We start from the raw sequence: 115,075 nt of genomic DNA on the forward strand, positions 1-115,075 counted from the left end.
CGACCCACCGGCTTGGTGTCGGGCAAGGCGAGGCCGGTCTTGGGATCCGCCAGTGCCTGCACGTGACCCGCAATGCGCGGATCGATCCACGGAGCCCCGGCCAGGACATATGCCGGCTGAGCCGCGGTGCGTTCGGTCAGCGTGAAGCCGCCTTCGGCGCTGATCTCGGCCAAGGTCTCGAGATTCGGCCATGGGCGCTCCGGGTTGACGTGATCGGGGGTCAACGGCGATACCCCGCCCCAGTCGTCCACACCGGCGCCGAGCAGCGCGAGGCACTCGCTGTTGGAGACGAGATTCGGCGGACTCTGAATCCGCATCGTCGGCCCGAGCAACAGGCGTGCGACGGCGATGGCCGCGAGAAACTCGTCGAGTCCTGCATCAGGGGTGTTGCGCATCGCGGTATCAGGCTTGGCCAGGAAGTTCTGAATGATCACTTCCTGGATGTGGCCGAACGCCTTCTGCGACTTGCGTATCGCCATGATCGATTCGGCACGCTCGAGGAAGTTCTCCCCGATGCCCACAAGAATTCCCGTGGTGAACGGTATGTTCAGGCGGCCTGCGTCGGTCAGAGTGCGCAGCCGAACCGCCGGGTCCTTGTCCGGGCTGCCGTAGTGGCATTCGCCTTTGTCGGTGAACAGCCGAGTAGCGGTCGTCTCGAGCATCATGCCCATCGACGGCGCAACAGGCTTGAGTCGCGAGAGCTCTTGCCAGCTCATCACACCGGGATTCAAGTGCGGGAGCAGTCCGGTCTCCTCGAGCACCCGAATCGACATCGCCCGCACGTAGTCGAGGGTGGAGTCGTAGCCGCGTTCGTCCAGCCATTGCTTGGCTTCCGGCCAGCGAGCCTCGGGGCGATCCCCCAGCGTGAACAACGCTTCCTTGCAGCCCAATTCGGCACCTGCCCGGGCAATGTCCAAAACCTCGTCAGGCTCAAGGAACATGCCGTGCCCGCCGGCACGCAGCTTCCCGGGCACCGTGACGAAGGTGCAGTAGTGGCACTTGTCCTGGCACAGACGGGTCAGCGGAATGAACACTTTCCGCGAATACGTCACGGTGTTCGGCCGACCCGCTGCCAGCAGACCGGCATCGCGAACCTTGGCCGCCGAGGAACACAGATCGGTCAGATCGGTTCCCCGTGCCTGCAGCAGCGTTGCCGCCTCGTCGACGTTCAGGGTCGCTCCGTCGCGTGCACGACGGAGAACGCGCCGCATCGCCGACGCTGACGGGCCGGGCGACGGACTGGACGAGGCGGACGCGGAAATACCTGGCATCGGAAGCATGGTGGGTTTGCCGGAGTCATCACCAGTTCGGTTCACCTAGCGATCATGCGCCATGTGAGACGACTAGTGCCACCCGGTGCCAGAAGTAGGAGGCCTCACGGGCTCGATACCCCCTCGATCACGAGGGCGGATAGTCGTCGTCGACCACTACCTCGACTCGTTGATCCACCACGTCTGCCAGTGGTGCGTCGAGTGGGATGTCGGTCAGATCGGGTTCTTCGGGGGCGTTCGGATCTACGGGTGTCGATTGTTCGAGCGCATCTGATTCCGGAGCCTCCGGGTCGAATGTCGCATCTTGTTCGGTCATCACGTGCTCCCTTCTCGGTCGCCACACTCCACGATAGGGCCGATGTCGACAGATCGCCCCTCACTCGACCAAAGTAGTGCCCATGACTGCGCCGCAACCGCTGACCATGGCCGACCCATTATGGCGACCCAGCACCAAAGCCCCGAGGCTGTGGGCAATCACTGCCGCACTGTTCTGGGTACCCGTCATCATCGCCGAAATCGTCTGTGCCGTCTTGATACCCGGAATCCCGTCCTGGGTGGTCGGCACCGTATTCGCAGTCACCGTCCTCTTCGCTGCCACCTACATTCTGATGGTTCCGGCGTGGCGGTATCGCGTCCACCGATGGGAGATCAGTGACACCGCGGTGTACACACGCACCGGCTGGTTCACCCAGGAACGACGCATCGCACCGATCTCGCGCGTGCAGACAGTGGACACCGAGCGCGGACCGATCGACCGGATGTTGGGTCTGGCAACCGTGACGGTCACGACGGCGTCGTCGGCCGGGGCCGTGAAGATCTCCGCGCTCGACCAGGAAATCGCCGATCGCACGGTCGCTCAACTGACGGAGATCGCGGGCACCAACGTGGGAGACGCGACGTGAACGAGAAACAGTTGGGCGACCCGACCGCGATCGACATTCCCGCCGAGGCGGAAACGGCAGCTGCCGAGGCAGCCGAAGAGGAGCAGCCCTGGCTCCGCCTCGACCGACGCATGCTTCTGGTCCACCCCGTCAACGAAGTGGTCAAGCTGCTCCCGGTCCTGCTCGTCTCCGTTGTTCTCGGCAGCCAATCCGGGAATCACTGGTGGGGACTCGGCGTCGTCACTCTGCTCGTCGTCTTCGGTCTGTTGCGGTACTTCACCACCACGTACCGAATCGGGCCCGTTCACGTACAGCTGCGCACCGGGGTCTTCCAGAAGAAGCTGCTCTCCGTCCCGCGCAGCCGCATCCGATCCGTCGACGTCGAAGCCGGGGTCATGCACCGACTGCTCGGACTGTCGATCGTGCGCATCGGGACCGGCCAACGCGCTGGGAGCGGCCACGATTCGAACAAGTTCGAGCTCAACGCCCTGTCGACTGCCCTGGTTCCGGACCTGCGCGCCGCACTGTTGGCCGGCGCGCAACAGGCACGAGGGCTGCAAACCCCGGGCGCTCCGGCCTCGAACGTCACCGAACCGGTCGACACCGAGATCGGACACTGGCAGCCCAGTTGGGTTCGCTACGCACCCTTTTCGTTCACCGGGATCGCAATCATCGCAGCGATCATCGGCATCTCGTTTCAATACGGCATCGGCACTGCCGTCGCGAAATCGTCGGCGGTAAGCGACAGCTTCGACTCCCTCGAGAGCCTCGGCATCGCGCTGATGGTCGTCATCGCGCTCGTCGTGCTGCTCGTGCTGTCGAGTGCACTCGCCTGCGTCCAATACCTGATCGCGTTCGGCAACATGAAACTCACCGACAACGGACGCATCCTGCATGTCAGTCACGGCCTGTTGAAGACTCGGCAGACCACACTCGACCGCGCCCGCCTGCGTGGCACGACGCTCAAGGAACCGCTCCTGCTGCGGCTGGCCCGCGGCGCGCGGCTCGACGCCATCATGACCGGGGTGAGCGCCGAGAAGAAGGAATCTTCACTGCTGCTGCCGCAGGGACCACGCCGGGAGGCCGAGCGAGTGATGGCCACCGTGATCGGTGATTCACGCCAGGCTTCCACCCCGCTGATCCCGCACGGCCCGGCCGCGCGCCGTCGCCGCTACACCCGGGCACTGTTTCTCGCGACAGTGGCGTTCCTGGTCTGCGTGGCGTGCGCGGCATCCGGCGTGCACGTGCCGATCTACGCGTGGTTCGGGGTCGCTGTGCTCGCGATCGGCGGCGCTGCGCTCGCCTACGACCGATACAACGGCCTCGGCCACGCAGTTCTGCCGGGGTGGTTGATCACCCGAAGCGGCTCGCTCGACCGACAGCGTCACAGTCTCGAATCCGAAGGTGTCATCGGATGGACAGTGCGCGAGACGTTCTTCCAGCGGCGCGCAGGTGTGGCAACCGTGGTCGCTGCGACGCCGGCCGGCACGGGAAGCTACGAGGTGATCGATCTCCCCGCCGAGAACGCGTGGGCCATGATCGAAGCCGTCACTCCGGGCGGTGGCGACGTCTGGGCAGGTCGTCGATGATGAGCCTCGCCAGCGAACCGAGACGCGATCGCTCCGGCTGGATGGTCGGAACACCGAGGAGTTCGAGCGGAGCGGCGGTCACCGGTCCGACGCAGTAGGTCGGTACCGGTCCGCGCATCGCTGCGACGAACCGCTCCAGCTCGCCCATTTCTTTTGCCGTGCTGAGCATCGAGGAGACCGCGGGGGCACTGGTGAAGGTCAGCGCGTCGATTGCACCGGAACGAACTGCAGCAACCAACGCGCGGACCGGCGACTGATCCGGCGGCCGGATCCACCGATAGACCGACACCGGAGTGACAACCGCGCCGATGTCGGCGAGGGAGGCGCTCAGGTCCGTCAGCGGCTCCCATTCGGTGATGGTGCCGTGCAACTGAACCGCGACGCGTAAACCGGCCACTCCCTCGCTTCCGAGGTGTGCCAGAACTTCCTCGGACGACTCGCCCGAAGGCGACCATTCCTCACGCAGTCCGGCGCCCCGGATGGCGCCCGTCGCCTTCGGGCCGCGGGCGATGATGCGCGTGCGGGCGAGAGCTCCGAGGAACTCGTCGGTCAAACCCCACGACGCGACGGCGTCGAGCCAACCTCGAAAGCCGATTCCGGTGCTGATCACGACCAATTCCGGTGGCTCGGCAATCAAAGCGGACGTCTGAGTGCGCAGGTCTCGATCGTCCACCAACGGCAGCACATGGATCACCGGTGTTCGAACGATCTCCGCGCCTCGACGTTCGAGGAGCGTCGCAAATTCTTCGACACGCCGTTCTGCGGTCAAGGCGATAGTCGCGCCCGCCAAATCATGTTCAGCCACAGGCTGAGTGTCCCTTATGCACGGGTCAGTTTCCTACGCGCGCGCCGAGAACTAGTGCGAACTGAGGGTGGCAAGCCTGTTGATCGCTACTTTGAAGAGGAAAACCGCGGCCGGAGCGATTGCGCCGACCAGCAGCAGGAAGGTCAGCGGGGACGAGAGCACCAGCACGTCGCCGCCTGGACCACCGACCATGCACACCAAGAACCCGACGATCCAACCGGCGAGGGGCAAGGCGGCCCTACCCGGCGTCGTAACCGTGCGGGCGGCGATCACCAAGGCGAGGTTCGCCACCGCTGCCACGAGAATGCTGATCGGAAATGCCGTAGTACCGAGATGAGTCGGCAAGAACAGGACGGACAACACCGCGCACAGGAACCCGTCGAAAATCAGGACGCCGAGGATGACAGGGTCGAGCCACGACAGTGACGTTCCTGTCGAAGCGCCTGTGTTGGTCTCGGCCGTGATCATGGTTTCGATAGTGGTCTATCGACGGCTGACGCGCGAGCGCGGGGTCCCTCCCGACAAGCACCCCGGCTCGCACCCGACAAGTACGTAGTCGATCAGGGAACCGGTGGGAACCCGAGCAGCGTCAGCAGATGACTTTGCTGATCTGCGAACGCGTAGAGCGATCCGTAATACATGTCGTGGTAGTAACCGGCCATCGGACGCAACGAATCGACGAAGGCAACGATCTGGTTCTGCAGGTCCCAGTTGTACATTTCTTCAGCCCCCAGGCTTTGCTGTCACCGAAAGGACCACCCATCCGGTGACACGCATCACACACCACTACGGCGTCGATCGCAATGCCTGCCAGCCGACGCCCAGGTCAGCTGTGCAGCCCGCCGAACAGATCGCTCTCACGACCGTCCTCACCCACCGGACCGAGCGTGCCGGCGGCCAATACGAAATGCTCGACCGTCAGGATCGGTTGAACCACGTTGTTCGACAGTGCGAACTCGGCTCCGCTCGGGGCTACCGTCACCTGAGTGGCGTGGGCGCTCAATGCCCTCGCCTTCGCGTCCATGACGCCTCGAACGTCGATCGCCGTCGTCACGTCTCCGTCGTCGACGCTCGGCAATTCCCCGGGCTCGGGCAGACGCCACTTTTCCGGGAACTCGGAAATTGCCGCGATGCCGCGTTCGAGTCCGCTGCGCTCGGTCACGGTCCAATAGAACTTCGGAGTCGACCACGGCTCGCCCGTCTCGGGATACGCGGTCGTTGCGGCAGCTTCCACGGCCGCGGTCGTGATCGCGTGCGCCTGGATGTGATCCGGGTGCCCGTAGCCTCCGTTGGGGTCGTACGTGATCACGACGTGCGGCCGAATCTCACGAATGACGGCGACCACCGCGCCGACTGCCTCGTCGAGTCGAGCATTGACAAAAGCACGGGGATTGGCGGCCGAAGGTGTGCCGATCATTCCGGAATCGCGATACCGCCCGGCACCGGCGAGGAAGCGGGGAGCGGCACTGCCCAAAGCCGACAAAGCAGCACTCAGTTCCGCGATCCGGTAGCCACCGAGTTGATCGGCCTCGGAAGCCACGAGCCCGGCCCACGCGTCACCGATCACTTCGCCTTCCTCCCCCAACGTGCAGGTGAGGACCGTGACCTCGGCGCTTTCGGACGCGTATCGCGCGATGGTGCCGCCGGTGGTGATCGTTTCGTCGTCCGGATGTGCGTGCACCAACAGAAGTCGCTTCGCCGACGCGGTCACTTTGCCACCCTCACCCAGTCCGTAGCGTTTCCGAATATCCCTACCTGCACCGGGCCGTCGAGTACGACGCCCTCGACGCCGGTACCGACTGCGACCAGCGCCCGTGACTGCACGATCGGCAATACCGCCGCAAGATCCCACAGCTTGGGCTCCGCATCGTTGATCAACGATCCGAGATCCCCGACTCCACTGAGCGCTTCGTCGATCCGACCTTGTAGCGCAGGATCACACAGCCCGGACAGATTGCTCGGGGCCTCGACGCTTGTCGTTCGGACCGGCTCCGGCGTCTGCGACGGCGTCGGTGCGGGCACCACCGAAGCCGGCGCAGGAACGGAAGGTGCTGTCGGGCAACTGAACCGGGAGGCCAGTGACGTCGCCGTGTCGGCGCCCGCTCGGCTCCACCCGACGATCATGTCGACGCGTCCTGTAGTCAGATCCTCGCCGTAGAGCTCCTCCGGCGGCACCGATTCGACGGTCGCCAGGATTCCCACGTCACGCAATTCGTCGGCAGCGGTGTTTGCCACGGCGATCGCGATGTCGTCGTTTTCGGGAGCGCCGATCAGCAGTGTCAGCTGAGCGCCGTCCCGAACGATCGATCCGACCGTTCCAGTGCCCGTGACGATTCCGGTGGGCGGTGCCGTCAGGTAGCCGGCTGCGGTCAGCTCGCCCAGCGCCTGCTCTCTGGTCGGTTTCGGCGGCGCGGTGGGCGCATATCCCGGATCCGACGGAGCGAGGATCTGAGCTTTCACCGGGGCGGACGCCGATTCACTCCCGGCCGCCACTACGGCGAGCAGGTCCGGATCGAGCAGTCCCAGAACACCTTTACGCACCCGAACGTCGGCGAAGTTCTTGCTGCGCCCGTTGACGTTGATGTCGAGAGTGCGCGGAACGTAGGAGAAAGCCGTACTGACACCCGGGATGGCAGACAGCTGGATATCCGTGGCGCTACCCGAATGAACTTGCGCCACTTGAGCATCGTCGGTACGCAGTGCGTCCGCCAACTGCGAAGCCGTTCCTCCGCGTCGCAGAACTATCTGATCCGGATCCGAAGGCTTGCCCCAGAATCGGTCGTTACGTTCGAGCACGATTTCGTCCCGGCCACGATCGACCGAGCGCACGTGAAAGTGGGCTCCCGACACCGGAATCCCCTCACTCAAACCGGTGCTGAAACCGCCGGGAGTGTCCTTGATCAGGTGCGAGGGAAGAATATCGGTGAACAACTCTCGCCACGCCGGATACGGCGCACGCATCACGACGTTGACCGTCTTGCCACCGCCGGAGGAGTTCACGTCGTCGATCATCTGATAGCCCGCGGGATTGACCACGCCGGGAACCGAGATCATCTGCTGCCACAGGTAGCGAAAGTCTTCTGCCGCAATGGGAGCACCGTCCGACCATTGGGCTTCGTTGCGCAGTTGGTAGCGAACCGTGAACGGGGCCTGCGACGTCACTTCAGCCGAAACGAGGAAAGAGTCGTCGATCGCCCACTCCGTCGCACCAGGCTGCGTCGGCGAATTGATCGGACGAAATGCACTGGGCAATACGAGGTTGCCGACTGCGGAGTTGACCGGCGATTGATCCGCGAGCAGGTGCGGGTTGAATCCGCCTCCTACCTCGTCGATTGCCACAGTGACTTGCTTCATCGCCGGAACGACCGGAGTCGGTGTGGGCTTGACGGTTTCGGTGCTCTCGACCGGAGGCGGCGGATCGGCTGTACATGCAGTCAGCGACAACGCCGTCACTGCCACTGCCAACGCCAGGTAGCGACGTCCTGAGGCCACAGACAATTCCTTCCGTACGGGGCCGCGTCGCCCCTTCGCGCTCGATTTCCCGGCAGAACTTTGCCCGGAAACCATGAAGGCGAATGTACCTTTCCGCCGAAAACTCGGCTGAAAGGCACATCCGCCTGTCAGGTTGTAACCGACGAAAGACTACAGAGCAGCCTTGTCGCGTGCCTTGCTACGTGAACGCTCACGAGCGCGCTCGGTTGCGTTGAGGTGCACCTTGCGGACGCGGACGTCCTCCGGGGTGACCTCGACACACTCGTCGCCGGAGCAGAACTCCATTGCCGCTTCGAGTTCGAGCTTGATCGGCTTTGCGAGGGTCTCCATCACGTCTGCGGACGACTGACGCATGTTGGTCAGCTTCTTCTCGCGGGTGACGTTGATGTCGAGGTCTTCCTGACGCGGGTTGATGCCCACGACCATGCCCTCGTATGTATCGGCGCCGGGCTCGACGAAGAAGGTTCCGCGGTCGGCCAACTGGATCATGGCGAACGGCGTCACGGTGCCCGAGCGGTCCGAGACGAGCGAGCCGGTGTGACGCGCACGGATCTCGCCGGCCCACGGGCCGTATCCGTCGAACACGGCGTTGGCGATACCGGTTCCGCGGGTTTCCGTGAGGAAGTCCGTGCGGAAGCCGATGAGGCCACGCGAAGGAACGATGAACTCCATGCGAACCCAGCCTGCGCCGTGGTTCGACATCTGGACCATCTTGCCCTTGCGGTTGGCCAGAAGCTGGGTGATGGCGCCGAGGTACTCCTCGGGGCTGTCGATGGTCAGCTCTTCGAAAGGCTCGTGAACCTTGCCGTCGACGAGCTGCGTGACAACCTGCGGCTTACCGACGGTGAGCTCGAAGCCCTCACGACGCATCTGCTCGACGAGGATGGCGAGTGCGAGCTCTCCACGACCCTGGACCTCCCACGCATCGGGACGACCGATGTCGAGGACCTTGAGCGAGACGTTGCCGACGAGCTCCTGGTCCAGACGGGACTTGACCATGCGTGCGGTCAGCTTGTGGCCCTTGACGCGACCGACGAGCGGGGACGTGTTGGTGCCGATCGTGACCGAGATTGCCGGCTGGTCGACGGTGATGCGGGGCAGTGCGACCGGGTTCTCGAGATCGGCGAGGGTGTCGCCGATCATGATGTCGGGGAATCCTGCGACGGCGCAGATGTCGCCGGCAACGGCGACCTCACCGGGAACGCGCTCGACACCGATGGTGGTGAGCAGTTCGGTGATCTTGGTCTTCGTGACGACGGGCTCGCCGTCGACCTCGCGGCACCAGGACACGGTCTGTCCCTTGCGCAGCTCGCCGTTGTGGATGCGAACGAGTGCGAGGCGGCCGAGGAATGCCGATGCGTCGAGGTTGGTGACGTGAGCCTGCAGCGGTGCGTCGACCGAGCCCTTCGGCGCGGGGACGTACTCCATCAGAACCTGGAAGAGGGCGGTGAGGTCCTCGGCGTCGGGAGCCTTGCCGTTCTCGGGCTGCACGGTCGATGCCTTGCCTTCGCGACCGGACGCGTAGAGGACGGGCAGTTCGAGTGCGAGCTCGGCGGCTTCGGCGGCCTCGTCGGACAGGTCCGATGCGAGGTCGAGGAGCAGGTCCTGAGCCTCGGTGACAACCTCTTCGATGCGGGCGTCGGGGCGGTCCGTCTTGTTGACGACCAGGATGACGGGCAGCGAAGCAGCGAGTGCCTTGCGCAGCACGAAACGCGTCTGCGGCAGCGGGCCCTCGGAAGCATCGACGAGCAGGACGACGCCGTCGACCATGGACAGGCCGCGCTCGACCTCGCCGCCGAAGTCGGCGTGGCCGGGGGTGTCGATGACGTTGATGACGGTGATGGAACCGTCCTCGTTGACCTTATGTACTGCGGTGTTCTTCGCGAGAATGGTGATGCCCTTCTCGCGTTCGAGGTCGCCGGAGTCCATAACGCGATCGACCAGCTCGGCGCGCTCCTCGAACGCGCCGGACTGACGAAGCATGGCGTCGACGAGGGTGGTCTTGCCGTGGTCGACGTGTGCGACGATGGCAACGTTACGGAAGCTGGTGATGGTCACGCGATGGCTCTCCTGGCTGAGTTGATTCGGCCACGCGAAAGTCAAGTCGCACGGCTCTTCTGGTGGCCGCTGCACGAGTGTGTGATCCGAATCAGGGCACGAATCGCCTGAGAAGGCACCGCGGCCTAGTAAATACTACTCGCTCCGGGCGGATACTCCTGCATTGTGCGGCCTCTATCACCGCTCCCACCAGCCAATAGTGATCTGCACCACGCCGAAGCGCGTAGGATTACGACCTGGAGAAACAGGGTGTTTAAGGGTACGCTAACCTCGTTCCAAGAGCGGGCTCTCCGCCGTAGTGAAACAGGAAAGCCGCAGCGTCACATGGGAAAAGTCAAGGCAAGCAAGGTCTCGCAGCTCAAGCCGAAGAAGAAGTGCTGCCGCAAGAAGACCCGGTGCATCAAGTGCCCCGTCGTCATCATGCGGATGAAGAAGCTCGAGAACGAGGGCGCATCCAAGAAGGAACTGAAAGCGGGTCTCAAGAAGGCTCGTGCGGCGTAAGCGCGCTCAATTCCTCGAGTAGCTCAGGGATCCAGGCTCGATCGTTGTCGACCAGATCCATCGACAACAGTTCTTCGGCGTCGACCCACCTCAACTGAGAGTGCTCGAGCGCGACCGGTTCGCCGGACACCAACTCCGCCCGGTACGCCCGCAACACCATCCCCCGCGACAGCGGCACATCGACGCCGATTCTGGCTCCGCATCGAACCTCTACTGCGAGTTCCTCACGCAATTCGCGAACCAAAGCACTCTGCGGCGATTCGAACTCCTCGACCTTCCCGCCCGGCAGTTCCCAGCGCCCGGCCAACGCCGGCGGTCGCGTCCGCTGCGCGAGTAGCAGCCTTCCCCCGTGGAAGATTGCACCGGCGACAACTTCCCGATCCCTTGCAGGTGCATCACTCATCGCACCATGATGGGGTATGGCCACTTTGTTGCCCGACTCCGCAATCCAAAGCGCTCTCGACGAACTGCCGACCTGGCAACTGTCGCCGGGGACGATCACTCGCACGGTCGAGTCTGCGACGTTCCCGGACGCCATCGCGCTTCTCCAACGCATCGCAGCAGTCGCCGAGGCCGCGGATCACCATCCCGACATCGACGTTCGCTGGCGAAAGGTCACGTACACGCTTTCGACGCACTCGGCGGGCGGTCTCACAGAACTGGACTTCGACCTTGCCCGTCGAATTGACGTACTTGTCGACGATTCGGTCCGATTTGACTGATCTTCCGATGAACAAACCTCGCAATCTGACGTAACAGTTGCATCAACTTTCACATAGATCACTTCAGTCACAGGTATGGTCGCCGTAAATCACGATCGAGGCCGGTCATGCCATAGACTCCCCCGGTGCGTAGCTGCTCAGCAACTGAACAGCTGTACAACCCGGGGGCTCTGTACCTAGAGTGACCCCTCGAGCCGTCAAACGCGGAGCTCGCCTAGGCGCCCGCGCGGTATGACTAAGGATGGGGAAACAGTGCTTCGAACCCGAGGTATGCGAAAGGCGTTCACCGCCGTCGCTATTGCCGCAGTAGCAGGACTGGCATTGCCGGCACAGGCAATGGCCGATCCGGCAGCACCGCCCGCACCCGAAAGTGTGCCGATCGAGTTCCTCGCATCGTTTGCGCCCGCCATCATCGGCGCCGCTGCCGGTCCGGCTGACGTCGCCGGCGGCCCGCAGCAAGCCTTGCTCGACCAGGCTCGCGCGATCCTGAACTCCCCCGGCATTCCGCCCGAGATCAAGGCCACCCTCGAGAAGGTCATCACCTTCCTCGACGGCAGTGGTGGCGGCGGACCGGAAATCCCGAACGAGAACGCTCCCGTCATCGCGCAGTTCCTGTACCCGACGCTCGGCAAGGGTTGCATCTCGGCCACCGCCGATTCGGTCGGAACCGCGCTTGCTGTTCCGGGCCCGGCTCACCTGCCTCCTCCCGGCCTCGCTGCCGGTCAGGCCGGCTTCGTCTTCACCGCTCTCGGAACTGCTCCCGCGGTCGACGACCAGCCGGTGCCGATGACCGTCACCTGGGTCAACATCGACAACCAGCGCAGCGCCACCCAGAACCTGACCAACGCCGCGCGCATCAACCCGGACGGCCCCGCCACTCTGTCGGCTATCGCCGACACCGGTCCCGGACGCGTCCTCTCGGTGATCAGCGGCTCGCTGACCACCCAGCCGGAAGGCGCAGATCGCATCACCTGCAGCTTCCTTCCGACCGTGGGCATGTTCGCGGTAGCTTGATCGAAGTCTTGTGACAGGGACCCGCCGAAATTTCGGCGGGTCCCTTTTGCATCTCCGATCACCGTGATAGACCCGATAGATGGGACATCTACGAGTGGACATCACGCATGGCCGTCGAGAGCGGAAATCACGCCCAGACGACCAGTCGATACGGTCGCACAAGTCGACGCGATCGATACTGTCCATCCGATCCGAAGGGTCCATTCTCTCGATCGGATCGGCGTACTCGATTCTCTCGATCGGTAGCGTCGGCTCTTTTCTTTCCATCGGAAGCATCGGATCTACGGCATCGGTGCTGAGTTCGGGGTCTTTCGCCAGTCTCGGGTCGGCGCTGTCCGGTCTCTCACGCTGGTCGTTGCTGTCCTGGCGTGGAAATCATGCAGCCCCCGAAGAACACCCGAAACTTGTTGTCATTGCGCCGGAATCGGATTCGAGCGACCCGAACCCCTCACTGCGGTCGGTTTCGCACTCTCAGACCTGATCCGGCCGCGGCCAGTCGCGACCCTCCAAGTTCTCCACCGAGCGATTGAATTGTCGCAACAGATCACCGAGGGCCTGGCGCTGCTCCGGCCTCCACTCGCGCAGGACCTTCTCGACGCCTGCCGTCGAGTGTTCGCGATCGGCATGAAGTTTCGACAGCCCCTGTGCTGTCGGCCGAACCTTTCGCGCCAGCCCACCGTCCGGATCCTCCACTCGCTCCACCAGACCCTGACGCCTCAGCGCGCCGATCTGCCGGTTGATGGTCGAGATGTCGAGCGAGAAAGCACAGGAGAGCTCTTTGAGGCTCATGGGATGTTGCAACTCCAGTCGACCGAGCAGTAGATAGGCAGACCGGTCCAGATGAAGTTCGGCCCGTTGAGCGAGCGCGTGATAGCGCGAGAGCAGGGTCAACTCGTACTCGATATCCACCAGTTCGGCTTCCCGATCCACACTCATATTGTGCATAATACACACGATGTGTAGCGTGCACATTGGGGCGAACGCACCGAAGTAGAACCTCCATGGCGGGAGCCAAATGTCCGTTCACGCAGATTCGTCGAGCGTCGACGAGAAACCCCCGGTCACGAAGTACGCACCCTCGGGTCCCGTGCTCACCGTCCTCGGACTGTGCGGCATCGTCGTCGCCTTGATGCAGACGCTGGTCGTCCCGATCATTCCGCAGTTGCCGCACCTCCTGAACTCCACTCCCGCCGACACCTCGTGGGCGGTCACCGCAACACTCCTCGCCGCCGCGGTGATCACACCTATCAGCGGACGCCTCGGTGACATGTTCGGCAAGAAACGAATGCTGCTCGTCAGTCTCGGGATGGTCGTCCTGGGCTCGGCAATCTGCGCGATCGCACCTTCTCTGATCGTGCTCGTCATCGGTCGCGCACTTCAAGGTGCATCTGTCGGGGCAATTCCGTTGGGAATCGCAATTATTCGCGACGTGCTTCCACCGAAGAAGGTGGCCGGCGCCATGGCCGTCATGAGTGCCACCCTCGGCGTCGGCGGCGCGATCGGACTGCCGATCGCCGCAGTGATCGCTCAGAATGCCAACTGGCACTTCCTGTTCGTCACTTCGGCGGCATTCGGCTTGATCTGCATCGCTCTGGTTGCGTTCGTCATCCCCGAATCAACGGTACGACGTCCGGGCCGTTTCGACTTCGTCGGTGCGCTCGGTCTCACCGTCGGCCTGATCACCCTGCTGCTCCCCATCACCAAAGGCGGGACTTGGGGATGGGGCGACACGAAAACCCTGGGCCTCCTGGCAGTTTCCGCTCTCAGTTTCCTCGTCTGGGGATGGTGGGAACTTCGACGCAACGCACCACTAGTGGACCTCCGCGTATCGGCCCGGCCTCAGGTTCTCTTCACCAACTTCGCGTCCATCGCCGTCGGTTTTGCCATGTACGGCAATTCCTTGACACTCCCCCAACTTCTGATGGCACCGACGTCCACCGGCTACGGACTCGGATTGTCCATGGTTGCAGCGGGACTCGCATTGGCCCCCGGCGGACTCGTCATGATGGCGCTCTCGCCCGTCTCCGCCCGAATTTCGGCGTGGCGTGGCCCACGAATCACGTTGATGCTCGGCGCCCTCGTCATCGGATTGGGTTATGCCTTCGCATATTTCACGGTGTCGAGCGTCTGGCAGGTCGCCGTGGCCGGAATGTTCATCGGCGCGGGCGTCGGGCTCTCGTACTCGGCCATGCCCGCCCTGATCATGGGCGCGGTACCCATCACGGAATCTGCAGCCGCGAACGGCCTGAACTCACTGATGAGATCAATCGGCACGTCGACGTCTGCCGCGATCGTGAGCGTCGTTCTGGCCGGTATGACCATCACCGTCGGCACCGCAGTGATCCCCTCGTTCGAGGCGTTTCGTGCGACGTTCCTGATTTCCATCGCCGCCGCCGGTGTGACGATGGTGTTCGCCGGGTTGATTCCCAAACAGAAAGCCACGTAAGGGAACCAACCCGGCAGAGGACTCACTTCTCCGAAGAGCCTTCGATGCTGCCCGTCTGCAACTTCGACAGAAGTGTGTAGATGAAGTCGATGATGAATTCCACGTGTTGCCCTCTCACATAATGGGTCCCGACCCGTCAACGACGGTACCGCAGAACTCTTCTGCGTCGAATCGCCGACAATCAATTCTGCAACGTGTTCTAATCTGAGGCGACGACGCCTACCCGAGGAGCTTTCATGAGCTGGACACGCACCGAACTCGAAGACGCCTTCGCGGGGTATCAGAACACCGTTGTCGAGTGCACACGCTCCGGCGACTGGAACGCCTTCGCGGACATGTTCACCGAGGACGTCGTCTACGTGGAACACGCTTTCGGCGCCCTCAACGGCCGAGAGGCGGTACGCAAGTGGGTCACTCGCACGATGACGGAGTTCCCGGGACGCCGGATGACCGAGTTTCCGGCCAACTGGTTCGTCGTCGACGAGGAGCGCGGATGGATCGTGTGCGAGATCGACAACCCGATGGAGGATCCGGGTGACGGATCCAAGCACGGAGCCGCCAACATCACGATCCTGCACTACGCCGGCAACGGACTGTGGTCTCGCGAAGAAGACGCCTACAACCCGATGAACTTCCTGTCGATGGCAAAAGCATGGTGCCTCGCCGCCGAAGCGGCGGGCACCCTCCCCGAGGACGCCAAGTCCTGGCTCGCCAAATTCGGCGCTATGGTGCGATAGAACCCGTCGGCAACGATGATCCGACGGGCTGGGCCGGACCGACCGATCCGGCCAACGACCACTGGCCGTAGTCGCGAGTGAGGATCGAATTCAGGTCGACGCCAACGCCGTCGACCTTGCGCTTGTCGATTTCGAACTGGTGCAGGTTTGCCCTCGGATGCACATACCCGGCGGGCGAACCCCAGTTGTGCTGCCAGAACCAGGTTCCGACGCCGGCACTGATCATCGCGTCGATCACGCGAGTATTTCCGTAGACACCGAGCGCTCCGTTGCCGACAACCGACGCCCATCCCTCGAGGTACGGCCTGATCAGTGTCGTGATCTCGGTGCTGGTGGGATTGTCGTCGATCGACGCGTAGATCGGTCGACCAGAGGGCCCACCGGCAGCAGCGTGGAGTTCGAGGCCCCGGGAAGCGTGACGCTTGCCGGCCTCTCGAGCCCCGCGCCAGTCCGCCGTTCCGCCCTTGCCGAATTGATAGCAGGACACGACTTGGAGTCCGGCCGCCGTCAACGCGTCGGTTTCCCGCGCCAGTACGGGCTTGCCGACCATCCAATCGGCGCCCGGGCGCCTGTCCGAAACGTATCGAATGGCGCCTGCATATCCGGCGGCTTTGATCGCCTGAGCGGACGGCACACCGGCGGCGTAATCGAGCAGGGTCCCGAGCGAACCGGCATTGGCCACCGACGTCGTACCGCTCAATGCAGCGAGTCCGGCAGCGGCCGATCCAGCCGCTGCGTACTTGAAGAGGTTTCTTCGCGAGACGTGCACAAAGCTCCGATCATCGGCGTGTCCCGCTGGAAGTGGCGGGCAGGCAAGCTATCTTCTTTCGCTCGCATTCCACCACAGTCACATCAACCCCGCCATGCACTTGGCCAACAATGCTCACATTGTCACCAAATTGGACGCTAGACAGATAGTCAGACAGACAGCAGTGGCCCCCGAAGACATCGTCTTCGGGGGCCACTGAGTCGGCCTAGCGGCCGGAAGCTATCAGCTGAGCGAGGTGAAGAAGCTCAGAGCGCTGAAGAGATCAGACGCGTTGCTGAAGAAGTCGTTGAGGAAGGTGAAGGCATCCGAGAATTCTGCGCTGCTCATGCGATGTGCTCCTGTCGAAGATACGGTCCAGAGGATTGCCGCCACGTGAGTGGCTGCTGGCGATAAGAGTAGAGGTCTTCCGTTACTTCCGCGACACCAAATGTGTCCGGGACGTTACATTTCGACCCCTTCAGGACACGTACATACACACAGGTGACACCCACCAGCAGTGATCAAACTGTCACCTACGGACGATTTATTGACGCATTCCGAACATCGTTTCCGATAGCAGCTACCCCACAGCATCAAACCTGTAGGCCGACCACAAGATTGGCAAGCCTTACTTAACAGGGTATGTGTTGCTCCCGCTAGAGCGCGTACCAGCAGCTTGGCCAAATCCCTCGCGCCAATGTGGCCACGCGAGCTTAGTGCGGGCGCAAACATTCAGCCACAGTTCGAGTTAGCGAGATCTTTACGCCGAAAACGACCGCCCCGACGGCCCGCGGGACCGTACCTATCGGTCATCATGGTGACGCTATTCACACCGATTCGAGGAACTTCGGGCACCGATAACAACCCGATCTCGACACCGATCGGACGTTCGAGGGCAAGGTGGACACCATGAACCTCACAAAGAAGAAATCCTGGAGTGAGCTGTCACCCGCGCAGCGCCGCGTCGTCGCCCTGCTCGCCACGATTCAGTCCCTGCTGGCGATCGCCGCGTGGACAGACTTGGCGCGACGCCCTGCCGATACGGTCAACGGCAGCAAGAAAAAGTGGGCGGCGATCATCTTCGTCAACTTCGTCGGGCCGCTCGCTTACTTCCGCCGAGGCCGGACTCAGTCGAAATAGTCCCAGAACTGCAGCCACTTCACGGACGCGAAGAGCGTCAGAGTCACTGCGTACACCGCTATTACCGCCGCAACGCCGCGAAAATTGGTGCGGGGAACGGCACCGTCGACCGGGTCCAGCCAATGGCGGAACCACCGCGTGACCGTGGGCATCAGGAACCACGTCATGGCGCCGACGCTGACTATCTGGCTCAGCCACATCGACAGCCAGGGAGGTGCTCCGATTCCGTCGAGCAGCGGACCGAGAAATCGTGACAGGGTCATCACTGTCGGATAGAGAACGAGCAGGATGATCATCGCCGTCTTCCAATTCGGCGTCGCGCGAGTCTGCCCGTTCTCCGTGCGCAGGATGGTGCCGAACGGTGTCGACCGCGTGGTCTCGGTGAAGTCCTCGGCCAACTCGGCCCGCAGTTTCGGTAGTGCTGCGGCCCTCTCGGGTGACGCCATCCACACCGCCAACTGCTGTTCAGTCCGAAACCGAAGAACGGACTTCCACTGGGTGGAGTCGGTGACCGACCGCAACAACATCACCGATTCGTAGCCGGAAAATCGCGAACTGAGATCGATGAGGTGTCGTTGCGTTCGCAGAAACTCGTTCTCCTTGCCCACGACGACGGCGTGGTCGTACACACCGATACCGGGCGGCGGCAGCACGCCGTCGACCAGGACGAGATCACTCGTCTGCGCCAGAATTCCCGTTGCAGCAGCGGATCTTTCGAGATCGCGGCGATCAGTCGACTCGAGCCAACGGTGTAGATCGTCGGCACTGTCGAAAGTGACAGACACGCCGTGCGACACCGGTTCCGGTTGATCACTGATGCCACAGCTCAGGTAGCCGTCGAATCGACCGGCGGTCTCGGCCGCGCGCTCGACCCACGCCCGGAATCCCGAACTCGTTCGGTGGTACCCGGTGATGGCGGTTGCGGACACGTCAGCCCGACACCCGGCGCCCTTGCACGTATACGTGCGCAATCGCGGGCTCGCGCATCGCCATCAGGAGCCCGAAGAGCGTCTGGTCGCGGGCGAGAATCGGATCGTCCGAACGCGTTCCGTGGTTGACGAGCCCGGCGAGCGGCGGCCATCCGGCCGGGTCGATCACCAGAAAGTCTGCTTCTTTGCCCTCGTCGAAGTTGCCGATCCGGTTCTCCATGTCCAGCGCGCGAGCACCGGCGAGTGTTCCGGTGAACAGCAGTTCGGCGGGGTGCATCGACACTCCGTCGTCGCCGGCTTCGGAGATGTGAACTTTGAACGCGTCGCCGAGGACTCGGGTGAGCAGGCACTCGTCGCCGCCGCCGAAATCCGATCCGATCGCGATGTTGACCCCTGACGCCACGGTGCGTTTCCACGGCATGGTGCCTGAGCCGAGAAACTGCTGGGACGTCGGGCAATGCGCGATCGAGGTTCCGGTCTCGGCCATTCGTGCGAGTTCGGAGTCCTGGCAGTGCACCGAGTGCGCGAGTATCGCGCGTGGGCCTAGGAAGCTCTTTCCGCCGACCTGCGAGCCGGGGAGGAACTTGCCGTCGTACGTGTCGAGATAGGTCTCGACCTCGTACTCGGCGAGCGTGGTTGCCACCTCGCCCGTTCCGGGCCGATTGTTCTCGTTGAGATGGCTGTGAAAGTAGACGCCCCGGTCACGGACCGAGTCGTACAACTCCCCCAGATCCTTCAACGTCCGTGTTGTCACCGCGAGGGAGAAGCGGGGAACCACTGCAACGTGAATGAGTGCGGTGTTCACGTCGCCGGTGTCGGATGCGTGCCACTTGTCGATCTCCTCGCTGGTGAGTCTGATCGCATCCTCTTCCGAGGTGATCAGCGCGGCAGCGGAGGCCGGGCCGGTGGTCTGAATCCCGCGGCCGCTGACCACTCGAAGGCCGCGTTTCAGAGTTTCCGAGAACAACGCGTCCTGCGCGTGCGGGAAGGCCGATCCGAACACCATCGCGGCCGTGGTTCCCGTGGCGATTCGGCGAGAACAGAAGGCCTCGGCAGCGTGCTGGGCGAACTCGGGATCGGCAAACCTCGATTCGGAGGGAAAGACACAGAGATCGAGCCACTCGAGGAGTTGACCGCCGCCGTACGCATCGCCGGCGTAAGTCTGCGGGAAATGAATGTGAGCGTCGACGAAGCCGGGCAACAGGAATCCCGGTCGGTGGTCGTGGGTTTCAGCACCTTCGAGATCGCTCGGGAGTGATTCGAATTCTCCGCAGTAGACGATCGTTCCGGCATCGTCGATCGCCAACACGCCGTCCGGGATCGAGACGAGCGACTGCGCCGCATCCTCAACCGTCGGACGACCGGAAATGTGGAAGACATGGCCTCGATGAAGGTGCGTCACCCACTGAGCAAAGCACAGAACTACCCGGCGCCGCGCGGCGAATGCTGTCCTTTTTGTCAGATATTGGGATCAAGCAAGAGTTGCGTGCCAAACAAGAGCCGCAGCCAATGCGCCTGCCCCGTTCAACGACCAATGCAGAGCAATCGGCGCAATGAGGCTGCCGCTGCGATGACGAAGCCAGGTGAACACGAGGCCGGCTGCAGCGGTGGCGAGAACAGCTCCGAGGATCCCGGCGACCTGACCGACGACTCCGGTACCGAGAAACCCGGAAAGCCCTTCGTTACCACTGGTCAAACCCATCGACGACGCGATGTGCCACAGCCCGAACATCAGCGAACCGGCAGCGGCGACGCCCCGGAATCCACTGACCCGGTTCAACGTGCCGTGCAGGACGCCGCGGAAGGCCAACTCTTCGGGAATGACGGTCTGCAGCGGGATCACGATCATCGACGCGATGATCGCGCCGGAAATAGTGGCGTAGCGATCCGCCATGAAGAAAGGACGTGTGAGCGGGAGCAACGCGCCAACGGCGACTACGGTCAGGACCAGGCCGACGGCGGCAAGAGCGTACTTCGAACCCCGCCGCAGATCACGAGGTGAGAGCCCTAATTCCGCCCACCCCATCCCCCGGCGCTTGGTAAGCGCCAACAGGACGAGAGCAGAAATGGGGACCGTGGCGATGCTTGCCCATGCGGTGGTGAAATGCGCGATCAGATTGGTTCCCACCAAGACCACGACGACGACAGCGATATCCACATATGCGTGCATCCGCGGAAAACGAGGAGCGGTCGCTGCGATCTCCACTGGAGCGATCTCCACTGGGCCGCCGCTCGTTAGCTGAAAGTTCACTTTTTCCAGTGTACCGACGCACGAGAACTGCCCGCCACTGTTTGCGAACACGCTCACAGTGACGGACAGATCCCGAAACAGCTCTGATCAGGCGCCGAGTGTGCTCGCAAACTTCGGAACGGCGTTGTCGATTGCGTAGGTCAACCCCGGTACCGAGCCACTCGAGAACGCGTTGACGAGCGCGGGATCGTCGAGGATCAACAAATGCCCCTGCTGAGCCGAAGGAATTGCGCGCAGTAGCGGATCGTTCGCAAACGCACTGCTGTCGAGGAAGATCGGGAACAGCACGGTCAGGTCGGCGTCGAACAGATTCAGGTTCTCGTTGGCGACCGGGATGTAGAAGTTGCCGGTGGCTTTTTCGGTGATCGCCGTCGGGATCGTGAAGCCGAGTCGGGTCATGAAGTCGGCGCGTGCGTCGCCGGGTACATATGCGCCGTAACCATCGGAACTGTAGGCGCCGACCGCCGCGGTCTTGCCCGCGAAGGCCGGATTGGCGGCAATCGCGGCGTCGAACTTGGCGTCGAGGCCGTCCAGTAACGCCTTTCCTTCTGCTTCCTTACCGAGAGCTTCCGCGACGAGTTCGGTCTGCTGCTCGACCGTCGTCCCGTACGCAGTGGCCAGACCCGGCGGCGGCCCGACCGTCGGCGCGATAGCGCTCAGCTTGTCGTAGGTTGCCTGCGTGTTGTCGCTTCTCGTCCACAAGATCAGGTCCGGCTCTAGAGCAATAACGTCCTCGACGCTCAGGTCCATCGTTCCGAGGATCTTCGGGTCTGTGGTGAACTCGTCCGCAATCCAGGGTCCGACGCCTTTGCCACCGAACGCCATCCAGTCCGCGACACCGACCGGCTGCGTTCCGAGGGCAAGTGCTGTTTCGGCGTCCGACCAACCGAGCGCCACGACGCGCTGAGGGTTGGCCGGAACTTCGACGTCGCCGAACATGGTCGAGACGGTTGCTCCCGCCTCCGCGGGTGCGTCAGCGCTGTCGCTGCTGCAGCCGGCAAGCCCGGCGACGGCGAGCGAGGCCGCCAAGGCCGTGACTGCGATCTTCATTCGAGAGACTTTGATTCGCATGGTTACCAGCACTCCTCCAACGCTCCAGCGAGAATTAGGGAAGGCTAGCATCAGCTAACGAAGACTGTCGCCCATCGGCCAGATCGTGTTCAGGATGCGTCCGCGGCCCGTTCGAGCTCTGCGATGTCGATCTTCTTCATCTTCATCATCGCGTCCGTGGCGCGTTGCGCCTTGGCCCGATCCGGATCCTTCATCAGTTCGAGAAGGCGATTCGGGACTACCTGCCAGGACAATCCGAACTTGTCCTTGGCCCATCCGCACGGGCCCTCTTCTCCGCCTTCGGTCAGCCTGGACCAGTAGTGATCGACCTCAGCCTGATCGACGCACGGAATCTCGAAAGACACTGCTTCCGAGAACGTGAACATCGGTCCGCCGTTCAATCCGGTGAATCGCTGACCGTCGAGCTCGAAGCTGACGGTCATCACCGATCCCGCCGGCATTCCAGAAGGCGATCCCTCGACGTACCTTTCGATTCCCAGGATCTGCCCGGAACCGAACACCGAGATGTAGAAGTTCGCTGCTTCTTCTGCTTGGTTGTCGAACCACAAACAGGGAGTAATGGAAGGCATGTTATGTCCTTGTCGATGAGGTGACGAATCAGGTGTACTCGGTTATAGACCCGACCCGAAGCGGAAACTCATCGCAAGGAATTACTCAAGCCGACAACGCAGAGTCGAGCATCGGCCAGGAGCGAACGAGTTCGTCGCGCCAGTACGGCCAACCGTGCGTCCCCACCGGTTGAGTGCTGCGGGTGACATCGACTCCGCGATCGCGCAACACCTGCGTGATCTGGTCGGTGCACAGGTTCGATCCCAGTTCCATGACCCCGCCGACGACCAGTACACGCCCCAGGGCAGGAGTGTCGAGAGTTTCGTGCGGGCCTGGCAGTCCAGATCCCGAGGCGAGATACACCTTGGTGCCGCGTAGCTTGTCGGCATTGGCGAAGATGTCGTGCTCTTGCCAAGCCTCGCTGCCTGCCGGACCCCACATCTGCTCCGAACGGGCATTTCCGTTGACGACCACAAGATCGGTCAACGCCTTGCCGAATCCTCCGACGGTTGTGTAGCAGCCGCTGTAGCCCGCGACTGCGTCGTACAACCCGGCCGAGCGTTGGGCCAGGATCAGCGCGGCCTCTGCGCCCATCGAGATCCCACCGATTGCGTTGTGTCCGTTCGTTGCGAACCTCGTGTCGATCAGTGGGGGAAGCTCTTTCGTCAGGAACGTCTCCCATTTCAGACGACCGAATTTCGGGTGATCTTCCTGCCAATCGGTGTACATGGTGCCTGTTCCACCGATGGGGAGTACGACGTTCACGTTCTTGTCGGCAAAGAACGGGACGATATCGCCGTTAGCCGGGGCCAACCAGTTGTTCTCTTCGATCTGCCCGGAATTGCCGTCCAGGAGATACAGCGTCCCGCGCGGTTCCGAGCGGTCGGCAGGAAGCAGTACTTTCACCTGCATGGTGCGCCCCATAGCGGGACTCGCGACGTCGAGAAGAACCAAGCGCGAAGACAGTTCGGTGACGCCCGTTATCTTCGGGGTCTCGTCGGCGAGCGCGGTCGAGGGCAGCGCAAGTAGTGAAATCAAGGCGAGCGCGCCGACGAGCCCTACGCTTCGAAGGCTGGCTCGATGGGACCTCACACGCCGAGCGACGCGGCGATCATCGGCCACGAGTCGTGTAAGTCGTCTTCCCAGTATCCCCATGAATGCGTTCCTGCCGGCTTGAAGTTGTAGCGAATGTTGTTCATACCCAATGCGTTCGTCCTGTCCGCAAGCTGGGTGGTGCAGTAGTGCGTTGCCGCCTCGATTCCGCCACCGAGAACGAGCTGCAACGCCAAATCTGTGACGTCGTTGCCGATCCGTGGATCTGCAAGTGTGTCGTACGGACCCGGAATCCCGGTTGCAGTGGTGATGTACATCGGGATGCGAGGTAACTTGTCCGCGTTGACAACCGGATCGTGAGGCGGCCAGCCGGGACCATCGTACGGACCCCACATGTTCTCCGCGTTACCGCCACCCACTGCAACCACGAGTTTCACGAAGTCCTGACCGATGCCGGGACTCGTCATCGCACACCCACTGAAGGACCCGACACTGTTGTACAGCGCGGGCGCCGCCATAGCCAAATCCAGTACCGACGTGCCTGCCATCGACAAGCCTGCCAGAGCGTTCTCGCCGGTCGTCGCGAACATCGAATCGATTACCGGCGGTAGTTCTTCCGTCAGGAACGTGGTCCACATGTTGACCCCGTTGTTGTTGCCGGATTTCGCGAGGCCGGGGTCCGGCCGCTCCCAATCGGTGTAGTAGCTGAATGCTCCGCCCAGAGGGGTGACCACGTTGACGTGCTTGTCCGCGAAGAACTTCGGCGCATCGGTCCGCACCGACCACGTCGCATCGTCTTTGCCTCCGTCCACTCCGTTGAGTAGGTAGAGCGTCGGAGCGGGCCTCGAGGTATCAGCGGGCCGCAAGACCTGCAACGGAATGTCGCGCCCCATCGACGGTGAGTACACCGAGATGTCGACCAGCCTGCTGTCCACCGACTGAGCGTGACCCGGTGCCATGAGGAGCTGGAGCCCACATACTGCCGTGGCCAACGCCAAGAAGACGCGGAAAACCGTTCGCAAAGCACGAGTCTCGATCATCCGGGTCACTCTCTTCGGCAGCGGAACCTTTCGAACGGTACCGGCTGAAAGAGGCAAACCCGACGTGATCGGAAAAACTCGATCCGGTCGACGACGAAAGGCTCACGCACCGAGTGCGTGAGCCTTTCTCGTCAGACGACGCTTACTTGGGCGTAACCGTGCCGCCGCTGAGCGTGGTCAGTGCGTCAACGAGACGCTGACCGAGGTTGTTGACGCTTCCGATGGCTTCACCGAGAGATCCCATGAGTTTCCTCCTGCAGTTTGTCGAAATTGAAGTAACTACACCCGGAGCGGGCGTGGCAATGTCGCGCTGAATTAGGGGGTGGGGTCTTTGGAGATGGTCTCTACCGATCCCATGAAGGTCTTGAGCAGACCGTCAGCGCTGAACAGTGATCCCAGGCCCTGAACAACAGCGCCGAGAATTCCTTCCATTGAACCCATGTGAATCTCCTTGAGAGGTCAGAGGTCAGCTGCCAAAAAGCACCCGACAGTGCTGTGACAGCTGCGTCACATCTGTAATGTATCCGTGACGTGGGTAACAGTAATCATACGAACGACCAGTTGGCAAAGGATTTCGACAATGGGGTCATTATTTCGACTAATAAGGTCTGCTACTGAAAAAATTCCGGCCAATCGGTCGAATCTGACCAATTCTGTCGCCACATTGATCAACCGCCCCAAATCCTGCGGTTACCCACCAGTAAACTGAAATCATGTCTAGCGCAACCTCACTCACGCAGGTAGCTAATTTCCGGTGGCACCGCCACCAACTCGACAGGCCCCATTCCGGTGACGCCGATCACAACGACTGCGCAATACTCGACCTCGGGATTCAGAACACCGGACCGGACGGCGCCGCGTGGGCACTGCGGATCCGCGGCGTCCGCGGCGACGCCACTGACCTCGCTCTTGCCTGGACGTTGCGCGGCGCTCCCCACTACTACCGTCGTCGCGACCTGCCTGCTGTCGCCGTCGCCACGTCCCCGTTCAGCGAAGCTGATGCAGCCAAACGCATTTACGACGCGAACCGGCCACTGAAGGCCGCCGGCATTCCGACCCTGACCGCTCTGCAAACAGTTGCTACCGCGATGCGGGACATCGTCTCCAAACCAACCGTCAAGGGCGAGATGTCCGCGAAGTTGACCACCCGGGTCACCGAGCCGTATCTGAGATTCTGCCGCCCGTGCAACGCCACCCATCTGTACGAGATGCCGTTCCGGCTCGCGGCACTTCAGGCAGGCCTCGAGCTGCAGCCGGGCACATCTCCCCCAGTGCTCGAACGCATTCCGGGTTGGCGTCGACGCCCGTACACATCCTCAGGTTCGGACGCCGATCCTCGCTTCGACGTGATCCGCGGATATTTGCGCTTCTACGGCCCCGCCACTCCTGCTCTCGTTGCGTCGTTTCTCGATGCCCCGGTCAAGGACGTCAGGGCCCACTGGCCCGCCGATACCGAGGAGATCGAGGTGAACGGCGAGAAGCGGTGGATTCTCGAACAGGACCGCGAAGACTTGCTCGGCTCCCCCACCGATTCGAGCACTCGCCTACTCGGGCCTTTCGATCCGTATGTACAGCTCAAGGATCGGGAGACCCTGGTTCCCGATCCGGACGCACAGAAGACGGTGTGGCCAACCCTCGGGCGACCGGGCACGGTGGTGGTCGGCGGCACGATCACCGGACTGTGGCGACCGCGGGCGTCCGGAAAGAAGCTGAAGGTCGCGGTCACCCCGTGGGGAACGTGGTCACGATCGGCCCGCGCAGCGGTGGCCGAGCAGGCCGAAATCCTTGCCGAATTTCGCGGCGTCGAGCTCTCCGAACTGGTCGAAGTATCTTGATCGAGCCAGTGGTATCCGGATAATTCCAGCTCACACCCGCCCCGATTCAGAGAAGGAAACCCCCAACGATAACCTGAATGCGACCTTCGCACGCACCCTTGTTCAGGAGAGATGATGGCCGACTTCCTCTATGAGGACCTGTTGCCGATCGGTGATGACACCACCGAGTACCGATTGCTCACCACCGAAGGGGTGTCGACAGTCGAGGGACCGGACGGCCGCACCTTCCTGCAGGTCGAGCCCGAAGCAATGCGCTTGCTGACCGAAACGGCGCTGCACGACATCTCTCATTACCTGCGGACGGATCACCTGACGCAGCTCGCGAGCATCCTCGACGATCCCGAAGCGTCGAACAACGACAAGTTCGTCGCGCTCGATCTGCTCAAGAACGCCAATATCGCCGCTGCCGGCGTTCTGCCGATGTGCCAGGACACCGGAACCGCCATCGTCATGGGCAAGCGTGGACAGCACGTACTCACCCCCGGCGACGACGAGAAGTCCATTGCCCGCGGTGTCTACGACGCCTACACGCGTCTGAACCTGCGTTACTCGCAGAACGCCCCCATCACGATGTGGGACGAGAAGAACACTGGCAACAACTTGCCCGCACAGATCGAGCTGTACGCCGATACTGCTGCCGGACACGAGAACTCGTACAAGTTCCTCTTCATGGCCAAGGGCGGCGGCAGCGCCAACAAGTCCTACCTGTACCAGGAAACCAAAGCGATCCTGAACCCTGACTCGATGATGCAGTTCCTCGAGGCAAAGATCCGCTCGCTCGGTACTGCTGCCTGCCCGCCGTACCACCTTGCAATCGTCGTCGGCGGTACTTCGGCCGAGTTCGCGATGAAGACGGCGAAGTACGCGTCGGCACACTATCTCGACGAACTGCCTACCGAAGGCGCCATCACGGGTCGCGGCTTCCGAGATCACGAACTCGAGAAGAAGGTCTTCGAGCTCACGCAAAAGATCGGTATCGGCGCCCAGTTCGGCGGCAAGTACTTCTGCCACGACGTCCGCGTCGTCCGACTCCCCCGTCACGGTGCTTCCTTGCCCGTCGCCATTGCGGTGTCGTGCTCGGCCGATCGACAGGCGAAGGCCAAGATCACCCCGGAGGGCGTGTTCCTGGAACAGCTCGAATTCAACCCTGGCCGTTTCTTGCCCGAGGTCACGGACGCTCAGCTCGACGAAGAGACGGATGGCATTTCGGGTACCGGCAAGGGTGCTGCGGTCAAGATCGATCTGACCAAGCCGATGTCGGAGATCCTCGCCGAGCTTTCCAAGCACCCGGTGAAGACTCGTCTCTCCTTGACCGGTCCGCTCGTCGTGGCACGCGACATCGCGCACGCCAAGATCAAAGAGCGTCTCGACGCAGGTGAAGAGATGCCGCAGTACCTCAAGGATCACCCGGTGTACTACGCCGGCCCCGCCAAGACACCCGACGGTATGGCATCCGGTTCGTTCGGCCCGACCACGGCCGGCCGTATGGACTCGTACGTCGAGCAGTTCCAGGCCGCCGGTGGCTCGATGATCATGCTCGCCAAGGGAAACCGCTCCAAGCAGGTGACCGACGCCTGCAACACCCACGGCGGTTTCTACCTCGGATCCATCGGTGGACCGGCAGCTCGCCTGGCACTCGACTGCATCAAGAAGGTCGACATCCTCGAGTACGCCGAGCTGGGGATGGAGGCCGTCTGGAAGATCGACGTCGAGGACTTCCCCGCGTTCATCGTCGTCGACGACAAGGGCAACGACTTCTTCGCCCATACCGGTGAAGTGACCCTGACGATCGGTAAGCGTCCAGGCCTGTAGACACGTCAACAGCAAAGAGCCCCGGCGAGTTTCGATCGCCGGGGCTCTTTTGTGTCTTTGTCAGGTCCAGAGCGCGGCCACGAATACGGTCACGATCGACAAACCGCCGACGACGTGTACCAGATTCGGATTGGGCTGGCCCTTCTTCTGCTTCGCACGGGTGATCTCGGCAAGCGCCACGATGACCAACGAAAGCACCAGCTTCACAGCGATCTTCGCGTGAATGTAGTTCCTGTCCAGGGCGCCTTCGCCCAACCCGACGATGATCAGGCCGGACACGAACTGCATCCTGGCACCCCACACCATGACCTCGGTGATCGAAGGAGCCTTGAGGACGGTGAAGTAGCTACCGACCAGGGCAGCCATACCGAGTAGATGAATCACTACAAAGACGTTGTATAGAACAGACATACAAGCACTTTAACTTGTACCTTGTTCTGGCCGAACGGAACTGCGACTTCTCTCAGAGAATTCCGGCTTCGGATGCGGCGGAACGATATTTCGCTGCCAAGGTGTCCACCGTCTCGTGTGCGTTGAGGCCACTGGGATTGGGCACGATCCACAGTTTTGCCCCCTCGAAATCGCGGTCTTGGCGCCCGGCCTTCGCCTTCTTGTCACCGAAAGCTGTTCGATAGGCGGTGATCCCGGCGAAGGCAACGACTACTGGTTTGGTTGCGCGCACGATCTTTCGGACCCGGACTCCGCCAGTTGCGAGCTCCTCCGACGTCAATTCATCTGCGCGCGCAGTTGCCCGCACCGCCAAGTTGGTGATCCCCACTCCCCGATCGATCAGATGTTGTGTGTCAGCGTCCGACATACCCGCGGAGGGGTCGATCGCACGCTCGATGATGCCTGCCCGCAGCAGTGCCGGATAGAACCGATTACCCGGCCTCGCGAAATGCGCGCCCGTCGCGGCAGTCCACAGTCCCGGATTGATACCGACGAACAACAGCCGACAATTCGGCCCGATCAGATCCTCGATCTCGGTGTCTCGGAAAGACTCCAGCTCGGCGCGCGTGAATCCCATGCTCCCAGTACATCAGGCCGTCACGACAGCGCCTCGCGCACCTCGTCGATCGCGTCGTGCATCATCTGCTCGTACACGTCGATGTCCGGAATCGAGGCCGGACTGCTGGTGATGCTGATCGTCACCGTGTCCCCGATACCGTGGACGCCGTGGGTCAACGACATGACCGGTGACAAACTCGGGAAGCCGGCGGTGAACCTAACGACGCCGCCTCCGAGCATCAGATCCGCCTCACCGCGCGCGACACTCGACACCACGGTGTTGCCGGTGACCTCGTCGGGCACCGCCGTGAAATCGTATTGCTGCACGCCCCAACGGACCAGCGGGCCGGGAACCGCGTTCAGCGCGAGATCCGACGCTGCACTGGACGGATGGGACGCTCGTGCGCGACGCTCGTCCATCGACTCCTTGATCCGTTGGGCTCGCTCACGAAGGTCTTCGACGTCCGGGAACAGTCCGACACCTGCATTGCGGAAGTGGTTGCGCGCCGTGGGTGTACCCGCCTTGGCGATGGTCACCTCAGCTCCCAGTTCCGGCGGTACCGAGCCGTCTCGCTCGGTGAGGTAGTTCGCCATCGCCAGCGAGATAGCTGTCATCGCTCCGACCGTGACGGATACGCCGTCGCCACGGAAATCTGCGCTGTCCCGCACGACCATGCGCACCAATCGGTGAGGTCCGGGAGGGATGTTGGAGCGCACTTTGGGACGGCTCGCCGCCTGCGGCGCAACAACTCCCGATTCGGTGTCGGCCTGCAGTTGCACCTGCGCTCGGTGCCCCGCCCGGCCGTCGCGGAACAGTGAAACGAGTTGACCCGGCAGGCGCAAGGCGGCGCGGCCCAGAATCTCGGCTGATCCGCTACGCCGCACGTCCGTCTTCTGCTGCGCGGGCGGTTGCGGCGAGAACAGCTGGCGAGCAATCGCCGACGCCCGTTTGCCGTCTGCCAGAGAATGCGCGACCTGCAGAACTGCGATCAGCGCCGGGCCACTGCAGCGCGGCACGCCGGTGACGCCGTGAAACAGGTGCAGCGCCCACGGCGACTCGCGCGGATCGACGTGGTTCTCGAGGAGTTTCTCGATTCCCTGAATGCACGAGATCCACGAGTCATCGGTCAGCTCATGCACTCTCACCAACGAGGCATCGACCGGCATGGGTTCCCAGACCGGATAGTCGAGGTGCCACGGTGATTCACGAATCCGAACATTGAGATCCGGAATGAGCGACGCTCGTTCCACCGCTGAGCGGCGTAGCTCGTCGATCGACTGGCTCTGACCGTCGAAACAGTAGAGCAATAGCTGATCGTTCGGGATCTTCTCCGAAATCCAGAAAGTTTGGGCGTCGGTGGGCGTCATCCGTAACACCGGGAGACGGTACCACCGGCTTGTCAGCTCTTTTCTGCAGCAGCTTTCAGCTGAGACAGGCCCTTCTCGAAATCCTTACCGACGAGCTTGTCCATGCTGAAGATGAAACCGAAGATCTTGAAGAACAGATTCTTCTTCCCGGTCATCTTCCACGTCACCTGAACATCACCGGCATTCGGCGAGATGAGAAAGGTGGTGACGTTCTGCGCCTTGAACGGCTTGAGGAAGGCCAGGTCCAGAACTACGCGTTCATTCGGGACGGATTCGGTGATCACCATCGAGCCGGAGCCCGCCTTCTTGTTTCCCGCCCAGGCGTACGAAGCCCCGACGCCCGCGTCCGGACCCGCGTACGTACGCTGCATTGCCGGGTCGAGACCTTCCCAGGGCGACCACTGCGTCCACTGGTGGAAATCGTTGATCAACGCGAAGACGACCGATGCTTCTGCCTTGACGATCGTCGTACGTTCTACCAGGAATTCGTCGGAATTCTGCGAAGCCATCGTCGATCTCCAATTCTCGGGCGTGACAAGTGTTCGGAATTATCCACGGTCGACGAGATCGGGGCGAGTCGGCACTCAGCCCCGCAGGCACAGGCAGAAGTGGTGACCGACCGGGTCGCGGTAGACGCGGAAAGTCTGATGCTCCGGGATGCCGGTCACCCGCTGCGCACCCAGGCTGATCACCCAAGCCTCCGCGGGGTCGAGAGAATCGACGAGCAGATCCAGATGGATCCCGACGCCGGAGGTCGGCCAGTCCACCGGAACGAAATCCGGAGCGAGCTGAAACGCGAGCCGCTCCCCGCCGGGTCCTTCGATCACGTGCCAATCGTCCTCGTCGCGAACACTTTTCCAGTCGAGGACCTGGACGTAGAAGCTGGCCAATGCAGCCGGATCCGGGCAGTCCAGGACTGTGTAGTCCATACCGATGTTCGGGCGCGTCACTGTGCCTTCTTCTCCTGAACTTTCTTACGCACGAACAACAACGGAAGAACCAGCGTCGCAACTGCGGTTACCAGCCACACGACGACGGTTCCCAGAATCCACGTCGAGACACCGGAAATCGACAGATTGGAGAAGAGCGACGCCACCAACAGAGCGACAAACGTCGATACCAATCCGATTCCGCCGAGAAATGCCGGTGCGTGCCGCTTCGCCACTGTGGCGATGAACGGCGCCAGGACCGACTGCGCAATCGCAAAGATCACGACCGCAACGATGAATCCGGATGTGGGCGCCGAGAAACCCGAAAGAATCAACGACGCAACAAGAAGCCCGACAGCGGCAGAACCCAGGAAGATCGCGGCGCGAATCAGGAAGCTGATCATTTGTTGATCCTATATGTCGGATATCGAGGAGAACAGATATTCACAATCCCAGAGATTCCTGCACCTCTCGCAATGTACGGGCAGAAGATCGGAGGCCCGAAGCCTCTTTTTCCGATAGCGGTATTTCGAGGACTCGACCGGCACCCGCACGACCAACCATCGTGGGAAGGGACAGACAAACGCGCTCGAGTCCGTGGACGCCGGTCTGCAAAGTCGATACCGGCAGAACCCGTTGTTCGTCCCGCAACACGACTTCCGCGATGAATGCGCTCGACAATCCGATGGCGAGGTTGGTCGCACCCTTTCCTTCGATGATCTCGTAAGCACTGCGGACCACAGACTTCGCGACGTTCGCGCGTAGGTCGGGGCCGAGGACGCCGCCCGACGGTCCCACGAACGAGGTTGCCGGCACTCCGCCGATGGTTGCGCTCGACCAGAGCGGAATCTCGGAGTCCCCGTGCTCGCCGACGATGAAGGCATGGACGTTCTCGACTGCGACTCCGAGTTCGGTGGCCAGCAGGAATCGCAATCGGGCCGTGTCGAGCACCGTCCCCGATCCGAAAATTCGGCCGCTGTACGACGGTCCAGCGGCCTGGATCGCGGCGTAGGTCGCCACGTCGACCGGGTTGGTGACGAAGAGAAGAACCGCGTCCGGCGACACCGACAACAGTTGTTCGGTCAAAGTCTGTGCAATCGTGACGTTCACCGCGGCAAGTTCGAGCCGCGACTGGCCGGGATGCTGCTTGGCGCCCGCGGTGACAATGACCAAGTCCGATCCCGCGGTGACCGAGATGTTATCACCTCCCTCGACGGTGCACGGCGGTGTGAACTGGGTTCCGTGGTTGAGATCGAGAACTTCGGCGCGGACCTTTGCCCTGTTGGTGTCGTAGAGGGCGAGCGCGTCGGCTGATCCGCGTATCAAGCACGCGTACGCAATCGCAGTGCCGACGCTTCCCGCCCCGACCACGGACACTTTTCGCCTGGATGAACGATTCGGCGTCGTCATGGATAAATGGTGCTCGCTCGATAACGATTTCGCAGCACAACGGATTGCCAGTCTCTTCTCAGGGTTTGGAAGCCGACCTCTCAGAATCGACGTGGATCATCGCTGGCATGGCTGAGGTAACCGTTCTTGCAGTTGGCGGCACCGGCGAATCCCACGTCGGCGACGACGGCGCCCGTGTGCGCGGACTCCTCAGTGCCGTCACCGACGAACTCGACAGTCGATTCGATTCTCGCTGGGTCGCCTATCCCGCGTCGTACGGCCCGGTCGCCGACGGCGGCCTGAGCTTTCGGCAAAGCACCGCGATGGGTGTGAAGGCCCTCACTGCCGAAATCGCACAGACAGACGGCCCAGTCATGCTGATCGGATACTCCCAGGGATGCAGTGTGATCCGCACAGCACTTCCGACATTGACTTCTCCGACGCTGAACGGCGCCAACATCATCGGAGTCGGATTGATCTCGGATCCTCAACAACCGGCCGGTGTCATCGAAGGTTGTGAGGGACACGGCGTTGCCGGCGACGGACCCGAAGTCCACCCGTGGATTCCGGTCAAGTGGATCGGGCACCCACAGGACATGATCTGTAATGCCAGCGACGACAGCTACATTCGCGACATCGCCGACTTGACGCGCTGGATGTCCTTCTCCCAGGCACGCGTGTGGGCACGTAAGGTGTGGGAACTACTTCGCAGCAATGCTTTCCAGAACGCGCAGAAGACTCGGTTCAGCCCCAAGCAGTGGCGTACCGATCTACGACGCATTCGCACCGCGTTCCTCGAAGTACTCGGCTACCTGCCGACGCGGTTGAACCTGAACCGCTTTCAGCTGGAGAACCCTCGCGGCGGTAGACACGTCAGCTACGCGATCGAACCTCTCGACGAGAGCGGACTGACCGGGTGCGAGCTTCTGGCGTCGTGGATGAAGGTCCAAGCGAACGGCATCGAGCAGCGTATTCACGCGGCCTGACCTTTACCGTTAGTTTACCTAACGAACCCCAGTGGGCCATTCGGCGCCTCTACGTTTCCTTTCATGCAACTGAGCAGAATATTGTCGTGCGCCGCCGTGACCGTCGCACTCCCCCTCACCGCCTTGGCGACCCCGGCCGCCGCATCGCCCACCGGAAGTCTCGACTGGTCCGGTTCGTTCGGTAGTTCAGCGCCCCAGCCGGTTTCGACGTTCGACGTCCAAGCCCACCGCGGCGGGCTCGGCCTGTACACGGAGAGCAGCCTGGCCGCGTTCTCGAATGCTCTCGAAATGGGCGTCAGCACATTGGAACTCGATACCCAGGTCACCGAAGACGGGATCGCTGTCGTCACGCACGATCGTAAGATCTCGAACAAGAAATGCCTCGACACCGAGCCCGCAACTGCCGGCGACCCGGAGTTCCCCTACGTCGGGAAATTCGTCAACACGCTGAACCTGCAGCAGATCGAGACCATGGACTGCGGCACCCTCCCCCTTGCCGGATACCCTGAGCAGCAGAGTGTTCCGGGAGCGAAAATGCAGACGCTCGAAGCAGTCCTCGCTCTGGTGAAGTCGTACAACGCACCCGGAATCAAGCTCAACATCGAGACCAAGGTGGAAGCGGGAGCGCCTCACGAGACCGCCCCGCGTGAGCAGTTCGTCTCCGTAGTTCTCGACACGATCCGGACAGCCGGATTGTTGGACAGCGTCACCATTCAGAGCTTCGACTGGGGCTCGCTCATGCTCACCCGTCAACTCGCGCCGAGTGTGCCCGTTGTCGCGCTCACCAACGGCGACTTTCTCCAGGTAGGCAAGGACGGAGCGTCACCGTGGCTCGGTGGTCTGGACATCGATGATTTCGGTGGCGACGGCATCGCGGCGGTGGCAACCTTCGGCGCCTCCGCCTACTCCCCTGTCCAAGGAACTCCGCAGGGCGGAAAGGTCGGGGATCCCGGTTTCACCCTCTATCCGACAGCCGACATGATCGCGAGCGCACATGCGCGTGGCATGAAGGTCATCCCGTGGACCGTCGATGATCCCGCCACCATGCACGCCCTGATCGACCTCGGTGTCGACGGAATCATCACCGACTACCCCGATCGCCTCCGCGCCGTCCTGGCCGAGCGCGGTATGCCGCTACCTGCGTCTGCGGTCAAGAAGTAGCCCGCCCCCACTCCGAAGCAGGTACCTGATCAGGTAGTACGGCCGATGCCCGCGAGGTCCCGTCGGACGCATCCTGGACAGGTACTTGCTCGGGTGATCGGAGGTGAATTCTGATGATGTCTTTGAAGGATCAGTTGGACAACTGCGAATACCTACTTGCCGACGCGGAAATGGCCGGCGACTGGAATGCTGTTCGGCGATTCAGGGAATACCGACTGAGGCTGGTTCGGCAACTGTGCAGGCAAAGGGCTGCCGGTCTCTGCGCCTAGAGGCCCGACCTGAGCCGTATCTGAGCTGAGTCCCTCTGGGCGGTTACGATCCGCCGTCGCCCGAGTCACAGTCGGGTGCTCTCACCAATTGAGCTACAGAAGGTATGGACCGCAGCGCTTTTCGACTGCGGTCTTTGTCTCCCGAACCATACGGACCCGACTGTCGTCCGCGCTACTGATTTTCCACTCGACGATCTCTGGGCGGCCGCCGCTCCGAGTTCGGTTTCCGCGTCCCCGCGGGGACGTCCCCGGTAGAGGCCACACCGAATCACCGCTGACCAGCTGTCGATGGGATGATGACCTGCGTGTCCATGTCTCCACCGCTGCCCGTCAAGAACGGGGTTGGCCCGACGCGCCTACGCATCCCGCTCTCTGGTCCGTGGGCGACGATCGCCGAGTACGTCGTAGCCAAGTTCGGCCATCTGGACGCCGAAAACTTGTATCGGCGGTTCGACGACGGTGAGTTCGTGGGTATCGACGGCCAGTCGATCTGCCGGAGCACAGAACTCAGCGCGCACCGGTTCATCTGGTACTACCGTGAGTTGTCGGCGGAGGACCCCGTGCCGTTCCACGAAGAGATCCTGCACATCGACGACGATCTCGTCGTCATCGACAAGCCACATTTTCTCCCGACCACCCCCAGCGGGCGCTACCTGCGTGAGTCGGCGCTCGTCCGACTGCGGGTCCGCCTCGACAACCCAGATCTGACCCCGATCCATCGACTCGACCGCGGCACCGCAGGCGTGGTGATGTTCTCGGCCCGCTCCGCGACGCGCGGCGCCTACCAGTCACTGTTCGAGAAGCGTCAGGTCACGAAGGTCTACGAGGCAGTGTCAGCGCGACCGTCCCGGTGGGGCCAGGACGCACAGGGGTTCGCCGAATCCGATGGTCCCCTCGTTTACCGCAACCACATCGAAGCACGGCGTGGCGAGTTGCGGGTCCTCGTCGACGACAGCCGTGAACCCAACTCCGAGACCATGATCGAGGCGCGAGGGACGGGCGTGAGTGCCTCCGGACGTGCTGTGCTGCACACGGTTCTACGTCCGCAGTCCGGACGGATGCACCAGTTGCGGGTGCACCTGGCAGCTCTCGGCGCCGGGATTCTGGGCGACCGGCGATACCCCGACCTGCTCCCCGACGCGCCGGACGATCATTCCCTCCCACTCCAATTGCTCGCGAGGGAACTCGAATTCACCGATCCGTTGTCGGGGAGACCACGGCGGTTTGTCACACGTCGGGCGCTCAGTGAGACGCCCGTGCGGTGAGGACCCGAAGCCAGATCTAGACGTTGAAGCGGAACTCCACCACATCGCCGTCGGCCATGACGTATTCCTTGCCCTCCATGCGGACCTTGCCGGCAGCCTTGGCCGCGGCCATGGAACCCGCCTCGACGAGATCGTCGAAGGACACGATTTCAGCCTTGATGAAGCCACGCTCGAAGTCGGTGTGAATGACGCCGGCAGCCTGGGGCGCGGTGTCACCCTTGTGGATCGTCCAGGCGCGAGCTTCCTTCGGACCAGCCGTCAGGTAGGTCTGCAACCCGAGAGTGTGGAAGCCGGTGCGAGCGAGAGCGTGCAGGCCCGGCTCGGTCTGACCGATCGAGTCGAGCATTTCCTGGCGATCTTCCTCGTCCAGCTCGAGCAGTTCCTGCTCGACCTTCGCGTCGAGGAACACAGCGTCGGCCGGTGCGACGGATGCGCGCAATTCCGCAATCTTCGCTGCGTCGGTGAGCACAGACTCGTCGGCGTTGAAGACGTACAGGAAGGGCTTGGTGGTGAGCAGGCTCAGCTCACGAAGCAACGAGAAGTCGAGCTTGTCCTTGACGCTGAAGAGCGTCGTGCCCTCGTTGAGGAAGGCCTGGGCCTTGAGTGCCTCGTCGTGCGCCGGCTTGAGCTCCTTGTTCTTGCGAGCTTCCTTGTCCAGACGCGGGAGAGCCTTCTCGAGGGTCTGCATGTCGGCGATCACGAGCTCGGTCTCGATGACCTCGATGTCGGAGGCCGGGTCGACCTTGCCGTCGACGTGGATGACGTCGTCGTCGGCGAAGACGCGCACTACCTGGCAGATGGCGTCCGCTTCACGGATGTTGGCCAGGAACTTGTTGCCAAGGCCTGCGCCCTCGGACGCGCCCTTCACGATTCCCGCGATGTCGACGAACGACACGGTCGCGGGGAGGATGCGCTCGGAGCCGAAGATCTCGGCGAGCTTCTGCAGCCGCGGATCGGGCAGCTCGACCAGGCCGACGTTGGGTTCGATGGTCGCGAACGGGTAGTTCGCTGCCAACACGTCGTTGTTGGTCAGTGCATTGAAAAGGGTGGACTTGCCGACGTTGGGCAGTCCGACGATTCCGAGGGTAAGGCTCACGGTCTGTGGATTCTACGGCCTCGCGGCGACGTGACGGGTACTCGCCCCACCGTCACGTCGCGGCAGGTGATCAGTTGTAGGTATACGAATCGACGGACGACACGATCGCAACCAGGAAGATGACGTAGAACGCGATGAACAGCACCCAGCAGATGACGGCTATGAGGAGCGAGATCTGCCCGAGCTTCTTCACGCGCTCGGACGCGTACTGTGCGCCCTGGTGATCGCCCATCGCCCACTTCGGGTAGATGTCGTGGAGATGGTTGAACGCGGCGAACGCGATAGGCCAGAAGAACAGGATCGACGCGACGGCCCATCCCGCGTTGGACTTCGGCGGACCGTACTGGGGCGCCGCGTACGTGGGAGCGGCGCTGTACTGCTGGGGCGCGCTGTACTGCTGACCGGTCGGATACTGCTGCCCGGCGGAATACTGCGGGTCAGTCGGGTACTGCGGGTCGGTCGGGTACTGCTGGCCCGTCGGATACTCCTGGCCTGCTGAATATTGCTGACCGGCTGAATACTGCTGGCCCGCCGGATACTGCTGCTCCTTCGGATCCTGCGGGTCGGTCGGATATTGCGGTTCGGTCATCATTCCCCCAAAGAGTCGGATTCGGTTCTCTATCGCAGAACCTAGTGGAGACTTACCGCTGCCGTGTCACAGTGGGCGCCTACGCTCTCGAGGTGACTCGGATGCTGATCGTGCTCTTGATATGGATAGTGGGTCTCGGCACCGCCGCGCTCGCAATTGTCGCCTCGCCCGGATGGTGGGTGATCGCTGTCGTCACTCTCGCGCTGGCGGCGATGGGCACCTACGACCTCACTCAGAAGTCCCACAGCATCCTCCGTAACTATCCGGTCCTGGGGCACGCGCGATTCCTCCTCGAGAAGATTCGACCGGAGATCCAGCAGTACTTCGTCGAATCATCCACCGATGGAATGCCATTCGATCGCGAAACGCGAGATCTGGTTTACGAGCGGGCAAAGGGAACACTGGCGGAAGAGCCCTTCGGGACCGAGCGCGACGTCAATGCGATCGGCTACGAGTTCATGACGCATTCGATTCGCGCACGGACCGCCCCCGACACCGTTCCGCGAGTTCGCCTCGGCGGACGCGATTGCACGAAGCCGTACGACATCGCTCTCTTGAACGTCTCCGCGATGAGCTTTGGGTCGTTGTCCGCCAACGCAATCGAGGCCCTCAACGCCGGCGCCGCCAAAGGCGGCTTCGCCCACGACACCGGCGAAGGCGCGATCAGTCCGTATCACCGCAAACACGGCGGCGATCTGATCTGGGAAATCGCCTCGGGATATTTCGGATGCCGAACCGAGGACGGCCGATTCGATCCTGACCGTTTTGCCGAGCGTGCCGGCCTCGAACAGGTGAAGGCCATCTCGATCAAGCTCTCGCAAGGTGCGAAACCCGGGTTGGGTGGCGTGCTTCCCGGAGTCAAGGTCTCCCCCGAGATCGCCGAAACCCGCGGGGTACCCGTCGGCCAGACCGTGATTTCGCCACCCGCGCATACCGCGTTCAGCACCCCGGTCGAACTGGTCGATTTCATCGCGACCCTGCGAAAACTGTCGGGCGGCAAGCCAGTCGGTATGAAACTGTGCGTCGGCTCGCGTCGTGAATTCCTCGGAATCTGCAAAGCGATGATCGAGCGAGGCATCACGCCCGACTTCGTCATCGTCGACGGTTCCGAAGGCGGCACCGGCGCAGGTCCGGTGGAGTTCGAGGACCACATGGGCATGCCGTTGACCGAAGGCCTGATGCTCGTGCACAACGCCTTGGTGGGAACTGGCCTGCGCCCTCTCGTGAAAGTCGGCGCTTCCGGAAAGGTGGCGAGCGGTTCCGACATCGTCAAACGCATCATCCAGGGCGCAGACTTCACGATGGCGGCCCGCGCAATGATGTTCGCAGTGGGCTGCATTCAGGCCCAGATGTGCCACACCAACCGCTGCCCGGTCGGCGTTGCCACTCAGGATCCGGCACGCACCCGCGCACTCGACATCCCCGACAAGAGCGAGCGCGTCTACCGATTCCAGAAGGCAACCGTCGCCAGCGCGCAACAGATGATCGCGTCGATGGGCATCGATTCGTTCGACCAATTACAACCGGGAATGCTCAACCGCCGCGTCGACGGTCTCACCACCCGCACCTATGCCGACCTGTTCGACTGGCTGATGCCGGGTGAACTGCTCGACTCCCCGCCGCAGAGCTGGCTCACCGATTGGATCGACGCCGACGCTCACCGATTCTGACGTCGGTCGACTCCCGCGTTTCAGATCGCGCGGATTCACCCTTCTGGTCCTACAGTGACAGATGGCCCGCTGTGACGGCGGCCACACTGCACTAGTGGACGGAGTTCGACGATGAGCTTGACGACTGCGCCGGAACCAAATGTCGAGTACCTGAAAACCGATCCTGACCTGCCACCTGTCGGCGTCATCGACAAGACGCCCATTTCCACGACTGCGCGCGTCGTCTTCCTTGTTCTCGGACTGGTCGGCGCGGGCGCCTGGTACATGATTGCGATCGTCCGCGGTGAACACATCAGCGCCGTGTGGTTCGTGTTGGCCGCAATCTGTACCTACCTGATCGCCTACCGCTTCTATGCGCGGTTGATCGAACGCAAGATCGTCAAGCCCCGCGACGACGTCGCAACTCCCGCCGAGATCATGGAGAACGGCGCCGACTACATGCCGACCGACCGTCGGGTGCTGTTCGGTCACCACTTCGCGGCAATCGCCGGTGCCGGTCCCCTTGTCGGACCCGTCCTGGCCGCTCAGATGGGATATCTTCCGGGAACGATCTGGATCATCGTCGGCGTGGTGTTCGCCGGGGCGGTGCAGGACTTCATGGTCCTGTGGATCTCGTCGAAGCGCCGCGGGCGCAGCCTCGGTCAGATGGCCCGCGAAGAACTCGGCCTCGTCGGCGGCGTCGCCGCATTGATCGGCGTGTTCGTCATCATGATCATCCTCATCGCGGTGCTCGGACTTGTTGTCGTCAATGCGCTCGCCGAGTCCCCGTGGGGTGTGTTCTCGATCGCGATGACCATCCCCATCGCACTGTTCATGGGCGTGTACCTGCGGTATCTGCGGCCGGGCAAGGTTTCCGAGGTTTCCTTGATCGGCGTCGTCCTGCTTCTCCTTGCCATCGTCTCCGGCGGCTGGGTTGCCGATACCGGTTGGGGCGCAGACTGGTTCACCCTCTCGAAGGTGACCATCGCGTGGCTGATGATCGCGTACGGATTCGCCGCATCGGTGCTGCCGGTCTGGCTGCTCCTGGCGCCGCGTGACTACCTGTCGACGTTCATGAAGGTCGGCACCATCGCACTGCTGGCCATCGGAATTCTGGTTGCACGGCCCGCCCTGAACATGCCGGCAGTGACGCCGTTCGCCTCCAACGGCGAAGGCCCGGCCTTTGCCGGTTCACTGTTCCCGTTCCTGTTCATCACCATTGCCTGTGGCGCACTCTCGGGATTCCACGCGCTGATCGCGTCCGGTACGACGCCGAAGCTGCTCGAGAAGGAAAGCCAGACCAAGATGATCGGGTACGGCGGCATGCTGACCGAATCGTTTGTCGCGATCATGGCTCTGGTCACCGCCTGCATCCTCGATCAGCACCTGTACTTCGCACTCAACGCTCCCGCGGCGCTCACCGGTGGAACACCGGAAACCGCAGCCGAATACGTCAACAATCTGCCCCTCGGCACTGCCCCCATCACACCGGACGTGCTGACTCAGGCAGCCGAGGCCGTCGGCGAAGAATCGATCATCTCGAGAACCGGCGGCGCCCCGACTCTCGCGTTCGGCATGTCCGAAGTGCTCAGCGACGTCTTCGGCGGTGACTCGCTGAAGTCGTTCTGGTACCACTTCGCGATCATGTTCGAGGCTCTGTTCATCCTCACCACGATCGATGCCGGCACTCGCGTCGCTCGATTCATGCTCTCGGACTCGCTCGGCAACTTCGGCGGTCCGGCAAAGAAGTTCAAGGACCCGTCGTGGCGCATCGGTGCGTGGCTGTGCTCGCTGATCGTGGTCGCTGCGTGGGGCGCGATCCTGCTCATGGGTGTCACCGATCCCCTCGGCGGAATCAACACACTCTTCCCGCTCTTCGGCATCGCCAACCAGCTACTGGCCGCGATCGCCCTGACGGTAGTCATGACGATCGTCATGAAGAAGGGCCTGTTCAAATGGGCCTGGATCCCCGGCGTGCCGTTGGTGTGGGACCTGGTCGTGACCATGACCGCGTCGTACCAGAAGATCTTCTCCGACAACCCCGCGATCGGTTACTGGGCTCAGCACAACGTGTTCAAGGATGCGAAGGCTGCAGGCGAGACGGCGCACGGTTCTGCGAAGACTCCGGAGGCCATCGATGCCGTCATTCGCAACACCTTCATCCAGGGCACGCTGTCGATCATCTTCGCGTCACTGGTGATCGTCGTGGTCATCGCCGGGATCATCGTATGTACCAAGGCAATCCGAGCCGGCGGGCTGCCGACCACCGAGTCCCCGGAAGAACCGTCGAAGATCTTCGGACCCGCCAGCTTCATTCCGACGCCCGCGGAGAAGGAAATCCAGAAGGAATGGGACGAGCTCATCAAAGCCGGGAAGGTCCGTGCGCCCGGCGCCGCGCACGGAGGTGGGCACTGACCATGACCATGACGGCAAAACTCACCACAGCGTTCCGCGGAACGCTGTGGTGGGTTCGCTCGGTGATGGGTGATCTCGACTATCAGCGTTACGTCGAGCACACCCGACGCCACCACGCCGACTCACCGGTGATCAGCGAACGAGAGTTCTGGCGCCGCCGGCACGCAGCAGCAGACGCCAACCCAGGCGCCCGCTGCTGCTGAATCCCGCGCTTGGTGAATCTCCGTCAGGGGCAGGTGGCCTTCGCGAGTTCGTAAATGTGGCCCGCCTGCTCGTCGGTGGGCTTGTTGCCGTTGTTCTCGGCCAGGTCGGTGATCTTGGTCTTGACCTCCGCCTCGTCCGTGCCGTTGGCGACCTCGGTACACGTGGTCGTCAAGATCTCCTCGATGTCTGCGTCGTCGCGATTCTCCGCCAACGGCGCGTAAGCCCCACGGAACGTGGCGACGAACAGCGCCGTCTTGCCCTGATCGATGGCGTTGCCCGCGGACTGTTTGGCTGTCTCGAGCGCCTGTTGCCCGCTCGTGACTGCTTCGCTGATCTTGTTCTGCGCGTTGTCCTGATCCTCGGTGCTACACGCGGTGAGCCCGAGAACGACGATTGCTGCTGCCCCGACTGCTGCTGCGATTCTCATGACGGAAATGTTAGTCCGATCGGCATGCTTCAAAACACAGTATTGCAGCGCAACACACGAGTTATCGCACGCAGTCGTTACGATCAGCTCAGCTAGATCACCGGAATCGCACATCGGCGAGGAGATCCCTGCGCCGACGGAAAGGACGATCAGTGAGCGAGCAAGACAAGGGGACGTCCGCAGGGGTGCGCAAGCGCGACCGCGGCGAGATCATCGGGCAAGGGGGTATGTGGCTCGCAAAGTGGTCGTTGGTGTTGGCGTCGATTTCGCTGGGCGCCTGGATTTTCGGCTGGCTGATCGAAAAGCTCTGGGTCATCATCCTGCCGGTGGCTCTGGCTATCGTTGTCGCGACAGTCATGTGGCCGCCGACCCGCGGAATGATCAAGCGCGGTATGCCACCGGCCGCGGCAGCCGGCATCACCTTGGTGCTCTCGATCGGAATCTTGGCCGGCGTGATCGCAGGCATCGTTCCGTCAGTGGTCAGCCAGGCCCCCGAGCTCGCGAACAAGACCACCGAGGGCATCAACCAGGTTCAGGACTGGCTCCAGGGTCCGCCGCTGAACCTGAAGGACGACCAGATCGACAACGCCGTCCACGCCGTCATCACCAAGGTGCAGGAAAGTGGAACCGCCATCGCTTCAGGCGTTTTCAGCGGCGTGAGTACCGCGAGCTCCTTGTTGGTCACGCTCGGTTTGGTTCTGATTCTCGCCTTCTTCTTCATCAAGGACGGACCGAGGTTCATCCCCTGGCTGCACGCCGTCGGCGGCGGTCGCGCCGGTCGGCATCTCGAAGAGGTCCTCACCCGCATGTGGGACACGCTCGGTGGATTCATCAGGACGCAAGCGCTGGTGAGCCTCATCGACGCGGTCTTCATCGGCGCCGGATTGCTGATCCTCGGCGTCCCACTGGCACCGGTGCTGGCAATTCTGACGTTCATCGGTGGCTTCATCCCGATCGTCGGCGCGTTTGTCGCCGGCGCCCTGGCCGTGTTGGTTGCACTGGTGGCCAACGGTCTCACCACCGCCATCATCGTGCTGATCATCATCCTGGCGGTACAGCAGATCGAAGGAAACGTCCTTCAGCCAGTGCTGCAGAGCAAGTCGATGAAACTCCATGCCGTCATCGTGCTGCTTGCCGTGGCCGCCGGTAGCTCGCTGTACGGCATCGTCGGCGCCTTCCTCGCAGTGCCCGTCGCCGCGGTGGCAGCAGTTGTCATCCGGTACATCGGAGAGCAGATCGACGAGCGCGCAAGCGACAACGAGCCGATGCCCGCCGGCGACGCGTCGGACATCCTCGAAGATCAAGACGACGACGCCGACGCCGAATCAGAGGTAGAGAACAAAAAGGCCTGATCAGCCTGCAATCACGTTCACCGAGGAGCCTGCACGTCCGCGAATGACGTGCAGGCGACTCGGGATTCGCTGCCTCATCTCGTCCACGTGACTGACGATGCCCACCACTCGTCCTCCGTCGCGAAGCTCGTCCAACACAGCCATCACCGAGTCGAGGGTATCGGCGTCGAGAGTGCCGAATCCTTCGTCGATGAACATCGTGTCGAGAACGATTCCGCCGGACTCCGCCGCAACCACATCGGCGAGTCCGAGCGCCAAAGACAATGACGCCAGGAACGATTCACCACCGGAGAGCGTCTTCGCCGAGCGAACGACTCCCGTGAAGTCGTCGCGGATGTCGAGTCCCAGACCGCCGCGGCGCCCCCGAGAACCTGCCTCGTCACTGTGCACGAACTCGTACCGACCCCCGGACATCCGCTGCAGCCGAACCGACGCCGATACGGCGATCTCTTCCAACCGCGAAGCGAGCACATACGCTCGCAGCGACATCTTGCGACTGTTCTGACCTTTGCCTGCGATCACGTCGGCGAGGGCCGCGAGTTCGTCGTGCAGTTCCCGCTCGGGCGCAACCGCCTCGTATGCCTTCTCGAGTTGTCCGCTGAACCGTTCGAGATCCGACACACGGTTCTCGGCCAGGGATGCGGCTGCAACAGCCGAGTTCACCACCTCGGCGCACTGAACGGCGAGGCTGCGAGGACCCTCGACGTCGACTGTCTCGATTTCGCCCACCGCAACGACCTCGGGGTCGTCGAGGATGGTGCGAGCGGCCACCTCGAGGTCACGCGCTTTGGCGAGTTCGGTTTCGATCGCCGCGATTCGGGCAGGCGATCTCACCCCTTCGATCGCAGCCTCGACCGAATCGAATCCGGCAGCGGCCGCCGCAGCGGCCAGTTTGGTCGACAGTCCCGCCGATCGCGCCTGCGCACGAACGGCCTCGTCACGCATCTCAGATGCCGCCGTGGCCGCGGAGGCAAGCCTGTCGAACCGCGAGCGCCGAGCAGCGATGGTCGAATCTTCTCCCACCGCAGCGACGATCGCCGCTCGAATCTGCTCGACCGTGGCCGACAGTGTCGTCATTCGCTCGGTCAGTGCTGCCAATTCGGCAGTCAGAGAAGCCGATTCCTGTTGCAGCTCGCCGTCACCCTCGTTGAGTTGCGCGAGCTTGTCGGCCAACACTCCAACCTGACCGGCAGAGTGTGTCGCCTCGTCGACGGCGCTCTGAGCCGCGGCGCGGAGCCTGTCGAGTTCTTCGACGTCTCCATCCCCGCCGCGGGCGATCACGCGGTCGATGTCACGGTCGACGACTACCTGGCGGTCGACTACCTTGCTCAGGGCTTTCTCCGCTGCACGCTCGGCTGCGGACGCGGCTTCCAGATCGGGCTCGGTGACCGTGACGACGTCCGACTGCGCCAGGGCAGGGTGTTCACGCGAACCACACACCTGGCAAGGGTCACCGGGCGCGAGTGAACTCGCCAACTCCGCCGCCATGCCTTCGATACGCTTCTGCACGAGATCGAGCCAGCGCCCGCGAGCACTCTGATGGACGTCGCGCGCATCCAACACCTGCACACGAATCTTCTCGGCTTGCGCACGCAGAGAGACGATTTCATGGGCCGCCGTCGCAGCATCCGACGCTCTGACGAGTGCCGCCTCGAGGCCGGGCAGAGTGGCATGCGCGCGTTGCGCGTCGTCCAATCTTCGGCCGGCCGCGCGTACCAGTTCTGGCAGTTCGGTGCGTTCAACCGCGATGGCATCAATGCGCTCGGACAGGGCGTCTCGCCGAACTCCGAGTTTTTCGACCTCGGCTTCCGCCGCATCGGCTCTGCGAGCGTCCTCCGCCATCGCGTCGAGACGAACGATCTCGTCACGCCAGGTCCGGATCCGAGTTACGACGCGTTGACGCTCATCGTCGGTGGGTGGCCACACTCCCGGCTCGAAAATCTCCGGCCCGCCCGTTGCCGAGTAGGTCGACATCGCGGTGTTCATCGATTCGAGCGATGCGACAAGACCCACGCGGGCAGTCTCTACATCGTCGGCGACAACAGCTACCTGCACAGCCCGCCTGGCGGTCTCGAGTTCGGCGCCGATCGCAAATCGGTGCGCGGTGCCCGTGTTGAATGCTGCGAGTTCAGCAGTCGCACGATTACGGCGAACGAGCAGCTCTGCGGTTCGCTGCGCCGTTGCGAGCACCCGATTAGCCTCGGCTGCTGCATCTTTGGCGGTCACCATCTCGGCGAGACTTGCATCGCGGGTGTCCTGAGCCTCGGCGAGGAGTTTGCGCGACCATTCCAGTGGGTGCGCCTCGGCGCCCACCTCGAGCCCAGCGGCAGTCTCGACCTTCGCGAGCAGCAGACGCACGGATTGCTCCCTGGCGGCGAGCGCGGTAGCACTTGCCTTTCGTTTGGCGTCGAACCATGCCTCGACGGAGACAAAACGCTTGGTGTCGAACAGACGCTCGAGCAGTTTGCCTCGCTCATCGCTTTCGGCGCGCAGAAATTTGGCGAACTCACCCTGCGGCAAGAGCACCACCTGGAAGAACTGATCAGCGCTCATGCCCATGAGACGGTTGATCTCGTCACCGATGTCAGGGATGCGCGAAAGGTTCTCGCCGCGGCCGTCCAACCACGTCAGCGTGGCTTTGGCATTCTCGGTAATCGAACCGGTCCCGCGCTTCTTCGGGCGCGAATACTCCGGACTGCGAACGAGTTTGATTCGGCGACCACTGATCGTCGCCTCCAGTTCCACGCGCGGCACCGAACCGGCCGGCGCGTGATCCGACAGCAATCGCTTGCCCTCGTTGCGCGCGCCCGGCACCCGCCCGTACAGGGCGAACGCAACCGCGTCGAGAATCGTGGTCTTTCCTGCCCCGGTGTCGCCGTGAAGAAGGAACAACCCGTCTGCACCCAAACGGTCGAAGTCGACTTCGACCGTGTCGGCAAAGGGCCCGAAACAGCTGACTTCGAGTTTGTGCAGTCTCACGCGGTTTCACCCAGTTCTACCGTGGACTCCTCGGCGCGCGCGGCAGCGCTGAGCGCTTCGGTCATCAACGAGACCTCACGCTCGTACGGGTCACTACGCACTGCCGAGACAAAGCCGCGGGCGATCTCCAGGTCGGTTCGACCACGAACCGCGTCGCGGTACTTGAGATCCGATTGTCCTTCCGGCCTTTGCCATTCGAGATGAACGGCAAACGGGAAACGGGCTTGAAGTTGCCTCATGGCATCGACCGGACGGACCGGGTCGGTGAGCAATGCGGAGACATAGCACTGCTCGGAATCGGCATATTTCGACTCGGTGAGTAGTTCGTCGAGTGTCCCCACTACCTGGCTCAGCCCCCGAATGACCGGGAGATCCAGGCGCTGCACCGACGACAGGCCAGCGGCGTCGAGTTCGATCAGCAGCGCCGCCTTACGGTGGCTGCGCTCACCGAACGAATACGGCAACGGTGAGCCTGAGTATCGAACACTCTCCGAGAGCATCTGCGGAGAATGCAGGTGCCCGAGGGCGACATAATCGACGCCGTCGAACTCGCCCACCGCGACGGTCTCCACTCCGCCGACCGAGATGGAGCGTTCCGATTCAGAGGCCTCACCGCCCACCACGAAGGCATGGGCGAGCAATACCGATCGAGTCGACGGGTCGGCAGCCGTTCGCTCGGCGAGATCTCGCCGAACACGCGACATGGCCGCTCCGAGGATGTCGGAATGAGTACGAGCCCGGGGCACGTCCAACTCGACGCGCGTGATCTCCGGCTCGAGATACGGAATCCCGTAAAACGCGACCGGCCCGAACTGATCGCTCAGCATCACCGGAGTACCGATCTGGCCGACGCGGGTGATCAGGTGCAATCCGCCGGCAGCGGCGAAGGATGCCCCGGCCCCGAGCCGCACCGCTGAATCGTGGTTGCCGGACGTGGCGACGATGACCGCTCCGGCAGCCCGGATCGCCTCGAAGCCTCGATTACACACCGTGACCGCGTCGGAACTGGGAATGGAGCGGTCGTAGATGTCGCCGGGCACGACCACGACGTCGACACCGTGTTCGCGGACGGAATCCGCGATGGACCCGAGCACACTCGCCTGATCGGCCAACAGATCGACGCCGTGAAAGGTGCGACCTATGTGCCAATCGGAGGTGTGCAGAATCTTCATGAATCCGACGGTAGAGCAGCCCACCGACACCACCGATCTCCCACGCTGACGGCTCCGGCGGTGTGCCCCAACCCACGAGCGTCCGGTGACCCTGCACACAATCCGTCCGGTTCGTTTGGCGAAGAACCCGAAACCATCGCGCCATCGCGTCGATAAATGCGCCAGCCACGACCCGCACAAACACGGCCGACAACGCAAGAACCGCTAATGTCGTTATGTGTCTGCAACCCAACGTGCTCGCTCCGGGGTACCGCTGGACAAGCGATCGCTCATCGTGACCGTCCCCGGCCTGCCCTGGTGGGGAGTGATCCTGCTTGCTGCCGGTGTCACCGCCGTCGGCGTACTGATCGATGCCACCGGAGGCGGCGGAGAGCTCACCGCGGTGTTCTCGACGTTCTACTTCCTTGGCTGTCTCTTCGCTGTGGTTGCCGCTTCGAACAAGGCTCTCTTCACCGCGATGGCCCAACCGCCGTTGCTGCTCTTCGCTGCGGTGCCGATCGGGCACACGCTCATCGGCAAGGACAACAGCACCGCACTGCGCGACATCGCGATCAACATCGCGTACCCGTTGGTCAACCGCTTTCCGATCATGCTGGCAGCAACCGTCGTCGTGCTGATCATCGGCGGTTTCCGGTACTTCCTGCTCAATCAGCGTCCCACCGGGCCTGCGCGCTCGACCCGCTCCCGCCGCTCGGCGGCCGCCACTCGTGACTCCTCTGCGGCTGCAACGCGAGAACAATCCGCACCCGAGACCGGGCGTCGCCGCAGAGTCTCGGACGCACCCGTCCCCGGGCCCCCGCGCCGCCGCGCCCCCGAAGTGGACGAACAGCCTGCCTACCGAAGCGCTCCCCGGCGCGAACCGATCGAAGACGAGCGCCCTCTGCCGCCCCGGAGAAGCCCAGTGCCACCCAGGGTCGATCGCACACACCAACCGCCAACGCGTCGCCCTCAGCCGGACAGTCGGCCGGTGGCAGACGACGACTACCCGTCGTACGGTCGCCGCCGGGCGCCCGAGCCCACTCCGTCGCCCAGGCGTGAGGAGCGGATGGAGCCCTTCTTCGCTTCGGGTGACGACGTATCGCCGCCGCTGCCCCCGCGCCGCCGCCCACCCGGAGTCGATCTTCCGGCGTATCCGCCGCCGCGAGTTCGGTATCGCGATCGCGAAGAGCCCTGACAGACGAGCCCGGTACCAAAAAAATGCGGGGCACCTTCCAGATGGAAGGTGCCCCGCATTTTTTGTGCTGTTCTAGGACGTGCGCGCTGCCCGCAATTCGCGGGGAAGAGCGAACACCAGAGTCTCGTTGGCTGTGGTGACGGGCTGAACGTCGTTGTATCCGTGCTCGGCCAGAAGCTCGATCACGCCACGCACGAGCACCTCGGGTACTGATGCACCTGACGTGATGCCCACTGTCTGGACACCCTCGAGCCACGCGAGATCGACCTCACGGGCGTAGTCGACCAGGTACGACGCGGCAGCGCCCGCTCCGAGCGCGACCTCGACCAGGCGAACCGAGTTGGACGAGTTCCGTGAACCCACCACGATCACGAGGTCGCACTCGGGGGCCATCGCCTTGACCGCGACCTGACGGTTCTGCGTGGCATAGCAGATGTCGTCGGACGGCGGGTCCTGAAGATTGGGGAAGCGCTCGCGCAGGCGCGCGACGGTCTGCATCGTCTCGTCGACGCTCAGTGTGGTCTGGGAAAGCCAGATGACCTTCGACTCGTCGCGCACCGTGACCGCGTCGACCGAATCCGGGCCGTCGACGATGGTGACGTGATCGGGAGCCTCACCTGCGGTGCCCTCGACCTCCTCGTGGCCTTCGTGGCCGATGAGCAGAATGTCGTAATCGTCGCGAGCGAATCGCTTTGCTTCCTGGTGCACCTTCGTGACCAGGGGGCACGTCGCGTCGATCGTGCGCAGGTTCCGCTCGGCAGCCGAATCGTGGACGGCCGGAGACACACCGTGCGCCGAGAACACGAGGAGTGATCCTTCGGGAACCTCGTCGGTTTCGTCGACGAAGATCACGCCTTGATCTTCGAGCGTCTCGACGACGTGGCGATTGTGGACGATCTCCTTACGCACGTAGATGGGTGCGCCGTGCTTCTCGAGCGCCTTCTCGACGGTCTCGACCGCACGGTCGACGCCGGCGCAGTAGCCGCGAGGCTCGGCGAGGAGCACACGCTTGGCGCTGCCCTTGCGGGTGGACGGCGAATCAGCCGAGTGCGCGATACCGAGATTGAGAGGAACAGCCGAAGACATGTGACCAGCCTACTGGCACGTCGAACGTGAGACACTCCGGCAAACGTGAACACCTCGGTTCAGTGCCTTGATCGACGTTTCTCAGCACCCCGATCGACGGTTGCGAAGTGAACGAGTCCGGCCGTCACAGGCAAGTCGGCTACCGATTGTCGGTGCTTTGCGGCAAGCTGTGGGAATGATCCGACCACCGTTCGTGGCGCGCGTTGCCGCGGGACTCGCCGTCACCGCGATGGAAGAGGCAAGGAAGTTGCCCACCACCGCTGTCGCCCTGCCGATGACCGCCGTGAGCCAGATGCTGCAGACAAGCATGCGCGTGCAGCAGTCGATCACCTCGCTGGCGATCAAGGGCGATCAGGCATTTGCACTGATCAACTGGTCTTCCGAGGACGAACAGCCCGAGTGGGCGGTCTTCGACGACGACGTCGACGCTCCCGCGGACTCGGCACCTTCCACCGGATCGACCACCGCTGACACCCCGACCAACGCCGGACGCTTCGCGCTCTACTCACTCGAGCCGACTGCCCCCATCGAGGAGCCCGCACCCGTCGCCGAGTCCGAATCCGCGGCAGCTACGACGGACAAGCCTGCCGAAGAGCCCGAGATCGTCACGGAACTCGACTACCCCAACCTCACACTCGCACAGCTCCGTGCGCGCATCCGGACGCTCAGCATCGACGAGCTGACCGCCGTCCTGGACTACGAGAATGCGACGCTCGCCCGCGCTCCGTTCCAGACCATGCTCACCAACCGCATCACCACAGCCAAGGCAAAGTGACTTCCGCAACGCCCCCCGCTTCATCGCAGCGATCGTCCGGCGCCAGCAGCGCTGAACAGCCGTGGCCGGTCCGCACGGTTTCAGCCAAGGTCGCCGGCTGGATCGATCGACTCGGCAGCATCTGGGTCGAAGGTCAGATCACCCAGATCAATGCACGCCCCGGCACCCGAACGGCCTTTCTCGTTCTGCGTGATCCGTCGGCAGACATGTCGCTGTCGATCACATGCTCACCGCAGTTGTTGCACAACTCTCCGGTGCCGTTGACCGAGGGCTCCCGTGTCGTGATGTTCGGCAAGCTCTCGTTCTACACCGGACGAGGAACGGTGTCGTTGCGTGTCACCGAGATTCGCGCCGTGGGTATCGGTGAACTCCTGGCCCGCATCGAGAGACTGCGCGCCTTGCTCGCCGCCGAGGGCTTGTTCGATCCGAGACTCAAACGGCCGCTTCCGTTTCTGCCCGGCACGATCGGCCTGATCACCGGCCGAGCGAGTGCGGCCGAGAAGGATGTCGTCTCCGTCGCCCATCGTCGTTGGCCTGCCGTGGCGATCGCGGTGCGTAACACCGCGGTTCAGGGCCCGACTGCTGTTCCCCAGATCATCGAAGCGCTGAAGGAACTCGACGCCAACCCGGTGGTCGACGTCATCATCCTCGCTCGCGGCGGCGGTAGCGTCGAGGATCTTCTGCCGTTCTCCGACGAAGCACTGTGCCGCGCCATCGTGGCCTGCACGACGCCGATCGTCAGTGCCATCGGCCACGAGCCGGACAGCCCGCTCAGTGACCACGTCGCCGACCTGCGCGCAGCCACACCCACCGACGCGGCCAAGCGCGTCGTACCCGACGCGGTTGCGGAAGCTGCTCTGGTTGCGGATCTTCGTGACCGCAGCGCTGCGGCACTGCGCAGCTGGGTCAAGCGTGAGTCTCATCTGATCGAACAGTTGCGCACTCGACCGGTCATGGCATCACCGCTGCTCGCGGTGGATCGCCGCGCCGAAGAGGTCGAACGGCTCCAAGCCGCCGGACGACGCGATGTGGCTCGGTTGATCGACTCCGAGTCCCGAACGATCGAGCATCTGCGCGCCCGGCTCACCACGCTGGGCCCCGCCGCGACGCTGGCCCGCGGATACGCAGTCGTGCAACGTGTTGTCGCCGACGGCGATCCGGAGGTTCTGCGCTCGGTCGAGGACGCGCCACCCGGTACCCAGATTCGAGTTCGACTTGCAGACGGCGCCGTTCGCGCCGCAGTGATGGGAAGAGAAAAATGAGCAACGCCACCGATACCGACATCAACGAGCTCGGCTACGAAGCCGCCCGCGACGAACTGGTGAGCGTCGTGAAGATTCTCGAACAGGGCGGTCTGGACCTCGACGCGTCACTCTCATTGTGGGAGCGAGGCGAAGCGTTGGCCAAGCGCTGTGAAGAGCATTTGGCGGGCGCCAGGGCTCGCGTCGAAAAGGCTCTGGCCGAAGCGGACGAATAACGTCCGCTCCGACCGCAGAACCTATGGCGTGATCGGCTGCGCTGCGCCGACCTTCTCGGCAAGAACCCGGAACTCTTCCGGCGTAGCCGCGCCCGTGAGCAACAGGCGAACGTCCCCGACGTCGGTGACCCAGATCGACTCGACGCCTTCGCCGCCGAAGACGTTCCACGTATCGGCACCGACGGTCTCGACTCCGGTCGCGAATCGCTGTCCACCGGCAACGTGTGACACCAACGGGAATTCCTCGGCGTTGCTCTGTGTCAGCTGGATGTAGCGACCACTGGTCGTGATGAATCCCACAGTGCTCGAATCTCCGCCGCCGTCGCCGGAGATGATTTTGCGACTGCCGGAGTTCGGCGTCCACCCGTCCGGAACACCGGGATTACGGATGGGAAATCCGAGTTCCTTCGCGTCGTAGTTCAGAGCTGCGTCCACGTCGACGCTCGGGATAGGCCCCTGCGTCGGGCCGCCAGGACTGAACGTGCACTGGCTGGCGATGCCCGCAATGATGATGCAGAACAGCACCAACGGTACGAGAGACCAGACCATGTCTTTGTTGTCTTCGAGAATGCGGGGTTTCTTCGATGCCACACCCCCAGTATCCAGGAACTCCGCAGTAGATACGATTCCCGGTCCCCCTCGAGCGAGACAAAACGTCTCTGCGGCGACCCGACAGCGCACGTAGCCGCTCCCATCTGGGACAATGACGCCTGAAGAAACCACTGCGTCGACACACCCCGTCGACCGCGACCGCGCCAGGAGGCACCGCACATGACGGCCAGCAGCACTCATCGTGAGACCCCGGACCGTAACCTCGCACTCGAATTGGTCCGAGTCACCGAAGCCGGTGCTATGGCTGCCGGTCGCTGGGTAGGCCGCGGCGACAAGGAAGGCGGCGACGGAGCAGCCGTCGACGCAATGCGTCAGCTCGTCTCCTCGGTCTCGATGCGCGGCATCGTCGTCATCGGTGAAGGCGAGAAGGACGAAGCGCCGATGCTGTTCAACGGCGAAGAGGTCGGAAACGGCGACGGCCCCGACTGTGACTTCGCCGTCGACCCGGTCGACGGCACCACCTTGATGTCCAAGGGCATGCCCAACGCCATCTCTGTTCTGGCTGTTGCCGAGCGCGGCGCGATGTTCGATCCGTCGGCCGTGTTCTACATGGAGAAGATCGCCGTCGGGCCGGATGCCGCAGACGTCATCGACATCAGCGCGCCGATCGCCGAGAACATCAAGCGCGTGGCCAAGGTCAAGAAGGCGTCGGTCTCCGACATCACGATCTGCATCCTGGACCGCCCGCGTCACAACCAGCTGATCCAGGACGTGCGCGACACCGGCGCTCGTATCCGTCTGATCTCCGACGGTGACGTTGCCGGCGCGATCGCCGCAGCGCGTCCGGAGTCTGGCACCGACATGCTCGTGGGCATCGGCGGAACGCCCGAGGGCATCATCGCCGCAGCGGCCATGCGCTGCATGGGTGGATCGCTGCAGGGCAAGCTCGCTCCCACCGACGACGAAGAGCGTCAGAAGGCCATCGACGCCGGTCACGATCTCGATCGGATCCTGACCACCGAAGATCTCGTCTCGGGCGAGAACGTCTTCTTCTGCGCCACCGGCGTCACCGACGGCGACCTCCTGCGCGGCGTCCGCTACTACGGCGGCGGCGCCAGCACGCAGTCCATCGTGATGCGTAGCAAGTCCGGCACCGTTCGCATGATCGACGCGTACCACCGTCTCGAGAAGCTGCGCGAGTACAGCTCCGTCGACTTCGACGGCGAAGAGGGCGCGGTTCCCCCGACGTTCTGATGGGCTCCGCCCCGTGAGCGGTTAGGGAGTCCCTGCACTCCTTAACCGCTCACGGGGGACGTAGTCCCCTACCCGCTCTCCAAAAGTGGCAATGTGGAGCCATGACGGAGAGCAACGATCAACAGTTCCGAATCGAACACGACACCATGGGCGAAGTTCGGGTGCCCATCGACGCACTGTGGCGAGCACAGACCCAGCGTGCAGTCGAGAACTTCCCGATCAGCGGGCGCCCGCTCGAGCGCACCCAGATCCGCGCAATGGGCTTGCTGAAAGCAGCGTGCGCGCAGGTCAACAAGGACCTCGGACTGCTCGACGCGGACAAGGCCGACGCAATCATCGCCGCCGCGAACGAGATCGCCGAAGGCAAGCACGACGATCAGTTCCCGATCGACGTCTTCCAGACCGGCTCGGGAACCAGCTCGAACATGAACGCCAACGAGGTCATCGCGTCCATCGCGAAGGCCGCCGGCGTGGACGTACATCCCAATGACCATGTCAACATGTCGCAGTCCTCCAACGACACCTTCCCCACCGCCACGCACGTCGCAGCTACCGAGGCAGCAGTCACCGATCTTGTTCCGGCACTGGAACATCTGCATGCTGCACTCGCCACGAAGGCGTCCGAGTGGAAGACCGTCGTCAAATCCGGACGCACGCACCTGATGGACGCTGTGCCGGTCACGCTCGGTCAGGAGTTCGGCGGTTACGCACGTCAGATCGAGGCCGGCATCGAGCGCGTCAACGCAACACTCCCCCGCCTGGGCGAGCTTCCCATCGGCGGAACCGCAGTCGGCACCGGCCTCAATGCTCCGGATGGATTCGGCCCCAAAGTTGTTGCCGAGCTGGTCAAGTCGACAGGCGTCGACGCTCTGACTCCGGCGAAGAACAGCTTCGAAGCGCAGGCCGCGCGTGACGGACTGGTCGAGGCATCGGGCGCGCTGCGCACCATCGCCGTCTCACTGACGAAGATTGCCAACGACATTCGGTGGATGGGATCGGGTCCGCTGACCGGGCTCGGCGAGATCGCACTCCCCGATCTGCAGCCGGGTAGCTCGATCATGCCGGGCAAGGTCAACCCCGTCCTGCCGGAGGCAACCACTCAGGTTGCGGCGCAGGTGATCGGTAACGACGCCGCGATCGCGTGGGGCGGCGCTGCCGGAGCATTCGAACTCAACGTCTACATCCCGGTCATGGCGCGCAACCTGCTGGAGTCGTTCACCTTGCTGGCCAACGTCTCTCGACTGTTCGCGGACAAGTGCGTCAGCGGCCTGGTCGCGCACGAGGAGCACCTCAAGACGCTCGCCGAATCGTCGCCGTCGATCGTGACGCCCCTCAACTCGGCGATCGGTTACGAGGAAGCCGCAGCTGTGGCGAAGCAGGCACTGAAGGAGAAGAAGACGATCCGCCAGGTCGTCATCGAGCGCGGACTCGTGCCCGACAAGCTGAGCGAGGAAGAACTCGACAAGCGTCTCGACGTTCTGGCAATGGCGAAGGTCAAGGACTGAACAAATAAAAGGGGTGGCGGTTTCCACGTCGGAAACCGCCACCCTTTTCGCTAGGCCGTGGTGGTTGCCCGCCACTCGTCGGTGCGGTCGGGGCTCGCCTCGGCCAATGCCTTCAGTGTCGCTTCGCGATCGAAGTCCTTGCCGTACACGGGAGTTCCGGGCTGCTGACGCCAGGAATCGTCGATCGTTCCCGCATCGACGGGATCGAAGCCCAACTGGTTGATCAGATCGAAGACGACCTGCTTGTTCGCGTCGTCGTCGCCGGCGATGGGTAGCGCAATGCGCCCCTCTGCACCTTCGGGAAGTCCCTTCTCGAGGAGATGCTTCCACCAGATTCCGTTGAACGCCTTGAATACCGGCACACCCAGGTGCTCCTGCACCCATCCGCTTTCGGTCTGTCCATCCTCGATGGCGGAGATCAGACCGTCACGCTGTTGCGGGTAGTAATTGTTGGTCTCGATGACCGGGGCACCGGCGACCGCACCGCTGAGGATCCCCGCCGGCAGATCAACCACGTTCTTCTGCGGAATGCTCACGATGACCAACTCGGCACCCTCGGCGGCCTCGGTGCTGCGGACTGCCTTCGCGCCCGTCTCCGCTTCCAGTTCTGCAAGCGTGTCCGGTGTCCGCGAGTTCGAGACGCGCACGTCGTGACCGAGCGCAGCGAGCCTACGTGTGAGCGTGCCACCGATCTGACCGGCTCCGATGATTCCGATGCGCATGACCCTGCTCCTTCGTCGTGTGCAGTGGCGATCGCGCCACCGCTGCATTCGTCAACGACGAGGACGCACCGGGTCATTCCGTACCGACCATTTCAACTCCCGTTGATTCAATCGGTTGACGTATCGAGTGCGAGTCTGATGCGAACGCTGACTGGATCGGTTTGCAATCCGCGAAAGGCAGAGGCCGTCAGTGCCGATCTGATCTTCCCCGACGCAAATGTCTTCACCCTCGCCGGGACGTCGTCGTCAGGCATGATCTCGGCCTGCCCGTCGATCCACTCGCCGCGGCGACGGATCCGAACCTTCGGCGTCGCAGAGATATTGGCGCCCCAACCTGTGTCGATGCCATGCTGCGCAATGACCCACGCCTCGTCGCCGTCGTAGGTGATCGCGACGGGCACTCGGCGGGTCAGACCGGTTCTGCGTCCGACCGTCTCGATCTCGGTCATCAACGACGGCATCATGCCGATCCGATTCAATCCGGTGACCAGCGGATTGGCGAAATACTTCCCGACTGCAACTTCGATTCTTCTTTTTCGTGCAACTGACGTCGGTACCGGCATGCCGTTTCCTCTCCTCCGGAGCTGACACTCTCAGCACAGCTCTATACCGCACGATATAACCACTGATCGCGGAGTTCTGCCACCAAGAATCTCCATCGATACCCACTACCTGCATACAACACTTGACTGTGTCTGCCGGTTACATCTAGTCTCAGATTCGTTCCTATACCGATCGACATACTAGGAGGCAGAGATGAACACACCTCGAGACGCCTCGTCGCCATGACCGGCCCGCAGACGCGTTGTCCGATCGCCGCAGCGCGCCGCAAATGGGGAGCACCAAAAGAATCAGCAGCACCAGATGAATCGAACCGCACCGTGATTGCATACGATGACGGGATGGCCGACTCCGATTCCCGCACTCTGATGCTGGTCGGCGCCATCAACGCCTTCCGCGAACACGGGATCGCCACGACCTCGCTCACAGAGATCGTCGAACGGTCGGGGGCGCCCCGCGGGTCGGTCTACCACTACTTCCCCGAAGGCAAAGGACAGTTGGCCGGTGAGGCCGTCGCGTACTTCGGCCGGGGCATCAGCGCAGCCATCAGTTCGATGATCGCTCAGTCTTCCCCACCGGAGATCATCGACGCAGTTGTCACGATTTTCCGAAACAGCTTGGTGGAGAGCAATTTCACGTCTTCCTGTCCGGTCGCGGCCGCGGCCGTCGAGGGCTCGTCGACACCGGCCGCGCTGACTGCAGCCGGCGAATCCTTCACTTCGTGGGAATCGCTCCTAACATCGTTCTTCTGGCAGCAGGGACAGCCGTCCGAGACTGCAGCACAGTGGGCAACCGTCGTGATCGCGTCGATCGAAGGCGCAACCCTGATGGCAAAAGCCCAGCACACCACCGCGCCTCTCGATCGCATCGGCGCTCACCTCAAGGCACTGGTCTCAGCCCCGAGCTGACTGACCACCTACTTCCAACCGCTGCTGCCGTTCGCGCAGGAGCAGAGATGGCGTACAAACATGTCTCACACACTTGCACCGGCGCCCTCGGCGCCCATGATGACCAAGTCCCGTCGATTCGCTGCGCTGATCTTCATCTGCCTCGCCGAACTCCTTGTCGTGCTGGACAACACAGTGGTCAACGTCGCGCTGCCGACGATGAGCGTCGACCTGTTCGCCAGCGTCAGCGACCTGCAATGGATCGTCGACGCGTACACGTTGACCTTCGCCGGGTTCCTGCTCACTTTCGGCCACCTGGGCGACCGCTTCGGACGCCGCCGAGTGATGATCATCGGCCTGATCGGCGTCGGCGCGATGTCTCTCGTCGGCGCACTGGCTTCAAACCTCGAACAGGTGATCATGGCGCGCGCCGCCATGGGTGTCTTTGCCGCGGCTGTCTTTCCGGCTACCTTGGCCATGATCACCAACATCTTCACCGACGCCAGAGAACGGGCCATCGCCATCGCGGCCTGGACCGCAATGGCCGGCTTCGCGATTGCCATCGGCCCGACGGCTGGCGGCTGGCTTCTCGAGCACTTCTCCTGGCACTCGGTGTTCTGGATGAACGTTCCGGCAGCGTTGTTGGTCATCGTCGGTGTGCTGCTGGTTGTTCCGGAATCGAAGGCGCTCCACGTCGGCCGATTCGATTTCGTCGGAACAATCTTGTCGCTCCTCGGCATCGTCATTCTGGTGTGGACCATCATCGACGCACCACATCGTGGATGGGTGTCGACGTTCAGCATCACGGGATACCTCTCCGCGACAGTGTTGTTGGGCGCATTCGTCTTCTGGGAACTGCGCACCGATGCACCGATCCTGAACATGAACCTCTTTCGGATCCGACGTTTTTCGTTCCCCGCCTTGGCAATTGCGGTGAGTTACTTCAGCATGTTCGGATTCTTGTTCCTGATCACGCAGTACTTCCAAGGAGTCCGGGAGTACTCGCCGCTCGAATTCGGCATCCACTCTTTGCCTTTCGCTGCAGCTGTTGCCGTGGGCGCCCCAGTCGCCACCTTGGCGGCACAGAAACTCGGCACGACCGCAGTGATGGTGTTCGGCCTCCTCGTCCTCAGCGGCGGGATGTTCCTGGCGGGTCGGACGACCGTCGAGACGCCCTACCTCGGCCCCGTCGTGATCTCGATGGTGCTCATGGGTCTTGGCCTCGCAATTGTCCAGGGACCGGCTACCGACTCCATCATGTCCTCGGTGCCCCTCGACGAAGCCGGCGCAGGCTCGGCAGTCAACGACACGACGCGTGAACTCGGTGGGACCCTGGGCGTCGCCGTCATCGGCTCGATCGTCGCCTCGTATTACACGTCCAAGGTGGCTCCGATCGTCGACGCTATTCCCGACGCCGTGATGTCGGCACAGGAGAAGGGCTTCGCTCGGGAGTCCGTGCTCAGCGTCATCGAGATCCGCTCCCGCGACATCAGTCCGCTCTTCGAGCAGCAGAAGGACAGTCTGATCTACACGATGAAGACTGCATGCCTGGAAGGCTTCGCCATCGCGTCGTACTTCACGGTCGGCGCGGCACTGATCACCGCTCTGCTGGTCGCGTTGTTGCTTCCCTGGAAGCCGGTCACGGAAGGCTCCATTCTCGGCAGTCTGACAACCAAGACCCCGAAGTAGTTACAAGGTTTCCCGATTTGTCCCACTATCAGCCCACGATTCCCGATACTGGATTGACCGAGTGGTACCGACGACAGCCCTGCTAGGGAGAATCTCGTGTCCATCACCAGTAGAAACAGCTCGCTTCTGTCGGCAGCGGCGGTTCCGGTAGTACTGACGGTCGCCCTGCTCGCCGGATGCTCGTCCGATTCAGACACCACCTCAGCGCCCGGGCCGGTCGTCAGCGACGCCAGCCCGGGTCTCGACGCCGGGGTGCCGATCCCGGACGGGCAAATCGACGACGCGGTCGGGAAGCTCGACGGCCTCGCGAACGATCTCATGGCACGTTCCGGTGTTCCCGGCATGGCTGTGGCCGTGGTGCACGGAGGTAACACTGTGTATGCAAAGGGATTCGGGGTTCGCGAGTTGGGTAAGAGCGCCACCGTCGATGCCGACACCGTGTTCCAACTTGCGTCGGTGTCGAAATCGGTAGGGGCCACGGTGGTCGCCCACGAAGTCGGAATCGGGACCGTCGACTGGGACACTCCGGTGATCTCGAAACTTCCGGGGTTTACGCTTGCCGATCCGTGGGTGACCGACCACCTCACGATCTCCGATCTCTACACGCATCGGTCGGGACTACCGGACCACGCCGGCGACGGACTGGAGGACCTGGGCTACAACCGGGCCCAGGTGCTCGAGAAACTTCGCCAGCTACCGCTCAATCCGTTCCGAATCACATACGAGTACACGAACTTCGGCGTCACAGCCGGCGCGGAGGCCGTTGCCGCTGCGGCGGGCACCGATTGGGAAACGCTGTCGCAGAACACGATCTACGGTCCGCTCGGTATGACGTCGACGTCTTCGCGGTTCGCCGATTACCAAGCCCGAGAAAATCGAACGGTGGGCCACATTCTCGAAGACGGAAAGTACGAGGTAGGGCCGGTTCGGGACGCCGACGCCCAATCCCCCGCCGGTGGAGTCAGCTCCTCGGCGAACGACATGGCCAAGTGGTTGGACATGGTGCTGTCGGGTGGTCAATATCAGGGGCAGCAGATCGTTCAGACAGATGCGCTCGTGCCCGCGGTCAACCCGGAGATCGTCTCGCGCCCCGCGCAGGAAATCGGGGAACGCTCCGGCTTCTACGGCTACGGGTTCAACGTTTCCGACAGCGCCGCAGGCCGTGTCACCGCCAGCCACTCCGGCGCCTTCCTGGTCGGAGCCGGAACGAATTTCGTGACGATTCCCTCCGCTGACGTCGGCATCGTCGTTCTGACCAACGGCACGCCCACCGGCGTCGCGGAGACCTTGACCGCCGAGTTCGCCGACCTGGTGCAGTTCGGGAAGATCACCCGCGAGTGGCGCCCGCTCTACGAAGCGTCGTTTGCCTCACAAACCGATCCCGAGGGCGAACTTGCCGGGAAGACGCCGCCGGCCTCCCCCGCTCCTGCACCACCGACAAACCAATTGACCGGCGACTACGGCAACCCGTACTGGGGTCCCGCACTCGTGACGCAGCAGAACGGTGCGCTGACCTTGACCATGGGTCCCGCGGCCGTGACGTACCCGCTGACCCACTGGGACGGAAACACCTTCACGTTCCCGCTCAGCGGCGAGAACGCACCGGCCGGGACGGTCTCGAAGGCCACCTTCGACGGAAACTCGCTAACCTTGGAGTACTTCGATCACGATCATCTCGGTACCTTCATCCGGGCAACACCCGCCGAATAATCAGCCAAGGACACCCCATGAGTAGTTCGACAGCCACGGTGAACGCAATGTTCGCGGCCCTCACCGATTTCGACGTGGACGCCGCAGCCGAATTGATGACAGACGACATCGTCTGGCAGAACGTCTCGCTCCCCACGCTGCGAGGCAAGAAGACCGTCGTGCGAGCGCTACGGCTGGTCACCAAGCCTTCACTGAAATTCGAGGCGGAGATGCACCACATCGTCGGCGACGAGACCACGGTGCTCACCGAACGCACCGACATCCTCACCGTCGGACCGCTGCGCATCGAATTCTGGGTGTGCGGAACCTTCGAACTGCGTGACGGCAAGGTCTCCGTCTGGCGGGACTACTTCAGTCTGAGAGACGTCGCGTGGGGCGTGGTGACCGCGGTCGGCCGTGCAGTCGTCGGGAACGGGACACGAAGTAGGCTTGCTCCGGCCTGAAAACACCTGCCGAAAGCGAGCGAACCTCCCATGTCCGAGAACACCACGCCTGACTCCTTCGACGCCGGCTTGGCTGTGCGAACCGAAGTCATGGGCGCCGATTTCGTCGACGCAGCTTTCGAGCGCACCCGCGGCACCGACAGCGAAGAACTGCAGAACTTCGTGACGGCCAACGTCTGGGGATCGGTGTGGACGCGCCCGGGACTCGATCGGCGCAGTCGCAGTCTGATCAACCTGGGGATGCTGATCGCGCTGCGCGCCGAGAACGAACTGAAGGGCCACGTACGCGGGGCACTGCGAAACGGCTTGACGCGCACCGAGATCGTCGAAACCGTGATCCATGCGAGCGCGTACTGCGGCGCGCCGGCGGGGCTGGCGGCGATGCGTGTAGTGCAGGAAGTTCTCGACATCGAACTGGGACCGCTGCAAAACTGAAACAACTTCGAACCCATACATCTCCCCGTGCAGACCGAAGTCCGCACGGGGAGATCGCTTCTCAGGAAGTGGGGCCGAACTCCTCGAGCATGTCGGTCACCAACTCGGCGATCGGTGAACGCTCACTGCGCGTAAGCGTGATGTGCGCGAAAAGCGGGTGCCCCTTCAGCTTTTCGATGACGGCCGCAACTCCGTCGTGCCTGCCCACTCGCAGGTTGTCACGCTGCGCGACGTCGTGAGTGAGCACCACCCGCGAGCCGGTTCCCAGACGAGAAAGCACTGTCAGCAGAACATTTCGCTCGAGTGACTGCGCTTCGTCGACGATCACGAACGAATCGTGCAGCGACCGACCGCGAATATGCGTCAGCGGCAACACTTCCAGCATTCCGCGGGCGAGAACCTCTTCCAGAACCTCGGGTGAGGCCAACCCGTCCAGAGTGTCGAAGACGGCCTGAGCCCACGGGCCCATCTTCTCGCTCTCACTACCGGGAAGGTAGCCGAGTTCTTGTCCGCCAACGGCATACAGCGGACGAAAGACTACAACCTTGCGCTGAGTACGGCGCTCGAGAACGGCTTCCAAACCTGCCGTCAGAGCCAAGGCCGATTTACCGGTGCCCGCCTTACCGCCGAGCGAGATGATGCCGATACTCTCGTCCATCAGGAGGTCGAGCGCAATGCGCTGCTCGGCGGAGCGCCCGTGCAGCCCGAACGCCTCGCGCTCGCCGCGCACCAACTGGATGCGCTTGTCGGGAGTCACCCGACCGAGAGCGCTCGACGAACCACCCAACAGGCGAAGACCCGTGTGACACGGCAGATCTCGCGCTTCGTCGAGGTCCAGGAATCCCTCGTTGAACAGCTCGTCGATGTCCGTCGACGCGACGTCCAGTTCGGTCATGCCCGTCCATCCGGAGGGCACGACGTCGTGAGCGTGGTACTCGTCGGCAGGCAGTCCCACCGCGCCTGCCTTCACGCGAAGCGGAATGTCCTTGCTGACGAGGACTACGTCCTTGCCCTCCGCCGCAAGATTCAACGCGCACGCCAGAATCCTCGAATCGTTACTGTCCGTGCGGAATCCGACGGGCAGGACTGCAGGGTCGGTGTGATTGAGTTCTACCTGCAGTGTCCCGTTCTCGGTGCCGATCGGCACCGGACGGTCGAGTCGGCTGTATTCGATCCGGAGATCGTCGAGCATGCGGAGCGATTCTCGGGCGAACCATCCCAGTTCGTGGTGGTGTCGCTTGCCTTCGAGTTCGCTGATCACGACCAGTGGGAGAACCACGTGGTGTTCGGCGAATCGTGTGACAGCCCATGGATCGGACAGTAGTACCGAGGTATCCAAGACGTACGTGCGAAGTGCATCTCCCGAATGATTCCCGGCTGATTGATCAGCCCGGGCCGAGTGGGCAGAGACGGAGCGTGATGCAGTCACGTTGGGCTCCTAGGTCTGCGCGGCACCCGCGCAAACTCAGCTCGCTGGGCCGGACGGCTCTGGTGTCAGGTGACGCTGTGTCAGCTGATACAAGGGCCGGGCGCCGGCCCTCTCGTACTGAGTGTTTCAGTCACGATCAGAACCTCCCGCACAAGTAACTTCTGGTTACTCGTTACTGCCGACGGTACTGCGGATCGGACACTCGCGCCACGGAACGAGCCGCACATCTGGTGAACGCCAGGTAACAAAATGCCACTCGTGTGATTCAGCGTCACTCAGGACTCGATCAGACCCCACTTGGCAGCGCGCACCGCTGCCTGAACCCGCGAATTGGTTCCGGTCTTGCCGAAGATGTTCTCGAGGTGGGTGGCGACGGTGCGACGGCTGACGAACAACTTCTCGGCGATCTCGACATTGCCCGCGCCCCTGGCCACCAATTGCAGTACTTGGATCTCCCGCGGGCTGAGATGGACGCGATCGAGCGCCACCTGGTCCCCCACGACGCGCGAGCAGGCCGCGCTGGACGCCGCCACCACCTCGCGCACACGATCGACGACGCCGGAATCCGCGAAGCTCATGTGCAGCAATCCGGTCACCTCACGGCCCGAGAACCCCAAAGCGACCGAAGCCCCCTCGGCATACCCGGACGGCCGGAGAACATCGGTGACCATCTCGACCTGCTCGAATCGTGGCACGTCCTGCCAGAACACGGGCACGCCCGAAGCCTCGCGAATGATGCCGAAGAGATTGCGATCGGCCACGAAGTCGTCGAGCAGGAACTCGAGCACCTTGGCGTCGTATCCGGAACTCGCCAGAGCACGATGCCGTCCGCTCGACGGGTCCCGGTACGTGACCGCCGCAGCCGAGTACGCCAGTCCCCGTGCGCGGAGTTCTTCGGCACACAGGCCGAGAATGCCGTAGGCCCCGGCCGCCGGCGATCGCGGCGCGAACATGTCAGGTCCGGCGCCGCGATCAGGCAGTACAGACGTCATCACACCAATCTAGCCAATCGTGTGAGCTAGACCACCACCAGTGAATCGGCCGGCTTCTTGTCCGCCCACGGACGCACCGCTTCGAAGTTCGCGGCAGTCCGTAGAACCAGTGCGTCCTGGCGGTGACGTGCGGCGATCTGCAGCCCCACCGGTCGACCGTCGGCGGTAAATCCGGCGGGCACGGTGATCGCCGGATTGTTGAGCATGTTGTACGGGTAGGTGAAGAGCCAATCGAGCAACTGCTCACGCAGCGACGCGCCTTCGAGCCACGACGGCGCGAACTGACTGAGCGGGAACGTGGCCGAAGCCAAGGTCGGCGAGACCAACACGTCGTAGTCGTTCATGAACGTGGTCCACGTGTCCCACATGACGCCGCGGAATGCGTCGGCCCGCCCGACGTCGACACCGGTGAGCCGCTCGGCCTCGTGCATGATCTCGATCAGGTTGTCGTCGACCTCGCCGCGTTGGTCCTCCCAGTCGAGCAAGTCGTATTCGGAAGCGAAACCGGGAACCCAGATGCCGTTCCACATCGACTCCGACGGATTTCCCCACTGCGGGGTCGCCTCGGTGATCTGGGCACCCAATTCCTCGAAGGCCGACAACGCGTCGAGGCACACTGCCAGTACCTCCGGATCCACGTGGCCGAGACCGAGATTCGTCGACCACGCGACGCGAAGCCCCTTCACGTCGCCCTTCGATGCTTCGACGTACGAGGTCTCGGCACGCTCGATCGAGAGCGGATCCGCATTGTCCGGCCCGGCCATGATGTCGAGCATGAGCGCGTTGTCAGCGACAGTCCTGGTGATCGGACCGTGGTACGCCCAGTTGTAGAAGCGCCCGGCCAGGATGGTCTGCGGGATGACGCCAGTGGTCGGCTTCAACCCGACGACCCCGCAGAGCGCCGACGGGATACGCACCGATCCGGCGCCGTCACTGCCCTCGGCAAGTGGCCCGAGGCCTGCAGCCACAGCAGCCGACGCACCGCCACTGGACCCACCCGCGCTGTTGCCGAGCTTCCACGGGTTGTGCGTCGGCCCGTACAGGTGGTTGTCGGTGCCACCGTAGTAACCGCTTTCGGGAGTGTTCGTCTTTCCCAGGAACAGTCCGCCGGCGCCCCGCAGCCTGTCCACGACGACTGCATTTACCGTGGCGATGTTGTCGGCCATCGGCTTCATCCCGAACGTGGTCGGCAACCCGTTCACTGCCGTCAGATCTTTGATCGTGAACGGAACGCCGTGCAGCGGGCCGAGTTTCTCGCCCGATTCCTGCTGTCGTGAGAGTTCGGCCGCGTCGCGGGTGACCTGCTCACGATCGAACTGCACTATCGCGTTGATCGACGGATTGACGGCGTCGACCCGCTGGATCATCGCTTCGGCAATCTCGTTGGGCGAGAGACTGTTCGACGCAACCGACGCCGCCATCTCGGTAGCGGAGAGCCAATGCAGATTCTGTTCGGTCATGGGGTTTCCTTCGCCGGAGGGGTGATGCTCTCAGGCTAGGAAGCGCCGAACTCGGCCACCATCGGTCATGTGACCGATGCCACAACTCCGTGAACCGCCCATCCATGAACACCGACGGCCCGGCCCCTCGAAAGGGACCGGGCCGTCGGTGAAGAAATTCCTAGACGTTCTTGCTGAGCAGGCCCCAGTTCTCGAGACCGTCGTAGAGCGGAAGGTCGAGAGCGAGCTTGGCCACACGCGCACGCAGCGCCGGCAGATCCGCGTTGCCGGCCAGAGCAGTACCGATGATGTCGGCGACCTCGGTGAACTCGGCATCGCCGAATCCGCGGGTGGCCAACGCAGCGGTACCGATGCGCAGACCGGAGGTGGTCATCGGCGGGCGGGGATCGAACGGAACAGCGTTGCGGTTGACCGTGATGCCGATTTCGTGCAGAAGGTCCTCACCCTGCTGGCCGTCGAGCTGCGAGTTACGCAGGTCCACGAGAACGAGGTGAACGTCGGTGCCGCCGGTCAGAACGCTGATGCCCTGATCTGCGACGTCCTTGTTGCCCAGACGCTCGGCCAGGATGCGCGCACCGGAAAGGGTGCGTGCCTGACGATCCTTGAACTCTTCACCGGCAGCGATCTTGAAGGTGACTGCCTTGGCCGCGATGGCATGCATGAGCGGACCGCCCTGCTGACCGGGGAAGACAGCGGAGTTGAGCTTCTTGGCCCACTCCTTCTTCGCCAGGATCAGACCGGAACGCGGTCCACCGAGGGTCTTGTGGACGGTCGAGGAGACGACGTCCGCGTACGGGACGGGCGACGGGTGCAGGCCGGCTGCCACCAGTCCGGCGAAGTGAGCCATGTCGACCCACAGGTACGCCCCGACTTCGTCGGCGATCGCACGGAAGGCCGCGAAGTCCTGCTGACGCGGGTACGCGGACCAGCCGGCGACGATGACCTTCGGCTTCTCGGCGAGGGCGATCGAGCGCACCTCGTCCATGTCGATGCGGTGATCTTCCTTGCTGACGCCGTAGGACGCGACGTCGTACAACTTGCCGGAGAAGTTGAGCTTCATGCCGTGCGTGAGGTGACCGCCATGTGCGAGGTCGAGGCCGAGCAGCTTTTCACCCGGGTTCATCAGAGCCATCAGGACAGCAGCATTGGCCTGTGCGCCCGAGTGCGGCTGAACGTTGGCGAACTCCGCACCGAAGAGTTCCTTCGCACGGTTGCGCGCAAGATCCTCGATGACGTCGACGTGCTCGCAACCGCCGTAGTAACGACGTCCCGGGTAGCCCTCGGCGTACTTGTTGGTCAGGACGCTGCCCTGAGCCTGCAGAACCGAGCGGGGAACGAAGTTTTCCGACGCGATCATCTCGAGCGTGTCGCGCTGACGAGCCAATTCACCAGCCATCGCCTCGGCGACTTCGGGATCGAGTTCGGCGAGTGATGCAGAGTTGACGTCGGAGCCGGGCACAGCGGTCATCGAGGAATCTCCAAGCTGGATGCGGAAACGAATGCGTCCAGTCTACGAAGTTCGCTCCCGCCGTCTCCACCCGGCACTAGGCAGCACGCAGAGAGCTGGGGACCAGCGGCTCGTCGAGCAGCCTGCGGAACCGTTCGGTGCGCTCTGCGCCCACCGGCACCTCGTCCAGCCAGCCCCCGAGCAGCCGGTATCCCTCGACATATGTGCTGGTGTAAGCGCGCCACAGCGGTGACGAGAGGAACTTGAGCGATTGGCGAGCGCGTTCCGGCGTCGACAGCGACCATCGTTCCAGGAAGAGGGCAACGTCGTCGAGGCTGCGACCCTCGTCGTGCAACATCAGAGCGGCGTCCTGACGAACGCTCAGCAGCTGCCCCGACGCGGTGGAGAGCCGTTGCGCCTTTTCCCCGTCGAAAGACAATCCGAGGTCGGCGTAGATTTCCTGCGCCCACAAACCCCAGTCCGGGCCGACTATCGCTTCGAGCGCCAGATCGGCGAGGCCTTCGGCCATGATGCACTGCGGCGTGTTGACCAGAAACAGCGTCTGCTCGAGTTGGCCGGTTCCGACGAGGCCGGCTTCCTTGCGGCAATGCTCGGTGTGATGGCCGGGGTAGGACTCGTGCGCGATCAGCCGCGGCAGGTTGGCCATGAACTGCGGCAGATCCGAATTGATCGCGACCTTGGAGCGGTAGTCACCGAGGTAGTAGTTGAAGCCGGACCACGGCTTGTCCCCCACCACTTCGTATTCGACGGTTTCCGACGCGGGGAGCCCGAAGGTGCCGCGAACCAGATCACGCAGCGCGCTCGACATCGCCTCGACGCACTCGTTCAGTCTCGCCGCGGGGATCTCGTCGGCCTTGCGATGCGCCTGCACCCGTTGCGCCAACGGTCCCGGACCGGGCAGAACTTCACCCATCAACCGGTGAGCGTCGCTGTAGGCATCCTCGTTTCCCTTGTCGATTCGTACGTCGAAATACGCCTCCACCTCGTCCACGAAGCCGATGTCCTCACCCGCGAACTTGCGCCCGGAGCATTCCAGGGCACGCAGATGAACGTCGATGAAATGGGCGCGTTCGGCATTCAGACCACTTCCGGCCAGTTCGCCGCGCAATTCACGTGCCGTGCGGGCAAGTTCACGCGGATCGGGCTTCGGGGCACTCTCGACCTGCTTACGCAGCGCCGGGTCACCGGTGAACGCGTCGACGAACCCGTCCTCGAGACGGTCGAAACCCAGTCCGAGCAGCAGGTATTGGCGAACAAGTGTGTCTGGATCCATAACGACCGAGCCTAGTCGCTCGCTCCGGAATGCCACCCGGCGAAAGTCCCGGACGTGGCACCGAGCACAATCCGACTATGCACTCGGATCGTGCGCACACGCGCCTGGCTTGCTCGCATAGCTGTTTCGTCCGCCGGGCCCCGGGTTCACTACGCGCCGGTGAGCTGGGCTGATGGCGCGCACCAACGAATCGAGTCCCTACGTCGAGTTCGACCGCAAGCAGTGGCGGACACTGCGTAAGTCGACGCCACTGGTGTTGACCGAGGACGAGTTGTACGGCCTGCGTGGTCTCGGTGAGCAGATCGATCTCGAAGAAGTTGCCGAGGTGTATCTCCCCCTCGCGCGTCTGATCCACCTGCAGGTGGCGGCACGCCAACGACTGTTCGCGGCCACCGCGACGTTCCTCGGCGAGAAGCATCCCGATCGTCAGGTGCCCTTCGTCATCGGTGTGGCCGGTTCGGTTGCCGTCGGTAAATCCACGACTGCTCGTGTGCTGCAAGCTCTCCTGGCTCGCTGGGATCACCATCCGCGCGTCGATCTCGTCACCACGGACGGATTCCTCTATCCGACCAAGGAACTCCAGCGGCGAGGCATCATGCACCGCAAGGGTTTTCCCGAGAGCTACGATCGCCGCAAGTTGTTGCGCTTCGTCACCGAGGTGAAGTCCGGCGCCGAAGAAGTAGCAGCGCCGGTGTATTCGCACACCTCGTACGACATCATCCCGGGCCAGTACCACCTCATCCGCCAGCCGGACATCCTCATCATCGAAGGCCTCAACGTCCTGCAGACGGGTCCGCGTCTGATGGTCTCCGACCTCTTCGACTTCTCGATCTACGTCGACGCCCGGATCGAAGACATCGAAGCCTGGTACATCCAGCGATTCCTCGCGCTCCGCAATACGTCGTTCGCCGACCCTAGCGCTCACTTCCACCACTACTCGGGGCTCTCCGACCGTGACGCGACCATCGCGGCGAAGGAGATCTGGAACTCGATCAACCACCCGAACCTGGTGGAGAACATTCTTCCTACCCGCCCTCGCGCCACCCTGGTGCTGCGCAAGGACGCCGATCACACGATCAACCGGCTCCGACTGCGCAAGCTCTGAGCCCGCTCAGGCGCCGAACCGTCGGTGGCGCGCCGCGTAGTCACGCAAGGCCCGAAGGAAATCGACTCGGCGGAACTCGGGCCAGTACGCCTCGGTGAACCAGATTTCCGAATAAGCGCTCTGCCACAACAGGAATCCGGAGAGCCGCTGCTCGCCGGACGTGCGAATCACGAGGTCCGGATCGGGCTGGCCCGACGTGTAGAGGTGACCGTCGATGCCGTCGACCGTGACCGCCTGGATCAGTTCGTCTCCACCCAGCCCCTCACCGATCTTGTCGCGCAGGAGCGATTGGACAGCGTCGGCGATCTCCTGTCGTCCGCCGTATCCGATCGCGACGTTGACATGCGTGCCGGTTCGACCGCTGGTTCCGGCGGCAGCTTCGCGCAACCGCCTGGACTGCTCGGGCGGCAGAAGATCGAGGGCACCGACGATCTGCACACTCCAGTTCTTCCCGGGACCCGAGATCTCCTCGACGACGTCGGTGATGATCTCGAGAAGGGTGTCGAGCTCTTCCGGCTCGCGGCGCAGGTTCTCGGTCGAGAGCAGGTAGATGGTTGCCATCTCGATCCCGGCGGCATCACACCACTCGAGCAATTCGGCGATCTTGAGTGCGCCCATGCGGTGCCCGTGACTGACATCCGTGAAGCCGTTCTCGCGAGCCCATCGCCGATTTCCGTCACACATCACGGCGACGTGCCGTGGGTGCGCGAGACCGTCGAGATGACTGAGGAGCCGTCGCTCGTAGATGCTGTACAGCAGTCCGCGCAGATTCACCGTGACATCACCATGGTGTCAAAGAGTACGCCCGCCGGTCACCGCCACATGCGAGCGCCGTCACGCTTTTTGTGCGCGTCGAAAACCCGCAGGTAGGTTATGCTACTGGTGCGTAACCTACGGTACCGTAGGTTACGCGGTTCGCAACAACACGGAACGAGAGGGGTTGCACATGACGGCATTCGGGCTCGACGAGCTTCCGGTCAAACCACGCATGCGCGGTTGGATCCACCTGTGGGCGCTCGGTGTCTCCGTCGTCGCAGGCATCGTTCTCGTCTCCGTAGCCGGCGCTCAAGTAGGCGCCAAGGCGGCTTGGGCAACCGCAATCTACAGCATCACGATCTGCGGCCTCTTCGGCATCAGCGCGACCTATCATCGTATCCAGTGGCAGACCGTCAAGGGCCGTACGTGGATGAAGCGCGCGGACCATTCGATGATCTTTCTCTTCATCGCCGGCAGCTACACACCGTTCGCCATGCTCGGTCTCCCTACCCACACCGGCAAGATCATTCTTGCGATCGTGTGGGCAGGCGCGCTGGCCGGCGTGGCCCTCAAGATGCTCCGGCCCACCGCGCCGAAATGGGTGGGGGTACCGCTCTACCTTCTCCTCGGCTGGGCGATCGTTCCGGTGGTCGGTGAACTGACACACCAGGTCGGTGTGGCGCCGATGGTGCTGCTGCTCGTCGGCGGGATCTTCTACAGCGTCGGCGCAATTCTGTACGCGACGAAATGGCCCAACCCGTGGCCCACGACGTTCGGGCATCACGAGTTCTTCCACGCTGCCACCGTCATCGCAGCGATCTGCCACTACATCGCGGTATGGCTCGTGGTGTTCAACTGACTCGCCAGTTCCACCACCGTCGTCACCGGCCGATCACACACGAATCCCCGACAGATGTACGCGGCTTCACCACCGTCGACTAGGGGTCGATCCGCAAGCAGCGGTGAAGAATCCGGGGCACCCCCGACAACCACTGCACCGCCCGGGGCAAGCCGGCGGGCATCGGCCAACAGCGAACCTTCCCCGACGACGGCCACCTGTATCGGACCGCGCAACGACGCTTCCGCCACCGCGAGCCAGTGCCCCGCCGACCGAGGCGCACGCTCGAGCGGCAGCGTGGCCCTCGCCAGCGCGTCCGCCGCGGCCTGGGCGTAACGAGAAGAGCGCTCGGCATCGGTCAACGCCGCTGCGGTCAACAGAGCCTCCGCGACGCTCGACGCACCGGACGGCGTCGCGCCGTCCAACGGGTCTCGGGGCCGAGTCACGAGCGACTCCGCGAAATCGGCCGTGTCGAACCAGCTTCCCGGCTCGGCCGGATCAGCGAAGTGGTCGACAGTGACGTCGAGCAACTGCTGCGCCGCATCGAGCCACCGCGCCAATCCCGTTGCCTGGTAGAGAGCCAGGAGGCCGGTGGCCAACATTGCGTAATCCTCGAGCACGCCTGTCGGGGCACCGACAGCCCCGCCGAGGGATGCGCGACGTAGATGACCGTCCACCAGGTGAAGGTCGAGAAGAGCGCCTGCGCACTCGGCTGCCGCAGCGATCCAATCGGGTCGATCCAGGGCCAACCCCGATTCCGTCAACGCCGTGACGGTCAGCCCGTTCCAGGCCGTCACCACTTTGTCGTCGCGACCAGGCTGTGGACGCCCGGCCCGGACAGCGCGTAGGGCGTCGGAGACCCGCTGCCAGCGTGACCAGTCGTCGGGGTCTCGGAGCAACTGCAATACCGAAGCACCCTCTTCGAACGTGCCGGTATCGGTGACCCGGAACAACTCCGACGCCCACTGTCCGTCCTCCGCACCGAGTACCTCGACCAACTGCGCCGGCGTCCATACGTACGTGAGGCCTTCGACGCCGTCGGTGTCGGCGTCGAGAGCCGAAGCGAAGCAACCGTTCTCGGTCAGCAGATCGGAAAGCAGGAACCTTGCGGTCTCCTCGGTGACGCGAGTGGCCAGGTCCGAACCGGTTCGCCGCGCCCAGTGCGCGTAGAAACGCAGGAGCAACGCGTTGTCGTAGAGCATCTTCTCGAAGTGCGGAACCACCCACTCGGCATCGACCGAGTAGCGCGAGAAACCGCCACCCAACTGGTCGTAGATCCCGCCACGAGCCATTGCTTCGGCGGTGCGCTCGACGCCGCCGAGGATCTCGCCCGAACCCGTTCGCTCGAACTGTCGGAGAAGTCCCTCCAGCAGTGCCGACGGCGGAAACTTCGGTGCCCCACCGAATCCCCCGCGCGGGATGTCTTCGTCACCGAGGATCGATCGACCCGCCGCATCGAGCAACTCCGCGTCGACTGGCGCTCCGCCGTACGGAATTCCGCCCGACGCGCGCTGAAGTTCCGTCACGATCGACTGCGCCGCGTTGTCGACCTCGTCGCGCCGATTGGTGAAGGTGTCCGCGATCGCTTCGAGAAGCTGTGTGAACGAGGGCATTCCGCCGCGAGGCGCCGGCGGGTAGTACGTACCGCAGTAGAAGGGGGAACCGTCGGGAGTCAGGAAACACGTCATCGGCCAGCCGCCCTGGCCGGTCATCGCGACTGTCGCATTCATGTAAACGGCGTCGATGTCGGGACGCTCTTCGCGGTCCACCTTCACACAGACGAAGTTCTCGTTCATGATGGCCGCGATCTCGTCGTTCTCGAACGACTCGTGCGCCATGACGTGGCACCAGTGGCACGCCGAGTACCCGATCGAGAGAAGGATCGGCACGTCGCGCTCGCGCGCCCACTCCATCGCTTCTTCACCCCACTGTTGCCAGTGGACCGGATTGTCGGCGTGCTGACGCAGGTAGGGGCTCGAGGACCCACCCAGGTTGTTCCGCATCCGTGGGTCCATCATCCCTACCCCGTTCGTCTCAGGATTCTTGCTTCGGCTTCTTCTCGGTAGAGACGTTCGGTTCCGCCGGGCTCGGAGCTGTGATGGCTCCCCGGTCGGTGCCTTCGTCTGCCTGCTGATCGAGTTCGGGATGATCCGGTTCGAAGGTTTCCGGCAGCTTCTTGAGCTGACGATTCATCGACCGGACCAGAAGGATCACACCGATGAGTAGCGCAAGAATGACCACCAGGCCGACCGGAGACGACTTTCCGAACTCCGGGCCGGATGGATTACTCGGGGTCTGAGCAAGAAATTGTGTGGTGCCGAGGATTACCTCGGCGGACAGAGCATTCACTTCTGAGCGTCCTCTTCGAGACCTGCGAACAGGTCGGTTTCCGGAATGGACGTGGTGACCCGCGTCTTGGCGAGCTCGAATTCCTCGGTGGGCCAGATCTTCTGCTGAATGTCGAGCGGCACAGCGAAGAACGAACCGTTGGGATCGATCTGCGTCGCGTGCGCACGCAGGGCGTCGTCTCGCTGGGGAAAGTAATCGCCGCACGTGACCTGAGTGGTCACCCGGACCATCATGTCGCCACGCTCGGTCTTCCACTTCTTGAGCCAGTCCGCCATCGGGAACGGCTCACCGCGACGCTCGTACTCCTCCTGGAAGAGTTCGAGGCGCTTACGGATGAACCCGTGCGAGTAGTAGACCTTCTTGATCTCCCACGGCTCCCCGTCCTCGGGGAAGTACTCGGGATCGGCAGCGGCCTCGTACGCAGCCATCGTCACCTCGTGGCACCGGATGTGATCCGGGTGCGGGTATCCACCGTTCTCGTCGTACGTCGTGACGACGTGGGGACGGAACTCGCGAATCACCTTGACCAGCGCGCGCGTCGACTCGTCGAGCGGAACGAGGGCGAAGCACCCTTCGGGCAGCGGCGGAAGCGGGTCGCCCTCGGGAAGCCCGGAATCGACGAAACCGAGCCAGCGCTGCTTCACGCCCAGAATGCGAGCGGCCTCGGCCATCTCCTCCTGGCGGACTTCGCTGATTCGATCGCGGACGCCGGGAACGTCCATGGCCGGGTTGAGAATGTCGCCACGCTCGCCCCCGGTGAGCGTCAGGACCATCACTTCGTGGCCTTCGGCTGCATAACGGGCGGTGGTGGCCGCACCCTTGCTCGACTCGTCGTCGGGATGGGCATGGACGGCCATGAGCCGGAATCCGCTCACGTGTTCGTTCACCTCAACTTCACCTCTAGCCGTTACCGGCAGTCTTCGATTCACACGCTGTGCAGTGCTCGGATTACTCCGGGCCTTCGCCGTCAAACGTACCGACTGCCGACAAACCTACCGACGGCGCGACGGGACACGTCCTCTATAGTTCCACCCGAGAGTTCCTGGCGCAGCCGTGACCCCTTCGGTAGTTCGGTGGGGCGCAGTCAGTTGCTGCACGACACGTGAACTCGAGTCTTCGAGAGCAGAGTGATGAGCAAACCGCTTCCCCAAGATCGGTACCCGAGCACTACTCGCACGGGCAGTCCCCGCAAGTGGATGGTGTGGGCTCTGACCGCTCTCGTCATCGTCGTAGGCGGCGGAATCGCGTACTACGCATACGGAAAATTTGCGGTCAAGGAAATCGAGACCGAGACCATCTCGTTCGACATCGCCAACGACTCCACGGTGAAGATCCGTTTCACCGTCACGCGCGACGACTCGTCACGTGACGCGATGTGCATCGTGCGCGCTCGCTCGAAGGACGGTTCCGAAACCGGACGACGTGAGGTCTACGTCCCGTCGTCTGAGCATCAAACCCTCGAGTTCAACACCGAGGTCAAGACGTCCCAGCCGCCAGGCATGGCCGACGTCTACGGCTGCAGCTTCGACGTTCCGGAGTACCTGACAAAGAGCTGACCTCGGAACGCACCCACCCTGCCGGACGTTTGGCGACGGACAGGGCGGGTAGTCATGCGTGATAGAATTGCCCGATACACGGTTCCGGGTGGAACCGTGTATTGCTGCATTGACGGCAAGGTTGCATCTTCGGTGATGCGTCCGAGTCGTTGTTCGCTGCTGTTGCAGTGATCGTCGAGGGAGCCCCCGGCTCCGACTACTAGGGAGTGATCGAGATGACCGAGACCCAGGTGACCTGGCTTACCCAGGAATCACATGACAGGCTCAAGAACGAACTCGACCAGCTCATCGCCAATCGCCCGGTCATCGCCGCCGAGATCAACGAGCGTCGCGAAGAGGGTGACCTGAAAGAGAACGGTGGCTACCACGCTGCCCGCGAAGAGCAGGGTCAGCAGGAAGCCCGCATTCGCCAGCTCCAGGAGCTGCTGAACAGCGCAAAGGTCGGCGAGGCCCCCACTCAGTCCGGTGTTGCACTGCCCGGATCCGTAGTCAAGGTCTACTACGACGGCGACGAGAGTGACACCGAGACGTTCCTGATCGCTACCCGCGAAGAAGGCGCACGTGACGCCAAGCTCGAGGTCTACTCCCCGAACTCACCGCTGGGCGGCGCGCTGCTCGAAGCCAAGGTCGGCGACACTCGTGAGTACAACCTGCCCAACGGCAGCACCATGAAGGTCACGCTGCTGAGCGCGGAGCCTTACCACAGCTGATCGGCCGTACGAACGCCGAAGAAGCACCAGCTCTGAAAAGAAGCGCCACCCGACTTGGTCGGGTGGCGCTTCTTGCTCTGTCGGCGCTTGCTGTTCCGGCTCACTCACACCACGCGGCGGGCCTTCATGCCGGCGAAGATCGGGCCGACCTTCACCACGTCACCGAATGTGGGTGCGTGAAGCATCTGACCGTTGCCGACGTAGATCGCCACGTGGCCGGGGCCGCCTGCCTGCCAGTTGCCGAACAACAGGTCACCGGGCTGCGCCTGATCCAGCGGGATCTCGACGCCGACGCCCCACTGTGTCTCGGAGGTCCGCGGCAGCGTCACGCCGGTGGCCGCGTGGATCGCGTACGACGTCAGACCCGAGCAGTCGAACCCGCCCATCGACGGCCCGTTGATGTTTCCGCCGCCCCAGACGTAGGGCAATCCGAGAAACTTCAGACCGGCCTCGACGACACCGCCGACCGCGGCGGCGAGGTTGTTGTAGTCGAAGGGTGCGAGCATCAGGGCGAAAGAGTCCTGCAGAGATTTGATCTGAGCGACGAACGGAGCGGCGACCGCCTGCTCCGCGGGAACCTCGCCCGACTTGTCTGCCGGTACGCCGCCCGCTTCACGTACGGCGTCGGGTCCGACGTCGTAGGCAGCGAGCGCGAGGTCGACGGTATCGCCCTCGACCTCACCGGACTTCTGCCAGGACTGCGCTTGCTTGACGAGATCGCACAACCGGTAGCCGGTTGTCATCACCGGGTCGGCGACACCCAGGATGTCCATCTTCCCGTCGCCGTCGCCGTCCTTGCCGTAAGCGGTCCACGCCGCAGTGGTGAAACGGCCAGGCCCGCGCCCACCTTCCGGTGAGATGTCGGTATCGGGTCCGTACTTGAATCCGTTCTCGACCGAGTACAACGAGGCGATCACCGCAGGGGTGATCTCGGAGCACAGTGCGCCGGCCTTCTTGATCCACGGCGCGAACACCGCCACCGCTCCCACGGGCGCCAACGCCGCTCCCGGAAAGTTGGAGGGTACGGACGGCACGATTCCCTCAGGCGTGTCCTGAGTTCGTGCCGGTCCGTTCCAGGCTGCGAGTGTGACTGCAGCATTCGAAGACTCGTTCTTCTCGACTTGTGCGGGCGCTCCGAGAGTTCCACTCATCACGCCCAGTGCGGTGCCGATCGACACAGCGATCGCCAGGACACCGACTGCCATCCGAACCTCCGATAAACCTCTGAAAATCTACGTACGTGGTCGTACCCGAAACTTGTCGGTGCGAACATCTACTCTTTCGAACATGCATTCGACACTGCTCAGTCTCGCGACTCCTGTAACCAATGTCTCATTTATCTCGGTGGGCGTTACGCAAATGACTACAGACGCCAAGGCTTTTCTCAGGTTCGGCGTGCAAGCTGAGTGCATGAGCGACGATCGGCCACGACCCGCCCGGGGACGCACTACGGTGTATCGACCCGTTCGCCTCGCCCTCGCAGCCACGGCTGTGGCGGGAGCACTCGCAAGCGGCGGACTTTCTCTCGTTTCTTCTCCCACTGCCACGGCACTCGCGCCGGACACCTCGGCTTCTCACACCAAGAATCCCGCTGTGAAGCGGCCCGTCGTGGTCGCCGGATTCGGAACCCCGGACGCCGTCTCCAACGGTTCGTGAGCACGCCGCGCTCGGCCTCCGAGTGGCTCACCTGGGGCGTGCAGGCTCGGGTTGTCGTCACCGACCCTGAAGTCCTGCCCTCCGCTGCCAGCCTGGTTCGCGGTTACCTCACCGCTGCCGACGCCGCCACCAATCGAGATCGTGCCGACTCCGAGATTCGAACCTACGTCAGCGCCGCAAGCAACGTCGACGGCGTCGCCGTGACGCCCATGTTCGCGCACTTCCTCGAAGACGCGTTGGCTGTCGCACGGCTGACCGACGGCAAACTCACGCCAACGGCCGGCTCGGCAGACCCGCACTCCTGGTGGAAGATTCGCGTCGAGCACAACCGCGTGTACAGCCCGGACGACGTAGTCCTCGACCTCTCCGCGACCGCTCGTGCCAGTTCGGCGGATCACTGCGCGGCATCGACTGCCACGCTTCTCGGGTGCGGAGTGCTGGTCGGCCTCGGCGGCGACATCGCGGTTGCCGGTCCGGCGCCGGAAGACGGCTGGCAGATTCAGGTTCAAGACCTACCCGGCGATCCGACGTGCCAAGTAGCTCTCCCGTCCGACTGTGGGATCGCCACGGCCAGCACCGTCAAACCACTGCACCGCGAATCGACGGCGACGCCGATGTGGCGCACGGTGTCGGTGATTGCGTCCTCCTGCGCCCAGGCCGCCGCATTCAGTCGGGTTGCGGTCGGCATGAGCGGTTCGGCCATCGACTGGCTACATCAACTCGACGTACCCGCCAGGCTGGTCGACCAGGAGTACCGCGTAACGGTTCTGGGCGGCTGGCCTGACGAGTAAGTCGCGTCAGTTCTGCAAGCGCGTCAGTTCTGCAAGCGCACTGCGTAGCCGGCGCGGTCGAAGGCGGTGAGAAGTTCTGCCTTGTTGTCCGGACCACGCGTCTCGACGGTGAGGAAGACTTCCACTTCGTCGAGCGCGAGTTCGCCACCGGTACGGGAGTGGATGACGTCGACCACGCTGGCGCCGTTCGCCCGAACCACTTCGAGCAGCGACACCAGTGCGCCCGGCCGATCGTCGATGGTGATGTGAACGCCGAGGAACCGTCCGGCTGCCCGCAGTCCGTGGGAGATGACGTGTGTGAGCAGCAGCGGATCGATATTGCCGCCGGAAAGAACGGCGCACACCGGCCCGGTCAGTCCCAGCTCTTCCGGAGAGCACGTCATCAAGGCCGCAACGGCCGCGACGCCTGCCGGTTCGACGATCAGCTTGGCGCGTTCGAGGCACAACAGGAGCGCTTTGGACAACGCTTCCTCGCTGACCGTCACCACCGCGTCGACATGCGCGGCGACCTCGGCGAAGGGAACCTCGCCAGGGCAGCCCACGGCGATACCGTCTGCCATCGTGGACATCGACGCCAATGCGGTCGGCTTCCCGGCGGCCAACGACGCCGGCCAGGCCGCCGCGGTCTCGGCCTGCACTCCGACGATGCGCACCTGTGGGCGTACAGCTTTGACTGCGGCAGCCACGCCGGCGATCAACCCGCCGCCGCCGGTGGGGACGAGGATCGTGCCCACCTCGGGGAGCTGCTCCAGGATTTCGAGCCCCACCGTCCCCTGCCCCGCCACGACGTCCTCGTGGTCGAACGGGTGAACCAGGACAGCTCCGGTCCGGTCTGCGAATTCGCGAGCGGCGACGAGTGCTTCGTCGACAGTCGAACCGTGCAGGTGGACCTGAGCTCCATATGCCTTGGTGGCCACCAACTTCGGCAGCGGCGCCCCGGTCGGCATGAAGACCGTCGACTTGATTCCCAATTCTGTTGCAGACCAGGCAACTCCCTGCGCATGGTTGCCGGCGCTGGCCGCCACCACACCCGCCGCGCGTTCCTCCGCAGACAGGTTGGCGATGCGGTTGTAGGCGCCGCGAGGTTTGAAAGAGCCGGTGCGTTGCAGGTTTTCACATTTCAAGCTCACGGCGAAGCCGGTGGTTTCAGACAACACTCGCGAGGCGACCACCGGGGTACGGCGCATGACCGGGGCGAGAAGTTGCTGTGCAGCTTTGATCTGTTCGAGATTCACGCATGCCTCCAGAAAGTGCGCCTCCACACCCTCGTGAGGTGTGAAGGCGCACTGCAGGTTCGAAGTCGAATTACCGTAGAGCGAAGATCAGGACAGTGCTTGCTCGATGTCGCCGACCAGATCGGAGGCGTCCTCGATGCCGACTGACAGGCGAACCAGATCGTCGGGAACCTCGAGCGCGGAACCGGCCGTCGAGGCATGGGTCATCGCGCCGGGGAACTCGATGAGGGATTCGACGCCGCCGAGAGATTCTGCCAGCGTGAAGATCTCGGTGCGCGAGCACAGGTCGAGAGCTGCCGCCTTGCCACCCTTGAGACGCACGGAGATCATGCCGCCGAAGCGTCGCATCTGCTTGGCCGCGACCTTGTGCGACGGATGCGAAGCCAGTCCGGGGTAGATGACGCTGGCAACAGCGGGATGACCGTCGAGCAATTCGACGACCTTCTCCGCGTTGTCACTGTGACGCTCCATGCGCAGTGCCAGTGTCTTGATTCCGCGCAACGTCAGGAACGCGTCGAACGGGCCGGGAACGCCGCCGGATCCGTTCTGCAGGAAGGCAAACGCGGTGTCCAGTTCTTCGTCGTTGCAGACGAGAGCGCCACCGACCACGTCGGAGTGTCCGCCGATGTACTTGGTGGTGGAATGCAGCGCGATGTCGGCGCCGAGCTGCAGCGGCTGCTGCAGGTACGGCGACGCAAAGGTGTTGTCCACCACGATCTTTGCGTTGCCCTCGTGGGCGATCTCGGCGAGGAGCTCGATGTCACCGATGTTGAGCAGCGGGTTCGTGGGGGTCTCGACCCAGACCAGCTTGGTGTTGGACTTCATTGCCGCGCGCACCGCATCGACGTCGGACACCGGCGCCGGGGTGTACTCGATCCCCCACTGCGTGAAGACCTTGTCGATGAGGCGGAAGGTTCCGCCGTACGCGTCGTCGGGGATGACCAGGTGATCGCCCGGTCGAAGTACCGATCGGAGCAGGCAGTCGGTGGCCGCCATTCCCGAACTGAACGCTCGACCGTAGGTTCCGGATTCGAGCGCGGCGAGGTTCGCCTCGAGCGGGCGACGGGTCGGGTTGCCCGTCCGCGCGTACTCGAAGCCACTACGCATTCCACCGACGCCGTCCTGGGCGAAGGTGGAACTTGCGTAGATCGGCACGTTGACAGCACCGGTCAGCGGATCGGGTTCGTAACCCGCATGCACTGCCTTAGTGGAGAAACCCTGCCAGCTGATGTTGTCGGCCTTGCTGCGTTGCTCACTCATGATCCCCAGCCTAACGGCGCCGGCCCCGGCGCAGGAATCTGTACTCAGGAATCCGAACTCAGGAAACCCAGGAGATCGTGGCGCGTGATCACGCCGACCGGCTTGCCGTCGTCGACGACCATGAGTGCGTCGGTGTCACCGAGCGCCTTCGTGGCAGCCGAGACCGGCTCGCCGGACCCGATGAGCGGGAACGGCTTGCTCATGTGCTTCTCGACGGAATCCGCCAGGTGCGCACGGCCTTCGAAGACCGCGCTCAGCAGATCCCGCTCGGACACACTTCCGGCGACCTCGCCTGCCATGACCGGCGGTTCAGCACCGACGACAGGCATCTGGGACACGCCGTACTCGCGCAGGATCTCGATCGCGTCGCGCAGAGTCTCCGACGGGTGGGTGTGAACGAGGTCCGGCAACTCGCCCGACTTGCCGCGGAGAACGTCACCGACGGTGGGGACGTTCGCCTTGCCGTCGAGCGGGGTGCGTAGGAATCCGTACGACGCCATCCACTGATCGTTGAAGATCTTGGACAGGTAGCCGCGGCCACCGTCCGGGAGGAGGACGACGATCAGAGCGTCGGGGCCCTCGCGCTTGGCCACTTCGAGGGCAGCGACGACGGCCATGCCGCAGGAACCGCCGACCAGTAGCCCCTCTTCGCGGGCGAGGCGACGCGTCATCTCGAAGGAATCGGCATCCGAGACGGCGATGATCTCGTCCGGGATGGACGGGTCGTATGCCGACGGCCAGAAGTCTTCGCCGACGCCTTCGACCAGGTACGGGCGACCGGTGCCGCCGGAGTAGACGGAGCCTTCGGGGTCTGCGCCGATGACCTTGACCTTGCCGCCCGAAACTTCCTTGAGGTAGCGGCCGGTGCCGGTGATGGTGCCGCCGGTGCCGACGCCCGCGACGAAGTGCGTGATCTTGCCGTCGGTGTCGGCCCAGATCTCGGGACCGGTGGTCTCGTAGTGGCTCTCCGGTCCGCCCGGGTTGGAGTACTGGTTGGGCTTCCATGCGCCGGGGATCTCACGGGTGAGGCGGTCGGAGACGCTGTAGTAGCTGTTCGGGTTGTCCGGAGCGACGGCCGTGGGGCACACGACCACCTCGGCGCCGTAGGCACGCAGGACGTTGCGCTTGTCTTCGCTGACCTTGTCGGGGCAGACGAAAACACACTTGTATCCACGCTTCTGCGCCACGAGCGCCAAGCCGATTCCGGTGTTGCCCGACGTCGGTTCGACGATGGTGCCGCCCGGCTTCAGTTCACCCGAAGCCTCGGCTGCGTCGATCATCTTGACGGCGATGCGGTCCTTGGAGCTACCGCCAGGGTTGAGGTATTCGACCTTGGCTGCCACCGTGCCGAAGTTTTCGCCCGTGACGGACGTGAGCTTGACGAGTGGGGTGTTGCCGATGAGGTCGACGACGTGTTCCGCGATGCGCATTCGTCCATGTTCCCAGATGAAAGAAAACGGTGCGCGCGGACGTCGGGCGAAGGCGGTGCAATCCGGCTAGATTGGCAAGGGTGAGTCGAACCGGACTGAAAGCGTCGGTGGCCACGGTGGTGGCCGGATCGAGTGCAGGCACGCTCTCCTGGTTGGGCTACAACTATCTGATGTCGCAGGCGGGCGCGGCCCGCGGGGTGATCGGTCGCAATATCGCCAAACCACCCGAGGCCGACGGGGTGTACGCACCCGGCGCCGACAACCCGGAACTCTGGTGGCGGGCCGTGCCCTTCGATCTCCACCTGATGATCTTCGGCGATTCGTCTGCGGCCGGCGTCGGGGCGCTGACGGCGTCGGAAGTTCCGGGTGTGCAGGTCGCGAAACTGCTTGCGAGTGAGACCGGGAAGCGAATCCGCTTGAGCACCAAGGCCATCGGCGGCGCTACCTCACGTGGATTGAGCGGGCAGGTCGACGCCATGTTCGTCGCCGGCCCTCCCCCGGACGCTGCCGTGATCCTGATCGGCGCCAACGACGTCACCGCGAAGAACGCTATTCACGCTTCGGCAAAACGCCTCGGCGACGCCGTGCGACGCCTGCGCGAGAGCGGCGCCGTCGTTGTTGTCGGAACCTGCCCGGATCTGGGAGTGGTGACGGCGATCCCGCAACCGCTGCGCTCCGTGGTGCGTGAATGGGGTCATCGTCTCGCGATCGCCCAGGCGTCCGCGACCAGAAACGCCGGGGGTCATCCCGTTCCGCTGGCCGACCTGCTGGCCAAGGAATTCCTGGCCTCGCCCGACACGATGTTCTCGGCCGACCGTTTCCACCCGTCCGCGGCCGGCTACGAACTCGCGGCGAAGCAGATCGTCCCGGTCCTCGCGTCGGCCCTGGGTGAGTGGCAGGGTGGCCCGCTCCCTGAACTCCCCCACGTCTCTGAGGCGGCGCAAGCTCGCACCGTCGCGGCCCGACTGACGGCAGCGGCAACCCAGTGGAAAGCCTTCGCGAGACGCACCAAACCCGCAGTTCAGCGCCCCGACGTCAACTGAGTGAGACTGCGTGACCACCATCTGGGAGCGGCAACGTAAATTGTAAGTCGAAGCTGCATTCAACTTGCCCTGCTCGACGGCGTTTCACGCCGCCCACGAGCAGTACACAAAAGGAGTTTTCATGCCCGAGGCAGTAATCGTCTCAGCAGTACGGTCGCCCATCGGCCGCGCAATGAAGGGTTCGCTCAAGGACATCCGCCCGGATGACCTCGCAACTCAGATGGTTGCCGCCGCGTTGGCAAAGATCCCCGAACTCGACCCCACCGAGATCGACGACCTCATGCTCGGTTGCGGCCAGCCTGCCGGCCAGTCGGGCTTCAACATCGCCCGCGTCGTCGCCGTCCAGCTCGGCTACGACTTCCTCCCCGGCGTGACGGTCAACCGTTACTGTTCCTCCTCGCTGCAGACCACCCGCATGGCACTGCACGCCATTCGCGCAGGCGAGGGCGACGTCTTCATCTCCGCCGGCGTCGAGTCCGTCTCCAGCTTCATCACCGGCAACGCCGACGGCCTGCCGGGCACCAAGAACCCGCTCTTCGACGCAGCGCAGGCCCGTAGCGCCAAGCTCGCCGAGGGTGGAGTCGCTTGGACCGATCCTCGCGAAGAGGGCCTGATCCCCGACGTCTACCTGGGCATGGGCCAGACCGCGGAGAACGTCGCTTCGGCCACCGGCATCACCCGCGAAGACCAGGACCGCTGGGCAGTGCGCAGCCAGAACCGCGCCGAGGAAGCCATCGCTCGCGGCTTCTTCGAGCGTGAGATCACGCCCGTCACGCTCGCCGACGGCACCGTCGTCTCCAAGGACGACGGCCCCCGCGCCGGCACCACCTACGAGGGCATCAGCGGCCTCAAGCCCGTCTTCCGCCCCGACGGCACCGTCACCGCCGGCAATGCCTGCCCGCTCAACGACGGCGCAGCCGCACTGGTGATCATGTCCGACACCAAGGCGAAGGCACTCGGCCTGACCCCGCTCGCTCGCATCGTCTCCACCGGCGTCTCGGGCCTGTCTCCCGAGATCATGGGCCTCGGCCCGATCCAGGCCGTCAAGAACGCCCTGAAGATCGCCGGCAAGTCGATCTCCGACATCGACCTGTTCGAGATCAACGAGGCATTCGCAGTGCAGGTCCTCGGATCCGCTCGCGAACTGGGCATCGAAGAGGACAAGCTCAACATCTCCGGTGGCGCGATCGCACTGGGTCACCCCTTCGGTATGACCGGTGCCCGCATCACCAACACCCTGATCAACAACCTGCAGGAGCAGGACAAGACCTTCGGCGTCGAGACCATGTGTGTCGGCGGCGGACAGGGCATGGCAATGGTGATCGAGCGCCTCAGCTGATCCCCTGAGCACGTCGAAAGCGGCCGCCCGGCTTCTGCCGGGCGGCCGCTTTCGTGTAGTCGCGTTTCAGGTAGTCGTGAATTTCCGAGCAAAACTCCCCAACTCGCGAATCAACTCTCGCGCAGCGTCGTCCTCACGCTGCACGGCAGCGCGAGCTTCGTCTGCCCAACCGTGACGGAGCAGTCGTTTGGCGGCAAGCACTGCCGGTCCGATGTTGGCGGCAATCTGCTCGGCACTCGCGCGGGCGCGTGCCTGGACCTGGTCGGCCGGCACTGCGGCTGTCGCCAGTCCGTAGGCGGCTGCTTCGACGCCGCTGAGCCACCGCGCCGACAGGATCAACTCGGCGGCGCGCTGCGTTCCGATCACCTTGGGCAGCAACCAACTACTGGCAGCTTCAGGAGCGGTACCCAGCGAGGTGAACGGTGCCCGCAGACGTGCGTCCTCGGCAACGTAGACGACGTCGCAGTAAAGCAGCAAGGTCAGGCCGATACCGACGGCAGCGCCGTGCACCGCGGCAATCAAAGGCTTCGGGAACTCCACCAGCGCGACGATCAGCGGCGCGAATGCGTCGCCGAAGTCGGCGTTGTCGGTGCCTGGTTCGGCGAGTGCGCGTAGGTCGACGCCGCTGGAAAATGCCTTGCCTGAGCCCTCGACGATCACCACGGCCACGGCCTCGTTCGACGCCGCGTCGTCGAGCGCCTCGGTGAACGCTCGAAAACCGGCCGCATCGAAGGCGTTCAGGCGGCTCGGATTGTTGAAGGTCAGCGTTCGCACCGCTCCGGCGTCCGCCACCAGCACGGGTTCGGTGGTGTTTGTCGACATTCGCTCCCCTTCGATCCAAACCAAGCAGTTGCTAGGTATCCAAGCACCGTAATCGCCCACAGACGACAAAAGAAGGGCCCCTCGTGGGGCCCTTCTTTTTTATTACGGAACGACTCGAGAACTAGTCGTTGTTGAAGTAGCTCAGCAGACGCAGGATCTCGACGTACAGCCAGACCAGGGTGACTGTGAGACCGAATGCGACGCCCCAGGCTGCCTTCTCGGGCGCCTGTGCGCGGATCAGCTGATCAGCGGCGTCGAAGTCGAGCAGGAAGCTGAAGGCTGCGATACCGATGCAGACGAGACTGAAGATGATGGCGAGAGTTCCACCGTCACGCAGTCCCAGTCCACCGTCGACGAAGAAGCTGGCGACGAGGTTACCGAGGGCCAGAACGACAACGCCGATCAACGCGCCGATGATCATTCGTGTCAGACGCGGTGTCACCCGAATCGCGCCGGTCTTGTAAACCACGAGCATGCCGAAGAACACACCGAACGTTCCGAGGACCGCCTGAGCGATCAGTGCCGATCCGCCGACGCCACCGAATTGAATATCGGTGAACATGAACGACAGCGCACCGAGGAACAGACCCTCGGCGACGGCATACGCCAACACGATTGCCGGGTTGTCCATCTTGCGGCCGAACGTCGCGACCAGAACCAGAACGAGGCCGACGAGTCCGCCGCCGATGACCAGCGAGGCCGCGAGGTCGGCGTTGTTGTTGACCAGGAAGTACGACACCAGAGCCGAGATCGTCAGCACGCCGAGCGTGATGCCCGTCTTGGTGACCACGTCGTCGATCGTCATGGCCCGCGAGGTGGGACCGGTCTGGTACGGCTCGGCCGGAGCGTACTGCGGCTGACCGAACTGCTGGGTTGCCTGCGAGGCGCCCGCCGTCGCAGATCCGAACGAGGCGTATCCGTTGCCCTCTTGCTTGGGCAGATTGCGGAACACCGGGTTGCTGGTGGTGCGCACCGTGATCATCCCTTCATCGTGGTGGCCAGCGACGGGTGCGTCGCGGGTTCGCCGTACGGATCCGAGTTTCCGACACGGTCCGTGTACCTAACTAAAAGTAAAGCACTCGTAATTTACAACGTCGAAGCGTCGGTTGTAGTTCCCGGCGCATTTCCGGAAGATCAACACTCTTCGATACTAGGACGGTTTGACCGACTTCATCACGATGAACTTCGCGTTCTTCGCCATCGCCTCGCTCGGACCCACCGCGGCTTTCAGCGGTTCGCGATACCCCAGATGCGCGTTGTGAACAGTCCACAACTCGCCACCGGGACGCAGGACACGGCCGGCAGCTTCGAACATCTTGAGCGCTCCACCGGTATGCACCGCCGCGCCGACGTGGAACGGCGGGTTCAACAGAACCAGATCCGCGCTCGCACTGGGCAACGAACTCACGGCGTCGTCGCGCAGGCCGCTCACTCGATCGCCGACGCCGTTTGCCGACGCGGTCGCCAGAGCCGAAGCGACGGCTGACGAGGACTGATCCGTTGCGATCACGTGCACGTCCGGGAACTTCCGCGCGATCGCTGCCGCGAGAATGCCGCTGCCACAACCCAGATCGATCACGTCACTCAGCGGATCGACCGCAATCTTTCCGAGGTTCTCCAGGAGCAACCGGGTGCCGATGTCCAGGCTCGCACCGGCAAACACGGCGCCGTGAGCAACGACGTCGAGGTCGAACTCGTCCAGGCGCTCGGCCATCGGGAACGTGACGACGACCTCGGCCTTCGGTTCCGACGCTTTGAGTACGCGGGACTTCTGACGCCCGCGCGAGGCGCTGACGTCGGAAAATGATTCGCCGAGAACCTTGTTCATCGCCGGGGTGATGTGCTTGTCACGCCCACCGGCGAAGACACGAACCGCCGGGTCGGCGTGGAGCGCGATCAGCTGAGCGATCTCGGCAAGTTCGGCGAGACTACGAGGCAATTGCATGAGCACGACGCGGGCACCGCTGAGCAACTCCTCGTCCAGCCGGTGCGAGGTGAAGGCGTCACTGAATCCGAGTTCGCGCGCATTGTTCGCGAGGGCCAACTCTCCGGTGAGCGGATCCTGGTGAACCCGCACGCCGGCGATTCCGTGAACGAGCGCAACACCGGCGGTCAGCGCACCGTAGTGATCGCCGATCACGACGACGGTGCCCGCCGGCGCTGCGGCCAGAGCGTCGGCGGCCTCGTCGAGGATCAGCCGATCAGCCGCGTCGACGGCAAAGAGATTGGGTGCCTCGACATCGGGAAATCGGCGCAGACGATCGAACAGTTCGGGTGTGTCGGACATGCCACCAGTCTTTCAGGTGGAACTGCGCAACACTCAATCCCCCGACCAGCAGGTGATCAGTTCGACAACCCCGTCAGTTCGTCATCCACTGCACGACGTTGCCGACGGTTTCGCGTTCGGTGCGGAATCCGTTCACCGGATGGTCGGTGTCGGGGTATCCGAACGAGATCGCGCACACGACCTTGCGAGTGTCGTCGATGCCGAAGTGCTCGTGAATGAACTTGGAACTGCCCGCGAGCGCCGCTTGCGGAATGGTCGCCACCCCCAGACTCTGGGCCGCGAGCAGGAAGCTGTTCACGTACAACCCACAGTCGACAGCGCCGTAGGTGCCCAAAGCCTCGTCGGTGGTGATGATCGCGACGTGAGGAGCGCCGAAGAGCTCGAAGTTCTTCATCGTCTGTGCCGCGGAGCCGGCGCGGTCACCGTGCTCGATTCCGACGCTCGAATACAGCGCCATGGCGCAGTCGAACCGACGCGCCTTGTAGATGCCCTGGTACGCGCGGGGGAACTCGAAGTCCGACTCCTGGGCGTTGGCCATCACGTATTCACCGAGTCCGGCACGGAAACGCTCGGTGCCCTCCCCTTCGGTGACCGCTACCTGCCACGGTTGCGTGTTGCACCACGACGGCGTCTTCTGCGCCAACCGAAGGATCTCCTCGATCACCTCGCGTGGCACCTGACGGTCCTCGTAGGCGCGGCAGCTGATCCGGGCATCGAGCAACGCTTCCAGGCTCGTGTCCACGACGATGCTCTCGGTCATCTGTTCTCTCCTCGATCAGGCTGCACTACAACACTTCGCACGATAGAACTATCGCCTCGGCGCGATGATCAGCGGGTCACCGTTGCGAAGGCCGACACCAGCTCACCGAACTCCTCCATCGCTGCATCGGGGTCGGGATCGACCGCTGCCAACGCGACCAGAACATCGGTGGCACCGGATTCGAGCAGCTGTTCGGCACCGAGCATCGTCGCCGGGAGGTCGATCGAACCGTCAGTCCCGCGAACGACGGTCAGTCGCCCACGAACCTGCAATTCCGCCGGATCGCGTCCGAGTTCCGCCATGGCCTTCCCGATGACGTCGATCCCTTCACGTAGGTCGTCGTCCGCGGCACCCATGATCGGAATCCAGCCGTCCCCCCAGGTTGCGACGCGTCGCACGACGGCCTTGGACAGAGAACCCGACACCCAGATCGGAATACCCGCGGACGGCCGGGGCGCGCAGTACACGTCGTCGAATTTCAGTCGAGGAGTGTCGATGCTCGCCGGCGCCGAACTCCACAGCGCCCGGCACACTGCGAGAGCGTCGTCGAGCAATGGTCCCCTTTTGCCGAAGTCCATACCGACCGCGTCGTATTCGCGTTCCTGCCAACCGGTTCCGACGCCCAGGTCGAGTCGGCCACCGGACAGCAGATCGAGTGTCGCGGCCGTCTTGGCCAGTAGCGCTCCCCCGCGCAGCGCCGCGATGACGATTCCGGTCCCCAGACGAATTGTCTTCGTCTGTCCGGCAACAAAAGCCAGGACGGTCAGCGGTTCGAGCCAGTTGGCGTCGGGCTCGGTGGGGAACGCCGACCACGTGTATGCCGAGTTGTCCGAGCCCATCACCACGTGATCGGTGACGAGGACCCGGTCGAAGCCGGCAGCTTCCGCACTTTGACAGACCTGCACGAGTTTCCCGTAGGAGTTCTCCGCGAGGGTCGTACCGAAATTGGGAACGTTCAGACTGAAAGTTGTCATGTGTCAAGCCTTTCGGGGCCGGTTGGTCCAGCCGCCTTCTTCGGTGGGAAACCAGCCTCCGGCAGCGTGCGAGCCGCCGTCGACGTGGATCACGGTTCCGGTGATGTATCTCGCCAGGTCGGACGCCAGGAACAGCGCGGGGCCGGCAATGTCGACGGGTTGGCCCGGTCCACCCAGCGGTGCCCACCCCGGCCACTTGTCCCAGTCGTCTGCAGAAACGATCGTGCGGTACGGCACCTGGACCGACTCGATCAGATCCGGAGCAATGGCGTTGACGCGCACTCCGGTTCGACCGATCTCCACACCAAGGCTTCTGGTGAACTGCGTCAGCGCGGCCTTGTATGCCGAGTACATGGTGTGGCCCGGGATCGCTCGATGCGCCTCCACCGTGGTCAGGTTCACGATCGATCCACCGGTTCCGCGATCGATCATGCCAGGAAGCAGGGCATGCGTCAGACGCACCACGTGATCGAAATTGATGTTGCCTGCCTCGGACCAGAAACCTGGATCCGTACCGGTGAACGCTGTCGGCGGGTTCAGGAAATGACCCACATTGTTCACCAGGACATCTGGTGCGAATTCGGTCAACGCGACGGGGACTTCCTGCGCCCGCACATCGTAGTCGAGATGGTTGATCGAACCACCTGCAGCGGAATCGAATTCGACGTCGCTCAGCGGAGCCACGTCGACGACCAGAACCGCGGCGCCGTGTGATGCGAATGCTCGAACTATCGCTGCCCCGATTCCCTGGGAGCCGCCGGTAACCACTGCCTTCTTACCCACCAACATCGGCCCTGGCGAGTACGCCGATCCGACCACCACGAAGTCACCCTTCTGCAGTTCGATGTGAATCACTTCGGCGTACCGTCACACATCTACTCGCAGAACGGGCACAACGTTCTCACTCAGTGGTAGCCGCTACACTTCGCCTGCCCGGGCCCCAGGACGCCGATGCAAGTAGGCCGGAATCTCGGCTGCCCGTATGGTACTCCCTCCAGATACCCTTGGATCACGTCACATCCACACTCGGTCACCATCGCCCGCTGCCTCTCGGTCTCCACACCCTCGGCGACGGTGTCCAACCCCAGAGACTTGGCGATCGCGATAACGGCCCGCAGGACAGCAAATCTCGAACTCGCGGGATCCGCATCCAGCGGAGCGACGAAGGCGCGGTCGATCTTCAACCGATCGAGCGGCAGCCGCGACAAGCTGGCAACCGAGGAGAATCCGGTCCCGAAGTCGTCCATCGCAATGGCGATTCCGAGCGCGGAGAGTTGCACCAGCACATCTCTGTCGGCGTCGTCGATGACAAGTGATTCGGTCACCTCGATCTCGAGCCGTTCGGGGGCGAGGTTCACTTCCTCGAGGGTCTGGCGCACCGATTCGACGTATCGACTCGAACGCAGTTGCACCTGAGAAACATTGACGGCGACCCGTATGTCCTCCGGCCACGATGTCGCCGCCGTGCATGCGGCCCGCAAAACGCCCGCACCGATCGGAACGATCAAGCCGGTTTCCTCCGCGACCGAGATGAAGTCTCCCGGCGAGACGAGACCTGAGGTCGGATGGTTCCACCGCAACAGAGCCTCGAATCCGACGACAACTCCCGTCCCGGCCGACACCTGCGGTTGATAGACCAACTCGAACTCCTCGTCGATCAGCGCACGACGAAGATCCAACAGGGCTCGCGCCCTACCGGTTGCCCGATCCCGCAAAGCCACGTCGAAGGCTCGGATCTGGTGCCGGCCGCTCTCCTTTGCGTGGTACAGCGCAAGATCGGCAACAATCATCAGTTCTTCGAGGTTCTCGGCATCGTCGGGCAGAGAGCCGTACCCCAAACTGGCGCGAATGCGTATCTGGTTGCCGACCAGCGCGAATGGTCGTTCGAACGCGTCGAGGATCGTCTGGAATCGATCTTTCACCTCATCTGTGTCCTCGATGTCATCGAAGGCGATGGCAAATTCGTCGCCGCCCAACCGGCCACAGATCTCGTTGGATCGCAGAACCCCGTGAATTCGGCTGGCAACATCTCGCAACACTTCGTCTCCGACGTGATGTCCCAACCGGTCGTTGATCGACTTGAAGTTGTCCAGATCCAGAATCGCCAACCACACTCGGCGCCCGTCCCGAAGCAGCGAAGAAACCTGGGCGTTGAAGCTGTACCGATTGCTGAGCCCGGTCAGCGAATCGACTTCCGCCAACCGCAGTATGTTCTGACGCTGGTGATAGGAGTGCGTGATGTCGGATCCCACACCGCGCCAGCCGTAGTCCGAACTCTCTCCGCTGCCGGGGTGACCCGACATCGACCACCATCGAGTATCGCCCCGCACGACAACCTGCATGGTGAGGTCCCGAAACGCCGTCCCGGCTTGAAAATTCGCAGCAAGGAGATCGAGGGACTTCCTGCCCTCGACTGTTCGGGATGCGCCGATTCCGATCAGGATCTCGTGCATGGTGCGGCCCCGGATCTGCGCTGCCGGCAAACCGACTTGTTCGGCGAATCGATACGACACGGTGCGGGCGACACCACGCGAGTCGGTCTCCCAGAGTCAATCCTGCGCACCGTCTTCGAGATCGTTCAGCAGCAACTCCACGAGGTCTCGTTCGTCCTCGGCGATGAGCTCGGCGCGGAGTAGTCTCTCGAAAAGGTTGGCCAACAGCAATGTTCCGCTGTGGAGCGAAACGAGAAAAATCACCAGCACCCCGATCAGCAAGTAACGCGACGTACCCGGTTCGGTCCAAAACGCTCCGGCCAACCCGAGGCCGACCAGGCCGATCCAGACGACAGTGATTCCGCGAAACATCATCGTGGGAAACACACCGACTGCGATCCCACCGATCAACGTCGAGGTAAGTACCAATTCGTCACCAGGGCCGAGCATCGGAAAGAGAACAAGTGCCAAGCACGCCAGGAGCGCTCCCCAGACGACGATCTCGACTGTCAGCACCACCAGTTCCGTGGTCTGTGACTCGGAGACTCCCAGGCGCGCGCGCCGCAGCCAGTACACACTGAATCCAGCGCTCGACAGCAGCATGACACTCGACCAAGTGATGCCGAACCATCCGGCATCCGTCGGCAAGAGCACCACGATCGTCGACAGCCCGAGGGCCGCAATCAGGAACGCCCACGGCAGTACTCGCGCCGTGAACTCCAGGCGTCGGTTGAGAAGTCGGTGACGATCGTAATCCGACAGGTGGTCGTCAGAACCTCGTCGACCGAGCCTGCGCACGGCGGCTACGACACGACGTCTTCGTACCACCGCCGGGTCATCCACGTCGGCCTGCTGTCGCCAGCGCCACTGCCTGGACAGACATGACTGCGCCGGCAGCACGCCCCTGCACAGTCCGCACCCCCGCAGCCGCAACGGCCTTCAGTTGCTCCTCGCTGTCCACCCCCGAGACAACGACCTCCATTCCCAGTGCGTCGACCAGATCCACGAGCGCTTCGAGGATCGGCCGCCCGCCGGGCGCCGCACCGGAGATGGAGCGTTCGATGCGCACTCGCGTGAACGGAAGGCCGGACAGTGATGCAAGGGAAGAGAATCCGGCTCCGAACTCGTCGACCGTCAGCGATACTCCCATCTCCGCGATGGCATGCAACGCGGCTCTGGACTGGTCGGTAATGGCAGAGGACTCGTCGAGTTGGAGCTCGAACTGCCCTGCCCTGGCATCTGATCGACGAAGCGAGTCGCCGATCGCCTCGATGAACGCCTCCGATTCGAGCTGACGCGTCGACACCGCGACGGCTACCCGTACGTGATCAGGAAGTTGCGCCGCCGCCGCACAGGCCAGCTTGAACACCGTCGTCCCGAGCGAGTACGCCAAACCGGTGTCGTCTGCGACGCTCATGAATTCGGCGGACGTGACGGCGCCGAGCCGGACGTTGTGCCAGACCACGTGAACCTCCACCGCCACTATCTCGCGGGAGACCACGTCGATCCTGGGTAGCAACTCGAGTTCGAGGTCCTTCTCCGCGACGGTGTTTCCCAGATCTTCGAGCAGACGGGCCCGCCGATCCGCCACGGACTTCATCGAGTCTCGATACTCACGTACGGCCCCGCGCCCGGATTCCTTTGCCGCGAACAAGGCGAGATCCGCAGCGCCCATCATCTCGTCGGCGGACGACGGCAGCTCGTCAGGGAGGTAGTACCCGATGCTGCATCCGATCTCCAACCGCGTACCGGCCACTGTGATCGGCTCATGAAGGGTTTCGATGTAGCGGGCCAACAGTGCGCGCATGCGTGAGCTGTCGCCGCCATCGGTGAAGAGAATTGCGAACTCGTCTCCGCCCAAGCGCGCGAACAGCTGTGACATTCCGCCGGCTTCGGACAGACGATCTGCGACCTCTCGCAGAACCGCGTCGCCGACCGTGTGCCCGAGTGTGTCGTTGACCGACTTGAAGTTGTCGAGGTCGAGCATCGCCAGCCCAAGACGGCTGTCCTGGGTGTGCGGATCACGTAGCAGCCTCTCGAGCTCGGTCCAGAAGCTGTGCCGGTTCGGCATTCCCGTGAGTGCGTCCACCCGACCCATCCGCACGATTTCGTCGCTTTGCCGTTTGACTTCGGTGACGTCGGAACCCACCCCTCGCCAGACGAACTCATCGGGTGCGCGACCAGGACGAGGCCGTCCGGATATCTGCCACCACCGGATTTCGCCGTGAACGCGGACCGGTACGAGCACGTCGACGAAAGCGGTCTTCGTGTGGCGGGCTTGCTGCAGCTCCATGAGCGCATCGATTCCGCCGGGGATCCGTAGAGTGCCCAGCTCCATGAACAGGTCTTGCCACGCCGTTCCTTGCAACTCGGTGGAGTCCAACCCCGCTTCGACTGCGAGCCGCGTCGGGATTCGGTTGAACTTGCCTTTCTGGTCCGTCTCCCACACGAAGTCCCCGGCATTGCCTTCGAAGTCTTCGAGAAGCATCTGCACCACAGAGCGCTCCGACGCTGCGCTCAGTTCAGCGCGATAGCGCGATTCCAGGTTTCCCGACACCACGATCGTCCCGCCGATCAGAGCCGCGCCGTAGGCGATCATTCCAATGAGAATTCGTTCGAACTCGGGTCCTGGCTGGAGCCAGAACGCCACGCCCAGGATCACGAGATTCGACAGCACCCAGGTGAGTCCGACGATCCGCAACATCGCGGTAGCCACGGCGCCGGCGCCGGTGATGGATGTGGTTACCGCTATCAGGATCAGATCGCCGGAATCGTCCAGGATCGGATACAGGACCAGGGCGAGCGAGGAATACAGGATCCCGACGACTGCGAATTCGACGGTGAGAAACGCGTACGACATCCGGTATGTCGGCGCGATCAGATCGAAGCGAATGGCGAGTCCGACACCCATGCCCACCAACCCGATCACCCCGGCGAGGATCGGCCACAGGCGTGGCAAGAGTCCGCTGTCCGGCGGGATGACATACAGCGTCAACCCGAGCGTGACCACGAGGTGGACAGCTGCGGCCCACGGCAGAACACCGAAGGTGACGGCTATCTGTTCACGCGTCACGTCATCGCGTTGCGTGGGTGTCAGTCTTTCTCTTGGGCTTTCTCTGGGGCGGGATGGGAGACGAGACAGGATCGACATGACCACCTCCTGCTCCCGCGCCGTAATACGAATTGGACGTATGGCTGAGCAATTGTCCCGTAACTGGTCCCTGCTGCGTCAAGCAGTACGTCCGACCTTGTTCGGGGGCAGATCTGCCTACAGACACAGTAATCAGCAAACTGCTGGTCCGCCCGATCTTGCTGCAGCGAGTTCGATGTCCGCGGGTTGAAATCAGACATGAGGGACAATGGCCGAAGATCGCCGATCACGTCGGTGGAGATTCCTCGACGGGTAACACGATCGGACTCATTCGAGTTCAGACAAGGACTATCACGATGGCAATCGACTACACCCGACGTTCCGGCGAGTCCACACCGTCGCAGGCACCGGTCAGCCTGAGCAAGATCACGCTCACCAAATCCGCGCCGACGGTCAACCTCGCGAAGGCTGGTGAACGACAAGGCAATATGCGCGTGAACCTCAACTGGTCGCAGGGAGCACCACCGAAGAAGACCGGATTCCTCGCCAAGCTCGCCGGCGCAGGCTCCGGAGCGGTCGACCTGGACCTCGGCTGCCTCTACGAACTTGCCGACGGGTCCAAGGGCGTGGTCCAGGCCTTGGGCAACAGTTTCGGTTCGCTGACTTCCCCTCCCTACATCTCCCTCGACGGAGACGACCGCAGTGGCGCGAACACCGGCGGCGAGAACATGCACGTCAATCTCGGTGACCCCAGCGCTTTCCGCCGAATCCTCATCTTCGCGATGATTTACGACGGTGCCCCCAACTGGGCGGCCGTTGACGGCGTCGTCACCCTGTACCCCACCAACGGACCCGAGGTGGAAGTACGACTCGATTCGGCCAGCAACCAGGAACGGCTGTGCGCAATCGCTCTCATCCAGAGTTCAGGTCAGGGCGTGACGGTGACCCGTGAAGTGCAGTACATCAACGGCAGTCAGTCCGATCTCGACCGTGCGTACAACTGGGGTATGAAATGGGCTGCCGGACGAAAGTAGGTGTCGCGGGCGGGGTGTCCCCCATCCGAATGACAATGTCCGAATCGTCCACAATGTCGCAAGTTACTGGATAGTGTCGAGAAGTGGGGTCGGACATGAGGGGTCACGCTCGACACCGATAGTGGGTCGGTGACGCTATGTGCTTGGCGACGCCGACGTTCGACAGGAAAGGCCCTCGATTTCCCCCGAGATCGAGGGTCTTTTCGTATCTTGCATCACTGTTCGTGCCATCTTATTAGTTGATCGTTAAACTAAGCGTTCGTCCAACATGCACCGATGGAGAACGTGAATGTCCACGAATTCAGATCGACGCCCACGCCTGCCTGTGAGAATCGCCTACCTCGCCGCAGGAGTTCTCTTTGTCGCCGCGATGCTCCTGCTGGCAAGCGTCGTGAACCCAGATCGGGATCGCGATTTCTCGATGAACCACGTCCCCACTGGGACGTCGACGACCGCCGTCGTCGCCACGTTCGACCTCGGCTAACGAAGGTACCGGTACGTAAGTGGCGCGCGTCACGAACTGTGGGTAGTTTCAACGCCGATGGTTCGCCGTAGGTCGGTATTGAGAGGGACGGCAAGCCACTGCCCTGCCTGGTTGCCCCACCCAAACAGGCAGGGCACCCCCGGTACTTCAAGCCTCAAGTAACTGTTACTCGGGAAAGACTTGTATCAAACCGGGACGAATCGTACATTTCATCCGGCAGTCGTCCTTCGTCCGACGCCTTCGCCGTCAATGTCGACGGAATTTCTCTGAACACCACCACAGGTCGGTCACTTGTCGTGACCGAATTCGTCCTCTCGGAAGGCTCACCCATGTTCGATTTCTTCGGCGCAATCTCCGGCTTCTTCGGCCTACTGTTCGGCACCGGCTCGTCGAGCGGGAGCTCGGGAGGAAGCAGCGACGCACCCGTCGCGCCGCCTACCTGATCCACAAGCCTCACCCGGCGCCGATCCGTCGGGTGAGGCTCTCGCGAATCTCTTTGAAACACAACGCAACAGCACTTCAACTCCACCGACTTTTCTGCGGATCCACGCCGACACACTCTGGCGTCCGGACGGTTTCACCGCAGCGCCTGCAGTAATGGGTCCGATGCCCGCCATTCTCGGTCGAGGCACACCCGCACACCTCCCAGCCGACAAGGCAGGTGTTCGCCGTGAGTCGGTGTCCGTTCGGGCAGCGGTCCGGGGATCGCTCGGTCAACCGCATCTTCACATTTTCGCACACATGTTCGACGCCTTGGTACTGCAAACGGAAAATTCGATTGCACCGCCCGCTTCCGGTCGGCCTGAGCGCAACTATCCCTTCCGTCACTTCGGTCTGCTTTAATACGAAGGCTTTGTCGGGGGTTTACCAATGTCCGAAGTTGTCGAGTTTCTGCGAGCACACGCAGGCGAACACGGGGTTGAACTATGGGTTTCTTCAAGAAGGCGGCTGTGACTGCTCTAGCGGTCGCTGCAGTCGGAGCATCAACAGGGATCGCATCAGCTGATCCGTCGACCGACGTGAACTACGAAGCGAAGATCGTCGACAAGTCGATCGTCACCACTATCGACGCCGGGCTGTTCAAGGTGTCCGGCGACGGCAAGTCTGTCGTCTTGCAGGACAGCAAGGGAGCCGACCTTGTTTCCTTGCCTCTCGCATACAACCTCGGGGATCTGCAGTTTCCCTTCGATCGCACGATCAGTGAAGACGGTAAGACCCTCACGCTGACCCCGATCACCGATTCGGCGAAGGCCACTCCTCGGCCCGAGAGTGCGCCTGCTGCAAAGGATTGGACGCCCGTCGCCTCACCCGAGGAGAATGATCGGGCGATTGCGCACTTCCAGAGCCAGCTCGGTCTCGGCACTCAGGTCGGCAGCCTGCTCGGCACCATCGTCGGCGCCGGAATCGGTTGCGCTGTCGGTGCTCCGCTGGGCTTGACCATCGTCGGCCTCCCCGTCGCTGCGGCACTGTGCCTGGGTGGTCTCGCAACGGGAGCCGGAATCGGCGGTGTCGCCGGAACGATCCTCGGCGGCGGCGGCGCGGCTGTCGTAGCCGGCATCGACCTCGTCAACACACTGAACGCCCCTGCCGGAACGACGGTCTGGGCTCAGTAGCGACTGGAAGGTCAGTCGCTACGCGGTGCCCCCAGTCGGACTCGAACCGACACTTGACGGATTTTAAGTCCGTTGCCTCTGCCAATTGGGCTATGGGGGCCGTGCCGCACCCGACTGGTCGGGTGCGGCAGGGATCAGACTATCGGGTGGGTCTGAGCTATCGACATCGCGATGCCGTCGAGGATGTCGTGTTCGCTGACAACCAGTTCGGTGATCCCGGCTTTGGCTTCGAACGTCTGAGCCAGCACCGTGGTGATGATCGCTCCGCCACCGATGACGTCCACCCGCCCCGGATGCATCGGGCCGAAGGCGGCACGATCAACCCGAGGCATGGCGGTAAGACGCTCGCACACCTCGAAGAGTTGCTTGAACGGAATCCTCGACAGGTGCACCTTCTCGGCGTCGTACTCCGGAAGATCCTGCGCGATCGCGGCCAGAGTCGTCATGGTTCCAGCGACACCCACCCACGTGTGCGCCTTCTCGACGGGGACGGCCTCGAACGCCTCGGCAAGCTTTGCAGTCGCAAAAGTCGTCGCCTCGGAAACCTGCTCTGCCGTAGGCGGATCCGACGGTAGGCACCGCTCAGTGACGCGCACACAGCCGATGTCGGTGGAGTACGCGGCCTGGACGCCCGACGCGTCGCCGAGGACAACTTCGGTGGATCCGCCGCCGAGATCGACCACCACGAAGGGGCCCTCGGACGGATCAAGTTCTCCCACAGCACCGCTGAACGATAGTCGCGCCTCTTCGTCGCCGGTGATCACCTCGGCTCCGGATCCGGGAATCACCGCACCGAGCACATCCCGCGTCATCGTGAAGAAGTCTTCGCGATTCGCAGCGTCGCGAGTAGCCGAGGTAGCGACCATCCGAACGGCGGTTGCTCCTGCGTCGGCGATCATCGACGCGTACTCGACCAGCGCGACCCGGGTGCGTTCGATGGCCTCGGGCGCGAATGTCCCTGTCGCATCAACGCCTTGACCCAGTCGCACGACGCGCATCTCGCGCCGGACATCCACCAGACGGCCGTCGGCGCCGACGTCGGCGATCAGCAGTCGAATGGAGTTGGTACCGCAATCGACTGCGGCAACACGGCGAGTCACCGGTCGGCGGTGTCGGCATCGTCGATGCCAGGCCAGTCCGCGGGAATTGCAGTACCGCGGAGCTTCCCGTGGCCTGCCAAGGCAACGGACTCGTCACCGAGCGGATTCACGCCGGGACCCTTGGCAAGCGAATGCGCCATGAGCACGTGCAGGCACTTGACCCGATCCGGCATCCCACCACCGGCAAAGTCGGTTCCGAGAGATTCGATCGCGTCCCGCTCGGCGAGGTACGACTCGTACGCCCGGCGGTAGGCCGCGGCAAGTTCGGGATCCTGGGTCAGACGTTCGGTCATCTCACGCATGACGCCGGCGGATTCCTGACGGCTCGCTTCGGCAGTCAGTCGCGGGTCGGTGAGGTAGTACAGCGTCGGGAACGGTGTTCCGTCCGGAAGCTTGGGGGCGGTCTTGACCACGCCGGGCTGACCGTCCGGGCTGCGGTACGCGATCTCGATCACTCCGCGTGGCTCACGGCCCAATTGAGCGGCAACGGCGTCGAGGTCCGCTTGTGAAACCTGTGGGGAATTTTCGGACGTGTTGCTCACCCGGTGGGTACTCCTTGTTCTTCTGGCTCGATCGGCGCCAACGGCATCGGAGCCGGTGTCGTCGTCTCGGGAACCACTGGCGGTTCCGAAATCGTCTGCCACAGATCGCGATACCACGGACCTGTCAGCGGTGTTTCCTTTTCCTGCTTCTTCTCGGGTTCCTTGTAGTCGCCGGGAAGCTGAACCTGAAACGGGGTCTCGCCCGGTTTGACGTACCGAAGGCGTTCTCGTGCAAGAGCTTCGATGTACGCAGGGTCGTCGAAGCGAGCGTTCTGGCCTTGCAGCTTTCGCAGTTCTTCCTCGAGCACCTGGCGCTCGGCGGCCACCTGCGCGGCATCGGAACGCTGGCTGATGTAGGTGCGCAGCGGTACTGCCAGTGTCAGCGCCAGCATGAGGACAACCATCGCGAGCACAACGGCCCGACTGGTGGACAAGCCGAAAATGGTGTTGTCCGACTTCGGAAGCCGAGACCAGAACTTGTTGGTTCCGCTCTTCCCCCGAGCCGACTTGGACCCGCGCGCCGACGACTTCTCGGCGGAAACCCCCGGTTGCGCGGGGTCTGACACCGAGGAATCGACCGCTGCCGGGTCTACCGAAGGTTCCGACACGCGTGGGCGTCGGGCGCTGTCCCGACGCGCACGCGACGGTGTGTCCCCACGACGGGAACCACGACCCCCCGGACTTCCGCCGGGGGATCGTGGTTTACCGCGCTGTGCAGACACTACTGAATCTTAGATTTCCGTCAGGCCTCGAAAGCGAAGCGCGGGAACGCAACCTCGCCGGCGTAACGTGCTGCGTCGCCGAGGTTCTCCTCGATACGCAGCAGCTGGTTGTACTTGGCAACGCGCTCGCTGCGTGCCGGAGCACCGGTCTTGATCTGGCCGCTGCCGACGGCAACTGCGAGGTCGGCGATGGTGGTGTCCTCGGTCTCGCCGGAACGGTGGCTCATCATCGTCTTGTAACCGTTGCGGTGAGCGAGATCGACGGCGTCGAGGGTCTCGGTCAGGGTGCCGATCTGGTTGACCTTCACCAGGAGCGCGTTGGCCGCACCCTTGACGATGCCTTCTTCGAGGCGCTCGGGGTTGGTGACGAAGAGGTCGTCGCCGACGAGCTGGATCTTGTTGCCGATCTGATCGGTGAGTGCGACCCAGCCGTCCCAGTCGTCTTCGTCGAGCGGATCCTCGATGGAGACGAGCGGGTAGGCGTCGATGAGCTCGGCGTAGAACGCTGCCATCTCGGCCGCGGTGCGGTTCTTGCCTTCGAACTTGTAGCCGGTGCCGTCGGTGTAGAACTCGGTGGCGGCCACGTCGAGAGCGAGCGCGACGTCGGTACCCAGCTTGAGGCCGGTCTTGTTCACGGCGATCGTGATGAGGTCGAGCGCTTCTTTGGTGCCTGCCACGTCGGGCGCGAATCCGCCTTCGTCACCGAGACCGGTGGAGAGGCCCTTCTCCTTGAGAACCGACTTCAGGGAGTGGTAGACCTCGGCACCCCAGCGCAGCGATTCCTTGAAGCTCGGTGCACCGATGGGAGCAACCATGAACTCCTGGACGTCGACACCGGTGTCGGCGTGCGCGCCACCGTTGAGGATGTTCATCATCGGGACGGGGAGAACGTGAGCGTTGGGGCCACCGACGTAGCGGAACAGCTCGAGGCCCGAGGACTCGGCAGCGGCGCGAGCCACGGCAAGCGAGGCACCGAGCAGAGCGTTTGCGCCGAGACGCGACTTGTCCGGGGTGCCGTCTGCATCGAGCAGCGCCTGGTCGACCGTGCGCTGCTCGGTTGCGTCGATACCGATGATGGCCGGAGCGATCTCGCCGAGCACAGCCTCCACGGCCTTCTCGACGCCCTTTCCGCCGTAGCGTGCGCCACCGTCGCGCAGTTCGACGGCTTCGTGCTCACCGGTCGAAGCGCCGGACGGCACCGCGGCCCTGGCGAAACTTCCGTCTTCGAGCAGAACCTCGACCTCAACCGTGGGGTTGCCACGGGAATCAAGGATCTCGCGAGCTCCGACCTGCTCAATACTGGCCACTGTGTGGTTCTCCTTCGAATGGGCTTCGCATTGGGGCACGCTCTGCGTGCTTGACACTTGGGCTCCGACCCCTCCGGTCGAAAGAGGACCACGATCGCGGCTGGGCCTCTGCAGTGCCAGCACCTCTGTAGTGCCAGCACACAGCCTAACCGCACGGGCCGAAGGCTTCTTTATCGACGCGCGGTCACGGGCTCGACCTGCGGATCGATCACCGTCAGTCCGGCCGTACCCCGACTGAATACGCCGACGCACGATCACGAACGAGGGCGAGATAGTCGCCCGACAGGTTGTACGCCATGAGCGCCTGCTGCCACCCGGCAGCGGTCGTGAGATCTCCCCCGCGTGCACACAGGTAGCGGGCGGCGGTGAGGGCAGCGTCGTCGATGTTGTCGGGGTCCACCCGGCCGTCACCGTTGGCGTCGACTCCCCATTTGAGCCATGTCTCGGGGATGAACTGCATAGGCCCCATCGCGCGGTCGTGCACTGGATCGCCGTCCATCGTCCCGCCGTCGGTGTCGGGGATCTCGGCAACTCCCGGGCCACCGTCCAGAGGGATTCCCCGGATGATCGGGACGACCTGGCCGGACGCGTCGACCGACGAACCGTCGTAGGTCCCGTGGCGGCTCTCGACGCTGCCGATACCGGCCAGCGTTGTCCACCCGATTCCGCAGCTGGGAAGCGTCTCGCCCATGACCGCAGCGGCGTACCCGTAGGCCTCGAGTGCCGTCGTCCCGATCCCGATGTCGTCCGACAATCCCGCTGCCCAGTCGGCGAGTTGATCGGCACTGCGGCCGGGAGCATTGATGTCGATCGGCGGCGTCGGAGAGCCGGTACCTGGGGGTATGCCTTCCGGAATGGCCACTTTCGGTTCGTTCGATCCACAAGCCACGACGCCTGCGCCCAGCAAAGCTGTTCCGGCAGCTACTGCTGCTACGGCTCGAGAGAGACGCCGGGGACTTCTGCGGGCAGCGGGAGTTCGATACACCCTTCCATCATCCACATGCGAGCGAACTACTCCCGAATCCGTTGGTAAAGAACAGCAAAAGTACAGGTCAGGGCATGGTTCACCACCGAATGTGGAGTATCTTCTTCTGAGTTAAGGCTGGCCTAGCCTCATTCGTTCGTCAGAAGCTGTTGCACTCACTCAGTCAGGAGTCGCCCGTGCCCGTGTCGGTACTCGCTGCCGCGAGCACACCGTCAGTTGCCACCCAGTTATTCGGTAGTGGCCTGATCGGTCTGCGCGAAGGCCTCGAAGCGGGCATCGTGGTGATGATTCTCGCCGCCTACCTCGTGAAGGCGCAGCGCAAGGACGCACTCAAATGGGTGTGGCTCGGCGTCGCGATCGCCGTCGCGATGGTGGCGATCATCTTCTTCGCGATCCACTACGGAACGTCGACGGTCGACGGCTTGACCGCCGAGATCATCGCAGGTGTTGCCTCCCTGATCGCCGTCGTCATCGTCACGATCATGGTCCTGTGGATGCGCACGGCTGCGAAGAACATTTCCGGAGACCTCAAGGCCGGGATGGAAAAGGCTCTCGTTGCAGGCCCGGTCGCCATCTTGTCGCTGGCGTTCTTCGCGGTCGGTCGTGAAGGCGTCGAGACAGCGTTGCTCATGGTCGGTTACGCCGAGAACACCGCAGGCAGCTCCTGGCCGCTGGTCGGGTTGCTCCTCGGAATTCTCTTGGCCGCCGTCTTGACCGTCGCCATGTACTTCGGCGCCCTCCGTCTCAACCTGACGACGTTTTTCCGGTACACGGCGATCTTCCTCATCGTCGTTGCCGCCGGAATCCTCTCGTACGGTGTTCGCGCTCTACAGACCGGAAACGTCCTGCCGGGCGGATCTTCTCTCGCGTTCAACCTGACACCCGGTTACGACCCGTCGACCTGGTACGGCACCGTCCTCGCCGGAATCTTCAACTTCCGACCGGATCCGACGGTCCTGCAAGCCGCCGCGTGGCTCGTCTATCTCGTAGTCGTCCTCGCGCTCTTCCTGCGTCCCCTTCCGCCCAGCCCTTCGGAGCCGGCAACCCCGCCTGCGCACGACACACACGTTCCCGAGAAATCCTGAGAGGCACTACCGACATGCGTAAATCCACCCTCGTACTGGCCACGGCTGCGGTACTACCCTTCTCTCTCGCCGCGTGCACCGAGAAGACGACGGCGAGCGACGGCGACATCGTCGTCACGGCCACCGACGATTCGTGTGACGTCAGTGCCACCACCGGAACCACTGGCAGTTCGACGTTCCAGGTGACGAACAACGGCTCGAAGGTCACCGAGTTCTACGTCTTCGCCGAGGGTGACCGAGCGATGGGCGAAGTCGAGAACATCGGCCCCGGCCTTACCCGGCAGCTGATCGTCTCTCTTCCCGAGGCTGCGACCTATCAACTCGCGTGCAAGCCGGGCATGGTCGGAACCGGCATCCGTCAGGACTTCGTCGTCACGGGCGATTCGCAGGCGGCCACCGACGAGAGCGGCCAACTCACCGAAGCTGCCGACGGCTACCGGCGGTACATCCGCAGCCAGATCGTCGCGCTGCAGGACACCGCAGCTCAGTTCGTCTCCGCCGTTCAGTCCGGCAACGTCGACCAGGCGAAGGCACTGTTCCCGATCGCACGTACCTACTACGAGCGCATCGAGCCCGAAGCCGAGAGCTTCGGCGAACTCGATCCCAAGCTGGACCTGCGTGAAGCGGACCTGGAGCCCGGTCAGGTCTGGACAGGATTCCACCGCCTCGAGAAGGACTTGTGGGTGACCGGACTTCAGCCGGATACCAACGCGGTCGCCGACCAGCTGCTCGAAGACATTCAGTATCTTGCCGATCAGGTGAACGCCGAGGACTACACGATCGATCCCACCAAGATCGCCGGCGACGCTCAAGGGCTGCTCGACGAGATCTCGACCTCCAAGATCACGGGCGAGGAAGACATCTTCTCGCACACCGACCTCTGGGATTTCCAGGCCAACGTCGACGGCTCGCAAGCCGCCATTGCAGCACTGAACCCGATTCTGCAGGAACGTAATCCCGAGCTCGCCCAGCGCATCGCGGACCGATTCGCCGACCTCGACGCCGCTCTGGCACAGTTCCGCGTCGGCGACGGATTCGTGTACTACGACACCGTCACCGAGGCACAGCGTCAGGAACTTTCGCGCAAAATCGATGCCCTGTCCGCCGAGGTCAGCCAGGTCCAGGAAGTAGTTGCGGGACAGTAGATGACAGATTCACCAGAAGGCACACCGGCTGCGGAAAACCCAGCGCCGCATGCAGTCTCACGGCGCCGACTGTTCGGCGCCGTGGGAGCCGGGGCGGTCCTGGCCGGTGCCGGCGCCGTCATCGGTCGGGTGACCGCCGACCAGAATTCCGGCACCGATCACGCAGACGTGGTGGCCTTTCGCGGCGAACATCAGGCAGGTATCACGACGCCTGCCCAGGATCGCATGCACTTCGTCGCTTTCGACGTGACGACGAAGTCGCGCGACGAACTGATCACGCTGCTGCAGACGTGGACGGCGATGGCCGAACGGATGACAGCGGGTCAGGAAGCAACCGAGGACGGAGCGACCGGCGACGGACCGTACGCGCCACCGAGCGATACCGGTGAGGCACTCGATCTCGCGCCGTCGCAACTCACCCTGACCATCGGATTCGGACCGTCACTTTTCGACGACCGTTTCGGGCTCGCAGACAAGAAACCTGCTGCCTTGCTCGATCTCCCCCACTTCCGTGCGGACAACCTCGATCCGAATCGCAGCGGGGGCGACATCGCCATCCAAGCGTGCGCCAACGATCCCCAGGTTGCCGTCCATGCGATCCGCAACCTCGCGCGAGTCGCGTTCGGGACCGCGTCGGTCAAATGGTCACAACTCGGGTTCGGACGAACGTCCTCGACCTCGACGACGCAGGCGACACCCCGAAATCTGTTCGGGTTCAAGGACGGAACAGCCAACATCAAGGCAGAAGACCCGGACGCGCTCGCCCAGCACGTCTGGGTTGATCCCGCCGACGATCAGGCCTGGATGGCAGGCGGATCATTCCTCGTCGCCAGACGAATCCGCATGCTGATCGAGCAGTGGGATCGCGCAGTACTCAAGGAACAGGAAGCCGTGATCGGCCGCTCCAAACGCAGTGGAGCGCCACTCGGCGGCAAAGACGAGTTCGACGAACTCGATCTCGATTCCAAGATGGGACACGACTTCGTCATCCCGGAGGATTCACACGTGCGTCTGGCCTCTGCCGAGGAACTCGGTGGGATTCAGATCCTGCGCCGCGGATACAACTTCACCGACGGCTCCGACGGCTTCGGCCACCTGGACGCGGGACTGTTCTTCGTTGCGTACTGCCGGAATCCGGTCGAGCAGTTTGTTCCGATGCAGCAAAACCTTTCACGACACGACGCGCTGAACGAATACATCCAACACGTCGGTTCTGCCATCTTCGCGTGCCCCGGTGGTCTTGCCGACGGGAGCTACTGGGGCGAAACATTGTTCAACCCCAAATAGTCGATCAATTGGTCCGTTACCATACTTGCTACCAAACTTCGAGTAATTCCATATATCGAACTGATAACAATCTCGGGATCAATGGTCCCGAAGGTGATATCTCGCCCATACGATCTGCGCATGAGAATTTCAGCACTTCTTCGAATCGCCCTTCTTTCAACGACTCTGGCGACGGCTGCGATTACCTTGCCTCCCCTTATGCCGCCAGCACGCGCAGCAGATCGTTTTACGGTCTATGCGTACGACGAGTTCAATGGCCCTGCGAATTCAGCCCCCAACCCAGCCATCTGGCGATATGAAACCGGCGGAGGTTGGGGGAACAACGAAAAGCAGGTGTACACCGACTCACGGTCCAACTCGAGACTGGATGGGCAAGGAAATCTCCTCATTCAGGCCCAAAAAGTAGGCAGCACAATCACTTCCGCACGACTTGGAACTTTCGGCAAGGTCGACTTCACTTACGGACTAGTCGAGGCGCGAATAAAACTGCCGGCAGGAAAGGGCATGCATCCGGCATTCTGGACGCTTGGCACGAATCTATATACCGCCGGTTGGCCCGGCTGTGGCGAAATCGACGCAATCGAAACCATCAACGATGCGAAAACATACACGAGCGCCGTGCACGGTCCTACCAAATCCGGAACCCGAGTGACCGGCGTTTGGGACCGCAGCGTTGGCGGCGCCCGACCCGGCACCGACTTCACTGCTTTCCACACCTACGGGATACTCAAACGACCCGGACGAATCGAGACCTACATCGACGGCGTTCGAATGCTGTACCTCGATCGGTCACAGGTATCCCGAGCGGAGGCATGGGTGTTCGACGCCCCTGCATACACCTTACTGAATATCGCCGTTGGTGGAACCTGGCCAGGTTTAACCGATTCCACCACACCTTGGCCATCCACAATGACTATCGACTACGTACGTTGGTTCCACGAGAACTGACACGCGGAGTTACAGACATTCATCCAGCAGTGCGGTGGGATCGCAAGCAACCGCTCGAAGCACCCCCTTGATCGTCTCGGTATCGAATACGTTGCTGTGGAAAGTGACTGAGAGGTGACGCCGCCCATCGATCTCTGCACCGAGGAACGCGATACCTTCCGCTCCGTATGGGTCGGTAGCTGCCACACACAGCTGATCGCCTGTCCATCTGATTTCATCCGAGTTGGGAAGCCGACCTATGTCTGAGTATGAAACGAAGGCGTGAGGCTTGATACCCACGCTCGCCTCGGCGACCGTGGCGTGGGACCTCCCGAGAACCGAAGCGACAGTCGCCTTCGCACTGATCGCTGAAAGGGTCAGCAACGGGTGACCCGAGACGAGCGCCCCCGCGATACCCCGACTGACCTCCGACAACGTCACGGATTCACCTACCGGAACATATTGCCCCACAGCAAAATTACCGTTGACAACGGTCGACGGATGCGCATATCTGCGCGCGTCCATCAACACGAGCGCATGGGACGCGGTTTCCACTCCATGACCTCGCAATGCAGCAAGAAATGAAAACAGTGTTATCGCGCGCAAAGACGCCGACGGTGCGTGCTCGTCGCGCCAGCAAACTAGTCGATGCGCAACGTGCGGATCCATCGGGAGCGAAAGACTGACCGGGGTGGGCCGCCACGGCATTCGGAGAGTCGCCGGAACCGGCTCGATCTCTGTTCCACGCACGTGCGAATGCCATCGAACGGCCGCTCCAAGTCGCCGAGGATTGCCGCCAAAAGCACGAATAATTGTGCGCGACAACGGAAATCTTGACTCCACCGAATGCAGAGATGCGGGTAATTGCCCTGATTGAGCGGTGCTGACAAGGGCAGCCCACAGTCGCGAACCACCGATCCCGTCGGAGATGCCGTGCGAACCCAAACATGCAACATACTCCCCGGACGAAACGATCCGGATCGACGAGTGCGTCAAATCCGAATTGAACACGGCGGTCGCAAATCTCGAAATGTCTGCCGCGTCGGTGTGCGGAACTTCTTCGACTGCCGGGCCAACAGCATCAGGATCGAACAGCCAACGACGGCGAGAGGAATCCGCTCGCAATCCGAACCTCGTCTGCGGACCGATTCGAGCAATCTCGATCAACGCACTACGCAGATCACTCGACGAGATGACACCAACTGGTCCGCCGATGACGAGTGCACGATCACGCACCCGCATCTGATCAACTGCAGAAACCTTGTAACTAGCCATTATTCACTCTCAAGGCGTGAATCGGATCCAGTCGACGGTCAAGGTCGACACATCCGGGGTGGTTGCATCCGTCGGCCCGGGCCATTCTCCGCCCACCGCAATGTTCATCACGACATAGAACGGCTTGTCGAAAACCCATTTCGAGCCGTCCGGCGCCTCGCTGCGCAAGTACTCGCCCACCATTTCACCGTCGATGAAGATCGAGATGGAGTCAGACCTTCTCGTCACCTCGTAAACATGGAAGGTGGTCGAGGCATCACCGCCGAGAAAACCATCCGACGACATCTTCCACTTGCCGTCTGTATGTGCAGAAGGATCGGACCACGGACCGTGAATTGCGTTGTGATACTCAGTGGCGTTGTGCACCAACTCCATTACATCGATCTCGCCGCTCTCTGGATAGCCCACCGTCGCCAAATTCTCGCCGAGTAACCAGAATGCCGGATGGATTCCCTGCGCCATCGGGAACTTTATTCGGGCAGAAATCGTGCCCTCTGTGAACGAAAACTTGTCCCTTGTCACGATCCTCGCTGACGTGAATCCCCCCAGGATCCGACGAGCTTCGAGCACGAGGTTACCGTTTCCATCCAAACGCGCGTTTTCGGCGTTGTCTGTGTAGATCTGCTTCTCCTGATTTCCCCAACCTCCGCCCCCGACATCGAATCCCCACATCGCCGGATCAGGAGAATCCCCTGCAGCACCATCGAATTCGTCTGTGCCGAAATCGCTCGAGACCATTCGCATCATTGGACTCCGGGGTTGACCGGTGGCGCACGAAGTAGCCAATAGTAGTGAGGCCATCGAAAGAATCATCCCGGCCCGAACCACGGCACGCGTACTCCCACTCATTTCACAACCCTTCGATAGACGTCAATCACCCGATCAGCTCGCGCTGAGACCTCGTGGTCATCCAATACCGACCTGCGTGCACCGGTCACCAACCGGGTGCGAAGCTGGCTGTCATCCAGGAGGGACAGAATTCTCTCGGCAACGTCTGCGGGATCACCCGGGACGGACAGCAGTCCGTTCTCCCCATCGACGACGTAATCGAGGAAACCGTCCGTCCGACTGGCCACCACCGGAGTACCAACTGACATCGCTTCGATCGCTATGAGCCCGAAAGGTTCTCGCACGGAGGGAACACACAGGATGTCAACCGACCGCAGAATAGCCGCAACATCGTTCCGTTGCCCGACAAACCTGACAGCGCCAGGAGCCAATTCCGCGGCTATTCGGCGAAGATTCTCGCCGTAGTGCTCGTTCCCCGGGCTCGACCTGCCAACGATGACCAGATGTAAGTCCTTGCCGCGGGAACGAATCTGGGATACTGCCTCGATCAAAGTGTCGATTCCTTTGACAGGGTCGACGCGTCCAATGACTGCGACCAATGCGGAATCGGGGGAATCAGTGAGCTCAGCTCGCACCGTGGCTGGTCCTGGCGCAAAGACTGCCGCATCGACGCCCTGGGGAACTACCGTCGTCTTTCCCTGAGCCGATTCCGAAAGCTGCTGCCGTGCAGCATTACTCACTGCGATCGAGGCTGAGGCCCCACGAACGGCCGCACTCAGCAGACTCCGACCTCGCCCGGGGTCGAGTATGTCGTGAATCTCGAGCACCACAGGTGTTCGCGCCAGCCTGCCAGCCGCAACGCAATCCAGATGTGACAAGAGCGAATTCGAGTGGACGACATCAGCACGCCGAGCATGTACCAAAAGCTTTGAAACCCACGTCGCAGACCGCGGGATCTGCGACAACAACGTCGCCGAAGTTTGAGAAACGCCAGAGGAATCACGCAGACCGACACGCGCCCCGTCTGGCATCGGTATGAATTCGAGTCCCATCTCGTTCCACGTCTGTTCGAGCTCACCACCAGAGGGCGCGGCCATGACAACGTTCACACCTTGCTCACCGAGACGTGGGAGCAACCGAATAACACTGTGCTCAATACCCGTGACATCGCGAGTCAGCGTCGACGCAAGAATTCGCAGCCTGCGATCAGCCATCGTTACCACCTTCATCCTTAACGGCGACTCGCTCGAAGACTACGAATCCACTACCTTCGAGGAAGACTTTCCACATCGGGTCCAACCGCATTCGTGCCTCCAGATTCGGCAATGCGTCCCGTGGGGAGAGCCCGAAGTACCAATTGTAGAAAACCATTTGATCGGAAATCGCGAAGTACGTTGTCCGGTGGTCAGCGACGAAGTATTCATTGAACTTCTCGTACTCTTCGTCAGTCGCGAAGTCTGCACCGTAGAAAAGAGTCGCGGCCTCCGGTTGCACATCGAACTTCGGATCGAGGCCGGCCAACCGCAGATAGGCCTGAGTTGGCCGATCAGGCCACGCCGGGGACGGAACCCTCAGTACGCCATAGGGATCAGCCGACTCCAACACCTCGGAAGCGCCCTTGACTACTGCGGGTTTCGTCAAGTAGGCGAACCAAGCACCAAAATACGCTTCCGATGAAGACAGCGTGACACCGATAAGCAGGATGCTCCCAGCTATTAGCTTTACCCTCGAGGCACGGGACGCGCGGAGCATCGCAGTGACCGGAAATGCAAGCAGTAGGGAACAACCCACCAGGGAGTAAAGATACACACGAAAGATCGCTTCACCACCATAGCCTTGCCCGGCCAGAATGGCGAGCGGGGCAAACGCGACAATCACGAAAGCGAGTACCGGCATCTTCTTGCGCCACATAACAATTGCCGTGACTGCGGAGGAAACCAACAGTCCGACAGTCAAGAAACGCATCGTCTTACTTGCAAATACCTGTCCCGCAGTCGGCGTCAGATTCGCTCCAGCGAGGTTGGACTTCGCGTTCGACGTCACGTCGAAAGAAAATTTCGCGAAGTCACCTGCACTGTCCCAGTTGTAAATGAGGAAACCAATGGCTATTGCAGCGAACACGAATGTCAACCACCACGGCCGAAGCATTCGGAAGGCCATGAGCGCCACCACGATCAATCCCATCCAATACGGAGTGAGTTGGTGAGTGACTACTATCGCGCAGAAGACCACGATCATGATGACGACAAGGTTAGGTCGGTCTCGCGAGGATCCAACCAGGGTTAAGAATGCAAGAACAAGGATCAGTGCCAGCGACTGTGGGGCGAAGTAATCCTGCGCCACCCAATTGAGCACCTCGAAGAGAAACGTGGCGGAAATAGCGGTCGGGACATCCAGCCTCCACGCCCTCGCCATGCAGTAGAACAGAATCACCATGAGGAGATGCGCAGCGATCGCGAACCAGTTCGCAACGGCTATGTCCGGCACGCCGGTAACGCGAGAGAACCACGCCGTTGCCGTGAAGAGGCCAGGCCACCCGTTGTACACATCGACACCTCGCGCCAGGAAATGGCTTCGCTGGATCAGATCCGTGACCCCAAGATGCTTGTACGTCCAGGTATACAGCGGCACATCGGACGCCATGAGTGTCGCAGTCCTCTGCACGAGCGCAACAGTTACCACCGCGCCGAACGCTGCGCGGTTGTTCCTTCGTGACATTGCGACTGCGAAGCCGATCACCGACAAAGTGATTGCACCGGCGAAGAACGGCGACGCCGCGAACAGCAGGCCGAAATCCGACGCCTGTGCAGTCGACAGCGAAGGTATAGCGATCCACCAACTCACCAGTGCTGCAACGAGAATCCCCCACGAAACCCAATCGCGCCTCTTGCTGTCGGATACGACGGCAATCGTCAGCCGGTCAGTCGGAGCATCATATGACTTCGTCGACGACAGGTCGTTTCGCTCCTTCAAACTCGTCATAACCGCCGGAACCCCGACAGGACAGCCCCAATACGTCGCTTGAGGTTTTCGCGGCCGGAAACGTCCGGGCGACTATCGAGGGTGAGAAGTCGAACTAGAGATGCTCCAATGGTAGCGAGACTGGGAATCACGAGCTGCGAAAAGGGATAGTACTCTTCGATTGTGGTCATCAGGAATGTCATCAGCACGACGATCGAGATCCCCAGGGCCGGAACAGCTGCGACCCGAACGTAGCCAGGTTGATCAGGCATGTACGACATAATTGCCGCACCCGGGCCGACCGCAACAAAAACGATCACGGCTACACCGGTGAGAGCGCCGATCGCGCCCAGGCCGGCACCGATCAGACCACAAACGCCACCGACCAATCCCAGAATTGCCAGTCTGTGCTCGTCGGTCGGCCACCGCGCGTCAACCGTCGCGATCGCCCGACGAATCGACCTAGCGCCGGGAAATTCGACGGCTATCGAACTGCGCACCGCGCGCGTTCCCTTCGGGAGAAGTGGGCGCCCCCGTAATCCCCCGATACGCGAGCGCACCAACGCTGCGGGACCTCGCAACAAAGCGCGCCGCTCGATCCAAGGCAATTTGTCAAGATCGGGTGTAAGTCGAATCTGACCTTCTTCAGGCTGAGAGACGCTCCTGAAGTGCGAAAGTCCCTTGACCATACGCGTCGCCAACATCATCGCTATTCGCGGATCCATAGCGAGTTTCGTCAACCAGGCGCCAAGCCCGAGGCCGTAGTCGGCCATCTGTTTACTCAATCCCGCTGGATCGATGCGATGACGGTGCCAGACTCGCGCAGCAGGCGCATAGACCAGCGCACCCCTGCCGAGAATGACCCTGACGAACATGTCGATATCTTCACCGCCACCTGAAGGCGATCCCACCCCTAGCCCCTCGTCGAATCCGCCGAGCTCGAGCATCACGGATCGTCTTACCGCGAAATTGGCACCCGTCCCGAAATCGCCTACGCGGAAAGGGAACAGAGCGTCGTTCTCCGGCGGATCCGACAAGCGGTACGTCGTTCGCACAAGATTCTTCGACCAACTCACGCGACGATCGAAAAAGGCTTGAGCAGGAGTCGATACCTCACCTGTCGGCACGAGACCTGTGACGATGTGGACGTCGTCCGCGACTGCGAATCCACTGACCAACTCACGGAGCCAGTTCTTGTCAATCACGACATCGTCATCCGTAAATGCCACGAACTCTTCAGTGGCCGCAACGAGGCCTATGTTTCGGGCCTTGGACAGGCCACGTTCCGGCGCATCAACGATCCGAACTCCGGCGAAAGCATCCACTATCGGCGGTGTCAAACCAGACGAAGGATCGTTGTCCACGACGAGCACGTCATAGTTTCGGTAGTCGAGATCGGCGAGTGAGGTCAAAACTTCACGGAGCATGTCCGGTCGATTCATCGTGCAAATGATCAATGTAACAGGCACTTCGGGGATCGGCGGAGCGGTTACGGGCTCGGAATCCGGCAAGTAGGCCAGGACTTCCTTCGATCTGATCATTCCGTTCGCGACTTGAACCTCGACAAAGGCAGATGATCCGTTGAGGCGCGCGACCAGCAGGCGAGCACGTGAGTAGGCTGTTCCCCCGGTCAATTCGATGACACTCGATGCAAGTAGCTCCCACTCGTCCACCTGACCAATCCAAATGGCCCCTGCCCACAATTCGGTTCCGGCCGTCGGCGTCATCACCGGATCGAGATTCGTGAGTCCATCACGCCGAACGCCCTGTGCGGCTGGCTCATCGGCGTCCTGATTTCTGACATGTTCTTCAAACCTCATACTGAAACACCCGCCTTCTTATTGCATCTCGACGCCGAGCTATTCCGAAGACTGCGGCGATGCTAGCCGCCGTCTGGGCCACACCGACAGCGACCGCCGCACCCACAGCTCCCCAGAGAAAGCACGCGAAAGGCAAGACCACCATGAGAAGTCCGGCGAACAGACCGTTGATGACGACCAACGGTCCGATCTCGCGCCTTGCTCGTTGCAACGCAGACCACACCACGAACATCGTTCTCATCAACGACCCGATCGCAAGGATGATCACAACAAACTCGGCATTCAAATTCAGATACTCAGGATCGAGTATTCCGAAGATAATCGGTGCGCCCAGCGAGACCAATACCCCGCCCACAGCGACCAGAACAGAAACCCTCACAAACAAGACCAACGCCATCTTGGAACCATCTTTGGGGTTCTTCGACGCGTGAACCACAAGGGAAGTCCCCATGGCAGAGCCGACGAATTCGA

The 115,075-nt window shown here is 62.8% G+C and carries 113 protein-coding genes and 2 tRNA genes (2 of these 115 only partly in view); 45 read left to right on the plus strand and 70 right to left on the minus strand.

Going from position 1 to position 115,075, the window contains the following annotated elements; genetic code table 11:
• Positions 1-1,280, minus strand: partial view of a bifunctional FO biosynthesis protein CofGH gene (locus I7X09_RS06480; RefSeq protein ID WP_095972235.1) — the 5' portion only. It extends 1,279 nt beyond the left edge of the window; 1,280 of the gene's 2,559 nt are visible here — the first part of the coding sequence; its start codon is at positions 1,278-1,280; the stop codon falls past the left edge of the window.
• A gap of 118 nt (positions 1,281-1,398) precedes the next feature.
• Positions 1,399-1,587: a hypothetical protein gene (locus I7X09_RS06485; protein WP_200316087.1), complete on the minus strand. Its 189-nt coding sequence runs from the start codon at positions 1,585-1,587 to the stop codon at positions 1,399-1,401.
• An 82-nt stretch (positions 1,588-1,669) separates the two neighbouring features.
• Here I7X09_RS06485 and I7X09_RS06490 point away from each other — a divergent pair, with 82 nt between their 5' ends.
• Positions 1,670-2,173, plus strand: coding sequence for a PH domain-containing protein (locus I7X09_RS06490; RefSeq protein ID WP_200316095.1), 504 nt, complete (start codon positions 1,670-1,672; stop codon positions 2,171-2,173).
• Complete coding sequence (locus I7X09_RS06495) at positions 2,170-3,741, plus strand: PH domain-containing protein (protein ID WP_234036816.1); 1,572 nt, start codon at positions 2,170-2,172, stop codon at positions 3,739-3,741. The genes I7X09_RS06490 and I7X09_RS06495 overlap by 4 nt, the downstream gene beginning before the upstream one ends.
• Here I7X09_RS06495 and I7X09_RS06500 read toward each other — a convergent pair.
• The 6 genes from I7X09_RS06500 to typA all read right to left on the minus strand — a co-directional run bounded on the left by I7X09_RS06500 (position 3,701) and on the right by typA (position 10,096).
• Positions 3,701-4,546 (minus strand): uroporphyrinogen-III synthase, encoded by an 846-nt coding sequence (locus I7X09_RS06500; RefSeq protein WP_124567047.1) that lies wholly within the window; start codon positions 4,544-4,546, stop codon positions 3,701-3,703. The two genes, I7X09_RS06495 and I7X09_RS06500, sit on opposite strands and share 41 nt — an antisense overlap.
• Positions 4,547-4,597: 51 nt before the next feature.
• Positions 4,598-5,014 (minus strand): hypothetical protein, encoded by a 417-nt coding sequence (locus I7X09_RS06505; RefSeq protein ID WP_200316097.1) that lies wholly within the window; start codon positions 5,012-5,014, stop codon positions 4,598-4,600.
• Between the two features lie 92 nt (positions 5,015-5,106).
• On the minus strand, positions 5,107-5,265 hold the full coding sequence (locus I7X09_RS06510) for a hypothetical protein (protein ID WP_019744522.1): 159 nt from the start codon (positions 5,263-5,265) through the stop codon (positions 5,107-5,109).
• Between the two features lie 107 nt (positions 5,266-5,372).
• On the minus strand, positions 5,373-6,257 hold the full coding sequence (gene mshB, locus I7X09_RS06515; protein ID WP_200316106.1) for an N-acetyl-1-D-myo-inositol-2-amino-2-deoxy-alpha-D-glucopyranoside deacetylase: 885 nt from the start codon (positions 6,255-6,257) through the stop codon (positions 5,373-5,375).
• Positions 6,254-8,038 carry an ABC transporter family substrate-binding protein gene (locus I7X09_RS06520; RefSeq protein ID WP_200316108.1) on the minus strand — a complete coding sequence of 595 codons (1,785 nt, stop codon included), beginning with the start codon at positions 8,036-8,038 and terminating at the stop codon, positions 6,254-6,256. The genes mshB and I7X09_RS06520 overlap by 4 nt, the downstream gene beginning before the upstream one ends.
• A 150-nt stretch (positions 8,039-8,188) precedes the next feature.
• A complete protein-coding gene (typA, locus tag I7X09_RS06525) occupies positions 8,189-10,096 on the minus strand; it encodes a translational GTPase TypA (RefSeq protein ID WP_095972227.1) in 1,908 nt (635 codons plus the stop codon).
• A 324-nt stretch (positions 10,097-10,420) separates the two neighbouring features.
• Between typA and I7X09_RS06530 the strand changes: the two genes are divergently transcribed.
• On the plus strand, positions 10,421-10,597 hold the full coding sequence (locus tag I7X09_RS06530) for a hypothetical protein (protein WP_003945207.1): 177 nt from the start codon (positions 10,421-10,423) through the stop codon (positions 10,595-10,597).
• Here I7X09_RS06530 and I7X09_RS06535 read toward each other — a convergent pair.
• Positions 10,575-11,000, minus strand: a complete 426-nt coding sequence (locus I7X09_RS06535; RefSeq protein WP_095972226.1) for a (deoxy)nucleoside triphosphate pyrophosphohydrolase — start codon at positions 10,998-11,000, stop codon at positions 10,575-10,577. The genes I7X09_RS06530 and I7X09_RS06535 overlap by 23 nt on opposite strands.
• 16 nt (positions 11,001-11,016) lie before the next feature.
• Between I7X09_RS06535 and I7X09_RS06540 the strand changes: the two genes are divergently transcribed.
• The 3 genes from I7X09_RS06540 to I7X09_RS29345 all read left to right on the plus strand — a co-directional run bounded on the left by I7X09_RS06540 (position 11,017) and on the right by I7X09_RS29345 (position 12,814).
• Complete coding sequence (locus I7X09_RS06540; protein ID WP_200316110.1) at positions 11,017-11,319, plus strand: 4a-hydroxytetrahydrobiopterin dehydratase; 303 nt, start codon at positions 11,017-11,019, stop codon at positions 11,317-11,319.
• Between the two features lie 270 nt (positions 11,320-11,589).
• Positions 11,590-12,333 (plus strand): Rv1157c family protein, encoded by a 744-nt coding sequence (locus tag I7X09_RS06545; RefSeq protein WP_200317702.1) that lies wholly within the window; start codon positions 11,590-11,592, stop codon positions 12,331-12,333.
• A gap of 79 nt (positions 12,334-12,412) precedes the next feature.
• Positions 12,413-12,814: a hypothetical protein gene (locus I7X09_RS29345; protein WP_234036817.1), complete on the plus strand. Its 402-nt coding sequence runs from the start codon at positions 12,413-12,415 to the stop codon at positions 12,812-12,814.
• Here I7X09_RS29345 and I7X09_RS06550 read toward each other — a convergent pair.
• Positions 12,805-13,269 carry a MarR family winged helix-turn-helix transcriptional regulator gene (locus I7X09_RS06550; RefSeq protein ID WP_200316112.1) on the minus strand — a complete coding sequence of 155 codons (465 nt, stop codon included), beginning with the start codon at positions 13,267-13,269 and terminating at the stop codon, positions 12,805-12,807. The genes I7X09_RS29345 and I7X09_RS06550 overlap by 10 nt on opposite strands.
• Before the next feature lie 79 nt (positions 13,270-13,348).
• On the opposite strand from I7X09_RS06550, the gene I7X09_RS06555 reads away from it, so the two are divergent.
• Positions 13,349-14,779, plus strand: a complete 1,431-nt coding sequence (locus tag I7X09_RS06555) for an MFS transporter (protein ID WP_200316114.1) — start codon at positions 13,349-13,351, stop codon at positions 14,777-14,779.
• A gap of 236 nt (positions 14,780-15,015) precedes the next feature.
• On the plus strand, positions 15,016-15,516 hold the full coding sequence (locus I7X09_RS06560) for a nuclear transport factor 2 family protein (RefSeq protein ID WP_200316116.1): 501 nt from the start codon (positions 15,016-15,018) through the stop codon (positions 15,514-15,516).
• Here the strand turns inward: I7X09_RS06560 and I7X09_RS06565 are convergent.
• On the minus strand, positions 15,503-16,285 hold the full coding sequence (locus tag I7X09_RS06565) for a DUF1906 domain-containing protein (protein ID WP_200316118.1): 783 nt from the start codon (positions 16,283-16,285) through the stop codon (positions 15,503-15,505). The two genes, I7X09_RS06560 and I7X09_RS06565, sit on opposite strands and share 14 nt — an antisense overlap.
• 888 nt (positions 16,286-17,173) lie before the next feature.
• On the opposite strand from I7X09_RS06565, the gene I7X09_RS06570 reads away from it, so the two are divergent.
• The gene (locus I7X09_RS06570) at positions 17,174-17,404 is read left to right on the plus strand and encodes a PLD nuclease N-terminal domain-containing protein (protein ID WP_200316120.1); all 231 of its coding nucleotides are present in this window, start codon (positions 17,174-17,176) and stop codon (positions 17,402-17,404) included.
• On the opposite strand, the gene I7X09_RS06575 is transcribed toward I7X09_RS06570, so the two are convergent.
• The 8 genes from I7X09_RS06575 to I7X09_RS29580 all read right to left on the minus strand — a co-directional run bounded on the left by I7X09_RS06575 (position 17,392) and on the right by I7X09_RS29580 (position 24,738).
• Positions 17,392-18,333, minus strand: coding sequence for an antibiotic biosynthesis monooxygenase (locus I7X09_RS06575; protein ID WP_200316122.1), 942 nt, complete (start codon positions 18,331-18,333; stop codon positions 17,392-17,394). The genes I7X09_RS06570 and I7X09_RS06575 overlap by 13 nt on opposite strands.
• Position 18,334: 1 nt before the next feature.
• Positions 18,335-19,735 carry an amidohydrolase family protein gene (locus I7X09_RS06580; RefSeq protein WP_124567055.1) on the minus strand — a complete coding sequence of 467 codons (1,401 nt, stop codon included), beginning with the start codon at positions 19,733-19,735 and terminating at the stop codon, positions 18,335-18,337.
• Positions 19,736-19,804: 69 nt separating this feature from the next.
• Positions 19,805-20,503, minus strand: coding sequence for a CPBP family intramembrane glutamic endopeptidase (locus I7X09_RS06585; protein ID WP_124567143.1), 699 nt, complete (start codon positions 20,501-20,503; stop codon positions 19,805-19,807).
• 168 nt (positions 20,504-20,671) lie between these two features.
• Positions 20,672-21,634 (minus strand): ABC transporter substrate-binding protein, encoded by a 963-nt coding sequence (locus tag I7X09_RS06590; protein ID WP_234036818.1) that lies wholly within the window; start codon positions 21,632-21,634, stop codon positions 20,672-20,674.
• A 110-nt stretch (positions 21,635-21,744) separates the two neighbouring features.
• Positions 21,745-22,224, minus strand: a complete 480-nt coding sequence (locus I7X09_RS06595) for a VOC family protein (protein ID WP_003945229.1) — start codon at positions 22,222-22,224, stop codon at positions 21,745-21,747.
• A gap of 85 nt (positions 22,225-22,309) precedes the next feature.
• Positions 22,310-23,296 (minus strand): alpha/beta hydrolase, encoded by a 987-nt coding sequence (locus I7X09_RS06600; protein ID WP_234036819.1) that lies wholly within the window; start codon positions 23,294-23,296, stop codon positions 22,310-22,312.
• A complete protein-coding gene (locus I7X09_RS06605; protein ID WP_200316126.1) occupies positions 23,293-24,297 on the minus strand; it encodes an alpha/beta hydrolase in 1,005 nt (334 codons plus the stop codon). The genes I7X09_RS06600 and I7X09_RS06605 overlap by 4 nt, the downstream gene beginning before the upstream one ends.
• Positions 24,298-24,612: 315 nt before the next feature.
• The gene (locus tag I7X09_RS29580; protein ID WP_019744544.1) at positions 24,613-24,738 is read right to left on the minus strand and encodes a hypothetical protein; all 126 of its coding nucleotides are present in this window, start codon (positions 24,736-24,738) and stop codon (positions 24,613-24,615) included.
• A gap of 272 nt (positions 24,739-25,010) precedes the next feature.
• On the opposite strand from I7X09_RS29580, the gene I7X09_RS06610 reads away from it, so the two are divergent.
• Both I7X09_RS06610 and I7X09_RS06615 read left to right on the plus strand, forming a co-directional pair.
• On the plus strand, positions 25,011-26,132 hold the full coding sequence (locus tag I7X09_RS06610) for a winged helix DNA-binding domain-containing protein (RefSeq protein ID WP_200316128.1): 1,122 nt from the start codon (positions 25,011-25,013) through the stop codon (positions 26,130-26,132).
• Positions 26,133-26,246: 114 nt separating this feature from the next.
• Positions 26,247-27,944, plus strand: a complete 1,698-nt coding sequence (locus I7X09_RS06615) for a fumarate hydratase (protein WP_029536802.1) — start codon at positions 26,247-26,249, stop codon at positions 27,942-27,944.
• 60 nt (positions 27,945-28,004) lie between these two features.
• Here the strand turns inward: I7X09_RS06615 and I7X09_RS06620 are convergent, their stop codons facing one another.
• The 7 genes from I7X09_RS06620 to I7X09_RS06650 form a co-directional block, all read right to left on the minus strand.
• On the minus strand, positions 28,005-28,355 hold the full coding sequence (locus I7X09_RS06620; protein WP_200316130.1) for a hypothetical protein: 351 nt from the start codon (positions 28,353-28,355) through the stop codon (positions 28,005-28,007).
• 52 nt (positions 28,356-28,407) lie between these two features.
• Positions 28,408-28,971, minus strand: coding sequence for a mismatch-specific DNA-glycosylase (locus I7X09_RS06625; RefSeq protein ID WP_200316132.1), 564 nt, complete (start codon positions 28,969-28,971; stop codon positions 28,408-28,410).
• A gap of 20 nt (positions 28,972-28,991) precedes the next feature.
• The gene (locus I7X09_RS06630; RefSeq protein WP_200316134.1) at positions 28,992-30,320 is read right to left on the minus strand and encodes a WS/DGAT domain-containing protein; all 1,329 of its coding nucleotides are present in this window, start codon (positions 30,318-30,320) and stop codon (positions 28,992-28,994) included.
• 32 nt (positions 30,321-30,352) lie between these two features.
• Positions 30,353-30,829, minus strand: a complete 477-nt coding sequence (locus I7X09_RS06635) for an SRPBCC family protein (protein ID WP_095972211.1) — start codon at positions 30,827-30,829, stop codon at positions 30,353-30,355.
• A 75-nt stretch (positions 30,830-30,904) separates the two neighbouring features.
• Positions 30,905-31,270 carry a VOC family protein gene (locus tag I7X09_RS06640; RefSeq protein WP_095972210.1) on the minus strand — a complete coding sequence of 122 codons (366 nt, stop codon included), beginning with the start codon at positions 31,268-31,270 and terminating at the stop codon, positions 30,905-30,907.
• Positions 31,267-31,653: a phage holin family protein gene (locus I7X09_RS06645; RefSeq protein ID WP_003945275.1), complete on the minus strand. Its 387-nt coding sequence runs from the start codon at positions 31,651-31,653 to the stop codon at positions 31,267-31,269. Before I7X09_RS06645 ends, I7X09_RS06640 begins: the two co-directional genes overlap by 4 nt.
• Before the next feature lie 40 nt (positions 31,654-31,693).
• Positions 31,694-32,659, minus strand: a complete 966-nt coding sequence (locus I7X09_RS06650) for an L-lactate dehydrogenase (RefSeq protein ID WP_200316136.1) — start codon at positions 32,657-32,659, stop codon at positions 31,694-31,696.
• A gap of 107 nt (positions 32,660-32,766) precedes the next feature.
• Here I7X09_RS06650 and I7X09_RS06655 point away from each other — a divergent pair, with 107 nt between their 5' ends.
• Both I7X09_RS06655 and I7X09_RS06660 read left to right on the plus strand, forming a co-directional pair.
• Entirely contained in the window at positions 32,767-33,624 is an 858-nt protein-coding gene (locus I7X09_RS06655; protein ID WP_200316138.1) for a PE-PPE domain-containing protein, read from the plus strand.
• A gap of 63 nt (positions 33,625-33,687) precedes the next feature.
• Positions 33,688-34,785, plus strand: a complete 1,098-nt coding sequence (locus I7X09_RS06660; protein WP_200316140.1) for a glycerophosphodiester phosphodiesterase family protein — start codon at positions 33,688-33,690, stop codon at positions 34,783-34,785.
• Positions 34,786-35,084: 299 nt separating this feature from the next.
• Here I7X09_RS06660 and I7X09_RS06665 read toward each other — a convergent pair.
• Positions 35,085-35,157, minus strand: a tRNA-His gene (locus I7X09_RS06665).
• A gap of 190 nt (positions 35,158-35,347) precedes the next feature.
• On the opposite strand from I7X09_RS06665, the gene I7X09_RS06670 reads away from it, so the two are divergent.
• Positions 35,348-36,319, plus strand: coding sequence for a pseudouridine synthase (locus I7X09_RS06670; protein ID WP_200316142.1), 972 nt, complete (start codon positions 35,348-35,350; stop codon positions 36,317-36,319).
• A 16-nt stretch (positions 36,320-36,335) separates the two neighbouring features.
• Here the strand turns inward: I7X09_RS06670 and ychF are convergent, their stop codons facing one another.
• Together ychF and I7X09_RS06680 are read right to left on the minus strand one after the other, a co-directional pair.
• Positions 36,336-37,415 (minus strand): redox-regulated ATPase YchF, encoded by a 1,080-nt coding sequence (gene ychF, locus I7X09_RS06675; protein WP_003945278.1) that lies wholly within the window; start codon positions 37,413-37,415, stop codon positions 36,336-36,338.
• Positions 37,416-37,485: 70 nt separating this feature from the next.
• Entirely contained in the window at positions 37,486-38,007 is a 522-nt protein-coding gene (locus I7X09_RS06680) for a CD225/dispanin family protein (RefSeq protein ID WP_200316144.1), read from the minus strand.
• Positions 38,008-38,096: 89 nt separating this feature from the next.
• On the opposite strand from I7X09_RS06680, the gene I7X09_RS06685 reads away from it, so the two are divergent.
• The 3 genes from I7X09_RS06685 (at position 38,097) to I7X09_RS06695 (ending at position 42,271) form a co-directional block, all read left to right on the plus strand.
• Positions 38,097-39,674, plus strand: a complete 1,578-nt coding sequence (locus tag I7X09_RS06685) for an FMN-binding glutamate synthase family protein (protein WP_200316146.1) — start codon at positions 38,097-38,099, stop codon at positions 39,672-39,674.
• A 111-nt stretch (positions 39,675-39,785) separates the two neighbouring features.
• Positions 39,786-42,068 carry a carbon starvation CstA family protein gene (locus I7X09_RS06690; RefSeq protein WP_200316148.1) on the plus strand — a complete coding sequence of 761 codons (2,283 nt, stop codon included), beginning with the start codon at positions 39,786-39,788 and terminating at the stop codon, positions 42,066-42,068.
• A gap of 2 nt (positions 42,069-42,070) precedes the next feature.
• On the plus strand, positions 42,071-42,271 hold the full coding sequence (locus I7X09_RS06695; RefSeq protein ID WP_019744572.1) for a YbdD/YjiX family protein: 201 nt from the start codon (positions 42,071-42,073) through the stop codon (positions 42,269-42,271).
• Between the two features lie 23 nt (positions 42,272-42,294).
• Here the strand turns inward: I7X09_RS06695 and I7X09_RS06700 are convergent, their stop codons facing one another.
• Positions 42,295-42,699, minus strand: a complete 405-nt coding sequence (locus tag I7X09_RS06700) for a hypothetical protein (protein ID WP_003945253.1) — start codon at positions 42,697-42,699, stop codon at positions 42,295-42,297.
• Positions 42,700-42,851: 152 nt separating this feature from the next.
• Here I7X09_RS06700 and I7X09_RS06705 point away from each other — a divergent pair, with 152 nt between their 5' ends.
• Positions 42,852-44,051, plus strand: a complete 1,200-nt coding sequence (locus I7X09_RS06705) for an AI-2E family transporter (RefSeq protein ID WP_124567069.1) — start codon at positions 42,852-42,854, stop codon at positions 44,049-44,051.
• Here I7X09_RS06705 and I7X09_RS06710 read toward each other — a convergent pair whose 3' ends face one another.
• Positions 44,052-47,030, minus strand: a complete 2,979-nt coding sequence (locus tag I7X09_RS06710; protein ID WP_200316150.1) for an AAA family ATPase — start codon at positions 47,028-47,030, stop codon at positions 44,052-44,054.
• The gene (locus I7X09_RS06715) at positions 47,027-48,202 is read right to left on the minus strand and encodes an exonuclease SbcCD subunit D (protein ID WP_200316151.1); all 1,176 of its coding nucleotides are present in this window, start codon (positions 48,200-48,202) and stop codon (positions 47,027-47,029) included. The genes I7X09_RS06710 and I7X09_RS06715 overlap by 4 nt, the downstream gene beginning before the upstream one ends.
• A gap of 217 nt (positions 48,203-48,419) precedes the next feature.
• Between I7X09_RS06715 and I7X09_RS06720 the strand changes: the two genes are divergently transcribed.
• Positions 48,420-49,376 carry a DUF6542 domain-containing protein gene (locus tag I7X09_RS06720; protein WP_124567071.1) on the plus strand — a complete coding sequence of 319 codons (957 nt, stop codon included), beginning with the start codon at positions 48,420-48,422 and terminating at the stop codon, positions 49,374-49,376.
• 72 nt (positions 49,377-49,448) lie between these two features.
• Here the strand turns inward: I7X09_RS06720 and I7X09_RS06725 are convergent, their stop codons facing one another.
• Complete coding sequence (locus I7X09_RS06725) at positions 49,449-50,462, minus strand: 4-hydroxy-3-methylbut-2-enyl diphosphate reductase (RefSeq protein ID WP_003945273.1); 1,014 nt, start codon at positions 50,460-50,462, stop codon at positions 49,449-49,451.
• Between the two features lie 175 nt (positions 50,463-50,637).
• Here I7X09_RS06725 and I7X09_RS06730 point away from each other — a divergent pair, with 175 nt between their 5' ends.
• The 3 genes from I7X09_RS06730 to I7X09_RS06740 are packed head-to-tail and all read left to right on the plus strand — an operon-like array spanning position 50,638 to position 52,714.
• Entirely contained in the window at positions 50,638-51,237 is a 600-nt protein-coding gene (locus tag I7X09_RS06730) for a lipid droplet-associated protein (RefSeq protein WP_124567072.1), read from the plus strand.
• Positions 51,234-52,499, plus strand: a complete 1,266-nt coding sequence (gene xseA / locus I7X09_RS06735; RefSeq protein WP_200316153.1) for an exodeoxyribonuclease VII large subunit — start codon at positions 51,234-51,236, stop codon at positions 52,497-52,499. Before I7X09_RS06730 ends, xseA begins: the two co-directional genes overlap by 4 nt.
• Positions 52,496-52,714 (plus strand): exodeoxyribonuclease VII small subunit, encoded by a 219-nt coding sequence (locus tag I7X09_RS06740; RefSeq protein ID WP_003945276.1) that lies wholly within the window; start codon positions 52,496-52,498, stop codon positions 52,712-52,714. Before xseA ends, I7X09_RS06740 begins: the two co-directional genes overlap by 4 nt.
• Positions 52,715-52,735: 21 nt before the next feature.
• Here the strand turns inward: I7X09_RS06740 and I7X09_RS06745 are convergent, their stop codons facing one another.
• Positions 52,736-53,305, minus strand: a complete 570-nt coding sequence (locus I7X09_RS06745) for a DUF4245 domain-containing protein (protein ID WP_200316156.1) — start codon at positions 53,303-53,305, stop codon at positions 52,736-52,738.
• 180 nt (positions 53,306-53,485) lie between these two features.
• Between I7X09_RS06745 and glpX the strand changes: the two genes are divergently transcribed.
• On the plus strand, positions 53,486-54,520 hold the full coding sequence (gene glpX, locus I7X09_RS06750) for a class II fructose-bisphosphatase (protein ID WP_019744581.1): 1,035 nt from the start codon (positions 53,486-53,488) through the stop codon (positions 54,518-54,520).
• Between the two features lie 101 nt (positions 54,521-54,621).
• On the plus strand, positions 54,622-56,025 hold the full coding sequence (locus I7X09_RS06755; protein ID WP_019744582.1) for a class II fumarate hydratase: 1,404 nt from the start codon (positions 54,622-54,624) through the stop codon (positions 56,023-56,025).
• Between the two features lie 50 nt (positions 56,026-56,075).
• Here I7X09_RS06755 and I7X09_RS06760 read toward each other — a convergent pair whose 3' ends face one another.
• Positions 56,076-56,747: an NADPH-dependent F420 reductase gene (locus I7X09_RS06760; RefSeq protein WP_234036820.1), complete on the minus strand. Its 672-nt coding sequence runs from the start codon at positions 56,745-56,747 to the stop codon at positions 56,076-56,078.
• A 107-nt stretch (positions 56,748-56,854) separates the two neighbouring features.
• Positions 56,855-57,310 carry a nitroreductase family deazaflavin-dependent oxidoreductase gene (locus I7X09_RS06765; RefSeq protein WP_095972193.1) on the minus strand — a complete coding sequence of 152 codons (456 nt, stop codon included), beginning with the start codon at positions 57,308-57,310 and terminating at the stop codon, positions 56,855-56,857.
• 339 nt (positions 57,311-57,649) lie between these two features.
• Between I7X09_RS06765 and I7X09_RS06770 the strand changes: the two genes are divergently transcribed.
• The 5 genes from I7X09_RS06770 to I7X09_RS06790 all read left to right on the plus strand — a co-directional run bounded on the left by I7X09_RS06770 (position 57,650) and on the right by I7X09_RS06790 (position 62,472).
• On the plus strand, positions 57,650-58,216 hold the full coding sequence (locus I7X09_RS06770; RefSeq protein ID WP_095972247.1) for a TetR/AcrR family transcriptional regulator: 567 nt from the start codon (positions 57,650-57,652) through the stop codon (positions 58,214-58,216).
• Positions 58,217-58,312: 96 nt separating this feature from the next.
• Entirely contained in the window at positions 58,313-59,884 is a 1,572-nt protein-coding gene (locus I7X09_RS06775; protein ID WP_095972192.1) for an MFS transporter, read from the plus strand.
• Between the two features lie 96 nt (positions 59,885-59,980).
• Complete coding sequence (locus I7X09_RS06780; protein WP_200316158.1) at positions 59,981-61,594, plus strand: serine hydrolase; 1,614 nt, start codon at positions 59,981-59,983, stop codon at positions 61,592-61,594.
• A gap of 17 nt (positions 61,595-61,611) precedes the next feature.
• On the plus strand, positions 61,612-62,037 hold the full coding sequence (locus I7X09_RS06785; protein ID WP_124567076.1) for a limonene-1,2-epoxide hydrolase family protein: 426 nt from the start codon (positions 61,612-61,614) through the stop codon (positions 62,035-62,037).
• 30 nt (positions 62,038-62,067) lie between these two features.
• Positions 62,068-62,472: a carboxymuconolactone decarboxylase family protein gene (locus I7X09_RS06790; protein ID WP_124567077.1), complete on the plus strand. Its 405-nt coding sequence runs from the start codon at positions 62,068-62,070 to the stop codon at positions 62,470-62,472.
• Between the two features lie 61 nt (positions 62,473-62,533).
• On the opposite strand, the gene I7X09_RS06795 is transcribed toward I7X09_RS06790, so the two are convergent.
• The 5 genes from I7X09_RS06795 to I7X09_RS06815 form a co-directional block, all read right to left on the minus strand.
• Positions 62,534-63,901: a PhoH family protein gene (locus tag I7X09_RS06795; protein ID WP_007726365.1), complete on the minus strand. Its 1,368-nt coding sequence runs from the start codon at positions 63,899-63,901 to the stop codon at positions 62,534-62,536.
• A gap of 275 nt (positions 63,902-64,176) precedes the next feature.
• Complete coding sequence (locus I7X09_RS06800) at positions 64,177-64,893, minus strand: helix-turn-helix transcriptional regulator (RefSeq protein WP_200316160.1); 717 nt, start codon at positions 64,891-64,893, stop codon at positions 64,177-64,179.
• 26 nt (positions 64,894-64,919) lie between these two features.
• On the minus strand, positions 64,920-66,353 hold the full coding sequence (locus I7X09_RS06805; protein WP_200316162.1) for an amidase: 1,434 nt from the start codon (positions 66,351-66,353) through the stop codon (positions 64,920-64,922).
• Positions 66,354-66,513: 160 nt separating this feature from the next.
• The gene (glyA, locus tag I7X09_RS06810) at positions 66,514-67,821 is read right to left on the minus strand and encodes a serine hydroxymethyltransferase (RefSeq protein ID WP_003945195.1); all 1,308 of its coding nucleotides are present in this window, start codon (positions 67,819-67,821) and stop codon (positions 66,514-66,516) included.
• Between the two features lie 76 nt (positions 67,822-67,897).
• Positions 67,898-69,094, minus strand: coding sequence for a DUF885 domain-containing protein (locus I7X09_RS06815; protein WP_200316164.1), 1,197 nt, complete (start codon positions 69,092-69,094; stop codon positions 67,898-67,900).
• Positions 69,095-69,266: 172 nt separating this feature from the next.
• On the opposite strand from I7X09_RS06815, the gene coaA reads away from it, so the two are divergent.
• The gene (coaA, locus tag I7X09_RS06820; protein WP_095972184.1) at positions 69,267-70,199 is read left to right on the plus strand and encodes a type I pantothenate kinase; all 933 of its coding nucleotides are present in this window, start codon (positions 69,267-69,269) and stop codon (positions 70,197-70,199) included.
• Positions 70,200-70,205: 6 nt separating this feature from the next.
• Here coaA and I7X09_RS06825 read toward each other — a convergent pair whose 3' ends face one another.
• Entirely contained in the window at positions 70,206-70,973 is a 768-nt protein-coding gene (locus I7X09_RS06825; protein WP_095972183.1) for an isoprenyl transferase, read from the minus strand.
• Positions 70,974-71,145: 172 nt separating this feature from the next.
• Between I7X09_RS06825 and trhA the strand changes: the two genes are divergently transcribed.
• On the plus strand, positions 71,146-71,814 hold the full coding sequence (gene trhA, locus I7X09_RS06830) for a PAQR family membrane homeostasis protein TrhA (RefSeq protein ID WP_200316171.1): 669 nt from the start codon (positions 71,146-71,148) through the stop codon (positions 71,812-71,814).
• Here trhA and I7X09_RS06835 read toward each other — a convergent pair.
• Genes I7X09_RS06835 through mca form a run of 3 tightly spaced genes read right to left on the minus strand, consistent with a single transcriptional unit; the run spans position 71,781 to position 75,017 of the window.
• Entirely contained in the window at positions 71,781-73,808 is a 2,028-nt protein-coding gene (locus I7X09_RS06835; protein ID WP_200317704.1) for a thioredoxin domain-containing protein, read from the minus strand. The two genes, trhA and I7X09_RS06835, sit on opposite strands and share 34 nt — an antisense overlap.
• A gap of 19 nt (positions 73,809-73,827) precedes the next feature.
• Positions 73,828-74,142, minus strand: a complete 315-nt coding sequence (locus I7X09_RS06840; protein WP_095972180.1) for a hypothetical protein — start codon at positions 74,140-74,142, stop codon at positions 73,828-73,830.
• Positions 74,139-75,017, minus strand: a complete 879-nt coding sequence (mca, locus tag I7X09_RS06845) for a mycothiol conjugate amidase Mca (RefSeq protein ID WP_200317706.1) — start codon at positions 75,015-75,017, stop codon at positions 74,139-74,141. Before mca ends, I7X09_RS06840 begins: the two co-directional genes overlap by 4 nt.
• Positions 75,018-75,272: 255 nt before the next feature.
• On the opposite strand from mca, the gene I7X09_RS06850 reads away from it, so the two are divergent.
• Both I7X09_RS06850 and greA read left to right on the plus strand, forming a co-directional pair.
• The gene (locus I7X09_RS06850) at positions 75,273-75,698 is read left to right on the plus strand and encodes a DUF4307 domain-containing protein (protein WP_020970262.1); all 426 of its coding nucleotides are present in this window, start codon (positions 75,273-75,275) and stop codon (positions 75,696-75,698) included.
• A gap of 215 nt (positions 75,699-75,913) precedes the next feature.
• On the plus strand, positions 75,914-76,408 hold the full coding sequence (gene greA, locus I7X09_RS06855) for a transcription elongation factor GreA (RefSeq protein WP_007726385.1): 495 nt from the start codon (positions 75,914-75,916) through the stop codon (positions 76,406-76,408).
• 104 nt (positions 76,409-76,512) lie between these two features.
• On the opposite strand, the gene I7X09_RS06860 is transcribed toward greA, so the two are convergent.
• Complete coding sequence (locus I7X09_RS06860) at positions 76,513-77,613, minus strand: C40 family peptidase (RefSeq protein WP_200316174.1); 1,101 nt, start codon at positions 77,611-77,613, stop codon at positions 76,513-76,515.
• 205 nt (positions 77,614-77,818) lie between these two features.
• Here I7X09_RS06860 and I7X09_RS06865 point away from each other — a divergent pair, with 205 nt between their 5' ends.
• Together I7X09_RS06865 and I7X09_RS06870 are read left to right on the plus strand one after the other, a co-directional pair.
• Entirely contained in the window at positions 77,819-78,064 is a 246-nt protein-coding gene (locus I7X09_RS06865; protein WP_206029765.1) for a hypothetical protein, read from the plus strand.
• Entirely contained in the window at positions 78,061-78,855 is a 795-nt protein-coding gene (locus I7X09_RS06870) for an FAD:protein FMN transferase (protein ID WP_095972177.1), read from the plus strand. The genes I7X09_RS06865 and I7X09_RS06870 overlap by 4 nt, the downstream gene beginning before the upstream one ends.
• Positions 78,856-78,878: 23 nt before the next feature.
• Here the strand turns inward: I7X09_RS06870 and ilvA are convergent, their stop codons facing one another.
• The 3 genes from ilvA to I7X09_RS06885 all read right to left on the minus strand — a co-directional run bounded on the left by ilvA (position 78,879) and on the right by I7X09_RS06885 (position 82,780).
• Positions 78,879-80,042: a threonine ammonia-lyase gene (gene ilvA / locus I7X09_RS06875; protein ID WP_223257899.1), complete on the minus strand. Its 1,164-nt coding sequence runs from the start codon at positions 80,040-80,042 to the stop codon at positions 78,879-78,881.
• A 135-nt stretch (positions 80,043-80,177) separates the two neighbouring features.
• Positions 80,178-81,350, minus strand: coding sequence for a cystathionine gamma-synthase (locus I7X09_RS06880; RefSeq protein WP_124567085.1), 1,173 nt, complete (start codon positions 81,348-81,350; stop codon positions 80,178-80,180).
• Between the two features lie 44 nt (positions 81,351-81,394).
• Positions 81,395-82,780, minus strand: a complete 1,386-nt coding sequence (locus tag I7X09_RS06885; protein WP_095972176.1) for a cystathionine beta-synthase — start codon at positions 82,778-82,780, stop codon at positions 81,395-81,397.
• A 71-nt stretch (positions 82,781-82,851) separates the two neighbouring features.
• Here I7X09_RS06885 and I7X09_RS06890 point away from each other — a divergent pair, with 71 nt between their 5' ends.
• Both I7X09_RS06890 and I7X09_RS06895 read left to right on the plus strand, forming a co-directional pair.
• Complete coding sequence (locus I7X09_RS06890; protein ID WP_442800586.1) at positions 82,852-83,823, plus strand: SGNH/GDSL hydrolase family protein; 972 nt, start codon at positions 82,852-82,854, stop codon at positions 83,821-83,823.
• 121 nt (positions 83,824-83,944) lie between these two features.
• Positions 83,945-85,162 carry an acetyl-CoA C-acetyltransferase gene (locus I7X09_RS06895; protein WP_047888881.1) on the plus strand — a complete coding sequence of 406 codons (1,218 nt, stop codon included), beginning with the start codon at positions 83,945-83,947 and terminating at the stop codon, positions 85,160-85,162.
• A 66-nt stretch (positions 85,163-85,228) separates the two neighbouring features.
• Here the strand turns inward: I7X09_RS06895 and I7X09_RS06900 are convergent, their stop codons facing one another.
• The 9 genes from I7X09_RS06900 to I7X09_RS06935 form a co-directional block, all read right to left on the minus strand.
• Positions 85,229-85,984, minus strand: a complete 756-nt coding sequence (locus I7X09_RS06900; RefSeq protein ID WP_200316176.1) for an enoyl-CoA hydratase/isomerase family protein — start codon at positions 85,982-85,984, stop codon at positions 85,229-85,231.
• Between the two features lie 121 nt (positions 85,985-86,105).
• Positions 86,106-86,957 carry a Bax inhibitor-1/YccA family protein gene (locus I7X09_RS06905; RefSeq protein WP_200316178.1) on the minus strand — a complete coding sequence of 284 codons (852 nt, stop codon included), beginning with the start codon at positions 86,955-86,957 and terminating at the stop codon, positions 86,106-86,108.
• Positions 86,958-87,134: 177 nt separating this feature from the next.
• Positions 87,135-88,271 carry a class I SAM-dependent methyltransferase gene (locus I7X09_RS06910; protein ID WP_200316180.1) on the minus strand — a complete coding sequence of 379 codons (1,137 nt, stop codon included), beginning with the start codon at positions 88,269-88,271 and terminating at the stop codon, positions 87,135-87,137.
• 73 nt (positions 88,272-88,344) lie between these two features.
• The gene (locus tag I7X09_RS06915; protein ID WP_200316182.1) at positions 88,345-89,031 is read right to left on the minus strand and encodes a nitroreductase; all 687 of its coding nucleotides are present in this window, start codon (positions 89,029-89,031) and stop codon (positions 88,345-88,347) included.
• Positions 89,032-89,099: 68 nt separating this feature from the next.
• Positions 89,100-90,005, minus strand: coding sequence for a TIGR03619 family F420-dependent LLM class oxidoreductase (locus tag I7X09_RS06920; RefSeq protein WP_200316185.1), 906 nt, complete (start codon positions 90,003-90,005; stop codon positions 89,100-89,102).
• Between the two features lie 3 nt (positions 90,006-90,008).
• Complete coding sequence (locus I7X09_RS06925) at positions 90,009-90,860, minus strand: SDR family NAD(P)-dependent oxidoreductase (protein WP_095972170.1); 852 nt, start codon at positions 90,858-90,860, stop codon at positions 90,009-90,011.
• Between the two features lie 50 nt (positions 90,861-90,910).
• A complete protein-coding gene (locus I7X09_RS06930) occupies positions 90,911-92,518 on the minus strand; it encodes a putative bifunctional diguanylate cyclase/phosphodiesterase (RefSeq protein WP_234036822.1) in 1,608 nt (535 codons plus the stop codon).
• A 36-nt stretch (positions 92,519-92,554) separates the two neighbouring features.
• Positions 92,555-93,280, minus strand: coding sequence for a hypothetical protein (locus I7X09_RS29350; protein WP_234036823.1), 726 nt, complete (start codon positions 93,278-93,280; stop codon positions 92,555-92,557).
• Positions 93,273-95,510 carry a putative bifunctional diguanylate cyclase/phosphodiesterase gene (locus I7X09_RS06935; protein WP_234036824.1) on the minus strand — a complete coding sequence of 746 codons (2,238 nt, stop codon included), beginning with the start codon at positions 95,508-95,510 and terminating at the stop codon, positions 93,273-93,275. The genes I7X09_RS29350 and I7X09_RS06935 overlap by 8 nt, the downstream gene beginning before the upstream one ends.
• A gap of 374 nt (positions 95,511-95,884) precedes the next feature.
• On the opposite strand from I7X09_RS06935, the gene I7X09_RS06940 reads away from it, so the two are divergent.
• The 4 genes from I7X09_RS06940 to I7X09_RS06955 all read left to right on the plus strand — a co-directional run bounded on the left by I7X09_RS06940 (position 95,885) and on the right by I7X09_RS06955 (position 98,659).
• Positions 95,885-96,562, plus strand: coding sequence for a TerD family protein (locus tag I7X09_RS06940; protein WP_007728823.1), 678 nt, complete (start codon positions 95,885-95,887; stop codon positions 96,560-96,562).
• 289 nt (positions 96,563-96,851) lie between these two features.
• Positions 96,852-97,046, plus strand: a complete 195-nt coding sequence (locus I7X09_RS06945) for a hypothetical protein (RefSeq protein ID WP_200316187.1) — start codon at positions 96,852-96,854, stop codon at positions 97,044-97,046.
• Positions 97,047-97,342: 296 nt separating this feature from the next.
• Positions 97,343-97,489: a hypothetical protein gene (locus tag I7X09_RS06950; RefSeq protein WP_200316189.1), complete on the plus strand. Its 147-nt coding sequence runs from the start codon at positions 97,343-97,345 to the stop codon at positions 97,487-97,489.
• Positions 97,490-97,972: 483 nt separating this feature from the next.
• Positions 97,973-98,659 (plus strand): hypothetical protein, encoded by a 687-nt coding sequence (locus I7X09_RS06955; protein ID WP_095972166.1) that lies wholly within the window; start codon positions 97,973-97,975, stop codon positions 98,657-98,659.
• A gap of 26 nt (positions 98,660-98,685) precedes the next feature.
• On the opposite strand, the gene I7X09_RS06960 is transcribed toward I7X09_RS06955, so the two are convergent.
• From I7X09_RS06960 to I7X09_RS06985, 6 genes are all read right to left on the minus strand, one after another.
• Positions 98,686-98,759: transfer RNA gene (locus I7X09_RS06960), tRNA-Leu, on the minus strand.
• A gap of 34 nt (positions 98,760-98,793) precedes the next feature.
• Positions 98,794-99,759 (minus strand): Ppx/GppA phosphatase family protein, encoded by a 966-nt coding sequence (locus tag I7X09_RS06965; RefSeq protein ID WP_095972165.1) that lies wholly within the window; start codon positions 99,757-99,759, stop codon positions 98,794-98,796.
• The gene (locus tag I7X09_RS06970) at positions 99,756-100,301 is read right to left on the minus strand and encodes a DUF501 domain-containing protein (RefSeq protein ID WP_020908542.1); all 546 of its coding nucleotides are present in this window, start codon (positions 100,299-100,301) and stop codon (positions 99,756-99,758) included. Before I7X09_RS06970 ends, I7X09_RS06965 begins: the two co-directional genes overlap by 4 nt.
• A complete protein-coding gene (locus I7X09_RS06975; RefSeq protein ID WP_095972164.1) occupies positions 100,298-100,909 on the minus strand; it encodes an FtsB family cell division protein in 612 nt (203 codons plus the stop codon). The genes I7X09_RS06970 and I7X09_RS06975 overlap by 4 nt, the downstream gene beginning before the upstream one ends.
• Before the next feature lie 134 nt (positions 100,910-101,043).
• Positions 101,044-102,330, minus strand: a complete 1,287-nt coding sequence (gene eno, locus I7X09_RS06980) for a phosphopyruvate hydratase (protein ID WP_003946309.1) — start codon at positions 102,328-102,330, stop codon at positions 101,044-101,046.
• Positions 102,331-102,544: 214 nt separating this feature from the next.
• Positions 102,545-103,237, minus strand: a complete 693-nt coding sequence (locus I7X09_RS06985) for a lytic transglycosylase domain-containing protein (RefSeq protein WP_234036940.1) — start codon at positions 103,235-103,237, stop codon at positions 102,545-102,547.
• Positions 103,238-103,497: 260 nt separating this feature from the next.
• Between I7X09_RS06985 and efeU the strand changes: the two genes are divergently transcribed.
• From efeU to I7X09_RS07005, 4 genes are all read left to right on the plus strand, one after another.
• Complete coding sequence (efeU, locus tag I7X09_RS06990) at positions 103,498-104,400, plus strand: iron uptake transporter permease EfeU (protein ID WP_200317712.1); 903 nt, start codon at positions 103,498-103,500, stop codon at positions 104,398-104,400.
• A gap of 14 nt (positions 104,401-104,414) precedes the next feature.
• Positions 104,415-105,545 carry an iron uptake system protein EfeO gene (efeO, locus tag I7X09_RS06995; RefSeq protein ID WP_200316193.1) on the plus strand — a complete coding sequence of 377 codons (1,131 nt, stop codon included), beginning with the start codon at positions 104,415-104,417 and terminating at the stop codon, positions 105,543-105,545.
• On the plus strand, positions 105,546-106,832 hold the full coding sequence (gene efeB / locus I7X09_RS07000; protein WP_200316195.1) for an iron uptake transporter deferrochelatase/peroxidase subunit: 1,287 nt from the start codon (positions 105,546-105,548) through the stop codon (positions 106,830-106,832).
• Between the two features lie 120 nt (positions 106,833-106,952).
• Positions 106,953-107,780, plus strand: a complete 828-nt coding sequence (locus I7X09_RS07005; protein WP_234036825.1) for a glycoside hydrolase family 16 protein — start codon at positions 106,953-106,955, stop codon at positions 107,778-107,780.
• Between the two features lie 9 nt (positions 107,781-107,789).
• Here the strand turns inward: I7X09_RS07005 and I7X09_RS07010 are convergent, their stop codons facing one another.
• The 6 genes from I7X09_RS07010 to I7X09_RS07035 all read right to left on the minus strand — a co-directional run.
• Positions 107,790-109,034, minus strand: a complete 1,245-nt coding sequence (locus I7X09_RS07010) for a hypothetical protein (RefSeq protein ID WP_200316197.1) — start codon at positions 109,032-109,034, stop codon at positions 107,790-107,792.
• 9 nt (positions 109,035-109,043) lie between these two features.
• Positions 109,044-109,772: a glycoside hydrolase family 16 protein gene (locus I7X09_RS07015; RefSeq protein WP_021332736.1), complete on the minus strand. Its 729-nt coding sequence runs from the start codon at positions 109,770-109,772 to the stop codon at positions 109,044-109,046.
• Between the two features lie 107 nt (positions 109,773-109,879).
• Positions 109,880-111,052: a glycosyltransferase family 4 protein gene (locus I7X09_RS07020; RefSeq protein WP_325100606.1), complete on the minus strand. Its 1,173-nt coding sequence runs from the start codon at positions 111,050-111,052 to the stop codon at positions 109,880-109,882.
• A complete protein-coding gene (locus tag I7X09_RS07025; RefSeq protein WP_200316202.1) occupies positions 111,030-112,466 on the minus strand; it encodes a hypothetical protein in 1,437 nt (478 codons plus the stop codon). The genes I7X09_RS07020 and I7X09_RS07025 overlap by 23 nt, the downstream gene beginning before the upstream one ends.
• A gap of 335 nt (positions 112,467-112,801) precedes the next feature.
• Positions 112,802-114,511, minus strand: a complete 1,710-nt coding sequence (locus tag I7X09_RS07030; RefSeq protein WP_234036941.1) for a glycosyltransferase family 2 protein — start codon at positions 114,509-114,511, stop codon at positions 112,802-112,804.
• 82 nt (positions 114,512-114,593) lie between these two features.
• A protein-coding gene (locus I7X09_RS07035) for a hypothetical protein (RefSeq protein ID WP_200316206.1) crosses the window boundary here: on the minus strand, positions 114,594-115,075 show its final stretch. It continues 751 nt past the right edge of the window; the window shows 482 of its 1,233 coding nt (coding positions 752-1,233); its start codon lies beyond the right edge, outside the window — the gene reads right to left on this strand; the stop codon is at positions 114,594-114,596.

The sequence above is a fragment of the Rhodococcus sp. P-2 genome (assembly GCF_016598535.1).
Classification (GTDB): domain Bacteria; phylum Actinomycetota; class Actinomycetes; order Mycobacteriales; family Mycobacteriaceae; genus Rhodococcus_F; species Rhodococcus_F baikonurensis.

Bases quoted from the DNA above. Each gene is read 5' to 3' on its own strand.
- I7X09_RS06485 (WP_200316087.1), bottom strand. From the start codon at position 1,587: ATGACCGAACAAGATGCGACATTCGACCCGGAGGCTCCGGAATCAGAT.
- I7X09_RS06490 (WP_200316095.1), top strand. From the start codon at position 1,670: ATGACTGCGCCGCAACCGCTGACCATGGCCGACCCATTATGGCGACCC.
- I7X09_RS06505 (WP_200316097.1), bottom strand. From the start codon at position 5,014: ATGATCACGGCCGAGACCAACACAGGCGCTTCGACAGGAACGTCACTG.
- I7X09_RS06510 (WP_019744522.1), bottom strand. From the start codon at position 5,265: ATGTACAACTGGGACCTGCAGAACCAGATCGTTGCCTTCGTCGATTCG.
- I7X09_RS06530 (WP_003945207.1), top strand. From the start codon at position 10,421: ATGGGAAAAGTCAAGGCAAGCAAGGTCTCGCAGCTCAAGCCGAAGAAG.
- I7X09_RS06535 (WP_095972226.1), bottom strand. From the start codon at position 11,000: ATGAGTGATGCACCTGCAAGGGATCGGGAAGTTGTCGCCGGTGCAATC.
- I7X09_RS06540 (WP_200316110.1), top strand. From the start codon at position 11,017: ATGGCCACTTTGTTGCCCGACTCCGCAATCCAAAGCGCTCTCGACGAA.
- I7X09_RS06545 (WP_200317702.1), top strand. From the start codon at position 11,590: ATGCGAAAGGCGTTCACCGCCGTCGCTATTGCCGCAGTAGCAGGACTG.
- I7X09_RS29345 (WP_234036817.1), top strand. From the start codon at position 12,413: ATGGGACATCTACGAGTGGACATCACGCATGGCCGTCGAGAGCGGAAA.
- I7X09_RS06550 (WP_200316112.1), bottom strand. From the start codon at position 13,269: ATGAGTGTGGATCGGGAAGCCGAACTGGTGGATATCGAGTACGAGTTG.
- I7X09_RS06555 (WP_200316114.1), top strand. From the start codon at position 13,349: ATGTCCGTTCACGCAGATTCGTCGAGCGTCGACGAGAAACCCCCGGTC.
- I7X09_RS06560 (WP_200316116.1), top strand. From the start codon at position 15,016: ATGAGCTGGACACGCACCGAACTCGAAGACGCCTTCGCGGGGTATCAG.
- I7X09_RS06570 (WP_200316120.1), top strand. From the start codon at position 17,174: ATGAACCTCACAAAGAAGAAATCCTGGAGTGAGCTGTCACCCGCGCAG.
- I7X09_RS06585 (WP_124567143.1), bottom strand. From the start codon at position 20,503: ATGCACGCATATGTGGATATCGCTGTCGTCGTCGTGGTCTTGGTGGGA.
- I7X09_RS06590 (WP_234036818.1), bottom strand. From the start codon at position 21,634: ATGAAGATCGCAGTCACGGCCTTGGCGGCCTCGCTCGCCGTCGCCGGG.
- I7X09_RS06595 (WP_003945229.1), bottom strand. From the start codon at position 22,224: ATGCCTTCCATTACTCCCTGTTTGTGGTTCGACAACCAAGCAGAAGAA.
- I7X09_RS06605 (WP_200316126.1), bottom strand. From the start codon at position 24,297: ATGATCGAGACTCGTGCTTTGCGAACGGTTTTCCGCGTCTTCTTGGCG.
- I7X09_RS29580 (WP_019744544.1), bottom strand. From the start codon at position 24,738: ATGGGTTCAATGGAAGGAATTCTCGGCGCTGTTGTTCAGGGCCTGGGA.
- I7X09_RS06610 (WP_200316128.1), top strand. From the start codon at position 25,011: ATGTCTAGCGCAACCTCACTCACGCAGGTAGCTAATTTCCGGTGGCAC.
- I7X09_RS06615 (WP_029536802.1), top strand. From the start codon at position 26,247: ATGGCCGACTTCCTCTATGAGGACCTGTTGCCGATCGGTGATGACACC.
- I7X09_RS06620 (WP_200316130.1), bottom strand. From the start codon at position 28,355: ATGTCTGTTCTATACAACGTCTTTGTAGTGATTCATCTACTCGGTATG.
- I7X09_RS06625 (WP_200316132.1), bottom strand. From the start codon at position 28,971: ATGGGATTCACGCGCGCCGAGCTGGAGTCTTTCCGAGACACCGAGATC.
- I7X09_RS06630 (WP_200316134.1), bottom strand. From the start codon at position 30,320: ATGACGCCCACCGACGCCCAAACTTTCTGGATTTCGGAGAAGATCCCG.
- I7X09_RS06635 (WP_095972211.1), bottom strand. From the start codon at position 30,829: ATGGCTTCGCAGAATTCCGACGAATTCCTGGTAGAACGTACGACGATC.
- I7X09_RS06645 (WP_003945275.1), bottom strand. From the start codon at position 31,653: ATGATCAGCTTCCTGATTCGCGCCGCGATCTTCCTGGGTTCTGCCGCT.
- I7X09_RS06650 (WP_200316136.1), bottom strand. From the start codon at position 32,659: ATGACGACGCCGAATCGTTCATCCAGGCGAAAAGTGTCCGTGGTCGGG.
- I7X09_RS06655 (WP_200316138.1), top strand. From the start codon at position 32,767: ATGGCTGAGGTAACCGTTCTTGCAGTTGGCGGCACCGGCGAATCCCAC.
- I7X09_RS06660 (WP_200316140.1), top strand. From the start codon at position 33,688: ATGCAACTGAGCAGAATATTGTCGTGCGCCGCCGTGACCGTCGCACTC.
- I7X09_RS06670 (WP_200316142.1), top strand. From the start codon at position 35,348: ATGATGACCTGCGTGTCCATGTCTCCACCGCTGCCCGTCAAGAACGGG.
- I7X09_RS06680 (WP_200316144.1), bottom strand. From the start codon at position 38,007: ATGATGACCGAACCGCAATATCCGACCGACCCGCAGGATCCGAAGGAG.
- I7X09_RS06690 (WP_200316148.1), top strand. From the start codon at position 39,786: ATGAGCTTGACGACTGCGCCGGAACCAAATGTCGAGTACCTGAAAACC.
- I7X09_RS06695 (WP_019744572.1), top strand. From the start codon at position 42,071: ATGACCATGACGGCAAAACTCACCACAGCGTTCCGCGGAACGCTGTGG.
- I7X09_RS06700 (WP_003945253.1), bottom strand. From the start codon at position 42,699: ATGAGAATCGCAGCAGCAGTCGGGGCAGCAGCAATCGTCGTTCTCGGG.
- I7X09_RS06715 (WP_200316151.1), bottom strand. From the start codon at position 48,202: ATGAAGATTCTGCACACCTCCGATTGGCACATAGGTCGCACCTTTCAC.
- I7X09_RS06725 (WP_003945273.1), bottom strand. From the start codon at position 50,462: ATGTCTTCGGCTGTTCCTCTCAATCTCGGTATCGCGCACTCGGCTGAT.
- I7X09_RS06730 (WP_124567072.1), top strand. From the start codon at position 50,638: ATGATCCGACCACCGTTCGTGGCGCGCGTTGCCGCGGGACTCGCCGTC.
- I7X09_RS06740 (WP_003945276.1), top strand. From the start codon at position 52,496: ATGAGCAACGCCACCGATACCGACATCAACGAGCTCGGCTACGAAGCC.
- glpX (WP_019744581.1), top strand. From the start codon at position 53,486: ATGACGGCCAGCAGCACTCATCGTGAGACCCCGGACCGTAACCTCGCA.
- I7X09_RS06755 (WP_019744582.1), top strand. From the start codon at position 54,622: ATGACGGAGAGCAACGATCAACAGTTCCGAATCGAACACGACACCATG.
- I7X09_RS06760 (WP_234036820.1), bottom strand. From the start codon at position 56,747: ATGCGCATCGGAATCATCGGAGCCGGTCAGATCGGTGGCACGCTCACA.
- I7X09_RS06765 (WP_095972193.1), bottom strand. From the start codon at position 57,310: ATGCCGGTACCGACGTCAGTTGCACGAAAAAGAAGAATCGAAGTTGCA.
- I7X09_RS06770 (WP_095972247.1), top strand. From the start codon at position 57,650: ATGGCCGACTCCGATTCCCGCACTCTGATGCTGGTCGGCGCCATCAAC.
- I7X09_RS06775 (WP_095972192.1), top strand. From the start codon at position 58,313: ATGATGACCAAGTCCCGTCGATTCGCTGCGCTGATCTTCATCTGCCTC.
- I7X09_RS06785 (WP_124567076.1), top strand. From the start codon at position 61,612: ATGAGTAGTTCGACAGCCACGGTGAACGCAATGTTCGCGGCCCTCACC.
- I7X09_RS06790 (WP_124567077.1), top strand. From the start codon at position 62,068: ATGTCCGAGAACACCACGCCTGACTCCTTCGACGCCGGCTTGGCTGTG.
- I7X09_RS06800 (WP_200316160.1), bottom strand. From the start codon at position 64,893: ATGACGTCTGTACTGCCTGATCGCGGCGCCGGACCTGACATGTTCGCG.
- I7X09_RS06805 (WP_200316162.1), bottom strand. From the start codon at position 66,353: ATGACCGAACAGAATCTGCATTGGCTCTCCGCTACCGAGATGGCGGCG.
- glyA (WP_003945195.1), bottom strand. From the start codon at position 67,821: ATGACCGCTGTGCCCGGCTCCGACGTCAACTCTGCATCACTCGCCGAA.
- I7X09_RS06815 (WP_200316164.1), bottom strand. From the start codon at position 69,094: ATGGATCCAGACACACTTGTTCGCCAATACCTGCTGCTCGGACTGGGT.
- coaA (WP_095972184.1), top strand. From the start codon at position 69,267: ATGGCGCGCACCAACGAATCGAGTCCCTACGTCGAGTTCGACCGCAAG.
- trhA (WP_200316171.1), top strand. From the start codon at position 71,146: ATGACGGCATTCGGGCTCGACGAGCTTCCGGTCAAACCACGCATGCGC.
- I7X09_RS06835 (WP_200317704.1), bottom strand. From the start codon at position 73,808: ATGGACCCACGGATGCGGAACAACCTGGGTGGGTCCTCGAGCCCCTAC.
- I7X09_RS06850 (WP_020970262.1), top strand. From the start codon at position 75,273: ATGAGCAAACCGCTTCCCCAAGATCGGTACCCGAGCACTACTCGCACG.
- greA (WP_007726385.1), top strand. From the start codon at position 75,914: ATGACCGAGACCCAGGTGACCTGGCTTACCCAGGAATCACATGACAGG.
- I7X09_RS06860 (WP_200316174.1), bottom strand. From the start codon at position 77,613: ATGGCAGTCGGTGTCCTGGCGATCGCTGTGTCGATCGGCACCGCACTG.
- I7X09_RS06865 (WP_206029765.1), top strand. From the start codon at position 77,819: ATGAGCGACGATCGGCCACGACCCGCCCGGGGACGCACTACGGTGTAT.
- ilvA (WP_223257899.1), bottom strand. From the start codon at position 80,042: ATGCGCCGTACCCCGGTGGTCGCCTCGCGAGTGTTGTCTGAAACCACC.
- I7X09_RS06880 (WP_124567085.1), bottom strand. From the start codon at position 81,350: ATGAGTGAGCAACGCAGCAAGGCCGACAACATCAGCTGGCAGGGTTTC.
- I7X09_RS06885 (WP_095972176.1), bottom strand. From the start codon at position 82,780: ATGCGCATCGCGGAACACGTCGTCGACCTCATCGGCAACACCCCACTC.
- I7X09_RS06895 (WP_047888881.1), top strand. From the start codon at position 83,945: ATGCCCGAGGCAGTAATCGTCTCAGCAGTACGGTCGCCCATCGGCCGC.
- I7X09_RS06900 (WP_200316176.1), bottom strand. From the start codon at position 85,984: ATGTCGACAAACACCACCGAACCCGTGCTGGTGGCGGACGCCGGAGCG.
- I7X09_RS06910 (WP_200316180.1), bottom strand. From the start codon at position 88,271: ATGTCCGACACACCCGAACTGTTCGATCGTCTGCGCCGATTTCCCGAT.
- I7X09_RS06915 (WP_200316182.1), bottom strand. From the start codon at position 89,031: ATGACCGAGAGCATCGTCGTGGACACGAGCCTGGAAGCGTTGCTCGAT.
- I7X09_RS06920 (WP_200316185.1), bottom strand. From the start codon at position 90,005: ATGACAACTTTCAGTCTGAACGTTCCCAATTTCGGTACGACCCTCGCG.
- I7X09_RS06940 (WP_007728823.1), top strand. From the start codon at position 95,885: ATGGCAATCGACTACACCCGACGTTCCGGCGAGTCCACACCGTCGCAG.
- I7X09_RS06945 (WP_200316187.1), top strand. From the start codon at position 96,852: ATGTCCACGAATTCAGATCGACGCCCACGCCTGCCTGTGAGAATCGCC.
- I7X09_RS06955 (WP_095972166.1), top strand. From the start codon at position 97,973: ATGGGTTTCTTCAAGAAGGCGGCTGTGACTGCTCTAGCGGTCGCTGCA.
- efeO (WP_200316193.1), top strand. From the start codon at position 104,415: ATGCGTAAATCCACCCTCGTACTGGCCACGGCTGCGGTACTACCCTTC.
- efeB (WP_200316195.1), top strand. From the start codon at position 105,546: ATGACAGATTCACCAGAAGGCACACCGGCTGCGGAAAACCCAGCGCCG.
- I7X09_RS07005 (WP_234036825.1), top strand. From the start codon at position 106,953: ATGAGAATTTCAGCACTTCTTCGAATCGCCCTTCTTTCAACGACTCTG.
- I7X09_RS07010 (WP_200316197.1), bottom strand. From the start codon at position 109,034: ATGGCTAGTTACAAGGTTTCTGCAGTTGATCAGATGCGGGTGCGTGAT.
- I7X09_RS07015 (WP_021332736.1), bottom strand. From the start codon at position 109,772: ATGGTCTCGAGCGATTTCGGCACAGACGAATTCGATGGTGCTGCAGGG.
- I7X09_RS07020 (WP_325100606.1), bottom strand. From the start codon at position 111,052: ATGAAGGTGGTAACGATGGCTGATCGCAGGCTGCGAATTCTTGCGTCG.
- I7X09_RS07025 (WP_200316202.1), bottom strand. From the start codon at position 112,466: ATGGCGTCCGATGTGCCGCTGTATACCTGGACGTACAAGCATCTTGGG.
- I7X09_RS07030 (WP_234036941.1), bottom strand. From the start codon at position 114,511: ATGACGCCGACGGCCGGAACCGAATTGTGGGCAGGGGCCATTTGGATT.